At 66.0% G+C, this 91,089-nt stretch carries 71 protein-coding genes and 2 tRNA genes (1 of these 73 cut by a window edge); 40 read left to right on the forward strand and 33 right to left on the reverse strand.

All coding sequences use genetic code 11. The features are described from left to right. The 3 genes in view from SP6_RS15630 to SP6_RS15640 are tightly spaced (at most 39 nt apart) and all read right to left on the reverse strand, a layout consistent with a single transcriptional unit that may run on beyond the window. Positions 1 to 797 carry the 5' portion of a class I fructose-bisphosphate aldolase gene (locus SP6_RS15630; RefSeq protein ID WP_007404069.1) on the reverse strand. The gene continues 112 nt to the left of window position 1, outside the view, so only the first 797 of its 909 coding nucleotides appear in the window; its start codon is at positions 795 to 797; the stop codon falls past the left edge of the window. Between the two features lie 39 nt (positions 798 to 836). Further along, positions 837 to 1,163, reverse strand: coding sequence for a type II toxin-antitoxin system PemK/MazF family toxin (locus tag SP6_RS15635; protein WP_007404066.1), 327 nt, complete (start codon positions 1,161 to 1,163; stop codon positions 837 to 839). Continuing rightward, positions 1,160 to 1,390: a ribbon-helix-helix protein, CopG family gene (locus SP6_RS15640; RefSeq protein ID WP_037567981.1), complete on the reverse strand. Its 231-nt coding sequence runs from the start codon at positions 1,388 to 1,390 to the stop codon at positions 1,160 to 1,162. Before SP6_RS15640 ends, SP6_RS15635 begins: the two co-directional genes overlap by 4 nt. Before the next feature lie 117 nt (positions 1,391 to 1,507). On the opposite strand from SP6_RS15640, the gene SP6_RS15645 reads away from it, so the two are divergent. After that, a complete protein-coding gene (locus SP6_RS15645) occupies positions 1,508 to 2,026 on the forward strand; it encodes a TlpA family protein disulfide reductase (protein ID WP_007404180.1) in 519 nt (172 codons plus the stop codon). A gap of 108 nt (positions 2,027 to 2,134) precedes the next feature. Here the strand turns inward: SP6_RS15645 and SP6_RS15650 are convergent, their stop codons facing one another. From SP6_RS15650 to gap, 3 genes are read right to left on the reverse strand one after another with little or no spacing between them, the layout of a single operon-like run. Next, positions 2,135 to 3,334 (reverse strand): phosphoglycerate kinase, encoded by a 1,200-nt coding sequence (locus SP6_RS15650; RefSeq protein ID WP_007403981.1) that lies wholly within the window; start codon positions 3,332 to 3,334, stop codon positions 2,135 to 2,137. Next, positions 3,331 to 3,789 carry an MOSC domain-containing protein gene (locus SP6_RS15655; protein WP_037568063.1) on the reverse strand — a complete coding sequence of 153 codons (459 nt, stop codon included), beginning with the start codon at positions 3,787 to 3,789 and terminating at the stop codon, positions 3,331 to 3,333. The genes SP6_RS15650 and SP6_RS15655 overlap by 4 nt, the downstream gene beginning before the upstream one ends. 17 nt (positions 3,790 to 3,806) lie before the next feature. Next, complete coding sequence (gene gap, locus SP6_RS15660) at positions 3,807 to 4,817, reverse strand: type I glyceraldehyde-3-phosphate dehydrogenase (protein WP_007404202.1); 1,011 nt, start codon at positions 4,815 to 4,817, stop codon at positions 3,807 to 3,809. A 192-nt stretch (positions 4,818 to 5,009) separates the two neighbouring features. Here gap and SP6_RS15665 point away from each other — a divergent pair, with 192 nt between their 5' ends. The 4 genes from SP6_RS15665 to SP6_RS15680 all read left to right on the forward strand — a co-directional run bounded on the left by SP6_RS15665 (position 5,010) and on the right by SP6_RS15680 (position 6,474). Next, the gene (locus tag SP6_RS15665; protein WP_007404214.1) at positions 5,010 to 5,207 is read left to right on the forward strand and encodes a hypothetical protein; all 198 of its coding nucleotides are present in this window, start codon (positions 5,010 to 5,012) and stop codon (positions 5,205 to 5,207) included. After that, the gene (locus SP6_RS15670; protein ID WP_007404249.1) at positions 5,207 to 5,521 is read left to right on the forward strand and encodes a cell division protein ZapA; all 315 of its coding nucleotides are present in this window, start codon (positions 5,207 to 5,209) and stop codon (positions 5,519 to 5,521) included. The genes SP6_RS15665 and SP6_RS15670 overlap by 1 nt, the downstream gene beginning before the upstream one ends. 219 nt (positions 5,522 to 5,740) lie before the next feature. Next, entirely contained in the window at positions 5,741 to 6,274 is a 534-nt protein-coding gene (locus SP6_RS15675) for a 5-formyltetrahydrofolate cyclo-ligase (protein WP_007404068.1), read from the forward strand. After that, entirely contained in the window at positions 6,271 to 6,474 is a 204-nt protein-coding gene (locus SP6_RS15680) for a DUF2842 domain-containing protein (RefSeq protein ID WP_007404001.1), read from the forward strand. Before SP6_RS15675 ends, SP6_RS15680 begins: the two co-directional genes overlap by 4 nt. 172 nt (positions 6,475 to 6,646) lie before the next feature. On the opposite strand, the gene SP6_RS15685 is transcribed toward SP6_RS15680, so the two are convergent. From SP6_RS15685 to SP6_RS21275, 4 genes are all read right to left on the reverse strand, one after another. Then, a tRNA-Asp gene (locus tag SP6_RS15685) sits at positions 6,647 to 6,723 on the reverse strand. An 81-nt stretch (positions 6,724 to 6,804) separates the two neighbouring features. Then, positions 6,805 to 6,881, reverse strand: a tRNA-Asp gene (locus SP6_RS15690). A gap of 57 nt (positions 6,882 to 6,938) precedes the next feature. Further along, on the reverse strand, positions 6,939 to 8,120 hold the full coding sequence (locus SP6_RS15695; protein WP_042469355.1) for an AI-2E family transporter: 1,182 nt from the start codon (positions 8,118 to 8,120) through the stop codon (positions 6,939 to 6,941). A gap of 179 nt (positions 8,121 to 8,299) precedes the next feature. Then, positions 8,300 to 8,476 carry a hypothetical protein gene (locus SP6_RS21275; protein WP_164541242.1) on the reverse strand — a complete coding sequence of 59 codons (177 nt, stop codon included), beginning with the start codon at positions 8,474 to 8,476 and terminating at the stop codon, positions 8,300 to 8,302. A gap of 118 nt (positions 8,477 to 8,594) precedes the next feature. Here SP6_RS21275 and SP6_RS15700 point away from each other — a divergent pair, with 118 nt between their 5' ends. After that, positions 8,595 to 9,506, forward strand: coding sequence for an acyl-CoA thioesterase (locus tag SP6_RS15700; RefSeq protein ID WP_007404226.1), 912 nt, complete (start codon positions 8,595 to 8,597; stop codon positions 9,504 to 9,506). On the opposite strand, the gene SP6_RS21550 is transcribed toward SP6_RS15700, so the two are convergent. Further along, a complete protein-coding gene (locus tag SP6_RS21550) occupies positions 9,507 to 10,562 on the reverse strand; it encodes a methyl-accepting chemotaxis protein (RefSeq protein WP_007404133.1) in 1,056 nt (351 codons plus the stop codon). 216 nt (positions 10,563 to 10,778) lie between these two features. On the opposite strand from SP6_RS21550, the gene SP6_RS15710 reads away from it, so the two are divergent. The 4 genes from SP6_RS15710 (at position 10,779) to SP6_RS15725 (ending at position 14,791) form a co-directional block, all read left to right on the forward strand. After that, positions 10,779 to 12,029 carry a TetR/AcrR family transcriptional regulator gene (locus SP6_RS15710; protein WP_007404089.1) on the forward strand — a complete coding sequence of 417 codons (1,251 nt, stop codon included), beginning with the start codon at positions 10,779 to 10,781 and terminating at the stop codon, positions 12,027 to 12,029. Between the two features lie 126 nt (positions 12,030 to 12,155). Next, positions 12,156 to 12,647: an EF-hand domain-containing protein gene (locus SP6_RS15715; RefSeq protein ID WP_007404229.1), complete on the forward strand. Its 492-nt coding sequence runs from the start codon at positions 12,156 to 12,158 to the stop codon at positions 12,645 to 12,647. Positions 12,648 to 12,729: 82 nt separating this feature from the next. Next, the gene (locus tag SP6_RS15720) at positions 12,730 to 13,449 is read left to right on the forward strand and encodes a response regulator (RefSeq protein WP_007404208.1); all 720 of its coding nucleotides are present in this window, start codon (positions 12,730 to 12,732) and stop codon (positions 13,447 to 13,449) included. Between the two features lie 10 nt (positions 13,450 to 13,459). Further along, positions 13,460 to 14,791 carry a sensor histidine kinase gene (locus SP6_RS15725; RefSeq protein WP_007404255.1) on the forward strand — a complete coding sequence of 444 codons (1,332 nt, stop codon included), beginning with the start codon at positions 13,460 to 13,462 and terminating at the stop codon, positions 14,789 to 14,791. A 6-nt stretch (positions 14,792 to 14,797) separates the two neighbouring features. Here SP6_RS15725 and SP6_RS15730 read toward each other — a convergent pair whose 3' ends face one another. Both SP6_RS15730 and SP6_RS15735 read right to left on the reverse strand, forming a co-directional pair. Continuing rightward, positions 14,798 to 16,279, reverse strand: coding sequence for an MFS transporter (locus SP6_RS15730; RefSeq protein ID WP_007404119.1), 1,482 nt, complete (start codon positions 16,277 to 16,279; stop codon positions 14,798 to 14,800). A gap of 32 nt (positions 16,280 to 16,311) precedes the next feature. Next, on the reverse strand, positions 16,312 to 17,343 hold the full coding sequence (locus SP6_RS15735; protein ID WP_007404194.1) for a LacI family DNA-binding transcriptional regulator: 1,032 nt from the start codon (positions 17,341 to 17,343) through the stop codon (positions 16,312 to 16,314). 205 nt (positions 17,344 to 17,548) lie between these two features. Between SP6_RS15735 and SP6_RS15740 the strand changes: the two genes are divergently transcribed. From SP6_RS15740 to SP6_RS15760, 5 genes are all read left to right on the forward strand, one after another. Continuing rightward, on the forward strand, positions 17,549 to 20,326 hold the full coding sequence (locus tag SP6_RS15740) for a TonB-dependent receptor (RefSeq protein ID WP_007404025.1): 2,778 nt from the start codon (positions 17,549 to 17,551) through the stop codon (positions 20,324 to 20,326). Positions 20,327 to 20,389: 63 nt separating this feature from the next. Then, positions 20,390 to 21,931 carry a tryptophan halogenase family protein gene (locus tag SP6_RS15745; RefSeq protein ID WP_007404256.1) on the forward strand — a complete coding sequence of 514 codons (1,542 nt, stop codon included), beginning with the start codon at positions 20,390 to 20,392 and terminating at the stop codon, positions 21,929 to 21,931. Next, entirely contained in the window at positions 21,928 to 23,721 is a 1,794-nt protein-coding gene (locus tag SP6_RS15750) for an alpha-amylase family glycosyl hydrolase (RefSeq protein ID WP_007404149.1), read from the forward strand. The genes SP6_RS15745 and SP6_RS15750 overlap by 4 nt, the downstream gene beginning before the upstream one ends. Then, positions 23,721 to 25,334: an alpha-glucosidase gene (locus tag SP6_RS15755; protein WP_007403982.1), complete on the forward strand. Its 1,614-nt coding sequence runs from the start codon at positions 23,721 to 23,723 to the stop codon at positions 25,332 to 25,334. Before SP6_RS15750 ends, SP6_RS15755 begins: the two co-directional genes overlap by 1 nt. Further along, on the forward strand, positions 25,331 to 27,409 hold the full coding sequence (locus SP6_RS15760) for a glycoside hydrolase family 97 protein (protein WP_007404137.1): 2,079 nt from the start codon (positions 25,331 to 25,333) through the stop codon (positions 27,407 to 27,409). Before SP6_RS15755 ends, SP6_RS15760 begins: the two co-directional genes overlap by 4 nt. 150 nt (positions 27,410 to 27,559) lie before the next feature. Here the strand turns inward: SP6_RS15760 and SP6_RS15765 are convergent, their stop codons facing one another. The 12 genes from SP6_RS15765 to SP6_RS15820 all read right to left on the reverse strand — a co-directional run bounded on the left by SP6_RS15765 (position 27,560) and on the right by SP6_RS15820 (position 43,851). Beyond that, positions 27,560 to 29,677, reverse strand: a complete 2,118-nt coding sequence (locus SP6_RS15765) for a M3 family metallopeptidase (RefSeq protein WP_007404092.1) — start codon at positions 29,675 to 29,677, stop codon at positions 27,560 to 27,562. 81 nt (positions 29,678 to 29,758) lie between these two features. Next, positions 29,759 to 29,950 (reverse strand): hypothetical protein, encoded by a 192-nt coding sequence (locus SP6_RS15770; RefSeq protein ID WP_007404143.1) that lies wholly within the window; start codon positions 29,948 to 29,950, stop codon positions 29,759 to 29,761. Then, on the reverse strand, positions 29,947 to 30,738 hold the full coding sequence (locus tag SP6_RS15775) for a Crp/Fnr family transcriptional regulator (protein WP_007404168.1): 792 nt from the start codon (positions 30,736 to 30,738) through the stop codon (positions 29,947 to 29,949). Before SP6_RS15775 ends, SP6_RS15770 begins: the two co-directional genes overlap by 4 nt. A 62-nt stretch (positions 30,739 to 30,800) precedes the next feature. After that, positions 30,801 to 31,886 (reverse strand): DUF475 domain-containing protein, encoded by a 1,086-nt coding sequence (locus SP6_RS15780; protein ID WP_037568071.1) that lies wholly within the window; start codon positions 31,884 to 31,886, stop codon positions 30,801 to 30,803. 168 nt (positions 31,887 to 32,054) lie between these two features. After that, positions 32,055 to 32,843 (reverse strand): IclR family transcriptional regulator, encoded by a 789-nt coding sequence (locus SP6_RS15785; RefSeq protein ID WP_007403985.1) that lies wholly within the window; start codon positions 32,841 to 32,843, stop codon positions 32,055 to 32,057. A 105-nt stretch (positions 32,844 to 32,948) separates the two neighbouring features. Continuing rightward, positions 32,949 to 34,688, reverse strand: a complete 1,740-nt coding sequence (nagE, locus tag SP6_RS15790) for an N-acetylglucosamine-specific PTS transporter subunit IIBC (RefSeq protein ID WP_007403948.1) — start codon at positions 34,686 to 34,688, stop codon at positions 32,949 to 32,951. After that, the gene (gene ptsP / locus SP6_RS15795; protein ID WP_007404023.1) at positions 34,685 to 37,147 is read right to left on the reverse strand and encodes a phosphoenolpyruvate--protein phosphotransferase; all 2,463 of its coding nucleotides are present in this window, start codon (positions 37,145 to 37,147) and stop codon (positions 34,685 to 34,687) included. Before ptsP ends, nagE begins: the two co-directional genes overlap by 4 nt. A gap of 52 nt (positions 37,148 to 37,199) precedes the next feature. Next, a complete protein-coding gene (gene galA, locus SP6_RS15800) occupies positions 37,200 to 40,103 on the reverse strand; it encodes a beta-galactosidase GalA (protein ID WP_007403950.1) in 2,904 nt (967 codons plus the stop codon). Continuing rightward, positions 40,100 to 41,221 (reverse strand): N-acetylglucosamine-6-phosphate deacetylase, encoded by a 1,122-nt coding sequence (nagA, locus tag SP6_RS15805; RefSeq protein WP_007404177.1) that lies wholly within the window; start codon positions 41,219 to 41,221, stop codon positions 40,100 to 40,102. Before nagA ends, galA begins: the two co-directional genes overlap by 4 nt. Then, a complete protein-coding gene (locus SP6_RS15810; RefSeq protein WP_037567983.1) occupies positions 41,218 to 42,258 on the reverse strand; it encodes an SIS domain-containing protein in 1,041 nt (346 codons plus the stop codon). Before SP6_RS15810 ends, nagA begins: the two co-directional genes overlap by 4 nt. After that, the gene (locus SP6_RS15815; RefSeq protein WP_007404101.1) at positions 42,251 to 42,988 is read right to left on the reverse strand and encodes a GntR family transcriptional regulator; all 738 of its coding nucleotides are present in this window, start codon (positions 42,986 to 42,988) and stop codon (positions 42,251 to 42,253) included. The genes SP6_RS15810 and SP6_RS15815 overlap by 8 nt, the downstream gene beginning before the upstream one ends. 116 nt (positions 42,989 to 43,104) lie before the next feature. Continuing rightward, on the reverse strand, positions 43,105 to 43,851 hold the full coding sequence (locus SP6_RS15820) for a copper homeostasis protein CutC (RefSeq protein ID WP_113667687.1): 747 nt from the start codon (positions 43,849 to 43,851) through the stop codon (positions 43,105 to 43,107). 282 nt (positions 43,852 to 44,133) lie between these two features. Between SP6_RS15820 and SP6_RS15825 the strand changes: the two genes are divergently transcribed. The 20 genes from SP6_RS15825 (at position 44,134) to SP6_RS15915 (ending at position 74,972) form a co-directional block, all read left to right on the forward strand. Continuing rightward, positions 44,134 to 46,905 (forward strand): TonB-dependent receptor, encoded by a 2,772-nt coding sequence (locus tag SP6_RS15825; RefSeq protein WP_037567988.1) that lies wholly within the window; start codon positions 44,134 to 44,136, stop codon positions 46,903 to 46,905. A 176-nt stretch (positions 46,906 to 47,081) separates the two neighbouring features. Next, entirely contained in the window at positions 47,082 to 47,972 is an 891-nt protein-coding gene (locus SP6_RS15830; RefSeq protein WP_007404221.1) for a UDP-2,3-diacylglucosamine diphosphatase, read from the forward strand. 17 nt (positions 47,973 to 47,989) lie between these two features. Next, entirely contained in the window at positions 47,990 to 49,018 is a 1,029-nt protein-coding gene (locus SP6_RS15835) for a glycosyltransferase family 4 protein (RefSeq protein ID WP_007404169.1), read from the forward strand. Positions 49,019 to 49,359: 341 nt separating this feature from the next. Next, positions 49,360 to 50,994, forward strand: coding sequence for a Na+/H+ antiporter (locus SP6_RS15840; protein WP_007404095.1), 1,635 nt, complete (start codon positions 49,360 to 49,362; stop codon positions 50,992 to 50,994). Between the two features lie 182 nt (positions 50,995 to 51,176). Further along, the gene (locus SP6_RS21055) at positions 51,177 to 51,335 is read left to right on the forward strand and encodes a hypothetical protein (RefSeq protein WP_156146125.1); all 159 of its coding nucleotides are present in this window, start codon (positions 51,177 to 51,179) and stop codon (positions 51,333 to 51,335) included. A 286-nt stretch (positions 51,336 to 51,621) separates the two neighbouring features. Then, complete coding sequence (locus SP6_RS15845; protein ID WP_037568076.1) at positions 51,622 to 54,207, forward strand: beta-mannosidase; 2,586 nt, start codon at positions 51,622 to 51,624, stop codon at positions 54,205 to 54,207. Beyond that, positions 54,204 to 56,720: a glycoside hydrolase family 3 N-terminal domain-containing protein gene (locus tag SP6_RS15850; protein WP_007404145.1), complete on the forward strand. Its 2,517-nt coding sequence runs from the start codon at positions 54,204 to 54,206 to the stop codon at positions 56,718 to 56,720. The genes SP6_RS15845 and SP6_RS15850 overlap by 4 nt, the downstream gene beginning before the upstream one ends. A gap of 20 nt (positions 56,721 to 56,740) precedes the next feature. Continuing rightward, a complete protein-coding gene (locus tag SP6_RS15855) occupies positions 56,741 to 58,141 on the forward strand; it encodes a glycoside hydrolase family 125 protein (protein WP_007403967.1) in 1,401 nt (466 codons plus the stop codon). Beyond that, entirely contained in the window at positions 58,138 to 60,450 is a 2,313-nt protein-coding gene (locus SP6_RS15860) for a GH92 family glycosyl hydrolase (protein ID WP_007404050.1), read from the forward strand. The genes SP6_RS15855 and SP6_RS15860 overlap by 4 nt, the downstream gene beginning before the upstream one ends. Positions 60,451 to 60,473: 23 nt before the next feature. Further along, positions 60,474 to 62,384, forward strand: a complete 1,911-nt coding sequence (locus SP6_RS15865; RefSeq protein ID WP_007404242.1) for an alpha-L-fucosidase — start codon at positions 60,474 to 60,476, stop codon at positions 62,382 to 62,384. A gap of 103 nt (positions 62,385 to 62,487) precedes the next feature. Continuing rightward, positions 62,488 to 63,552 carry a patatin-like phospholipase family protein gene (locus tag SP6_RS15870; protein WP_007403965.1) on the forward strand — a complete coding sequence of 355 codons (1,065 nt, stop codon included), beginning with the start codon at positions 62,488 to 62,490 and terminating at the stop codon, positions 63,550 to 63,552. Between the two features lie 105 nt (positions 63,553 to 63,657). Then, the gene (gene budC, locus SP6_RS15875; RefSeq protein WP_007404043.1) at positions 63,658 to 64,422 is read left to right on the forward strand and encodes a meso-2,3-butanediol dehydrogenase; all 765 of its coding nucleotides are present in this window, start codon (positions 63,658 to 63,660) and stop codon (positions 64,420 to 64,422) included. A gap of 130 nt (positions 64,423 to 64,552) precedes the next feature. Next, positions 64,553 to 66,568, forward strand: coding sequence for an HAD-IIB family hydrolase (locus SP6_RS15880; RefSeq protein WP_007404045.1), 2,016 nt, complete (start codon positions 64,553 to 64,555; stop codon positions 66,566 to 66,568). Further along, positions 66,565 to 67,719, forward strand: coding sequence for a hypothetical protein (locus SP6_RS15885; protein WP_007404013.1), 1,155 nt, complete (start codon positions 66,565 to 66,567; stop codon positions 67,717 to 67,719). Before SP6_RS15880 ends, SP6_RS15885 begins: the two co-directional genes overlap by 4 nt. Beyond that, positions 67,716 to 68,630 carry a galactosyltransferase-related protein gene (locus tag SP6_RS15890; protein ID WP_037567990.1) on the forward strand — a complete coding sequence of 305 codons (915 nt, stop codon included), beginning with the start codon at positions 67,716 to 67,718 and terminating at the stop codon, positions 68,628 to 68,630. Before SP6_RS15885 ends, SP6_RS15890 begins: the two co-directional genes overlap by 4 nt. Beyond that, positions 68,627 to 69,703, forward strand: a complete 1,077-nt coding sequence (locus SP6_RS15895; protein ID WP_007404151.1) for a glycosyltransferase — start codon at positions 68,627 to 68,629, stop codon at positions 69,701 to 69,703. The genes SP6_RS15890 and SP6_RS15895 overlap by 4 nt, the downstream gene beginning before the upstream one ends. Next, positions 69,700 to 70,614 (forward strand): polysaccharide pyruvyl transferase family protein, encoded by a 915-nt coding sequence (locus tag SP6_RS15900; RefSeq protein WP_007404105.1) that lies wholly within the window; start codon positions 69,700 to 69,702, stop codon positions 70,612 to 70,614. The genes SP6_RS15895 and SP6_RS15900 overlap by 4 nt, the downstream gene beginning before the upstream one ends. Continuing rightward, positions 70,611 to 71,531: a glycosyltransferase family 2 protein gene (locus SP6_RS15905; protein ID WP_007404036.1), complete on the forward strand. Its 921-nt coding sequence runs from the start codon at positions 70,611 to 70,613 to the stop codon at positions 71,529 to 71,531. Before SP6_RS15900 ends, SP6_RS15905 begins: the two co-directional genes overlap by 4 nt. Positions 71,532 to 71,604: 73 nt before the next feature. Further along, entirely contained in the window at positions 71,605 to 72,483 is an 879-nt protein-coding gene (yghU, locus tag SP6_RS15910; protein WP_007404058.1) for a glutathione-dependent disulfide-bond oxidoreductase, read from the forward strand. Positions 72,484 to 72,578: 95 nt separating this feature from the next. Next, a complete protein-coding gene (locus SP6_RS15915; RefSeq protein WP_037568081.1) occupies positions 72,579 to 74,972 on the forward strand; it encodes a hypothetical protein in 2,394 nt (797 codons plus the stop codon). A gap of 30 nt (positions 74,973 to 75,002) precedes the next feature. On the opposite strand, the gene SP6_RS15920 is transcribed toward SP6_RS15915, so the two are convergent. Beyond that, positions 75,003 to 75,449, reverse strand: a complete 447-nt coding sequence (locus tag SP6_RS15920; RefSeq protein WP_007403994.1) for a MarR family winged helix-turn-helix transcriptional regulator — start codon at positions 75,447 to 75,449, stop codon at positions 75,003 to 75,005. Positions 75,450 to 75,562: 113 nt separating this feature from the next. On the opposite strand from SP6_RS15920, the gene SP6_RS15925 reads away from it, so the two are divergent. Continuing rightward, complete coding sequence (locus tag SP6_RS15925) at positions 75,563 to 75,988, forward strand: organic hydroperoxide resistance protein (RefSeq protein ID WP_042469349.1); 426 nt, start codon at positions 75,563 to 75,565, stop codon at positions 75,986 to 75,988. A 69-nt stretch (positions 75,989 to 76,057) separates the two neighbouring features. Here the strand turns inward: SP6_RS15925 and SP6_RS15930 are convergent, their stop codons facing one another. Further along, positions 76,058 to 77,071, reverse strand: coding sequence for a LacI family DNA-binding transcriptional regulator (locus tag SP6_RS15930; RefSeq protein ID WP_007404107.1), 1,014 nt, complete (start codon positions 77,069 to 77,071; stop codon positions 76,058 to 76,060). Positions 77,072 to 77,138: 67 nt separating this feature from the next. Then, positions 77,139 to 79,667: a TonB-dependent receptor domain-containing protein gene (locus SP6_RS15935; RefSeq protein WP_007404165.1), complete on the reverse strand. Its 2,529-nt coding sequence runs from the start codon at positions 79,665 to 79,667 to the stop codon at positions 77,139 to 77,141. Between the two features lie 254 nt (positions 79,668 to 79,921). On the opposite strand from SP6_RS15935, the gene SP6_RS15940 reads away from it, so the two are divergent. Next, a complete protein-coding gene (locus tag SP6_RS15940; protein ID WP_007404042.1) occupies positions 79,922 to 81,427 on the forward strand; it encodes a tryptophan halogenase family protein in 1,506 nt (501 codons plus the stop codon). 10 nt (positions 81,428 to 81,437) lie between these two features. Here SP6_RS15940 and SP6_RS15945 read toward each other — a convergent pair whose 3' ends face one another. Next, positions 81,438 to 82,799 carry an FAD/NAD(P)-binding protein gene (locus tag SP6_RS15945; protein ID WP_007404223.1) on the reverse strand — a complete coding sequence of 454 codons (1,362 nt, stop codon included), beginning with the start codon at positions 82,797 to 82,799 and terminating at the stop codon, positions 81,438 to 81,440. A gap of 134 nt (positions 82,800 to 82,933) precedes the next feature. Here SP6_RS15945 and SP6_RS15950 point away from each other — a divergent pair, with 134 nt between their 5' ends. Next, entirely contained in the window at positions 82,934 to 85,192 is a 2,259-nt protein-coding gene (locus tag SP6_RS15950; protein ID WP_007404247.1) for a S9 family peptidase, read from the forward strand. Between the two features lie 7 nt (positions 85,193 to 85,199). Here the strand turns inward: SP6_RS15950 and SP6_RS15955 are convergent, their stop codons facing one another. After that, a complete protein-coding gene (locus SP6_RS15955; RefSeq protein WP_037567992.1) occupies positions 85,200 to 85,652 on the reverse strand; it encodes a hypothetical protein in 453 nt (150 codons plus the stop codon). A gap of 176 nt (positions 85,653 to 85,828) precedes the next feature. On the opposite strand from SP6_RS15955, the gene SP6_RS15960 reads away from it, so the two are divergent. Together SP6_RS15960 and SP6_RS15965 are read left to right on the forward strand one after the other, a co-directional pair. Further along, positions 85,829 to 87,184: an MFS transporter gene (locus SP6_RS15960; protein WP_007404006.1), complete on the forward strand. Its 1,356-nt coding sequence runs from the start codon at positions 85,829 to 85,831 to the stop codon at positions 87,182 to 87,184. A 29-nt stretch (positions 87,185 to 87,213) separates the two neighbouring features. After that, positions 87,214 to 88,347, forward strand: a complete 1,134-nt coding sequence (locus SP6_RS15965) for a glycoside hydrolase family 68 protein (protein ID WP_037567995.1) — start codon at positions 87,214 to 87,216, stop codon at positions 88,345 to 88,347. Positions 88,348 to 88,350: 3 nt separating this feature from the next. Here SP6_RS15965 and SP6_RS15970 read toward each other — a convergent pair whose 3' ends face one another. The 3 genes from SP6_RS15970 to SP6_RS15980 form a co-directional block, all read right to left on the reverse strand. Next, a complete protein-coding gene (locus SP6_RS15970) occupies positions 88,351 to 89,400 on the reverse strand; it encodes a LacI family DNA-binding transcriptional regulator (RefSeq protein WP_037567997.1) in 1,050 nt (349 codons plus the stop codon). Between the two features lie 73 nt (positions 89,401 to 89,473). Continuing rightward, on the reverse strand, positions 89,474 to 89,935 hold the full coding sequence (locus SP6_RS15975) for a hypothetical protein (protein WP_007403992.1): 462 nt from the start codon (positions 89,933 to 89,935) through the stop codon (positions 89,474 to 89,476). Positions 89,936 to 90,140: 205 nt separating this feature from the next. Then, positions 90,141 to 91,070 carry an electron transfer flavoprotein subunit alpha/FixB family protein gene (locus SP6_RS15980; RefSeq protein WP_007404161.1) on the reverse strand — a complete coding sequence of 310 codons (930 nt, stop codon included), beginning with the start codon at positions 91,068 to 91,070 and terminating at the stop codon, positions 90,141 to 90,143. Positions 91,071 to 91,089: the final 19 nt, after the last annotated feature.

Genomic DNA, 91,089 nt, shown 5'->3' on the forward strand with positions numbered 1-91,089 from the left:
CGAATGTCGCGCGCATCCTGATAGACGGCGTCCGCCCCCTTGGCCGCGCCGCCCGAGAAGACGACGATGCGACGGCCCGCGAAGCTCGACTGGACGACATGGCGCACCCGGTCGGCCTGGTTGGACCAGTCGGTGCCCTCATAGGCCTTCTTGGCCTCGGCCTGTTCGATATGGTCGGTCGGCAGCTTCACCTTGATGATGTGGGCGCCGAGCAGCGCCGCCATGTGCGCGGCATAGGCGCCGACGTCGAGCGCCAGTTCGCCGTCCTTGGTCAGCTTGCCGCCGCGCGGATAGCTCCAGATGACGGTGGCGAGCCCCGCCTCGCGCGCTTCGGCCGACAGGATCGCGATCTGGTCCATCGCGTCGAAAATGCCGTCCGAGCCCGGATAGATGGTGAAGCCGATCGCCGCGCAGCCCAGCCGCACTGCGTCCTGCACGCTGCCGGTCACCGCCTGGGTGATCGAGGTGCCCCAGCTGTTCGAGCTGTTGATCTTCAAAATGGTCGGGATCTGGCCCGCGAAGGTGTCCGCGCCCGCCTCCAGCATGCCCAGCGGCGCGGCATAGGCCGAGAGCCCGGCATCAATGGCGAGCTGGAAATGGTAATGCGGGTCATAGGCCGGCGGGTTGACCGCGAAGCTGCGCGCCGGGCCGTGCTCGAACCCCTGATCGACCGGCAGGATGATCAGCTTGCCGGTGCCGCCCAGCCGCCCCTGCATCAGGATGCGCGCCAGATTGGCCTTCACGGCCGCCGGCGTTCCTTCATATTTGTCGAGAATGGCTTTCACGGTCGGGGTCATGAATTCTCTCCGGATTGGATATGGGGTTCGAAACGGCGGTCAGAGCATCAGCCAGCGGCGAAGCGCCTGATCGACCTGCTCCATGCGGGTGGGGGAAGCATGGCCCAGGATCTTGACGATGCTGTTGCGGGGAATGGACAGAATCTTGTCGACCTGCACCTCGCACTCGACGGTCAGGCCGGTATGCTCGCGCGGGGAAAAGGCGACGCGGAACAACGCCTCGCCGCCCACGACCGAGGTCATCGGGCAGACGGTGATGGTGTTGTGCGTCTCGTTGTAGAGGTCCGACTGAACAACCAGGAAGGGACGGTGATCGTTCCCCTCGCCGGTCGTCGCCAGGACGATGGCGGCGTGCGAAATCTTCACGCTTCCGCCTCCTTGGCCAGCCTGTTCCAGAACGCGAAATCCTCGGGCGTGTCGCGCTTCGACGCGCGGGTCGACTGGCGGCGGGCTTCGCGGCGATAGGCCTCGTCGTGCAGATCGACATAGCGGCGCACGGCCTCGCGGGCGATATCACTCTTGCTGCGCCCTTGTGTGCGCGCGACGGCCGCCAGTCGCTCTTCCAATTCGGTATCGAGGCGGACGCCGAGCATTGCCACTTCCTTCGTTTAACGCGTTTAACCTAGCAAGTCGTACCATTGGGATCAAGCGCTCTTGACCCGCCGATGGGCCGGGGATCATCCTGCATTGGGGCAGATGGGGTTATAGGGATGACGTGGTTTCGTTGGGCGCTGGCCGCCGCGCTGGCATTGTCGCCTGTCGCATCATCCGTAGCGGCCAAATCCGGGCCGAAGGTCGGTGAGACGGCGCCCGATTTCGATCTGACGCTGATCGACGGCACGCATGTTCGGCTGGCCGATCTGCGGGGTCAGGTCGTCGTGCTCAATTTCTGGGCTACGTGGTGCGGGCCGTGTAGGGCCGAGCTGCCGCTGCTCGACCAATATTACCGCATTCAGGGCAAGCACGGCCTGAAGGTGTTCGCGGTGGTGACGGAGGATTCCCTGCCTCTGTACCAGCTGAAACCGCTGTTCGCCGCGATGGCCATTCCCTCGGCGCGGAGGATCAAGGGCCCCTATGCAACGCTGGGCGCGGTGCCGACCAACTATATCATCGATCGGGCGGGCCGCGTTCGCTACGCCCAGGCGGCGGCATTCGATATCGACGATCTCAACCGGCTGCTGGTGCCACTGTTGAAGGAAACCCCGCCGCCAGCGGCGACGGGGTCCTGACCTTCTTTTCCCCCCTGTAAGGAGAGGTGGCAGGCCATAGGCCTGACGGAGGGGTGTCACGGCTTGTGGCCTCGCCCCTCCACCATCTAGAATGGGGAGGATTGAAGGTTACGCCATCAGCGCGGCGACCCCGGGGAGGTCCTGGCCTTCCATCCATTCCAGGAATGCGCCGCCTGCCGTCGAGACGAAGGTGAACTGCGTCCCCACGCCCGCCTGATTGAGCGCGGCGACGGTATCGCCGCCCCCTGCGACCGAGACGAGGCTGCCATCTTGGGTCAGCGCGGCGGCCGTCTTGGCGAGTGCAACGGTCGCCATGTCGAAGGGCGGCGTCTCGAACGCGCCGAGCGGGCCGTTCCAAACCAGCGTCCGGCAGTTCTTGAGCACATCGCCCAGCGCCTCGACGGCGTTGGGGCCGAGGTCGAGGATCATTTCGTCGGCGGCGACTTCGTGGACATTGACGGTGCGGGTGTCGGGGTTCGGCTTGAACTCCTTGGCGACCACGACGTCGTACGGCAGGTGGACGGTGCAGCCCGCCTTGTCGGCGGCGTCTAGAATGTCCTCGGCGGTGCCGGTCAGGTCATGCTCGCACAGCGACTTGCCCACATCGACCCCGCGCGCGGCGAGAAAGGTGTTGGCCATGCCGCCGCCGATGATGAGGTGATCGACCTTGCCGACCAGATGCTTGAGCACCGCGAGCTTGGTCGAGACCTTGGCCCCGCCGACCACGGCTGCGACCGGGTGCTCGGGGTTGCCCAGCGCCTTTTCCAGCGCGTCGAGTTCGGCCTCCATCGCGCGCCCAGCGAACGCCGGAAGCTGGCGCGCCAGCCCCTCGGTCGAGACGTGCGCGCGGTGCGCGGCCGAGAAGGCGTCGTTGACGTAGAAATCACCTAGCTTGGCGATCGCTACCGCCAGTTCGGGATCGTTCTTTTCCTCACCGGCATGGAAGCGGGTGTTTTCGAGGATCGCGATATCGCCGGGGTTCAGCGTCGCGACCGCCGCTTCCGCCGCCTCGCCCGCGACATCGTCGATAAAGCGCACCCGACGGCCCAGCACATCGCTATAGGGCTGAGTCAGCATCGCCAGCGAGAATTCCGGGTTACGCTGCCCCTTGGGGCGGCCGAAATGGGCGAGGATCAGGACGATCGCGCCCTTGTCGGCCAGTTCGGTCACGGTCGCGATCGTCGCGCGCAGGCGGGTGTCGTCGGTGACGCGGCCATCGGCCATCGGCACGTTCAGATCCTCGCGGACCAGCACGCGCTTGCCGGACACGTCACCCATATCGTCGAGCGTCTTGAAGGGCTTGGTCATGATTCCTCGATCCTGATTGTATCGCCGATGCGGATCGTGCCGCCCTCGATCACCCTGCTGCACGCGCCGCCGCGCCAATCGGGTTTCAAGGCTACCTGCAATCCGTCGGCGATCGCGTCCATGCGGTGGCACGGATCGCATTCGATGGTGATTTCCAGAAGCACGGGCCCGATCCGCAGCCGAGTGCCCGGAATTTGGGGAAGGTCGAAATCCTCGACCAGCAGGTTCGCGCGGCGCTCCTGCCAGGGGATGGCGCGGTCGATCTCGGCCAAGGCGGCATCCCAGTCGGCGCGCTCGATCAGCGTCACCTGACGCCGTCCGCGACCGCCGGGCTTGATCCGCCCGCGCACATCGCCTTCGACGCCGCCCTCCAGGGTGACGATGGCGGTGTCGATTACCTCCATCGGCCCCTTGGGCACGGCATGGCGGGCGATGCCGGCCAGACGCCCGGTCATCGCCCGCTCGTCCGTCATTAGAGGAACTTCGCCATCGCGGTCGCGGTGTCGACCATGCGGTTCGAGAAGCCCCATTCATTGTCGTACCAAGATACGACACGCACCAGCTTGCCGTCGATCACCGCCGTCTCCAGGCTGTCGACGGTCGAGGACTGCGGCGAGTGCATCAGGTCGATCGAGACCAGCGGCTCGTCGGTATAGACCAGCACGCCCTTCAGCGCCTCGCTCTCCGACGCTGCCTTCAGGATCGCGTTGACCTCTTCCTTGGTCGTGTCACGCGCAGGCGTGAAGGTCAGGTCGACCAGGCTGACGTCCGGGGTGGGCACGCGGATGGCCGAGCCGTCCAGCTTGCCCTTCAGCTCGGGGAGAACCTCGCCCACCGCGCGGGCAGCGCCCGTGGTGGTCGGGATCATCGACATGGCGGCGGCGCGGGCGCGGCGCAGGTCGGGGTGGATCTGGTCGAGGATCTTCTGGTCGTTGGTATAGGCGTGGACCGTGGTCATCAGACCGCGCTCGATGCCGATCGCATCGTTCAGCACCTTGGCGACCGGCGCCAGGCAGTTGGTGGTGCACGAGGCGTTCGAGACGATGGTGTGGTCGGCGGTCAGCTTGTCATGGTTGACGCCATAGACGACGGTCAGGTCGACATTCTTGCCCGGCGCCGAGATCAGCACCTTCTTCGCACCGGCGGCGAGATGCTTTTCGCACGACGCCTTGTCGGTGAAGAAGCCGGTGCACTCCAGGACCAAGTCGACGCCCAGTTCCTTGTGCGGCAGGTTCGCCGGATCGCGCTCAGCGGTGACGCGGATACGCTTGCCGTCGATGACGATGTCGTTGCCGTCGGCGGTCACTTCGCCCGGATAACGGCCATGGACGCTGTCGCGGCTGAACAGCCAGGCGTTGGACTTGGCATCGGCCAGGTCGTTGATCGCGACCAACTCCAGCGCATCGCCGCCCCGCTCGAGAATCGCGCGAGCGACCAGTCGACCGATACGGCCGAAGCCATTGATTGCAACCTTGACCGTCATGCCAGCAAGCTCCTGTGTATCTCTGTCGCGATGCCTGAACGGCACCGCCCCGATAGGATGAAATTCACCTTTATAGTGATTCCTTGTCGCGCCACGCCTTTCGGAGCCGACGGGTTCGCTGTCAACCGCCAGCCGACCCCGCATCGTCCAATTGCGGGTTGCCGCGTGAAGCCATCCTGCTAAGCCCGTCCCATGTCCGAACCCATTGCCGACGATGTCCTTTCCTCCGTCGAGCGTATCGACCGAGCGATCGCCCGTATCGAACAGACGATCCGGAGCCGTGCCGCCAAGGAGGACGCCCTCGCGCGCCGCCATGCCGCGCTGAAAGCCCGGATGGCCGAGGCGGTCAGCGCGTTGGACGACGTGATCAGCCGGGGGAGCGCCGCCTGATGGCCGAAGTCACGATCATGATCGGCGATCGCCCCCATACCGTCTATTGCCAGGACGGCGGCGAAGCGCGCGTGCGGATGCTGGGCCAGATGCTTGACCAGCGCTGGCCCGCTGCGCTGCGCGCCTCGGGCGGGCATAACGGCGAGCGGGCGCTGCTGTTCGTCGCGCTGATGCTCGCCGATGCGCTGGAAGAGGCCGAGCGTCGCCCCCCCGCCGGTGCCGCCGTCAGCGAGGCCGCACTGGCCCGCATCGCCGAGCGGCTGGAGGCGCTGGCCGACGCGCTGGAGCCCGAAGGTAGCGGCCCCATTGGGTAGCATCCGGCCCTTGAGTAAGGCGACGCCCTCGCCTACATTGATCGGTGGCGGGTTCTGCCCGGTACGAGCCACGATAATCCCTGAGGCTATTCTTCATCCAAGGGGGCTGTCCCTGCCCGGACCCTGGTCCGACGCACATGGTCCCCACCTGACGTATTGGGCGTCAGTGGATATTACGGCACACGGCCACGGCGGTCCCGCCACCCGCCCTTTCCTGACATGACCGACAAGCGTGCCCTCCGCGCCCGGATGCGGGCGGTGCGCGATGCGCATGGCCCCGGCCTGCTGCCGGTGGCGCGACCTTTCCTCGACCGCCTGCTCCCCCATCAGATCGTCGCCGCCTATCACCCGCTGGGCGCCGAGGCCGATCCAGCCTTATGGGTCGAAGCAGCGCTCCATGCGGGCGCGACCATCGCCTTGCCCCATGTCACCGACCGAGCGAGCCCGATCCGCTTCCTGCAATGGTCCCACGGGCAGGATTTGAGCATTGGTGCCTTCGGGCTGCATCAACCCTCCCCCGATGCGCCCGAATGCGCGCCCGACATCATCCTGACGCCGCTCGTAGGGTTCGACCGGCGGGGCAACCGGCTGGGCCAAGGTGCCGGCCATTATGACCGCGCATTCGCCGCCCATCCCGATGCCTGGCGCGTGGGGATCGCCTGGAGCGTGCAAGAGATCGACGCGCTCGTACCCGATAGCTGGGACATACCGCTCCACGCCATCGCCACCGAATCGGAATGGATCATCCCATGACCCCCAGTTGGCGCAAACCGGCCGGCATGTTGCTGATCGTCGGGATCATCATCGCCTGGGCGGCGCTCGTCGCCAGCCTGTCGAGCGTGGTGGGCCAATGGCATTGGGTGTTGCAACTGGCCTTCTATATCGTCGCGGGGATCGTCTGGATCACGCCGATGAAGCCGTTGCTGCGCTGGATGGAGGGGGGCCGGGGTTAGGGCTTCCCGTGGCCTTCGACTTCGCTCAGACTGAACGGCTGTTTTGGCGTGGCTTGTCGTCATACTCCGCTCAGCCTGAGCGAAGTCGAAGGCCATGCCCATCGCTGGCCCAGCAGAGCGACGAACCATCGCCGAATATCCGGTCTGAAGACAAAAACGCCATCCCGAAGGATGGCGCGAGTGACGGGGCTCGAACCCGCGACCTCCGGCGTGACAGGCCGGCGCTCTAACCAACTGAGCTACACCCGCTTGGAAGCCATATGATACCGACCTATATCGGCATCGGCCCTTTCGGGGATTTCGAAATTTTCAGCCATTCCGGCAAGGGAATGGCGCGAGTGACGGGGCTCGAACCCGCGACCTCCGGCGTGACAGGCCGGCGCTCTAACCAACTGAGCTACACCCGCTGAAAGCGTCGAGGCGCGCCAACTAGGCGAGCCTCCCGACCCTGTCAACGCTTCATTTCAACTTTCTTGCGGAACGTCCTCCGGGTCGCTGTCGCGGTCGAGATGGGTGAGCGTTCCATGCTCGAACAGGAAGCCCGCAATGTCGGGTTTTCCGGCGGCCTTGAGGACAGTCTGAAGGATGATGAGCAGCGGCACGGCGAGCAGCGCGCCCACCGTTCCCCACACCCATCCCCAGAAGCTCAGCGAGACCAGGATCAGCACCGGACTGATGGTCAGGCGGTGCCCGACGATCAGCGGGGTGATCAGGTTCGCCTCGACCAGATGCATGCCGTACATGATCGCGGGCGGTGCCAGGGCGACCCAGATGTCGTTGAAGGTCATGAGCCCGCCCACCGCGAGCAGCAGCGCGCCGATCACCGGCCCGAAATAGGGGATGTAGTTGAGGAGCGCGACGATACCGCCCCACATCAACGGATAGGGCATGCCGAACAGTGACAGGGCCCCCGCCACCGCGCCGCCCAGCGCCAGGTTGATGATGGTGATGGTACCCAGATAGGCAGAGACATCGTCCACCACCTCCTGGATGACCCGCGCGGTCGCCATCGCACCGTCGAAGCTGGTCCGCCCACGAATGGTCTCACGCCGCATCCGCGTCCAGCCGGACAGGACGAAGAACACGACGAGGACGCCGAACAGGAACTGCACGATAAGCCCGGGCGCCGAGGTCGCAGCCAGTTCCAGGATCGAGCTGGGCGGGGAGACCGCCGCCGTTTGGGGCTGGCGAATGGGCGTCGAGGCGACCTGGCGCAGCGCCTTGTTCACATAGCGTTCGAGGTTCGAATAGAGGTCGAGCAGCGGCGCCAGATTGTCCTGGATGCGCCCGATCCGGCTGGGCAGCAGCCGGAAGAAGTCGGTCGCCGGCACGATGATCGCGGCCAGCGCGATATTGGCGACGATCAGGAACAGCAGCACGCACATCAGCGCCGCCAGGGCCGAGGGCACCCGCCGCCGCTCCAGCCATTCCAGGATCGGCACCAGCGCGATGGCGATGACCAGCGCGGTGGTCAGCGGCAGGAAGAATTCCGCCCCCTCGCGAAGCGCGAAGGGCAAGGCCAGGATGAAGCCCGCCCCCGCCGTCAGGGTCAGCCCGGCGAGCAACCGGTCCCGGCGCATCGCGATCCGTACGGCATCGCGTTGCCCCATGCCGACCGGCATCCCCAATATCGAATCGCCGGCCATGCTGCTCTTGCCGGCGATTTCATCCTGCGCGTTACTCATGACGGTCACGTTAGCGGCTTTCCCCCAACTGAGAAGCCGCTAACGCGCGCAGATGGCAACGATTTTCATGACGAATACGTCATATTGCGCAATCGGCCCCTGCCCCCTGCGCCAAGGGGCGGTCCAAACCCGCTCCAATGCTACCAGGCGCGAGGAATCCCGCCGGTCCGTTCGGCCACCGCATTTTCGATCGACTGGAGCTGGCCCCGGGTCAGAACGCCCGCATCCATCAGGTGACGCATCAATTCATCCGTCAGCGCCGCCAGGAAATGCAACTCTGCACGCTCCGATGCGCCATCTTCGTTCAAAACTTCCATCGCAAACTCCCGGTTTGAGCGATCCTGCCTGTGTAGCCGTCTGACAAATGGCGCGATAGTCGTTTCCGATCATGCTCCAAGGCTTGACGTTGACGTAAACTGCAACCATCAAAATGGCATGAACGATGCCGCTCGCCCTGCCCCCTCCCCCGATCGCCTTGTCCAGGGTCTGGTCGATCTGCTCGATGTCGAGGAGATCGACACCGATCTGTATCGCGGGGCACGGCGCCCCGGTGGCCAGGGGCGGGTCTTTGGCGGGCAGGTGATCGCGCAGGCGCTGCAGGCCGCGCAACGCTCGACCGAGGCGCCGCGCATGGCCCATTCGCTCCACGCCTATTTCATGCGGCCCGGCGACGAGCGTTTCCCGATCATCTACCGTGTCGAGCGGGATTTCGAGGGGCGCAGCTTCGCGACGCGGCGGGTGATCGCCATGCAGAAGGGCAAGCCGATCCTCAACATGGCCTGCTCGTTCCAGATGCCCGACGAGGGGATGCATCATCAGGATGCGATGCCCGAGGTGCCGGGGCCGGACGCACTGCCGTCCGAACGCGAGTTGCTCGCCACGCTGGGCGACCAGATTCCGCCCCCGATCCGCGCCTTTCTGAGCAGCGTGCGCCCGATTGAGATGCGGCCGACCGATCCTCGACAGGTCACGACGCCCGCGCCGCGCGAGCCGGGCCAGTCGATCTGGTTCCGCCTCGTCGCGCCGATCGCGGACGATCCCACGCTGCACCGGGCGATCCTGGCCTATGCCAGCGACTTCGTGCTGCTGGGCACCTCCACCCTGCCACACGGCGTCAGTTGGCTGACCCATGACATGCAGACGGCCAGCCTGGACCATGCGCTGTGGCTGCACGAACCGTTCCGGGTCGATGAGTGGCTGCTCTACACCACCGACAGCCCCTGGGCGGGCCATGCGCGCGGCTTCAACCGGGGGCGGATCTTCACTGCCGACGGGCGGCTGGTGGCCAGCGTCGCGCAGGAAGGATTGATCCGCCTGCGCCAGCCGCGCGACGACACGGGCGCCTGATCAGCGGCGCAGCATCCGCCGCGCCGATTGGGTGGCGCTGCGCGTGTCCTCGGCCAATTTCTTGACCTCGGCGGCGACGATGCCGAAGCCGCGACCGGCAGGACCGGCGCGCGCCGCCTCGATACCGGCATTCAGCGCCAGCATGTTGGTCTGTTCGGCGATGGTGGTGATGCTGTCGACGATCCCCTCCATGTCGCGCAGCATGACCTCCAAATTGGTCTGGCGCTCCTCGGCCATGCGGCGGAACTGCTCCGCCTGCCCCAATTGCTCGGTCGCCTGCGCCTCCAGCAATACCCGGTCGGTCATGTCGCTGGCGAACTTCACGACCTTGTAGGGTACGCCATCGGAATTGAGGATCGGCGTGTAGGTGGCCTGCAACCACACCGGACTGCCATCGGAGCGACGACGCTCGAAACGGCCCGAGATGAATTTCCCCGCCGCAAGATCGGTCCAGAGCTTGGCATAATCGGCGGTCCGCACATATTCGGGATCGCAGAAGCGGCGGTGATGGCCGCCGACCGCCTCGCTCCGGCTATAGCCCATGACCGACAGGAACAGGTCGTTGGCGGCCAGGACATGGCCCTTAAGGTCGAATTCGATCACCGCCTGCGACTTGTCGATCGCGTCCAGCTTGCTGTGCGCCTCGCCATCGGCCCGGCGACGCTCGGTCACGTCGCTGCCGACCTTCAGGATCATCTCGACATTGCCCTGCGCGTCGAAGATCGGCGTGTAGCTGGCCTCCAGCCATACCGAACGGCCGTTGCGGCCCACCCGGCGATAGGTGCCGCTGTGGAACTGGCCCTGCCAGAGCGACCGCCAGAAGCGCTCATAATCCTGTGCCGACATGATATTGGATGGGCAGAGCAGACGGTGCTGCTGACCGATCACCTGTTCGGCACGATAGCCAAATGCGCGCGAGAAATTCTCGTTCGCCCACAGCACCCGCTTCTCCAGGTCGAACACCGCGACGAGATGTGCCTGATCGATCGACTGGAAGAGCGGATCGGCCCTCTGCCAGATACGGTCAGTTGCGGTGGCGTAAGCGGTGGATAACATGAGGCATATCTGCCCATAATGGGCTAAACAAAGATTAATCGGCTCGTATTTCCATGCTTTAATTGACGAGGCAGGCGAGCCGGTCGGCCATACCGAACTGGCGGTTACCCTCTCCGCCCGGCATCGCAATGTCGCTCCGTCAGCGCTGAAAATCCCGGTGACCGGCCATACTTTTTCTTCTAACCTCATCGACTTGACCACAAGGGAATAGCGAACATGGCGGCGACGTCCGTCGCAGAGGGGCAGAATACCGAGCGCTACCGCCAGAAACGCGACGCGATCCTCGCGGCCGCGGCGGCGGCGATCAACGAGCAATCGGCCAAGGGGATGACCTTTGCCGATGTCGCGCGGCGCGTCGGGCTGAACACCACCAGCGTCACCTATTATTTCAAGCGCAAGGAGGATCTGGCCGCCGCCGCGTTCGAGAACACGCTCGAGCGGCTGCTAGACATGCTGGCGATCGCGGGACAGGAAGCCACGCCGCAAGCTCGGATCGCACGCTATATCGCGCTCAACATGGACCGGCTGGCCCGGATCGAACGCGGCGAGGAAACCGCCTTTGCCGTACTGTCCGACCTGCGCGCCACCGAAGAGCCGATCCGTGGGCGGCTGATGGCCGGCTGGCAGAAGGTGTTCCGCACCACGCGCAGCCTGTGGGGGCCGCCGGCCAGCCGCGCGCATCAGGACCTGTACGGCGCCCGCGCGCATGTCCTGCTGGAAAATACCTTTTGGCTGCCGATCTGGCTGACCCGTTACGAACCAGATCAATATAATCGGGTCGAGGAGCGGCTGCTCGATGTGCTGACCCATGGCGTCGCCGCACCGGGTTCGGGCTGGTCTCCTTCGCTTCTGCCGCTGGGTGTCCAATCGACACCGGGGCGGGAGGCGGAGCCGGGGCGCGAGGCGTTCCTGCTGGCGGCGACGCGGCTGATCAACCAGCTCGGCTATCGCGGCGCGAGCGTGCAGCGGATCGCCTCCGAGCTGAACGTCACCAAGGGCAGCTTCTACCATCATCTCGATGCCAAGGACGATCTGGTCGTCACCTGCTATCGCCGCAGTTTCGACACGATCACCGCCGCGCAGCAACTGGCCGATGCCGCCGGGGGCAGCCACTGGCACCGCCTGTCGAGCGCGGTCGCGACGCTGCTCGATATCCAGTTCGCCGAGCGGGGGCCGCTGCTGCGGACCACTGCGCTGTCCAGCCTGCCCGCCGATGTCCGCCGCGCGATGGTGGACCGGTCGGACCGGATCGCGCGGCGCTATGCCGGGACGATCATGGACGGCGTGGCAGAGGGGTCGATGCGCCCCGTCGACGCGCTGATCGCCGCGCAGACGCTGATGGCGCTGCAGAACGCCGCGTTCGACATGCGCAAATGGGCCGCGACGATGGAGCGGCCGCATGCGATCGCGCTCTATGCCTCGACCATCCTCTACGGCCTGTTCGACGACCGATTGCTGGCGATCTGAGGTAAGCGCCTCTACAATTTGCGACAATTGACCGGGCACGGCGACATTATCGGGGGACAGGGGCGCGACATAAGGGCGATGATCGGAAGGGATCGGCCCTTCCCTCCACCCAAGGACGCCCCCGCCATGCGAAAGACCCTGATCGGCCTTTCCCTCGCCACCATGATTGCCGCCACCGCTGCCCAGGCCCAGAGCGACACCCCCGCGCCCCCGCCCATGCGCCACGGTCTGATGGGCGTGCAAGCCGACGCGCAGGGCAACATCACCCGCACCGCCGTAATGGCCGCTGCCGATAGCCGCTTTGCCGCGATGGACGCCAATCACGACGGCACCGTCACGCCCGAAGAGATGCGCGCCTATCGCGACCAGAAGCGGGCGGAGCGCGGCATGGGCCAGCCGCAGGGCGACCGCCCCGGCCGCCGTGTGCCGCAGCCGATCACCGCCGACGCCTTCCGTGCGCGGGCCGCCGCCATGTTCGACCGGCTCGACACCAATCACGATGGCAAGATCGATGCGCAGGAACGCGCCGCCGCCCCGCGCCAGCGTGGCCATTGGGGCCGGCACGGTGGCCCGGGCGAGGCAGCCCCGACCGCTCAGCCCATGACCGACGGCAACTGATCATCATCGCAAGCGGGGCGGCGCCACGCCCATTGGCCCGGCCCGCTTGCGAGGATCTGCCGCCATGCTAGACCCCAGCCCCATGTCCGACACGCCGCACCTGCTGCTCGTCGATGACGAGCGTTCGATCCGTGAGCCGCTCGCCGTCTATCTGACCAAACAGGGGTTTCGCGTGACCCAGGCGGGCGACGCCGCCTCCGCCCGCACGCGGCTGGCCGCCTATGCCATCGATCTTGTCATCCTCGACATCATGATGCCGGGCGAGGATGGGCTGAGTCTCTGTCGCCATATCGCCGCGACCAGCGAAGTGCCGGTCATCCTGCTGACCGCCCGCGCCGAGGAAACCGACCGGATCGTCGGACTGGAAATGGGTGCGGACGATTATGTCGTGAAGCCCTTTTCCCCGCGCGAGCTGGCGACCCGTGCCAAGGTCGTGCTGCGCCGGACCCAGGCGGGCGGCGCGCGTGTTCATGCGCCCGACAGCGGATCCTATGCTTTTGCCGGCTGGGTTCTCAAATCGGGCGAACGCTCGCTGGTCGACCGGGAGGGCGTGTCGGTGATGCTGTCGACGGGCGAGTATAATCTGCTGCTCGCGCTGGTCAGCCGCCCGCGTCAGGTGCTGACCCGCGACCAGTTGCTCGACCTGACGCAAGGGCGTGAGGCCGCCGCTTTTGACCGCGCGATCGACAATCAGGTCAGCCGGTTGCGCCGCAAGATCGAGGCGGACCCCAAATCGCCCGAGATCATCAAGACGGTATGGGGCGGCGGCTATACCCTGGCGGCCGAGGTCACGCGCCTGTGATGACGTGGCTGTGACCCTGCGGCTCTGGCCGCGTCGGCTGGCCGCGCAGCTTGCGCTGCTGCTCGCCGTCGCGCTCTTCGTGGCGCAGGCGATCAGCTTCACGCTTTTGCTGCGGGAGCGGCGGTCGCTGTTGCTCGAACAGATTTCGGGCCCCGCCATCGCGCGGCTGAACGACGCCATCGAGCGATCGGCCAATGGCCGCATTCCCCCCCATGAACGCGGCCGGGTGCGTCGCATGGCCGTCAACCCGGTCACCCATGGCCTGCCGCGCATCACGGGCGTCGAGACGCTGATCCGCGAGGGGCTGGTGGAGTCCGGACACCCCGTCGGTCGCATCATCACCGGCATCCGCCCGTTCAACCCCGCCGATTTCGACTGGCCCCGCCGCCGTTTCGGGCGGCGCCATCCGGTCGACGAATTGCTGATCGCCGTTGAGCAGCCGGGGCGCGGCTGGCTGGTCACCCGCTCGATCTGGCCGCGCGACGGCATGTTCCTGGTGTGGCGGCTCATCACCCAGACGCTGATCCTCTATGGCATCATCCTGTTGCCGGTGTTGTGGATCGGCCGGCGCATTTCGCGTCCTTTGCGCGACCTGACCCGAGCGGCCGAGCATTTCGATCCGCGCGAGCCGGGCGCTCCGATCCCCGAACAGGGGCCGCTCGATGTTTCCGCACTGATCGCCGCGTTCAATGCGCTGCGCCTGCGGATCGGTGCGATGCTGGAGGAAAAGGATCGGATGCTCGGCGCGATCGGTCACGATCTGCGCACCCCGCTCGCCGCATTGCGGGTGCGGATCGAGTCGGTCGAGGATGAACAGGATCGGCTGCGCATGGCCGATACCATCGCCGAGATGAACAAGACGCTGGAGGACATCCTTTCGCTCGCGCGGGTCGGCCGGCCCAGTGAGGCGGAGACCGATGTCGACCTCAACGCGCTGGTCGATGCCGTCGTCGCCGACTTCCACGATCTGGGGCAGGACGTGACGTTCGAGGAGAGCGGTCGGCTGCGGCTGAAGCTCCGCCCCTCGCTGATGCGCCGCGCGGTGCGCAACCTCATCGAGAATGCCGTCAAATACGGCCATGCCGCCGATGTGCGGATCGATGCCCGAGCGAACGACGTGGCGATCATCGTCGCCGACCAGGGCCCCGGCATCGCCCCCGATCAACTGGAGACGGTGTTCGATCCCTTCATCCGCCTGGAAAGCTCGCGCAACCGCGACACCGGCGGGATCGGGCTGGGGCTGGCACTGGCCCGCTCGATCGTGCGCGAAGCGGGCGGCGATATCCGCCTCGCCAACCGGCCCGAGGGCGGGTTGGCCGCGACCATCACCCTGCCCCGCTGAACCGCCTCACGCGTCGCGCGGCACCCGCACCATGGCGAATGCGGCCAGCGCCATCACCCCGGCGGCGATGGCCATCGCCCAGACTAGATCATGCGGGAAGAAGCGGCCCACGACCGCGCCCATCACCGACGACACGATCAGTTGCGGCAACACGATAAAGATGTTGAACAACCCCATGTAAATACCAAGCTTTTCGGCCGGTAGCGCCGCCGACAGGATGGCATAGGGCATGGTCAGGATCGAGGCCCAGGCGATGCCGACCAGCACCATCGCGCCCAGCAACACCCACGCATCGGTGATGACCAGGAAGGAGGCGAACCCCGCCGCCCCGCAGAGCAGGCCCAGGATATGCGTGTTGCGCCGCCCGATCGCCCGCGCCAACGGAGGCAGCGCGAAGGCCCAGAGCGTAGCCACCCCGCTATAGACCGCGAACAGCACGCCGACCCAGTTCGCCCCCTCGTTGAATGCCGCGCTCGACGCATCGCTGGTATGGAACACCCGCGCGGCGACGATCGGCGTGGTGTAAATCCACATGATGAACAGCGCCGACCAGGTGAAGAACTGGACCAGCGCCAGCCGCCGCATGGTCGCCGGCATTGCTGACAGGTCGGCCAAGATCTGGCTCAGCGCATTCTGCCCTCGCCCGCCACGCACCAGAAAGGCGCTGACGATCTGCGCAAGGCCGAAGGCGATGAGGCCACCGCCCAACAGATAGACCGGCTTGTCGAGCCCCAGCCACCCCACGGCCGCGACGATCACCGCGCCGGCGGCGATCCACAGCGGCGCAGAGCCGATCCGCGTCGACGGAGTGGCATCGCTACGCCCCGCCTGGCCCTCATCCTGCTCGGCAAAGGCGGCGATCTGCGCGGGCGAATATTCGCGAGTGGTCAGCACCGTCCACAGGACCGCGACGAACAGGGCCGCCGCGCCGATATAAAAGCCATAGCGGACCGAGGGCGGAACCTCGCCCGCCGGCGCCACATTGGCGACGTGGAAGACATCGGTCAGCACCTGCGGTGCCAGCGACCCCAGCACCGCGCCCGCGCCGATAAAGGCCGTCTGGAAGGCATAGCCGGCCGTGCGCTGGCGGCTGGGCAGCATGTCGCCGACAAAGGCGCGGAACGGCTCCATCGAGACGTTGAGCGAGGCATCGAGCAACCAGAGCAGCATCGCCGCCACCATCAGCCCCCCGGCATTGGGCATCCCCACCAGCGCCAGTGTCGCCAACAACGCGCCGGCGAGGAAATAGGGGCGCCGCCGCCCGAAACGGCTCCAGGTCCGGTCGCTATAATGGCCGATCACCGGCTGGACGAGCAGCCCGGTCAGCGGCGCGGCGATCCAGAGAAAGGCGAGATCCTTTTCGGCCGTGCCCATCGACTGGAAGATCCGGCTGACATTGGCATTCTGCAACGCAAAGCCGATCTGAATGCCGAAAAAGCCGAAAGAGGTATTCCATAACCCCCAAAAGCGCTGACGCGGCTTCTCCATAACCTCTCCCAATAGTCTGTTTTCTTTATTGATTATGGTCGAACGCTCGATCCACGCACGACCAGTGTCGCCGGCAGCAGATTGGCGGTTCGCGGCTTGCCGGCAATCTCCGCCAGCAGCGCGCGGACCAGCAAACGCCCCGCCGCCGCTGCATCCTGCACTACCGTGCTGAGCGGCGGGTGGGCGAAGCTGGCGGCCGGAATATCGTCGAACCCGACGACCGAGACATCGGTCGGCACGCGCCGCCCCGCTTCGGCCAGTACGCGCATCGCGGCCAGCGCGATCAGGTCGCTCGCCGCCATGATGCCGTCGAAGGGCAGCTCCCGCGCCAGCAATGCCCGCGCCGCCCGCTCGCCTTCTTCCTCGCTGGAAATGGCGCCGACCTGCAGCGCCGGATCACAGGCCAGCCCCGCCTCGGCCAAGGCGTCGCAATAGCCGCGATAGCGATCATGGAATTCGGGATAATGATCGGTCGCGTCGCCCAGAAAGGCGATGCGCGTCCTTCCTTGTGCGATCAGGTGCCGGGTCGCCGCCAGCGCACCGGCATGATTGTCGCAACCAATCGTCAGCCCCGGCTGGCCCGGCGCCACCGATCCCCAGCGTACGAAATGCGTGCCGCGCGCGACCAGTTGGTCGAGCTGCTCGCGATAATCGGCATAATCGCCATAGCCGAGCAGGATCAAACCGTCGGCGCGGTGGCTGTCCTCATAATCGGCCTGCCAGTCGTTCTCGACATTCTGGAAGGAGACGAGCAGATCATATCCGACCTCCGCGCAGCTCTCCATGATCGAGCCCAACATGCCGAGAAAAAAGGGATTGATCAGCGTCCGCCCGGGCGAAGGATCGCGAAACAGCAGTAGCGCCAACGTCCGCGTCTGGCCGCTGCGCAAATTGGAGGCGGCGCGGTCGACCGTGTAGTTCAGCGTCTTGGCGATTGCCTGTATCCGCGCGCGGGTCGCGGCGCTGACAGAGGGGCTCCCCCGAAGCGCACGGCTAACCGTGGGCTGCGACACGCCCGCCAATTGCGCGATATCGAATGATGTGGGCTTTCTCTGGCCGACCACGCTGCGGGCATCCTCCTGTGCGTACGCCCGATCCTATGACGGATCCGGGTCAGCCGCGCACCCTGTCGTAATAATGCAACAGACCGAAACGGCCGCATTGAATACGTATGCGGGCTTGTTGGCTTTCGTCGCCATCGATTTCACAGGAGGGGCAACAACCATACCCGTCCCTTGAAAGAAGACGGGGTTTCCTGGAGGGGATTTCATGACGGTTCGCCCTGTGGCGCCGGCCGATGCCGCGCGCTCGTTCCTGAAGCTCGGCGTCAGCACGCTCGCCATGGTCATCGCCGCGCCGGTGTTCGCGCAGGCCTCGACCACCCTGCCCGACCCCGCCGCCAGCACCACCGCCGCCAACCCCAATGACGGGGCCGCCGCCGGCACGCAGGCCCAGACGTCGGCGGAAGGTGATACGAGTTCCAGCGATATCGTCGTCACCGGTTTCCGCGCCGCGCTCGAAAATGCCGTCGCCGAGAAGAAGAACCGCGATCTCGTCGTGGAATCAGTGTCGGCCGAGGATATCGGCAAGCTGCCTGACGCCTCAATCGCCGAGTCGATCGCCCGCCTGCCCGGCGTGACGTCGCAGCGGGTGAACGGCCGCTCCAACGCCATCTCGATCCGCGGTTTCGCCCCCGACTTCTCGACGACGCTGCTCAACGGCCGCGAACAGACCTCGACCGGCGATAACCGCGCCGTCGAATATGACCAGTATCCCGCCGAAGTCGTCAATCAGGTCCTGATCTACAAGACCGCCAATGCCGCGCTGATCGGCCAGGGCTTGTCGGGCACGGTCGACCTGCGCACCATCCGTCCGCTGGACTATGGCAAGCGCGTCTTCTCGGTCGGTGCGCGCGGCACCTATGCCGATATCGGCAAGCTGAACGCCGGGTCGAAGGACTTCGGCTATCGCGCGACGGCGACTTATGTCGACCAGTTTGCCGACGACACGATCGGCGTCGCGCTGTCGGCCAGCTACCTCAACGAACCATACCAGATTCAGGAAGGCAATGCCTGGGGCTATGCGCCGGTCACGGTCGGCGGCCAGACGGTCAACGTCATCGGCGGCTCCAAATCCTATGTCACCTCTACCACGCTGAAGCGGCTGGGCCTTTCGGGCACGTTGCAGTGGAAAATGAGCGACACCTTCACCAGCACGCTTGACGGCTTTTATTCGGACTTCAACGACGACCAGATCAAGCGCGGTATCGAGCTGCCGCTGGCCTGGGGCAGCGGCACGACGCTGACCAATCCGACCGTCAGCAACGGCCTCGTCACCTCGGGCACGTTCAACAATGTCGAGGGCGTGATCCGCAACGACTCGTTCCAGCGCAAGGCCAAGCTCTATTCGTTCGGCTATAACGGCAAATATGACGGCGGCGACGGCTGGAGCGCGATGCTGGACGTCAGCTATTCGCGCACAGATCGCGACGAGGTCACCTTGGAGACCTATAGCGGCACCGGCTATGGCCAAGGCAATGGCGCGACCGACACGATCGGGTTCACCACGGGGCGGAACGGTACCGTATTCAAGCCGACGCTCAACTATTCCGATCCCAACCTGATCCAGTTGACCGATCCGCTGGGCTGGGGCGGCTCGACTCGCCAGGCGGGCTATTTCAACGATCGCACCGTCACCGACGAGATCAAACAGTACCGGGTCGAGATCGACCGTGAGGTCGAAACCCCGATCGTCCATGCGATCCGCGTCGGCCTGAACTATACCGATCATGCCAAGTCGCTGGCGCCGAACGAGTCCTTCGTCACCCTGCCGGGCAGCGCCACGATCGCGCCGTTGCCGCAGCAATATCGCCAAACGCCGACCGACCTGACCTATCTCGGCCTGGGTCCGATGCTCAGCTATGATCCGCGCGCCCTGCTGGCGGGCGGGGTCTATGTGCTGACGCCCAACACCAGCGCGGACGTGCCCGCCAAGGCCTATACCACCACCGAGCGGCTCATGACGGCCTATGTCCAGGCCGATCTGAACGCCCAACTGGGCACCGCCGAACTGACCGGCAATATCGGCGTCCAGGCGGTCGCGACCGAGCAGAAGTCGCGCGGCCTGATCTACAACGGCACCGGCTATGCCAACATCGTCCAAGGCGATGATTATTGGGATATCTTGCCCAGCGCCAACCTGTCGCTACGGCTGCCCAGCGACTGGGTGTTCCGTGTCGCGGCGGCGCGCCAGATGATGCGCCCGCGCTTCGACGACATGCGCGTCGCGCTGTCCTATGGCTTCGATGCCGCGCAGGGGATCATCTCGGGCAGCGGTGGCAATCCGTTCCTCCGCCCGATCCGCTCCAACTCGTTCGACGTGACGGCGGAGAAATATTTCGGCACGCGCGGCTATCTGGCGGCGCAGGGCTTCTACAAGGATCTCAAGAGCTTCGTTTACAATCTTGAGCAGCCTTATGACTATGCCGGCCTGCCCCTGCCCGCCGCGGTTCCGATCGGCACGCCGACGCAGGGACGGATCAACCGACCGATCAACGGTTCGGGCGGCAAGATCTATGGCGTCGAGCTGGCGGGCACGTTGCCGCTGGGCCAGTTGGTCGGCTTCCTCGACGGCTTCGGCCTGACGGGCGGCGGGTCCTACACCAAGACCGAGATCACGCCCGTCCCCGGCGGCGACCCGGAGGACATTCCCGGCTATTCGCGCTGGGTGGCGAACGGCACCGCCTATTTCGAGAAGTGGGGCCTGAACATCCGGGGATCGGTGCGGTATCGCTCGACCTTCGTGGGTGAGTTGTCGGGTTTCGGCGCCAACCGCGTCCGTCGCCGCGCGATCGACGAAACTATCGTCGATGGCCAGATCGGCTATGACTTCCAGCAGGGCACGTTCAAGGGCCTGTCGCTCTTCCTGCAAGGCCAGAACCTGACCGATACGCCGTTCGTCACCACCAATGGCGGGCAGCGCGATCAGGTGATCGATTATCAGAGCTATGGCCGCCGCTTCCTGGCCGGATTTACCTATCGCTTCTGATACCCCTTCCCGCGCCGGTTTCCCCAACCCTCCGGCGTGGGAATCCCGAATGTGAGACGCCGCATGGACGCCCACCCCACCGCAGACCGTATCGCCCGCCGGCCTGCCCAGCAGCGTGTGGTGATCGTCGGGGGCGGCACCGCCGGGTGGATGACGGCGGCGGCATTGGCGCGGTTCGTGCCCGTCGGCACCCGCATCACCCTGATCGAGTCCGACGCGATCGGCACGGTCGGGGTGGGCGAGGCGACGATCCCCGGCATCCGCCTGTTCAACCAGATGCTGGGCCTGGATGAAGCCGCGTTCTTGCGCGAGACGAACGGCAGCTTCAAGCTGGGCATCCGCTTCGAGGGCTGGTTGGGCGAGGGCAGCGGCTATCTCCACGCGTTCGGCAGTATCGGCCGGGCGCTGGGGCTGGTGCCCTTCCATCATTATTGGTTGCGCGGTGGCGGCGCGGCCAATCCCGCCTCGCTCTGGACCCACATGGCGAGCGCGCAGGCCGCAATGGCGGGCCGCTTCGCCCCCGATCCCGGCCGCCCCGACCTGCCCAGCGGGCTCGCCTGGGCCTATCATTTCGATGCCAGCCTGTACGCCGCACTGCTCCGCCGCCATGCCGAGGCGGCGGGGGTGGTGCGGATCGAGGGAAGGATCGCCTCTGTCACGCGAGACGCGAGCGGGCGGATCGACCATGTCGTGCTGGAAGGCGGCGAAGCCCATTCGGGCGACCTGTTCATCGACTGCACCGGCTTCCGCGCGCTGCTGATCGGTGAGACGCTAGCCGAGCCGTTCGACGATTGGTCCGAACTCCTCCCCTGCGACCGCGCGCTGGCGGTGGCGGGCGAGCGCGCCGCTCCCCTGCCCCCTTATACCCGCGCCATCGCGCATGGCGCGGGTTGGCGCTGGCGCATCCCGCTTCAGCATCGCACCGGCAACGGGCTGGTCTATGACAGCCGCCATCTGTCGGACGATGAGGCCGCCGCCCGGCTACTGTCCGCGCTCGGGAATGAGGCCATGGGCGAGCCGCGCCTCCTGCGCTTCACCACCGGGCGACGGCGGCGAGCCTGGGTCGGCAATTGCGTCGCACTGGGGCTGGCCGCCGGGTTCCTGGAGCCACTCGAGTCGACCAGCATCCACCTGATCCAGTCGGGCATCGCGCGACTGCTGGACTATTGGCCCGGCACGACGCTTCAGTCGGTCGAGGTCGATGCCTATAACCGCGAGGCCGAAGCGGAGTGGCTAGCCATCCGCGACTTCCTGATCCTTCACTATCACGCCAATGCGCGACCTGAGCCCTTCTGGGCCGAGCGACGCGCGGTGCCTTTGCCCGCTAGCCTCGCCGCACGGATCGCGCTGTTTCGAGCCAATAGCCGTTTCCGCCGCGAGGGCGACGAATTGTTCGCCGAACCCGCCTGGGTGCAGGTGATGGTCGGACAGGGCATCCTGCCCGCCGGCCATCACGCCCTCGCCGACGCGCTGTCAGCGGACGAGCTGGACGATTTCCTCAGCCTCACCCGGCGTCACGCCGCACAGGTGGCCAGCCGGCTGCCGACGCACGACGCCTTCCTCGCCGCGCATTGCGCCGCGCCTGCCCAAAGGGTTACCCCATGAAGAAGCTGCTGCTCGCCCTCCTCGCGACCGCCGCCCCGCTCGCCGCACAGGATTATCGCCAGCGCCTGCCGCAGGACGAGGTGATCTATTTCGTCCTGCCCGACCGGTTCGAGAATGGCGACACCGCCAATGATCGCGGCGGCCTGAAGGGCGGCCCGCTGATCACCGGCTTCGATCCGACGCACAAGGGCTTCTACCATGGCGGCGACCTGAAGGGGCTGACCAAGCGGCTCGACTATATCCAGGGGCTGGGCGCGACGGCGATCTGGTTGGGGCCAATCTTCAAAAACAAGCCCGTCCAGGGTGCCAAGGGCCATGAGAGCGCCGGCTATCACGGCTATTGGATCACCGACTTCACCACGGTCGACCCGCATCTCGGCAGCGAGGCCGATCTGCATGCCTTCATCGACGCTGCGCATCGACGGGGGATGAAGGTCTATATGGACATCATCGTCAACCATACGGCGGACGTGATCCAGTATCGCGAATGCGCCGAGGGATCGCCCTGCCCCTATCGTGACCGCGCGAGCTATCCCTATCAGCGGCGCGGCGGGGTGACTGGTCAGGCGATCAATCCGGGCTTTGCAGGCGACGATGTTCAGACGGCCGCGAACTTCGCCAAGCTGGCCGACCCGAATTATGCCTACACACCTTATGTCCCGGCGGCCGAGGAGAACGCCAAGACCCCGGCCTGGCTCAACGACCCGATCTACTACCACAATCGCGGCAACACGACCTTCGAGGATGAAAGCTCGACCACCGGCGATTTCTCGGGGTTGGACGATCTCTACACCGAAAACCCGCGCGTAATCGCGGGGATGATCGATATCTATGGCAGCTGGATCGACCGGTTCGGCATCGACGGCTTCCGCATCGACACCGCCAAGCATGTGAACCCGGAATTCTGGCGCAGCTTTGTCCCCGCCATGCTGGAACGCGCCAAGGCCAAGGGCATTCCGAACTTCCATATCTTTGGCGAAGTGACGGCGGGGATGGACCCCGGCTATCTCGCCCGCTGGACCAAGGTCGCGGACTATCCGGCCGTCCTCGACTTCGCCTTCATGAACGCGGTGATCCAGACGGTCGCGGAGAACAAGCCGACCCGCACGCTGGCCAGCCTGTTCGAGGGCGATGTCCTTTACGCCAAGGGCGAGGCGACCGCGGACATCCTGCCGACCTTCCTCGGCAATCACGACCATGGCCGCTTCGCGCGTGACGTGCGGGCCGCGAATCCGAACGCATCGGACGAGGAAATCCTGAAGCGCGTCGAACTGGGTCACGCCATGCTGCTGACCCTGCGCGGCGTGCCGACCATCTATTCGGGTGACGAGCAAGGTTTCGCAGGCGACGGCAATGATCAGGATGCGCGCGAAGACATGTTCGCCAGCAAGGTCGCCAGCTATAACGACAACACGCTCGTCGGCACGAGGAAGACGACTGCGACCGACAGCTTCGTGACCAGCCACCCGCTCTACCGCGAGATCGCCAGCCTCGCCCGCCTGCGTGTCGCCAATCCGGCGCTGACCCGAGGGCGACAGATAATCCGCGCACGCGGCGATGCGCCGGGCCTGTTCGCCGTCTCGCGTTTCGACCCCGCCACGGGGCGCGAATATCTGATCGCCTTCAACACCTCGGCCAAGCCAATCACGCAGGCGGTGCAGGTTGAAACGGCATCGCAACGTTTCACGACCATGGCCGGACGCTGTGCCCCGAGCGCCGCCGCGCCGGGCAGCCTGATGTTGGAATTGCCCGCCTTCGGCTATGCCGTCTGCGCGGCGGAGAGCCGTTGATGACCGATACTGCCCGCATGCCCCCACGTCCTTGGTGGAAGGGGGCGGTGATCTATCAGATCTACCCGCGCAGCTTTGCCGACAGCAATGGCGACGGCATCGGCGACCTGCCCGGCATCACCGCGCGGCTGGATCATGTCGCCAGCCTGGGCGTGGATGCGATCTGGCTGTCGCCCTTCTTCACCTCGCCGATGAAGGATTTCGGCTATGACGTGGCGGATTACCGTGATGTCGATCCGATCTTCGGCACGCTTCACGATTTCGACGCGCTGGTCGCGCGCGCGCACGAATTGGGGCTGAAGGTCGTCATCGACCAGGTGTACAGCCACACCTCCGACGAGCATCCCTGGTTCACCGAAAGCCGCTCCAGCCGCACCAATGCCCACGCCGACTGGTATGTCTGGGCCAATGCCAAGCCCGATGGCTCGCCACCGTCCAACTGGCAGTCGGTGTTCGGCGGCCCCGCCTGGACCTGGGACGCGCGGCGCGGGCAATATTACCTGCACAATTTCCTGAAGGAGCAGCCGCAGCTGCACGTCCACCACCCGGACGTGCAGGCCGAATTGCTGGCGACGGCGCGCTTCTGGCTCGACCGGGGCGTGGACGGTTTCCGGCTCGATGCGATCAACTTCATGATGCACGAGCCGACGATGCGCGATAACCCGCCTGCCCCCGATACGGGCAAGACGCGCACTCGGCCGTTCGATTTCCAACTGAAGCTCTACAATCAGAGCCATGCCGACATCGTGCCCTTCCTAGAGCGGATCCGCGCGACGCTGGACGAGTATGGCGACCGCTTCACCGTGGCCGAGGTCGGCGGCGACGAGGCGGATCGCGAGATGAAGCTGTTCACCGCCAGCGACCACCGGCTGAACACCGCTTACGGCTTCGATTTCCTATACGCCGACCGGCTGACCCCGCGCATTGTCGCCGAGGCGGTGGCGAAATGGCCCGCCGAGCCGGGTGTCGGCTGGCCGAGTTGGGCCTTCGAGAACCATGACGCGCCGCGCGCCGTATCGCGCTGGACCACGCCAGAGCATCGCGACGCGTTCGCGCGGATGAAGATGCTGCTGCTGCTATCCCTTCGCGGCAATGCCTTCCTCTACCAAGGCGAGGAACTGGGGCTGACCCAGGTCGATGTCCCGTTCGACCGGCTGGTCGATCCTGAAGCCATCGCCAACTGGCCGCTGACCTTGTCGCGCGACGGGGTGCGCACACCGATGCCGTGGAGCAGCAATGCCATCAACGGCGGCTTCTCGGATGCCGAACCCTGGCTTCCGGTCGGTCCGGACCATGCCGCGCTGGCGGTCAATCGGCAGGATGGCGATCCGGACTCGCTTCTCAACCTGACGCGCCGTCTGGTGCGCCTGAGGGCCGAGACGCCCGCGCTGGCGGTCGGCGATCTGACGCTGCTCCATGCCGACGACCAGCTACTTGCCTTCGAACGGCGCGAGGGGGCGCAACGCCTGCTCTGCCTGTTCAATCTGGGCGACATGCCCGTCCAGCTTCCCCCCGCCGTGCCACGCGGCGGCCGAACGCTGGTCCAAATCAATAGCGCCACCGACGAACGCCTGGACGCGTTCGGGGCGGCGATCCGGGAGATGACTGCATGAAGACGACGATTGCCTTGGGGCTCGGCCTGATCGCCGGAGCGGCGCAGGCCCAGAATGGCCCCGCCGATCCGGCGGTCAACGAGACGTTCAAATTCGCCAAGCCCGCCGGACAGCCCGACGCCATTGAAACCTCGCCCGACGGCACGATTACGGTGCAGGTGTCGACCGACAATGACGGCCGCGCGGTCTATATGATCGCCCGCAACGGCAAGGCGATCGTCGCGCCCTCGCGACTGGGCATGATGTTCACCGACGCGCCCAAGATCGAGCGGGGGCTGAAGATCGAGTCCGTGTCTCATGCCAAGTCGGACACGAGCTGGACCCAGCCCTGGGGCGAGTGGCGCACCATCCGCGACAATCACCGCGAGATGCGCGTCCGCCTGATGGAGTCGAGCGCGCTCCATCGCCGCTATGACGTGGTGTTCCGGGTGCAGGATGACGGCGTCGGCTTCCGCTACGAATTTCCCGAGCAGCAGGCTTTGCCCAAGGCGAACATCGCCGAGGAGCTGACCGAGTTCAACATCGCTCAGAACGGCACCGCATGGTGGAAGCCCGCCTTCCTGTGGAATCGCGAGGAATATCTTTACAACCGCACGCCGATCACCGCGGTCGGCACGGCGGCGACGCCGATCACCATGAAGCTGGACGACGGCACCCATATCGCCATCCATGAGGCGGCCTTGGTCGACTATGCCAGCATGGCGCTGATGAAGACCGAAGGGAACAACTTCAAGGCGGTCCTGACCCCCGGCTCGGGCGCGCCAAAGGTGGTGAAGACGGGGGCGTGGACGACGCCGTGGCGGACCTTCCTGATCGCACCCGATGCGGGCGGGCTCTATATGAGCCATCTGATGCTCAACCTGAACGAGCCCAACAAGCTGGGCGACGTATCCTGGGTAAAGCCCGGCAAGTTCGTCGGCGTTTGGTGGAAGATGATCAAGGGCGAATGGAGCTGGGCGCGCGGGCCCCGGCACGGCGCGACGACGGCGAATGTGAAGACCTATATCGACTTCGCGTCCAAATACGGCATCCCCGGCGTGCTGGTCGAAGGATGGAATATCGGCTGGGACGGCGACTGGGCGGGCAACGGTTCGGCGATGCAGTTCGCGACCCCGACCGAGGATTTCGATGCGGATTATCTGGCGAAATATGCCAAGTCCAAGGGCGTCTCGCTGATCGGCCATCACGAGACCGGCGGCGCGGTCAGCCATTATGAGAGCCAGTTCGACCCCGCCTTCAAATTCGCCGCCGATCATGGCGAGCATGTCGTCAAGACCGGCTATGTCGCCGATGCCGGGCAGATCGAGCGGGCGAACGCGGACGGCACGGTGTCGCGCGAGTGGCATGAGGGCCAGTGGATGGTGAACCACCATCTGCGCGTGCTGGAGGCCGCCGCGAAGTACAAGGTGTCGATCGACAGCCATGAGCCGGTCAAGGACACCGGCCTGCGCCGCACCTATCCCAACTGGCTGGCGCGTGAGGGCTCGCGGGGCATGGAATATAACGCCTGGCCCGGCAAGAACCCGCCCGAGCATGAGGTCAACCTGGCCTTCACCCGAATGCTCGAAGGGCCGATGGACTTCACGCCAGGCGTGCTGAGCCTGACGGGGAGCGACAACAGCCCGATCCAGTCGACCATCGCCAAACAGCTGGCGCTGTACGTGGTGCTCTATTCCCCGGTGCAGATGGCGGCCGATACGCCGGAGAATTACGCCAAATACCCGCAGGCGTTCCGCTTCATCGCGGACGTGCCGGTCGATTGGGAAGATAGCCGCGTCCTGAACGGCGAGGTTGGGGATTACGTCACCTTCGCACGGCGGGATCGGAAAAGCCGCGACTGGTATATCGGCTCGATCACCGACGAGAATCCGCGCGACCTGACGGTGACGCTCGACTTCCTCGATCCGGGCAAGACGTACGAGGCGCAGGTCTACAAGGACGGCCCCGGCGCGACCTATGCGACCGAAGCGCGGCACTCGATCGCGTTCGAGACCAAGCGAGTGAAGAAGGGCGACACGCTGACCCTGTCGCTCGCCCCCGGCGGCGGCCAGGCGATCCGGTTGAAGGCGCTGTAAAACCTGTTCCTCCCCCATAGGGGGAGGGGACCATGCGTAGCATGGTGGAGGGGTATCGCCGGTGGCGAGGTTGGTTTCACCTCGCCGACCGGGACACCCCTCCGTCAGGGCTTCGCCCTGCCACCTCCCCTTACAAGGGAGGACTTTGAATTACTTCGTCGGGAAGCCCCGCTGCTTGAGCAGCGCGTTCACGTCCGGATCGCGCCCCCGGAAAGCGCGATACGCTTCCGCGCGGTCCGTTTCATTCCCCGTCGACAGCAGGATACGCGCGAAGCGGTCCGCCGTCGCCTTGTCCCACGGGCTCCCCGCTTCCTCGAACGCGGCGAAGGTATCGGCGTCCATCGTCTCCGACCAGAGATAGCTGTAATAGCCCGCCGAATAGCTGTCCGACGAGAAGAGGTGATTGAACTGCGGCAGGCGGTGCCGCATCACCAATTCCTTCGGCATCCCGATCTCGCGCAGGGTCGTCGCCTCGAACGCCGCCGGGTCGACGATCCCGTCCGGGATGGTGTGCAGCTTCATGTCGACGATCGCCGAGGACAGATATTCGGTCGTCGCGAAGCCCTGGTTGAAGGTCTCCGACGCCTTGATCTTATCGAGCAGCGCCTGCGGCATGGGCTGGCCGGTCTTGTAGTGGCGCGCGTACTTGTCGAGCACGTCGCGGGTCAGCAGCCAATGCTCGTTCACCTGGCTGGGATATTCCACAAAGTCGCGCGGCGTGCCCGCCAGCCCCGGATAGGTGACGTTCTGGAGCATCGCGTGGATGGCGTGGCCAAATTCGTGGAACAGCGTCTCGGCATCGTCCAGGCTGATCAGCACCGGCTCGCCCTTCGCGCCCTTGGCGAAGTTGTTGTTGTTCGACGACAGGACATTCTGCACCGGCGGCAGGTTGCGCTGGCCGCGATAGGTGTTGGCCCATGCGCCCGAACGCTTGCCCGTCCGCGCGAAATCGTCGCGGTAGAACAGGCCGACTTCCTTGCCGTTCCGGGTGACGTGCCAGACGCGCATGTTCGGCTCGAACACCGGGACCGTGCCGGTGATTTCCTTGAACTCGAGCCCATAGAGCCGGTTCGCGGCATAGAGCGAACCCTGGATGATGTTATTCAGTTCGAAATAGGGCTTCAACTCGGCCTGATCGAGGTCGTAGCGGCTCTTGCGGACCTTCTCCTGATAGAAGCGATAGTCCCAGGGCTCGATCGTGATCTTCGCTCCTTCCTTATCCGCAATGGCCTGCATGTCGCGGACCTCCTCGGCGACGCGCGCCTTGGCGGCCGGCCAAACGCGCATCATCAGGTCCATGGCGGCGGCCGGGGTCTTGGCCATCGTGTCCTGCATCCGCCAGTCGGCATGGGTCTTGAAGCCCAGCAGATGCGCGCGGTTGGCGCGCAGGCGGACGATACGAGCGATCGTCGCCTTGGTGTCATTCACATCGCCATTGTCGCCGCGCTTGGTGAAGGCGCGCCACACCTGCTCGCGCAGTGCCCGGTCGGTGGCAAAGGTCAACACCGGATCGACCGCAGACCGCGTGTTGACGATCGCCCAGCCCTGCTGCCCACGCTCCGCGGCGGCCGCCTTGGCCACCGCCTTCACGCTGTCGGGCAGACCCGCAAGGCGCGCCTCGTCGGTAACGATGATCGCGGTGCCTTCGTCCGCCAGCAGCCGCTGCGAAAACCCGCTGAAGTTGATGGCGAGATTCTGGTTGAAGGCGGACAGCTCCTCCTTCTGCGCGGGCGTCAGCTTGGCACCCTGCCGCACGAAGCTGTCATAGGTGCGCGTGACCAGCCGCTTCTGCTGCGCATCCAGCCCGCTCGTGTCGCGTGCCTTGTAGATCGCCTCGATCCGAGCGAACAGCTTGGGGTTGAAGGTGATCTCGTCCGACGCCTTGGAAAGCTTGGGCGACCATTCACGGTCCAGCGCCTGATAGGCGGGCGTATTCATATTGCCCGTCATCACCCCGAACAGCGTCATCACGCGGTTCAGCGTCTGCCCGGCATTCTGCATCGGCACGAAGGTATTGGCGAAGGTCGGCTTGGCCGGATTATTGGCGATCCGGTCATAGTCCTGCTTGCGCTCGGCCAGCGCCGCTTCGAAGGCCGCCGGGAAGAGTTCCGGCTTCACCTTGTCCCAAGGGGGCACCCCGCCATAGGGGCCAGTCCAGGGCGCGAGCAGCGGGTTGGTGGCGGGCGCCTGGGCAGCTTGGGGCGGACCGGCCAGCACGGAACTGCTCAGAAGCGCCGCAAGGCCAGCGGCAAGGTAGAGATGACGCAAGAGTAACTCCCGTTCATGAAACAGGCGTCATCATAAGCCACGGGACAAACGGGTAAAGTCTCCTGTCTTACCAAGCGCTCATCAGGACCCATCGCGCAACTGCGCCTCGGCCATCCGCGCCGCCGCGATCAAGGACTCGCCGGTTGCCTGCGCGGCATATGGCGTCATCGCCACCGCCACGCCATTGGGGCCGTCGAGCATGACGATCCCCTGCTCGGCCGTCGCGACCCCCGCATCACCATGGACGGGCCACGGGTTGAAGGCGGTGCTCATGCAATCTTCTCGTTCATGGTCGGACCACCACCGAACAAATAGCCCGGATCGAAATCGGCCAGTGTCCGAAGCGCATCGGAATCGAGGATGTGCACATCCCCGCTGCGAAAGGTCATCAAGCCCCGTTCGCGCAACGAGCGCAGTACGCGATTGAGATGAACGGGCGTGATCCCCGCTGCCTCCGCGAGATCGATCTGGGTGACGGGAAAGCGAAAGGCGCCATCGCGGACCATATCCACCATGGCGAGCCGCTCATGCAGTTCGCAGAACAGATGCGCGACACGGCCATCGGCCTCCAGCCGCCCCAGCCGGAACACCCATTCGCGGTGCATCGCCGCGTCGAGTAGGGTCGAAAACCACAACAACCGGGTCAGGCGCGGGCGATGCTGGACGATCGCCTCCAGCCGGTCATGCCCCACCGTCGCGACGCGCACCGGCGTCAGCGTGGCGACATCATGGTCCAGATAGCGCATGGCAAAGCCGTGCAGGTCGACGAAATCACCGGGGACATGGAAGGCCACGATCTGCCGATTGCCATGGCGATCGTCCATGTACCGACACATCACGCCTTCCAGCAGTAGGCTGCTATACCGCACCCGTTCCTCGCGCCGGATCACGATCTTGCGGGCGGGCAAGGCGATGACATCGGCGACGCTGTCCTCCAGCACCGCCATGTCGTCGGGCGTCATCGCGTCACGTCCACGCCCCTTGAGGAACAGATGCGTGTGCCTGAGCGGATTGGAAACGAACCCTTTACCCTCCAGGGTATCGATCGCCGATATCGGCATGGGTATTCCTTTTCGCCAGCGTTACGACATGGGTAATCGTTTCTGGCGGCAAGGGTTCCGGATCAGGAGTTAACCGACTTGCCCGTCGCGCGAACGGGGTCGGCGCTCGCCAGCGACTCTTCGGGATGTTTGCGATTGCTGCGCACCGATGCCCAGAAGGACAGGCCGATCAGCGTGGCACCGATCAGCCCGGTGACGGTCTCCGGAATCTCGAACCGCACCGACAGCAGCATGATCGCAGCCAACGCCAATATGGCATAGAAGGCGCCATGCTCGAGGTAGCGATATTGGGTCAGCGTGCCCTTATCGACCAGCATGATCGTCATCGAACGGACGAACATCGCGCCAATGCCCAGGCCCAGCGCGATGATGAAGAGATTGTTCGACAGCGCAAAGGCGCCAATCACCCCGTCGAACGAGAAGCTGGCATCGAGCACTTCGAGATACAGGAAGGCCGCGAAACCCGACCGGGCCGCCGCACCCGTCGCCGCGTCGCCATCCCCCTCGAGCAGGACGCCGACCGCATGGACCGCGATATAGGTCAGCAGCCCGAAAATGCCGGCGGTCAGGAAGGTCATCGCCTCCTCGACCGGAATGAACTGAGAAATGGTGTAAAGGGCGAGCAGGACGATGCCGGTCGCCAGACCCGAAATCTCACGCAGCGCCGCCAGCGGACGCTCGATCACCCCCAGCCAATGCTCGTCCTTCTCATCGCCGAGGAAGAAGTTGAGGCCGACCATCGCCAGGAAACTGCCACCAAAGCCCGAAATGCCGACATGGGCGGAGGTGATGATCTGTTCATAGCGGACAGGGTCACCGGCGGCGAGCTTGATCGCCTCGATCGGGCCCATATGCGCGGCGATCGCGACGATCGCGAGCGGAAAGACGATCCGCATCCCGAACACCGCGATCAGGATGCCCCAGGTCAGAAAGCGACGACGCCATTTGTCGTCCATGTCCCGCAGCACGGTGGCGTTGACCACCGCATTGTCGAAGGACAGCGACACTTCCAGAACGCCCAGCACCGCAACGATCCACAGCACGCTCAGCGTGCCGGGCAAGGTACCCGTGCTCTGGAAACCCAACCACGCCGCGATCGCCAGGCAGATGCCGGTAAAAAGGAACGATCCCTTATAATATTTCAGCAGCACCCGATTCCCCTGTACGCATCCGGCCCCCAAGGCCGGCACTCCGGTATGTGGGCGATAAAGCCCGCACCGATCCGATTTGTTCAATCGGCCGGGGCTGTATCGTCAGGGCCGTCAATCAGGCAAGCGAGCCAGGAAGGGCTTCCGGTCATCGGGTGCGGCGGCATCTCAGATGCCGACGTCGTTCCCGGATAGCTGATTGCCGATCCGCTCGGCCGCGGCGCGGAGCTGGTTCAGCGCCTCCTGCTCGTCCACCACCGCATGGGTCAGGCGGATGAACGGAACGGTCAGCACGGCGCATGCCCGCTCACCCCGCAAGATCGGGGCCGCCAGTTCGACCAGGCCCGTCATCTCGCGGCTGTCCGTGCGCGCATAGCCCTGCGCCCGGATCACATCCGCCTGGGCCACCAAGGCGGCCTGGGCGTCATCGGTCAACGGCGGATCGAACATCGCCTCCCATTCCCGCCGGACATCGTCCGTCTGGAAGGCATAGAGGACCTGCCCCGAGGGCGCCTCGTTGAGCGGCTGCCGGTAGCCGACCCGAACGGAAAAACCGATCGTCGTGCTGGCCTCCATCCGCGCGACGACCGACGACGACGCGCCCGATGGGATTGCCGCATAACAGGACTGGCCAATCCGATCGGCCAGGCTGCGCATCTCCGGCAAGGCCAGTTCCATCAGGCTGCGCACCGGCGGCCGCTTCAGTCCCAGATGGAACAGCCGTTCGGTGATCACATAGCCATCAGAGCCCTGGCGCACATAGCCGCGATGCTCCAGGACCTGGATCATCCGGAACAGCTCACCGGTCGAACGGCCCAGGCCAGTGACGATGGCACTCATCGTCAGGGGCCTTTCCTGCGCGGACAGGAGTTCTAGGATGTCCAGCCCCTTCTCCAGCGCAGGTGCGCGGTAGAGCCTTTTGTCTTCCGAGACATCATCCGTCGATCCAGTGATCAAGCAAACCCTCCGTCCTAGCGCAGGCCAATACCCACACTGAATCGCTCGGGCGCGATTCTTGATCCGACTACATCTACTAGCCAAACATCATCAAGTTGATTTATATTAATAAATTGACCCCGATTCGGTCAGAATGTGAACAATGTCACCCCCGGTCGCCGCAACAATCCGAACGCCCGGTGCCGTAGCGTCCGTTGCGACCCGGCCGGTATCGCGCAGTTCCACGCGCCAGCGCCCGGCATAGGGCTGTGCCGATCGGACATTGTCGGCCCCGCCCAGCATGGCCAGCATGCTGTCCGGCAGGGTGGCGGGAGGCTGCACCGCGGCTTCTGCGCCCGACAGTGACGCAGGTGCAGTCGGCACCGCTTTGGATGCGATACGCTGACCGAGACCTGCCTCGATCGCGGCGCGCATTTCCATCGCCACGGTATCGGCCACGGGGCCCAGCACCACCTGCACGCCCGTCGGCGACGGCCGCAGGATGCCGCGAGCGCCCAGCCGCTTGAGCGCGGGCTCGTCGACAATGGCGGGGTTCTTGACGATCAGGCGCAGACGCGTGGTGCACGCCGCCACCTCGGCCAGATTGGCGCCACCGCCCATCGCCACGACGAAGGAGGCACCGCGCCCACCCTCGATCGCCGACTGCTCGCCTTCGGCGACGCTCTCGCCCGCAGGCTCGGCCTCGCGGCCCGGCGTCTGGAGATTCCAACGGCGGATCGCGAAACGGAAGACCGCGTAATAGAGCAGCGCATAGAGTGCGCCGATCGGAATCAGCAGCAGCGGCTTGGTCGCCTTGCCGAAATTGATGACATAGTCGAACAGACCTGCCGAGAAGGTATAGCCCAGCCGGATGCCGAGCGCGTTCATCAGCGCTTCCGACAGGCCCGTCAGGATCGCGTGGAAGGCGTAGAGGACCGGCGCCAGGAACATGAAGCTGAACTCGATCGGCTCGGTCACGCCGGTCAGGAACGACATCAGCGCCAGACTGAACAGCATGCCCCCGACGGCTTTCTTCCGCTCGGGCAGCGCCTCATGATACATGGCCAGACACGCGGCGGGCAGGCCGAACATCATGACCGGGAAGAAGCCGCTCATGAACGCGCCCGCCGTCGGGTCGCCGGCGAAGAACCGGGTCAGGTCGCCGGTCTTGCCGTGATAATCGCCGACCACGAAATAGGCGACGGTGTTCAGGATGTGATGCAGGCCGGTGACGATCAGCAGCCGGTTCAGCACGCCAAAGGCGAACAGCCCCAGGCCGCCCGCCTGGACGATGCCTTGGCTCAAGCCATCGATCCCCGCATTGACCGGCCCGAACGCCGCGCCCAGCAGCGCCGCCAGCCCCAACCCGGCGATGCCCGAGATGATCGGCACGAACCGGCGACCACCGAAAAAGGCCAGATATTCCGGCATCTTGATCGTGGCGAAGCGGTTGTAGAAGCTGCCGCCGATCAAACCGGCGACGATGCCGACCGGCACGTCGAAACGGTGCACCGCCTTGGTCCGCCAGGCGGCATCCAAGGTCGCGGCGACGTCCTTGGCCAGCCCTGCCCCGATACCGGCCGGCGGCACGGCCAATGTCTCCGCCCCCTTGATGGTGACGAGATAGCAGGCGATCCCTGCCAATGCCGCCGCACCATTGCCGTCGCGGGCGAAGGCGGTGGCGACGCCGACCGCGAACAAGAGGCCCAGATTGTCGAAGATCGCATTGCCCGCATTCGCCATGAAGGCGATGTTCAGCATGTCCGGCTGGCCGAGGCGCAGCAGCAGACCCGCCACCGGCAGGACCGCGATGGGCAGCATCAGCGCCCGCCCGAGCGATTGTAGCGAGGCCATGGGCGAGCTCATGCGCCGATCTCCTGAAGCATCTGGGTAATATGCGCGCGCACCGCCGCCGCCGAGGGAAGCTCCATCGCCTCGCCCGCCACCGTCCGGCAGCGTGCGAGGTCGAGCTTGCCGACCAGCGCCTTGATCGCCGCAACCCGCGCCGGGGGCACCGACAATTCGGTGACGCCCAGGCCGAGCAGGATCGGCACCGCCAGCCGATCCGCCGCGAGCGATCCGCACACGCCGACCGGCGTATCATGCTTGGCCGCGCCGTCGCAGGTCGTCCCGATCAGGCGCAGCACCGCCGGATGCAGCCCGTCGACCCCCGCCGCCACCGCCGCATTGCCGCGATCCATGGCGAGGGTATACTGGGTCAGGTCGTTGGTCCCGATCGAGAAGAAATCCGCCTTCCGTGCAAGGATATCGGCGGAAATCGCGGCCGCCGGGGTCTCGATCATCACGCCGACTTCTGCCCGATGACCAAGGTGGCCGCCCTGGCGTTCGACGACGGCACGCACCGCCTCGAGTTCGGACAGGCTGGCGACCATGGGCGCCATGATCCGGCAGGGCTGACGCACCGCCAGGATCGCACCGATCTGATCCTCCAGCAATTGCGGATCGGCGAGCGATACGCGGATGCCACGCAGACCCAGCGCCGGATTCTCCTCGACGGGCAGGTCCATATAGGGCGCGGGCTTGTCGCCGCCGACATCGAGCAGGCGGATGATCATCGGCCGATCGCCCAGCGCATCCGCAATCGCCTGATAGTCGCGCGCCTGTTCGTCACGGGTCGGCGCGGTCGCGCGTTCCAGGAACAGGAATTCGGTGCGCAGCAGGCCACAGCCTTCCGCGCCTTCGGCCACCGCCGCTTCGGCATCGGCGACCGAGCCGAGATTGGCGAACATTTCGATCCGGGTGCCATCCGCCGTGCGACAGGGCCCCTGTGCCGCGCGCGCGGCCTCCATCTCGGCCTTGCGGCGGGCGATGGTCTCACGCGCCTGGACTTGCGCAGCGGCATCGGGTTCGGGATCGATCAGCCCGCGATCGGCATCGAGAATGATGGTGCGCCCGTCTTCCAGCGCCGCCAGCGAATCGCCGAACGCCACCGCCATGGGCAGACCCATGCCGGCCGCCAGGATCGCGGCATGCGAAGTCGGCCCGCCCTTGACCAGCGCGATGCCCGCCACGACGCCGGCATCGAGCGCGGCGACCTGGCTGGGCAGCAGGTCCTCGGCGACCAGGACCGCCCCGGCCGGAACGCTCGGCCCCTCGATCGGCAGACCAGCGAGCGCGGCGAGGACATGGCGTTCCAGGTCGCGAAGATCATCGGCCCGCTCGGCGATACGACGGTCGCCGCTCGACATCAGCACCGCGACCTGCTCGGCAATGGCTTCCTGCCACGCCACACCCGCGCTCAGCCCCCGGCCGACGCCCGCTATGGCGGCCTCGGACAGGGTGGGGTCGGCCAGCATCGCGCCATGCGCGGCCATTACGCCGCCCCGCGCACCACCGGCGGCGGCGGCCAGGACCAACGCCTCGCGGACATGAGTCAGGGCATCGGTCAGCTTCTGCCGCTCCGTCTCGGGGCTGCCGGCGACCGTCTCGACGGGGATGGCCGCACGGGTCAGCCGGTGGATTGGCCCCACCGCCAGACCGGGGGCAGCAGGCACGCCGCCCAGGCCCGGCCCTTCGCCGCGCGTCGGCTCGGGCGCTTCGCGCGGGCCTTCCTCGACGGTCGCATCATTCAGAAAGGCGATGACCTCGGCCAGTGCGGCGGCGGCCTGAGGCCCGTTCGCCTCGATCCGCACAGTGGCGCCGTGGCCCAGCCCCAGCCCCAGCAGACCGACCGCGCTGAGCGCCGACGCATGGCGATCGCCATGGTACAGCGTGACCTGCGCCTCATGCCGCCGCACCGCCTCGACCAGTCGGGCGGCAGGACGGGCATGGAGACCGTGCGACAGCGCGACGACCGTCTCTTCGACCAACGTCTCGCCCGATGCCTGCGCCTCGCCTGCCTCCGCCGCCAGCGGCACGACGCGCAACAGCGGATCGCCGATGGCGACCACACCCGATGCGATCGGTTCGACACCATAAAGGGTGGCGTCGGCGACGATGATCGGCGTGACCACGGCGGGCGCGTTCTGGACCAGATAATCGAGGTCGAAGCGGATCAGCGGCTGGCCGGCCAGCACCTTGGCGCCGGCCTCGACCTGCGGCGTCAGCCCCCTGCCGCCCAGCGACACGGTGTCGATGCCGATATGGCAGATGAGTTCGAAGCCAGCGGTGCTGCGCAGCGTCACCGCATGCCCTGCTTCATGCACGGTCAGCACGGTCGCGTCGCAGGGCGCGCACAGGGCGTCGTTGACGGGGTCGATGGCAATTCCGTCACCCAGCATCTTTTCGGCAAAGACCGCGTCGGGCACCTGCGCCAGGGGCGTCACCCAACCGGCCAGCGGGGCAAAAATGGTCAGGTCACTCATCGCACGTCACTTTCGCCAAATCGCCCATCCTTCTCGCAAATTCCCCGCGGTCTCAGCGCGGACGGACCGTCACACGGCCGATCAGGCCACTCTCGATATTGCCGAGCCCCGCGACGACCAGCGCGATCGCCCGCTTGCCCTCGCCCGCCGGTAGCGTCGCGGTCAGCGGGCCCGGCTTGGGATCACGCTTTTCCGCGACCAGCTTGCCGTCGACCCACAGGCTGGCCATGCCGCCAATGGACGCAAAGCTCAGCTCGCCACCACGCGCCGCCACCGCCCGACGTGGGGTCAGGACGGTGCGATAGACGCGCCAACCGGCCGCTTCCGGCGGGGTCGGCGTGCCCGCATGGACAAAGGCCCAGCCATTATTGTCGCTGGCCGCCGGGGCCAGATCGGCCGATGGCTTGGTGTCGAACCGGGGCGAGCGCCGCCAGTCGCGCAGATCGGCCTCGGCGGGCATCAACGCGACTTGCGCGCGCGGCGCCACGCCCAGCCGGTCGAGCCGAAGCGTCGCAGGCTTCAGTCCGTCCGCCGTCGCGCGGATCGTGATCCGCCCGCGCCCGGTATCGGGTCGGACGATCATCTGGGCCAGCCCGTTGAACAGCGAGCGCTGGTTGCCCTTTTCCGACTCATGGCTGTTGGGATCGCCATTGCCGACGCCGATGATCGCCCCGCCCTCGATGGTGAAGCGGGTCATCAGATTGGCGGTGGGCACATGCCGGCCCTTGGCGTCTACCGCATCGATGGTGATCGCCTGCGCGTCCTCGGTATCGCCCGCCATCACGGTACGCGCCGGCGTCAGCCGCAGCGCGACCGGCGCGCCGACCGTCTCATGCGCGGCGCGGCCGACCTCGCGGCCGCCGCGATAGGCGATCGCCTCGATCCGGCCGGGCGCGTAGGGGATAGTCCATTCATTGCCCATCAGCCGGTCGACCATGGCCTCGCCCACCGTCTTGCCGTTCAGGCGAAGCACGACGCGCTCGGCGTTGGACAGGACCATGACCTTGGTCGGCTTGCCCTCGCGCCCCGGCCAGCTCCAGTGTGGCGCGATCGCGACGACCGGCTGATCATCGACCCAAGCGGCACGGTGGATGTCGAAGGCGACCTTCGGGAAACCGCACAGATCCATGATGCCGAAGAAGCTGGCGATGGTCGGCCATTCATAGGGCGTCGGCTCGCCATGATAGTCGAAGCCGGTCCACACGAACCCGCCCGCTACATAGGCGCGCTCGGCAATCTTCTTCCACGCGCCGCGATGCGTGTCGCCCCAGCTCGCCGCCTCGATATCATAGCTCGACGCGATGTGCCGCGCCGGATCGCTCTCGAACGCGCCGCGCGTCATGAAGGCGCTGGTGTCCTCGGAGCTGGTCATCGGCTTGGCCGGATTCAGTTGGTGATAGCGGTCGTAATCACCCTGATAATAGTTGAACCCGGTGACATCGACGACCTGCGCGACGTTGACGGGATCGAAGAAGGCCCCGTTCATTGCGGCGGTCACCGGGCGGCTATCGTCCAGCGCGCGCACCCAATGCGCCATGCGCTGCACCATCGCGACGCCGGCGGGCGTACCTTGCATCGGCTCTTCGTTGAACACCGACCACAGGATGACGGAGGGATGATTGCGATCGCGCCGGACCAGCCATTCCAGCTGCGCGCGATATTCAGGCGCCGGATTGAACTGCCGGTTCTCGTTCATGACCAGCAGGCCCAGCCGGTCGCACCAGTCGAGCAATTCCGGCGTCGGCGCATTGTGGCTCGACCGCACCGCGTTGCAGCCCATCGCCTTCAGCCGCTCCAGCCGCCAGCCGATCAGCGCGTCGGGGATCGCGGTGCCGACGCCGGCATGATCCTGATGCAGGCAGACGCCCTTCAGCTTCACAGGGCGGTCGTTGAGGAAAAAGCCCTGCGCGGCGTCGAAACGGAGCGTGCGGAAACCGATCGGCACATGGCGTTCGTCCGCCACCTGCCCGTCGCGTAGCAGGCGTACGTCGAGCGTGTAGAGCGTAGGTCGTTCGACCGACCAGAGCACCGGATCGGGGACGGGCAGGTCGAGGGTCGCCGTGCCTTCATCCAGCGCGGGCACCGTCGCCTGTGCCTGGCCCTGCGCCACCACCCGGCCTTGCGGATCGAGCAATCGGGCCTCGACCGTCACCGCGCTATCGGTCTCAATGATGCTGGTCAGTGTCGCGGTGACGGGGACATGCCAGCCTTTGTCCGTCTTGCGCGGATCACAATGCACGCCGTCGGTCGCGATCGACACCGGCGCGTAATCGCCCAGCCAGACATGGCGGTAGAGGCCGGCGCCCTCATACCACCAGCCCTCCATCGCATTCGCATCGACGCGGACGGCGATGACATTCGCCTCGTCCCCGAAGCGCGCAAATGGCGTCAGGTCGATGCGCACGGCGTTATAGCCGGAGAAATTGTGCGAAACGACGCTGCCATTGACCCAGATGGTCGCGAAGGTTGCGATGCCACCGAATTCCAGCTCGATCCGCCGGCCACGAAGCGCGGGGTCCAGCCGGAAGCTGCGCCGGTACCAGCCGATCCCGCGCGGGCGATAGCCTTGCGCGACATTGGCGGTCTTCACGAAGGGCTGGAAAGAGGCCCAGTCATGCGGCAGGTCGACGGCCTGCCAGTCGCTATCGTCGAAATCGACCGCCGCCGCACCACGGGCGTTGCCGGCCTTGACCGACAGATAGGTCGCATTGTGCGTGTCAAGCGGGGTGGGCTCGACATCGCCCTCATGGAACAGCCAGCCGCGATCCATCAGGACGCGTGCGGCGTCCTGCACCGGCAGAGCGGCGGGAAGCCGATCGGTCGGGGCCGGCATGGGAAGCGCGCCGGCACCATCCGCCGGGCGGCGATCGGCGGCGAAGAGCGGGACGGACGGAATCCCGCCCACCAGCCCCACCACCGCGCTGCCCAGCAACAGGTCCCGACGCGCAACCGTCATGCCGCGATCCGCGTGTCGACGGGCTTGAGGCGTGCGTCGAGCACCACCCAGTCGGCGCGCAGGCCGGCAACCAGCGCGCCGCGCTCATGGGCGAGGCCCAGAAACGCCGCCGGATGGGTCGCCGCCATCGCCGCCGCCTGATCGACGGTGATACGCAACTGCTCGACCGCATTGGCGACCGCCGACCCCATATCGAGGTCGGAGCCCGCCAGCGTGCCATCGGCATAGGTGCACTTGCCGCCCGACACGTCGATATGGCGGCCGTGCAGGACAAAGTCTTTCTCCACCGCGCCGACCGACGACATGGCATCGGTGACCAGCATCAGCTTGTCGAACGGCCGCGCCTTCAGCGCCAGGCGCAGCATCGGCGCGGAGACGTGGAAGCCGTCGATGATGAGCCCGCTATAGGGACGTGGATCGTCGAGCGTCGCGCCCGCCAGCCCCGGCACGCGCTGCTGCATCGCCGGCATGGCGTTGTAGAGGTGCGTGATGCCGATCAGCCCGACATCGAACGCCGCCATCGCCTGTTCGTAGCTGGCCTCGCTATGCCCCGCGCTGACCAACACGCCCGCATCGACAAGGCGCTTGATCGTCGCGACCGGCACGCGCTCGGGCGCGACGGTCAGCATGACCTTGCCCTTGCGCGGGCGGGTCAGGACGGCGATCATCTCCTCGTCCAGATCGCGGAAGCGCGTCGGGTCGTGGATGCCTTTGCGCGCCGGATTGAGGACGGGCCCTTCGACATGGATGCCGACGATGCCGGGCACCTTCGCCTCGATCGCCTCGTCGATCGCGTCGAGCGCGCGGGCGATCTTGTCGGGGGTCTCGCTGACCAAAGTCGGCAGCATCGCGGTGGTGCCATAGGCGGCATGCGCCGCCGCCATGGTCGCAATGCCCTCCACGTCGAGCCGATCGTTGAACAGCACGCCGCCGCCGCCATTGACCTGCGTATCGATATAGCCGGGGACGACCCAGCCGCCGTTCAGATCGATCGTGTCAGCCGAACCCTCGACCGCGCCGATCGACGCGATACGGTCGCCGTCGACGACGATCTCCGCACCGGGCAGGACGCCGCCCGAGGTCGCGACATGGCCGTTGACGAAGCGGAAACGGGTCATAGCGTGCGGGTCACTTTCTGAAGATGCGGCGGCGAGTCAGGGTCCATGCCACGGGCGAGTGCCAGCGCCTCGACCATGCGGTAGAAGCTGGCGAGCATCGAAATCGGCTCCAGCGCGGGGTGGCCGGCGACCATGGGCAGCACACCACCCTGCCCCGCGACGAACGGCTTGGCCCCGCGCGCCGCGAACTGATCGGCGACGGCCTTCACATCCTCGCCCGCCACGTCGGAGGTGGCGAAACCCAGCACCGAATAGCCGGGCTCGACGATGCGCATCGGGCCGTGGCGCACTTCGGCGGCGCTGAACGGCTCGGCCTGGATCGAGCAGGTTTCCTTCAGCTTCAGCGCGGCTTCCTGCGCCACGCCATAGCCGTAACCGCGACCCAGCACGAACATCTGGCTGACGTCCCGGAACGCTTCGACCGCAGGCGACCAGTCGAGGCCCAACGCCTGTTCCACCTGAGCGGGCAGATCGGCCAGCGCGGCTTCCAGCGTTTCGTCACCGGCCCAGGCGGCGGCAAGTTGCGCCAAGCCCGCCAGCGCAGTCAGGCAGGACTTGGTGGCGGCGACGGCGCGCTCTGGGCCCGCCGACAGCGGCAGGAAGGTGTCGGCACCGGTCGCCAGCGGAGACTCCTCGTCATTGACGAGCGCGACGATATGCGCGCCGCCCGCGCGGTACGCCTCGACCGTCGCCAGCAGGTCCGGGCTGCGGCCCGATTGCGAGATGGCGATGACCAGCGCCCCCTGCACCTTCATCGGCGTCTCGAAGATCGACGCGACCGAGGGAGCGGCCGACGAGACCGGCACGCCGGTCTTGGTCTCCAGGATATATTTGCCATAGGTCGCGGCGTGATCCGACGACCCACGGGCGATGGTGATGATCACCGGCGGCGGGGACGCGCGCAGCCGCTCGGCCAGCGCCTTGACGGTCGGCGCATTGCGAGCCAGCAACCGGGCGATCGCCGCTGGCGCCTCCCCGGCTTCCGCACCCATCAGGGTGCCGGTCCCCGCCTGGCCGGCGGTCATCACATCAGACATCGGTTAACTCCGCGACGAAATCATAGGCATCGCCGCGATAGAAGGACTGGGTATATTCCACCGCCCGTCCATCGCGTAGAAATCCGCGCCGCTCGATCAACAGGCCGGCATGGCCCGGATCGACGTCCAGCATCTTGGCATGATCCGCCCCGAACGGCACCGCGCGCAGCCGCTGGAGCGCGCGCACCGGGCGATTGCCGGTGCGCTCCAGCGCGGCATAGAGCGAGCGATCCACCGCCTCGACCGAGGGGAGCGCGAAGCCGGCGATGGTCGAAATCTCGATCGCCATCGGCACGTCATCGGCATAGCGAACGCGCTGGAAGCGATAGACGGCCGCGCCCGGCGACAGGCCCAGCGACAGCGCCTCCTCGGGCGTGACCATGCCCGGCGCGCGGCTGACCCATTCGCTGCTGGGCGTCCGACCGCGCGCGATCATGTCTTCGGAGAAGGAGGACAGCTTGGAGAAGCTCTTCTCGACGCGTCCCGCGACGAAGGTGCCCGCCCCGCGCCGGCGGGTCAGCAGACCTTCTTCGACCAGGCCGCCAATCGCCTTGCGCACGGTGATCCGCGACACGTCATATTCGATCGCCAGATCGCGCTCGGCGGGGATCGCATCATCCTCGGCCAGCACATTGTTGGTGATGGCGTCGCGCAACAATTGCTGCAGCTGCAGGTACAGCGGCGCCGGATTACCCTTCCGGAAAGAACCGACCTGCGCCGAGAATGTCATGGCCGCGCCATCCCCCTTTGCCCGGACCTCGTTCATGCCGCGCCCCGCTTCGCATCAAGGCTTATCGCAGCCCAACCACGGGAGCAATAGGTATTATATTTGGCATACATTGGGATTTATTTCCTCTCTATGGCCTGACGCAAGCCCGCCACTCTCTCCACACTGGTCCTCCGCCTTGGGCCGCTGGCAAAGCCCATCGCGGTGATCCGCTCATCGCCCCAATCTTCGCGAATGCTCGCCGAGGCATGGACCGCATCCACCCCGGTCCGAGCGATCAGGGCGGCGGCATTGTCCGCCGAGACGCCCGATCCGGCAATGATCGCAATCCGCCCTTTCGCCGCCGCGACCATCGCTGCGATGACATCGGCACCAGCCTCGGCCGTCGCCGCACCGCCCGAGGTCAGGATGTGATCATAGCCCAGCCGCACCGCCTGCTCGACCGCCGCGACTGGATCGGCGACCAGGTCGATGGCGCGGTGAAGAACGATCGCGACATCGCGCGCCGCGTCCCGCCACCGTGCCAGGGTATCGAGGTCCAAGGTCCGATCATCGGCCATCGCACCGACCACCACACCGGCCGCGCCCCATTCCACCATGCGACCAATTTCCTCGGTCGCCAGTGATATATCCTGCACATCATATCGAAAGTCGCCGTCGCGCGGCCGGACCATGGCATGCACCGGAACGCCCGATGCCACCGCCTTCGCCACCAGCGCCGCCGATGGCGTCAGCCCGCCCAGTGCCAGCGCGCCGCACAGCTCGATTCGGTCGGCGCCCCCCGCAACCACCGCTGCCACGCCTTCGGCATCGTCGATGCATATTTCGAGCAATGGCCGAACTGTGGGCTTCGACGATATTGTCATGTCCATCCCCCGCATTTCGTCCCAATTTGATCCAGCATCCGGCCCCGGACCCATCAGGAAGTCCGCTATTTAAGCAGCAACCAAGGCCGGGGGCCAGCCTAATGGTCTCATGACAGCATGATGACGTTTTTCCCGTTTGCAGACCAATGTCAGTTTGGTTACAAGTTGGTAGTCCGGGCATATGATATAAAAAGCTCGTCCGGGGAGGATCCACCGAACTCCCCGCCGTGGAACACGACCATCTCGCGTGGTGGCGCGATCGGATTTGGGGGGATTTTCGACATGTTGAGCTTTCGCAGCATGATCCTGACGGCGACCGCGCTCGCCGGACTTCAAGGCACCGCCTTCGCACAGACCAGCAACCAGCAGGCGCCGACGCAGACCGCCGCCGGCAGCGACAGTGCCGATGACAATGGCGACATCGTCGTCACCGGCTTTCGCCAGAGCCTTCGCAACGCCATCAACGTCAAGCGCGAGGCCAATGCCGTCGTCGACGTGATCACCGCCGAGGACGTGGGCAAGTTCCCCGACCGCAACGTTGCGGAATCGCTGTCGCACATCCCGGGCGTCAGCATCGACCGCCGTTTCGGCGAAGGCGAAAAGGTCGCCATCCTGGGTACCGACCCCGCGCTGAACCGCATGCTGCTCGACGGCCATGCGCTCGCCTCGGCCGATTGGGGCGGCAACGACAACGACCCGTCGAGCCGTACCTTCAACTATTCGCTGCTGGCCCCCGAACTGGTCGACCGCCTCGAGGTCTACAAGTCGCCGGAACCGCGCATCGAGGAAGGCAGCCTGGGCGGCACGGTCATCGTGCGCACCCGTCGTCCGCTCGACCTCGACCCCAATTCGGTCTTCGCCTCGGGCGGCTACACGTACAATGACCGCTCCGAGAAGGGGAATATCCGCGGATCGGGCCTGTATAGCTGGCACAACGAAGCCGACAATTTCGGTTTCCTGGTCGCCGCCACCTATGACAAGCAGAACCTGACCCGCGCCGGCGTCGAGTTCTTCGGCTATCAGAGCGGTGCTGACTTCTTCCAGAAGGACGCCAATGGCAATGTCGTGCGCGATGCCTCGGGCCAGGGCGTGCTGCGCAACCCGAACGCCACCGTCACCGGCGGTACCAAGAACGACCTGATCAACGCGGTCGCGCCGTTCGGCATCAACTATGCCTATTTCCAGCAGACCCGCGAGCGCGCCAGCGTGTCGGGCACCGTGCAGTATCGCCCGGCCCCGAACCTGACGCTGACCCTGAACGGGCTGCACATCGACGGCAACTACAACAATTACAGCCAGTCGATGTATACCATCCCGGTCGCCTGGACCGGCAGCGTGCTGCAGACCGCCAATGTCGCCAATGGCGTCGTCAACTCGGCCAGCTTCGCCGCCGCACCGAACCAGTCGGCGCAGCTCGACACGCTGGTCCGCCGCACCAAGCTGAAGACCGACAATCTGAACTTCTTCGCCGATTGGGAAGGCGATGACGGCGCGAAGATCAGCTTCGCGGGCGGCTGGTCGAAGGCGACCGGCGGGCGCAATCCCGAATATCTGTTCAACGTGCAGACCAAGCTGCCGTTCAACTATGCCTTCACCCCGACCTCGGCGACGGTGAACTTCACGGGCGACCTGACCAACCCGGCGAATTACTTCACCAACCCGAACAACAACCCCGCCCAGATCGAAGGCCGTCCGGTCATCATCAACGGCCAGCGGTTGAACGGCGCGCAGATCGGTGGCCTGGATTACAGTGTCACCACCGACCGCGATATCTATGGCGGCTATGATGCGACGATCCCGGTCGAATTCGGTCCGTTCAAGCAGATCCTGCTGGGCAGCCGCGTGACCGACCACGTCAACCGCGTCGATGCGCGTGGCATCAACACCTACAAGACCAGCTCGCAGACCGCGAACCAGCTCGGCGTTCCCACGCTCGTCACGCCCGGCGGCGTGTTCGACGGCAGCGGCGGCATGGGCAATGCGACCCAGTATCTGAACCTGCCCGAGCAGTCGGTGATCGACATCCTGGCGAATTCGATCAACAGCCCGCTGGTCAACAAGGTCGGTGCCTCGACCAAGGTGCGCGAGACGGTCATCGCGTCCTATGTCCAGGCCAATTTCGACGAAGGCGGCCTGCGCGGCAATATTGGCGGTCGTCTGGTCTATACCCGCGACAAGTCGAACTATGCGCTGACGCTGTCCAACACGGTCAACCCGGTGCCGGTGCCCACCACCACCTCGACCGACTATCTGAAGTTCCTGCCCAGCGTGAACATCGCCTATTCGATCACGCCCGAGGTCCTGGTGCGTGGCTCGGTAGCGCGCGTGATCTCGCGTCCGCGCTATCAGGATCTGGCGGCCGCGACCTCGCTCAACGACGTCACGCTCGATGGCGGCGGCGGCAACCCGAACCTGAAGCCCTATGAGTCGACCAACTACGAACTGACGGCGGAATGGTATCCGCGCGCCGGCTCGCTGATCGCGGTCGAACTCTTCCGTCGTGACATCTCGAACTACATCATCAACACCCGCACCGATGCGGTGTTTTTCAACGCACTGCAGAACCGCCTGACGACCTACAACGTCAATCAGCCGATCAATGGCGGCAAGGCGAAGGTCAACGGCGCACTGGTGTCGGGCCAGACCGAAATCTGGGGCGGCTTCGGCATCCAGGCCAACTATTCGTACCAGGACAGCTCGACCTCGTCGGTCGACTCGAGCGGTGCGGAACTGAACCTGCCCTATCTGTCGAAGCACACCGTCAACGTGATCCCCTATTTCGAAAGCGGGATCTTCCAGGCGCGCTTGAGCTACAATTACCGCTCGAGCTATTTCCGCACGATCGGTCGCCTGAATTCGCGCGAAATGGTGGCGCCGTACAGCCAGCTCGACTTCTCGGCGGGTGTGAACCTGACCAAGGAGATCACGCTGACCGTCAATGCGCAGAACCTGCTCGACGAGACCTATTACCAGTATAACGCGACCCGCGACCGTCCGACCGCCTTCTACAAGAATGGCCGGACCTATGCGGCGTCGGTGGCGGTGCGCTTCTAAGAAAAGCGCTGTTCCACAATTGCTTGAAGAAGCCCGTCGGTCACCGGACCGGCGGGCTTTTTCATGGGCGTGACTTGAAGGAGTCATCGAAATGCTGCGCGTCTGTCACCGATCTGCGACGTGGACGTAACAGATGACAGGCATGACAGGCACAACGCCAAGCGTGGGGAACGCCGATGCCGATGACCAGCATTCCGATGGATGGTTCGCTGCACGAAGACGCCGCCATCCTGGATTTCGTGCCGCGCGCACCCACGACCCCGGAGCCCGAGGGTCATGAGCGGCGTCGGTATCGCACCATCTGGATTTCCGACGTCCATCTCGGCACGCGCGGCTGCAACGCCGAGATGCTGATCGACTTTCTCGACCATGTCGACAGCGAGACCATGTATCTGGTCGGCGACATGATCGATGGCTGGCGGCTGAAGAAGAAATTCTACTGGCCCGCTGCGCATAACGACGTGGTCTGGCGGCTGCTGAAGCGCGCCAAGCGGGGTACCCGCGTCGTTTACATCCCCGGCAATCACGACGAGATCTTCCGCCAGTTCACCGGCATGGATTTCGGCGGCATTGCCATCTGCCGCAAGGCGATCCACGAGACCGCCGATGGCCGCCGCCTGCTGATCCTGCACGGTGACGAGTTCGACGCGATTACGCTGGCGCATCGCTGGCTCGCCCATGTCGGCGACTTCGCCTATACCGCGCTGATGGAAGTGAACCGCTGGGTGAACATCGTCCGGCGGTGGATGAAGCGCCCCTATTGGTCGCTGTCCAAGCATGCCAAGGCCAAGGTGAAGAACGCCGTCGCCTTCATCTCGCATTTCGAGGAAGTTGTAGCCCATGCGGCGGGCGCGCGCGGCGTGGACGGCGTGGTGTGCGGCCATATCCACACCGCCGAAATCCGTGAGATCGGCGGCGTCACCTATTATAATGACGGCGATTGGGTGGAGGGCTGCACCGCGCTGGTCGAGCATTTCGACGGGACGATGGAGATCCTGCACTGGGCCGATGAGATGGAGGCGCGCCGCCGCCGTCCCGTCGACACGGCAGCGGCCATCGCCGCCTGACGAACGGAGTTTAGCGGATGCGGATCGCGATCGTCACCGATGCCTGGACGCCGCAGGTCAATGGCGTCGTCCGTACGCTACAATCGGTGACGGCCGAGTTGCGCGCGATGGGGCATGAGCTGTGCGTCATCGCGCCCGATCTCTATGCCTCGGTCCCCTGCCCCACTTATCCGGAAATCCGCCTGGCGCTGCCGGCACCGGGCAAGGTCGGGCGGACGCTGGGGGCGTTCCTGCCCGATGCCGTCCATATCGCCACGGAAGGGCCGCTGGGCCTGCTCGCAAGGCGCTGGTGCCTGGCGCAGGGCCTGCCCTTCACCACCGCCTATCACACCCAGTTTCCCGAATATGTCGCGGCGCGGGTGCGGGCGATCAGCCCCGAATTCGTGTGGCGCTATGTCCGCTGGTTCCACGCGCCCTCGGCCGCGATCCTGGCCTCCACCCCTAGCGTCGCGGCGACGCTCGCCGCACATGACCTGCCGCAAAGCCGGCATTGGGGGCGCGGCGTCGATACCGCGCTGTTCCGTGCCGAGGGACCGCGCGACGCGTTCGTCTCGGCGCTGCCGGGCCCGGTCCAGCTCTATGCCGGACGGGTCGCGGTCGAAAAGAACATCGCCACCTTCCTTGCCACCGAGACGCCGGGCAGCAAGGTCGTCGTCGGAGATGGTCCCGCCCGTGCCAGCCTGGCGGCGCAATATCCCGATGTGCATTTCCTGGGCGCCAAGTTCGGCGAGGATCTGGCGGCGATCTACCGCGCGGCCGATGTCTTCGTCTTCCCCAGCCGTACCGACACCTTCGGCCTGGTGATGATCGAGGCGCTGGCCTGCGGCACGCCGGTCGCCGCCCTGCCGGTCCAGGGGCCGCTCGACGTCCTCGCGCCCGAAGTCGGGGTGATGGACGAGGCGCTGGATCGCGCGATCAAGGGTGCGCTGACACTCGATCGGCAGACTTGCGCGGATTACGGTCAGGGCTTTTCCTGGCGCGCGAGTGCGGAACAGTTCCTGTCGGCGCTCGCCCCCATCGAGCGGAACCTGCGCGTAGCGGCTTGATCCCCATTCCTCCCCGCAAGGGGTGGGGACCATGCGAAGCATAATAGAGGGGTGTCACCGGTCGTGAGGACAGGAAGCGCTCGCCTATGATGCCCCCCATGTCGGGCCTGCGGCCTGCCACCTCCCTTTTTTGGGGAGGATGAGGATGGCACCTGCCCCCCGCCCCAGGAAACCGTAAAATCACCTGTAAAACCCGTTTAACGGGTTGAACCGCCCTTACCCCCCATGTCATGCTGCGGCTCGCGCGATTCGTGGTGGCCTGGCCTCACCGGTCGCTGATCTGCCGGCCGTGCCGCCCGTCGCCATGGCCACTCCAACCGCTGCACCCGAAAGGTCCCCGATTGGACATCGTCACGCTCAGCCTGTTTCTCCTGCTCGCCGTGGTATTGAGCGGCATCGTCTCTCGCATGCTGCCCGCCGCCCTGCCCCGCCCGCTCGTGCAGATCGCGCTGGGTGCGGTGATCGGCGGGATCGCCCAGATCCGCGTCGAACTGGATCCGGAAATCTTCTTCCTGCTGTTCGTCCCGCCGCTCCTGTTCTTGGACGGCTGGCGTATTCCCAAGGACGAACTGTTTCGCGACGCGGGCGCAGTGCTGGGACTGGCGCTGGGGCTGGTGTTCCTGACGGTGCTGGGCATGGGGCTGTTCATCCATTGGATGATTCCGGCCGTCCCCTATGCGGTGGCCTTTGCCCTCGCTGCCGTGGTGTCGCCCACCGATCCGATCGCGGTGTCCGCCATTGCGCAAAAGGCCCCGATCCCCAAGCGCATGATGCATATATTGGAGGGGGAGTCGCTGCTCAACGACGCCTCGGGCCTGGTCTGCCTGCGCTTCGCGGTGGCGGCGGCGCTGACGGGCGCGTTTTCGCTGACCTCGGCCTCGCTGACGTTCCTCTGGATGGCTGTGTCGGGCGTGGGTCTGGGCGTCGCCATCGCCTGGGGCACGATCAACGCCAAGAACATCTTCGCGCGCCGCTTCGGCGATGACAGCGGGTCGAACATCCTCGTCAGCCTGCTGATCCCCTTTGCCGCCTATATGGTCGCCGAGCATGTCGAAAGCTCGGGCGTGCTGGCGGCGGCGGCGGCGGGCATCGCCATGTCCTTCACCAACGTCTCGTCCGGCGCCAAGGCGGCCACCCGCATCCGTCGCCAGGCGGTGTGGGACATGCTGCAATTCACGCTGAACGGCATCATCTTCGTGCTGCTGGGCGAGCAGTTGCCGCAGGTGTTCGCCGGCGCGCGCGATACGGTGATGCTGACCGGGCATGCCAGCGTCTGGTGGCTGGGCCTGTATGTCGCCGCGATCATCGTCGGGCTGGCGGTGCTGCGCTTCGTCTGGACCTGGGTGGCGCTGCGCCTGACCCTGTTCCGTCAGCGCAACGATCCCAAGCGGACCAGCCCGCCCCGCCGGGTCATCACCGCCATGTCGGTCGCGGGCGCGCGGGGTGCGATCACGCTGGCCGGTGCGCTTACCCTGCCGCTGACGCTGAATGACGGCTCGCCTTTTCCCGCGCGCGATCTCGTCATCTTCCTGGCCTGCGGTGTCATCCTGTTCTCGCTGGTGATCGCCAGCCTGACGCTGCCGCTGCTGCTGCGCGGTCTGGAATTGCCGCTTGAGGATGCGAACAACGAACTGGACCGCACGCGCGTCGCCGCCGCCAAGGCCGCCATCGCCGAACTGGAACGGCTCCAGCACGAAATGGCCGAGGGACGCGACGATGCCGACCAATATGTCGAGATCGCGTCGCGCCTGATGGATGGCTATCGCAGCCGCATCGACACGCTGGAGGGGGATTCCGACCCTGACGAGGCGCGGCGGATGGAGGCGCTGGAGCGCAAGATGCGGCTGGCCGCGATCCGTGCCGAGCGGCGTGTGGTGTTCGACCTGCTCAACGCGCGCGTCATCGGCTCCGAAACCGCCAGCAAGCTGGGTCGCGAACTCGATCTGCTCGACACCCGCCTGTCCGCCCAGACCTAATCGGCCGATAATTCCGTATCTTACCCGTTGCGCGGGTCGTGAAATTATCGTGCCTCGTGCGCGGGGCGGCACACTGCCTGAATTGCGGCGCCGAACTGCTGGGCCATTATTGCCATGCCTGCTGACGGTCGCCATGGTTTTGTGGAAGCGGGCGGCGCATCTGCCGGGGGGTTGCGCTCCTGATGCTCGTCTTCCCCGTGCATCTGTTCCAGCAGGTGCGCGGCGCCTATGTGCTGGGTCCGGCGGTGGCGCTGGTCATGACGCTGGCGATTCTGGTCATGGCGACGGTGGCGCTGATGCTCTGGATCGTCGCGCTGCTGGCCCTGGGCATGGCGCATTGAGGCGCCAATCCATTGCAATGACGCAACCCTGAAGCCGACGCGCAAAAAGGGTGGACGCCCCCGATCCACCTCGCCATGATACCAAAACATATCATGAGAATACCGGCGAACGATAAGCCGGTGGATTTGGGGGTATAGGGTGGCGAGGAAGAGCCTGACACGACGGGGGATTTGTCCTTCTGGCGTCGTTCGCCCCATTCCCGGCGCTATGCATCCGCTTCTGTCCATGGCCTTGGCCGCGCGTCGCTCGGCGACCGCCAAGGCGCCGTCTTCGGGGAAAATCGTCTTGAAACATCGTCTCGGCCTGATCCTGGCCGCGCTCGCCCTGCCCTTCCCCGCGCTGGCCGCCCCCAAGACGGTGGCGACGCTTGATCGCTGGCAGGTGCGGATCGATCCCAAGGATGCCGAGGCCATGCGCGCCCATCCGCAAGCCGCGAACTGGTTGTCCGCGACCGTGCCAGGCAGCGTGCAGCAGGATTTGATCGCCGCCAACATCGTCCCCGATCCCTATAAGGGCGCGAACGAAGCTGCGATCCAATGGGCGGGCCTGACCGGCTGGCAATATCGCACCAATCTCGACGTGACGCCCGCGATGCTGCGTCGCGATCATCTCGACCTGGTGTTCGACGGGCTCGACACCTTCGCGACCGTCACGGTGAACGGCCAGCCCCTGCTCTCCGCGGACAACGCCCATCGCCGCTGGCGCGCCGATGCCAAGCCGCTGCTCAAGGCGGGCGCGAACGAGGTGCTCGTCACCTTCGCCTCACCAATCAAGACGCTCCAGCCGATGGTGCTGGCCGAGAAGAATCCGCTGCCCGGCGAATATGACTCGCCCTATGGCGACGAGCCCAAGGGCAAGCAGACCTCGCCCTATATCCGCAAGCCCAAATACCAATATGGCTGGGACTGGGCGCCGCGCATCGTCGATATCGGCATCTGGCGCCCCGCCCGGCTGGAGGCGTGGGATGCCGCGCGGATCGACAATCTCCGCATCGAACAGGAAGCGCTGACCGACGCCGAGGCGCGCATCCTCGCCCGCGCCTCGGTGGTCGCCGACCGTGCGCAGACCGGCCGCATGGACGTGACCGTCACCGGCCCTGACGGCCGCCGTATCCGGGTAAAGCGCGACGTCGCCTTGCAGCCTGGCGAGAATGACGTGGTCGTCCCCGTCTCGATCACCCGCCCACAGCGCTGGCAACCGATCGGCTATGGCGCGCACCCGCTCTACACGGTCAACGCCGTGCTGGCAGGCGCGGACGCAACCGAAAAGCGCACCGGCCTGCGCACCGTCGAACTGGTCCGCAAGGACGGCAGCTTCGGGCTGAAGATCAACGGCAACGTCATCTTCGCCAAGGGCACCAACGTCATCCCCTTCGACGCCTTCCCCGCGCGCGTCACCGCCGCGACCGAGCGCCAGTTGCTCGAAAAGGCGGCCAAGGCGAACATGAACATGGTCCGCATCTGGGGCGGCGGCTATTATCCCGAGGATAGTTTCTACAACGCCGCCGACGAACTCGGCCTGATGGTTTGGCAGGACTTCATGTTCGGGGGCGCCGTCACGCCCCCCGACGCCCAGTTCCGTGAGAATGTCCGGATCGAGGCGGAGGAACAGGTCGCACGCCTGCAATCGCATCCCTCGCTCGTCATCTGGGCGGGCAATAACGAGGTGCTGTCGGGCTGGGAAAACTGGTCGGATCGCAAGGCGTTTAAAAAGGCGGTCGGCCCCGACGAGCAGGAGCGGATCGGCACCGGCATGGCGGTGCTGTTCGACCGGGTGCTGCGCGAGGCGGTGACCAAGAATTCGCCGGGCATTCCCTATTGGCCGGGCTCCCCCTCGACAGATTATGAAGCGCCCACGGATACCGACAAGAATGGCGACCGCCATTTCTGGGACGTCTGGTCGGGCTCCAAACCGATCGAGCGCTATACCGACAGTTGCCCGCGCTTCATGTCGGAGTACGGCTTCCAGGCTTTCCCCGACCTGTCGACCATCGCGACCTTCGCCGATCCGGCGGATTTCCGCATCGACAGCCCGGTGATGAAGGCGCACCAGAAGTTCCTGGCGGGTGAAGGCAATGACCGCATCACCTTCTACCTGAAGCAATATTACCGGACCCCGCGCGATTTCGCCGATCTCGTCTATCTGTCCCAGGCGATGCAGGCCCGCGCCATCGGCCTGGCCGCACGTCACCACCGCGCCTGTCGGCCGGTGACGCTGGGTTCGCTCTATTGGCAGCTCAACGATAGCTGGCCCGCGATCAGTTGGTCGAGCATCGACTGGACCGGGCATGACAAGATGCTCCAGCACGAGGTCCGCCGCTTCTTCGCGCCCCAGACCATCGTGGCGGAAACCAAGCCCGACGCGACCCGCATCGCGCTGGTCTCCGACGCCACCACGCCGAAGCCGCTCGGCTGGCGCGTCACCGGATATGGCATGGACGGCCGCAAGCTGGGCTCGCAATCGGGCAGCGTGACCATGGCCGCCGCCTCGGCCAGCGATGTCGCGATGATCCCCGACGCGACGCTCTTCACCGGTGCCGCGCCGGAGAGCAGCTATGCCGTTGCCGAGCTGTTCGATGGCGACAAGGTGATCGCCCGCCAGATCATCGAGCGGAAGATGCCGCGCGACATGGCCTATCCTGCCCCCGGCATCACCGCCCGCTGGGCGGGCAAATCGCTCACGCTCACCGCCCGCAACCTGGCGCGACAGGTACAGGTCAGCTTCGGGACCATCGCCGCCGAACCGTCCGACGATGGCTTCGACCTGTTGCCCGGCGAGAGCATCACGCTCACGATCGACAGCGACGCGGACGCCGCCACCCTGGCACAGACGCTCGCCATTCACACCCTCGGTCCGAAGGACGCCCAGTGATCCCCTTCCTCCTCCTCGCCGCCGCCGGTCAGGCCGCCGCCCCCGCCCTTCCCGCCGCCGCGCAGAAGCTGACCGTCGAACAGAAGGCGGCGCAACTGGTCAACGAGGCGCCGGCCGAACCCGCGCTCGACCTGCCGGCTTATGACTGGTGGAGCGAAGGGCTGCACGGCATCGCGCGCAACGGTCCCGCGACCGTCTTCCCGCAGGCGATGGGCATGGCCGCGACCTGGGATCCGGCGCTGATCGAAAAGGTCGGCGATGTCGTCGCGGTCGAGGCGCGCGCCAAATTCAACACCAAGCCGATCAATGCCGATCGCGGTCTGTTCGAGGGGCTGACCATCTGGTCGCCCAACATCAATATCTTCCGCGATCCGCGTTGGGGCCGGGGCCAGGAGACCTATGGCGAGGATCCGTTCCTCACCAGCCGGATCGGCATTGCCTTCGTACGGGGCCTTCAGGGCCCGGACCTGAAGCATCCCAAGGTCATCGCGACCGTCAAGCATCTCGCCGTCCATTCGGGCCCCGAGGGCGGGCGTGACAGCTTCGACGTGATGGTTTCCCCGCGCGACCTGGAGGCGACCTACCTCCCCGCCTTCCGCGCGACGGTGACCGAGGGCAAGGCGCTGTCGCTGATGTGCGCCTATAATGCGATCCACGGTACGCCGGTCTGCGCCAACCCGATGCTGATGACGGAGCGGCTGCGCACCGATTGGGGCTTCAAGGGCCTGACGGTGTCCGACTGCGACGCGGTCGGCAATATCTGGATGTTCCACCATGCCCAGCCTGACGCACCGGCGGCGGCAGCGGCGGCGTTGCGCGCGGGCACCGACCTCAACTGCGGTAACACCTATCGCGCGCTGCCCGAGGCGTTGAAGCGCGGCCTGATCACCGAAGGCGAGATCGACACCGCGCTTGCCCGCGCGCTGGCGGTGCGACGGATGCTGACGGTCGATTCCCCATGGAACCGGATCAAGCCCAGCCAGCTCGGCACGCCGGCCAACCGTGCACTGGCGCTGGAGACGGCGCGCAAGGGCATCATCCTGCTCGACAATCCGAACGACCTGCTGCCGCTCAAGGGCAAGAAGCTGGCGGTGTTCGGCGCCGATGCCGATGACCTGGGCGTGCTGGAGGGCAATTATCACGGCTCGGCGATCGATCCGGTCACCCCGCTCGACGGCATCCGCGCCAAGTTCGGCCGCGATGTCCGCTATGCGCAAGGATCGGTGCTGGCCGAGGGTGCCTTCATCAACGTTCCTGAAACCGCACTGTCGGCCAACGGCAAGCCCGGCTTGGCGGTGGAGACGATGGGGGCGAATGGCCAGTGGATCGCCGCTGGACAGGATCGCCGCATCGATTTCAACTATACCAAGATCGCCCCGTTCCGCCGTCGCTGGACCGGCACGCTGACCCCGCCGGGGCCGGGCCAGTACAAGCTGCAACTCAACGGCCCCGCCTGCTGGCACGCCTGCCCGCCACATGATCCGGTCAAGCTGTGGATCGACGATCAACTGGTCATCGACGGCGTGATCGGGGCCAAGAACCTCGAAACCACGATCGACGGCACCGCGCCGCGCCGTATCGGGGTCGAGATCGATCACAAGGGCGGCGACGAAGGCTTCCGCCTGCAATGGCTGCCCCCCGCCGAAGCGCTTCAGGCCGAGGCGCTGAAGGTCGCCGGGACCGCCGATGTGCTGGTCGCGATCGTCGGCCTGTCGCCCGATCTGGAGGGCGAAGCGCTGGGCGTCTCGGTCCCCGGCTTTGCGGGCGGCGACCGGACAGAGGTTGTTCTTCCCGAGCCGCAGCGCAACCTGCTCGCCGCGCTTCAGGCGACCGGCAAGCCGGTGGTCGCGGTAATCGTTTCGGGTTCGGCCGTATCGCTCGGTGATATCAAGCCCGCCGCGACGCTGGCGGCCTTCTATCCGGGCGCCGAAGGCGGCACCGCGCTGGCCGAAATCCTCAGTGGCGACGTGAATCCGTCGGGCCGCCTGCCCGTCACCATCTATCACTCCGCCGCCGACCTGCCCGCCTTCGCCGATTACGGGATGAAGGAGCGGACCTATCGTTACTTCACCGGCAAGCCCGCCTGGGGCTTCGGTCATGGCCTGAGCTACACGAAATTCGACTATGGCCAGCCGAGCGTGACCGCCAGCGTCGCGGTCGGGCAGCCCGTCGATGTCGCGGTGCAACTCCGCAATATCGGCCAGCGCGGTGGCGAGGAAGTGGCGCAAGCCTATCTGGTTCCCCCAGCGACCGACGAAAAGCCGGTACTGACCGATCCGATCCTGCAACGCCAGTTGGTCGGCTTCACCCGTGTCGCACTCAAGCCCGGTCAGACGGGCACGACACGCTTCACCATCGATCCGCGCATGATGAGCCAGGTCTGGCGCGACGGCACCCGCCGCATCCTGCCGGGCACCTACAAGCTCTATATCGGTGGTGGCCAGCCGGGCGATGGTGCGGGTCAATGGACCCAGTTCACCGTGACCGGTGACGCGCAGGAGTTGCCCAAGTGACGCCGAACCGTCGTGAGCTGATGGCGGGGGCTGCCGCGCTCGCCGCCACGCCAGCCTTTGCCGCTGCGCCCGCGCTCGTCAGCAAGCGCCCGCCGGTTGCCGAACGCCGCTTCGTATCGAAGGCGGTCGAGGCGGAGATCACGCGTATCTCCAAGTTGATCGCCGATCCGACGCTGCGCTGGATGTTCGGGAATTGCTATCCCAACACGCTCGACACCACCGTGTTGTCGCTGGGCGAGGTGAACGGCAAGCCGGATGCCTTCGTCATCACCGGCGACATTCCGTGCCTGTGGCTACGGGATTCGGCGGCGCAGTTGCGGCCCTATCTCCATCTGGTGAAGCGCGATCCGGCGCTGGGGCGGCTGTTCCGTGGGTTGATCGGGCGACAGGCGCGCTCGATCCTGATCGATCCTTACGCCAATGCCTTCATGCAGGACCCGAGCGCCAAGACCAATCTGAGCTGGGCGCTGAAGGACGATACCGAGATGAAGCCCGGCGTCGCCGAGCGAAAATGGGAAATCGATTCCCTCTGCTACGCGATCCGGCTGGCCTATGGCTATTGGCGCGAGACGGGCGATGTGACGCCGTTCGATGCGGAATGGAAAGCCTCGGCCCGTCTGATCGTGAAGACCTTTCGCGAGCAGCAGCGCAAGGACGGCCTCGGCCCTTATGGCTTCCGCCGCTCCGCGCCCGAGCCGACCGAGACGCTCTATCGCGGCTATGGCCTGCCGACGCGCCCCAACGGCATGATCCATTCGGGCTTCCGCCCCTCGGACGATGCGTGCCTGTACGAACAATTCGTACCCGCCAACCTGTTCGCCATGACGACGCTGCGCGAGTTGGCGACCCTGTCCAACGCGGTCGGTGAGCCTGCTCTGGCACAGGACGCGACCGCACTCGCCGCCGAGGTCGAGGGTGCGCTGAAACAGCATGGCACCATGACGCTGCCGAGCGGCGAGCACGTCTGGGCGTTCGAGGTCGATGGTTACGGCAATGCCGTCTTCATGGACGACGCCAATGTGCCGTCGCTGTCGGGCATGGCCTATCTGGGCTGCGTCGATCCGACCGATCCGCTGTGGCAGCGCACCGTCGCGGCATGCTGGAGCACGAACAATCCCTGGTATTTCGAGGGCAAGGCCCTGACCGGCATCGGCGGCCCGCATACCGGCCCCGGCCAGGTCTGGCCGATGTCGGTCATCGTCCGCGCGCTCACCTCGACCGATCCAGCGCTGCTGCGATCTAGCCTAGCGATGTTGCGCGGCTCGCAGGGTGGTACCGGCTTCATTCACGAAGGGGTCGATATCGACGATCCCACCAAGTTCACGCGCGACTGGTTCGCCTGGGCCAATGGCCTGTTCGGCGAATTGATCGTCCATGTCGCGGCCACCCGGCCGCAGGTTTTGCGGGAGACGTTCGCATGATTTTGACCCGCCGCTCGCTTCTCGCCGGGACCGCGCTCGCCAGTCTCCCGATCCGGGGCGTCACGGCCGCCGTGCCGATGACGGTCGCGCGTCCCAATCTGTTCGTCGGCACCGGCGGCGATGGTCATACCTATCCGGGCGCGGTCCTGCCCTTCGGCATGGTTCAGCTCAGCCCCGATACCGATGTCGAGCGCTGGGATACCTGCTCGGGCTATCATCATGGCGACGGCTCGATCATGGGGTTCAGCCACACCCATTTGTCGGGCACCGGCATCGGCGACATGCTCGACGTGCTGGTCGTGCCGACGCGGGGCGAGTTGAAGCTGGTACCGGGGCCGCTCTCCAACCCCGATGAAGGCTATCGCCAGCGTTATTCGGACGAACGAGCCGAGCCTGGCTATTACCGGGTCAAGCTGGAGTCCGGCGTCTTGGCCGAACTCACCGTGACCGAGCGGACCGGCTGGCACCGCTACACCTATCCGAAGGGGCCGGGCCATGTCCTGATCGACCTGTCACACCTCGTCCTCGACAAGAGCGATGCCAAGCCCCTGATCACCGATGCGGAACTGACCATCGAGCCCGATGGCACGATCACCGGCACCCGCCGTGTGTTCCGCTGGGCCAAGGGACGGCGCATCTTCTTCGCGCTGCAGATGTCGAAGAAGCCGACACGCATCCAGCTTTATGGCGACAATGATGCCCCCGCGAACGGCAAGGCCGTCAAGGGCAACCGCCTGAAGGCTGCGCTGCATTTCGACGAGCTGGGCGATGCGCCATTGCTGATCCGTTGCGGCATCTCGGCGGTCGATGTCGCGGGCGCCAAGGCGAACTTGGCCGCTGAGGCCCAGCATTGGGACTTCGACCGCACCCGCCGCGCCGCCATGGCGCGCTGGGCCGAGACACTGGGCGGCGTCCGCGTCGAGGGCGGGACCGAGGATCAGCGGACGATCCTGGCCTCCGCCAACTATCACACGCTGATTGCGCCCACGCTCTTTTCGGACGTGGACGGGCGCTATGTCGGGCTCGATCAGAAGGTCCACACCCTGCCTGCCGGACAGTTCGCCTACAGCACCTTCTCCACCTGGGACACGTACCGCGCGCTCCACCCCTGGCTGATCCTGACCCAGCCGGCGCAGGCCAAGAAGCTGATCGACGACGTGATCCGCCAGACCCAGCAGAGCCTGTATGGTCCGCCGGTCTGGACGCTTCAGGGCAAGGAAACCGGCGTCATGATCGGCTGGCACGGCACGCCGATCATGGCCGAGGCGATGGTCAAGGGCATTCCCGCCGATTACGCCGCCGCCTGGCCCGGTATCGCCAAGCGCAGCTTCGACTTCTCCGCGCCCGATCTGGACAATAGCAAGGGCCGCGACCTGTATGACGCCAAGGGCTATGTCCCCGCCGATATCTGGTTCGAAAGCGTCAGCCGGACGCAGGAATACGCCTATGACGACTGGGCGGCGTCCCACATCGCCCGAAAGGCCGGCAAGACGGCCGAGGCCGACCGGCTGCTCAAGCGATCGGGCAATTGGCGCAACGTCATCGATCCGACGATCGGCTTTGCCCGCCCGCGCTTCAACGATGGCAGTTGGTGGAAGGATTACGACCCCATCCAGCTCGGCCACATGCCCAAGCCCTGGTGGCGCGACTATACCGAGGCCAATGGCTGGCAGGCGACCTTCCTCAACCAGCATGACGTCTATGGCCTGATCCGCCACATGGGCGGCGACGCCAAGTTCGAGGCCAAGCTGGACGAACTGTTCTCGGCGCCCTCGACGCTGCCCAAGAATGCGCCGCCCGACATTTCGGGCCTCGTCGGCCAGTACGCCCATGGCAATGAGCCGGACCAGCATGTCGCCTATCTCTACGCCTATGTCGGTGCGCCGTGGAAAACCCAGCGCATGGTTCGCCGCCTGCTGACCGAGATGTACAAGAACGCGCCCGACGGCATCATCGGCAACGATGACTGCGGCCAGATGAGCGCGTGGTTCCTCTTCTCGGCGCTCGGTTTCTATCCGGTCGATCCGGTCAGCGGCGCGTACGTCTTCGGCGGTCCGCTGTTCGACCGCGCGCAGGTCGCGATGGGTGGTGGCAGGACGCTGACCGTCGAGGCCAAGGGCAATGGCCCGGACGCACCTTACATCCAGTCGGTGACGTGGAACGGTCGTCCCTGGACCAAGAGCTGGATCGACCATGCCACGCTGGCCAAGGGCGGCACCCTGTCCTTCACCATGGGGGCAAAGCCCAATCCCGCCTTCGGTCGCGATCCGAAGGACCGGCCGCCCTCCTTCGACCATATGCCCGCCTGATCCCTCCCGGAGCCGACCCGACAATGACCGATTTCTCCCGCCGCGCCGTCCTCGCCTCCGGGCTCGTCGCATCCGCCACGCCGGCCTTCGCCAAGGTGAAGGCCGGCGCGCCCGCCCCTTATGGCGCGGTCCCCTCGGCGCGGCAGTGGCGCTGGCATCAGCGCGAGCAGTACGCGTTCGTCCACTTCGCCATGAACACCTTCACCGACAAGGAATGGGGTTATGGCGACGAAGACCCCAAGATGTTCAACCCGTCCGATTTCAGCGCCGATCAGATCGTCGCGGCGGCCAAGGCGGGGAATCTGAAGGGCATCATCCTGACGGCAAAGCATCATGACGGCTTCTGCCTGTGGCCAACCAAGCTGACCGAACATTGCATCCGCAACTCGCCATACAAGGACGGCAAGGGCGATATCGTCCGCGAGATGTCGGACGCCTGCAAGCGCGGCGGCATCGCCTTCGGCATCTACCTTTCGCCCTGGGATCGCAACCATCCGCAATATGGGCGGCCCGCCTATGTGGAATATTTCCGCAAGCAGGTGGTCGAGCTTTGCACCGGTTACGGCGAACTGTTCGAATTCTGGTTCGACGGGGCGAATGGCGGCGACGGCTATTATGGCGGCGCGCGCGAGACGCGGCAGATCGATGCGCCTAAATATTATAACTGGCCCTCGATCATCGCCCTGGTCCATCAATATCAGCCCATGGCCTGCACCTTCGATCCGCTGGGCGCGGATATTCGCTGGGTGGGCAATGAGGACGGCGTAGCGGGCGATCCCTGCTGGCCGACCATGCCGAACCATCCGTACGTCCAGTCGGAGGGCAATTCGGGCGTACGCGGCGGCGCGCTGTGGTGGCCGGCCGAGACCAACACCTCGATCCGGCCCGGCTGGTTCTATCATGCCGACGAGGACTCGAAGGTCCGATCGCCGGAGAACCTCGTCGGCTATTTCGACACCTCGGTCGCGCGGGGCACCAACATGAACCTGAACCTGCCGCCCGACCGGCGCGGCCGCATCCCCGATCAGGATGTGAAGATCCTGAAGAGCTTCGGCGACGCGATCCGTGCCAGCTTCGCGACCGACCTCGCGCAAGGCGCGGTGGCCAGCGCCAGCCATGTGCGCGGCAAGGGTTTCGAGGCGGCGAAGGTGCTGGACGGGAACCGCGACACCTATTGGTCCGCGCCGGACGGCGTGACGACACCCAGCCTGACGCTCGACCTGCCGCCGAACCGCAGTTTCGACCTGATCCGTATCCGCGAATATCTGCCGCTGGGCGTGCGCGTCACCCGCTTCGCGGTCGACGCCGAGGTGAACGGCCGGTGGCAGCAACTTGCCGAGCATGAGTGCATCAGCGCACAGCGGATCATCCGGCTGCCCGCCCCCATCACCGCGAAGCGAGTCCGCCTGCGGATCGTCGAGGCGCCCGTCGCCTGCGCGATCAGCGAGGTTTCGCTGTTCAAGAGCGTCGCACCGGTCCCCGTCCCCGCGATCGTGTCGAGCGATCCCACGGTGCTGGCCACGACCGATTGGAAGATCGTCTCGGCCACCGCGCCCGGCGCCGAGAAGCTGCTCGACAATGACGCCAAGACCATCTGGGTCCAGCCGGCGCCGACACCGGGCAAGCCAGCCAGCGTCACCGTCGATATGGGCCAGGTCCGCAACGTCGCGGGCTTCAGCCTGACGCCCTCGCGCCAGGTGATGATCGATGCCGCCCCGCCGCGCGGCTATGTCGCGGAGACGAGCGTCGACGGCAAGAGCTGGACCCCGGCGGGCTCGGGCGAATTCTCCAACATCGCCTATGCGCTCTCCACCCAGCGCCTGCCTTTCACCAGCGTCCGGCCGGTCCGCTATCTGCGCCTGACCTTCGCGGAAATGTCCAAGCCTGCGGAAAAGCTGGCGATTGCCGGAATCGGCGGCTTCACCAAGCGCTGATCCCGCCGCTCTCCCCACCCCATCGCGGCAGTAAATACGCCGCGATGGGGTGGTATTTCCCTTTTGTGCGTTGCAGCATGGATCAACACACAGGAGGGATGGTATGACCGACCGTCACGATCCGACGTCAACACGAAGCCTATCGGCGCGGCGCCCGCGTGTCGCGCTGGCCTTGCAGGGCGGGGGTGCGCACGGCGCCTATGGTTGGGGTGTCGTCGAACGCCTGCTCGAAGAAGACATCGATCTGGTCGGCGTCAGCGGCGCCAGCGCCGGCGCGATCAACGGTGCCGCCGTGGTATCGGGCTATGCCTCCCAGGGCAGCGAGGGCGCGCGGGCGGCGCTAGAAAAGGTCTGGCGCAATGTCGCCGATGCCTCGCCGCTCGCCCCGCTCGATGTCGGCGCGATGGGCGGCCCCTTTTTCGAACCCCTGCTGCGGCGGTCGCTCGACATTGCCAAGCTTTCCAGCCGCTATGTCGCGCCCTTCCTGCCCGGCGTGCGCGACATGAGCGGTTTGCGCCGCGCGGTGGAGACCAGCATCGACCTGGATCTGCTCGCCCGCCAGACCATATTGCCCTTCTACGTCGCGGCGACGCATATCGCCTCCGGCTCGGCGCGACTGTTCACTGGCGAGGCAGTGACGCTCGATGCGCTGATGGCCTCGGCCTGTCTACCCGAGCTGTTCGCTGCGGTGGAGATCGATGGCGAGCAGTTCTGGGATGGCGGCTTCACCGCCAATCCCGCGCTGGAGCCACTCTTGTCCAACGCGATCGGCGCGACCGACATGATCATCGTCCAGATCACGCCCTTTACCGTCGAGGATGTCGGCGATTCGGTGGGCGAGGTGATGCGCCGGGTCAGCGATATCAGCTTCAACGCCTGTCTGCGGCGCGACCTGCGCGCCTTGTCCGAGATTCAGGATATCGCCCGTGCCGCCCCCTCGCGCGACCCGCGCATGCAGGCGATCGCGCGGGTCAATCTGCACCTGCTGTCGCCACCCGATGAACTGGCCGGTCCCTCGGGCACGAGCAAGGTCGATACGCGCTGGTCGGTGCTTCAGGATCTGCGCACCATGGGCCGGGCACAGGCCGAACAATGGCTGGCCGCCCATCGCGACTTTCTGGGCCGCGATTCCTCATTCGAGGGGCTGCCGGAGGATATGCGGGGTTGATCCGCCGATAAGGGCTCCGAACGCGATCGATCGGTAGGGCGCATCGGAACGCTACGTGATGGCGACGGTTGTGGCTCACTTGATCGCAAGGCAGGAGCCAAGGACATGGCCAGATTTACCGGCAAGATCATCGTCATCACCGGGGCGGCATCGGGTATCGGCGAAGGCGCTGCACGACGCTTCGCCGAAGAGGGCGCGACGCTCGTCCTGGGCGATATGGATGGCGAAGGGCTGAAGACGCTGGCCGAACAACTTGCCCCCGCCACCGTCGCGACGCGGGAAACCGATGTGTCCGACATGGCGGCGTGCGAAGCGCTGGTCGCGCTGGCCATCGAGCGATTCGGGCGGATCGACGTGCTGGTCAGCAATGCCGGGGTCGATCATCTCGGCAAGCTGGATGAGGGAGATTTCTCAGCCTTTACGAAAGTGATCGAGACCGATCTTTACGGCGTCGTCCAGATGGCCCGCGCAGCCATCACCCATCTGCGCGCCTCCAAGGGGTGCATCATCAATATGTCGTCGGTCTCGGGACTGGGTGGCGATTGGAACCACAGCTTCTATTGTGCGGCCAAGGGGGCGGTGACCAACTTCACCCGCGCGCTGGCGATGGACGAGGCGAGGAACGGCGTGCGTGTCAACGCGGTGAACCCGTCGCTGACCTACACCCCGTTGACGGAGGGCATGAAGGAACAGCCCGAGCTGATCGCCAAATTCGAGGAGCGCATTCCCATGGGGCGCGGCGCGCAGCCGGAGGATATTGCCGGTGCCGTCGCCTTTCTGGCGAGCGAGGACGCGCGCTTCATCACAGGCATCAATCTGCCGGTCGATGGCGGCCTCAGCGCCTCCAACGGACAGCCGCCGCTAAGCTAAATCGGAATAGATGCAGATCAAGATTTGGTGGAGTTATATCATCTGGCACTGCCTGGCTCTCTATTCTCTCAGGGCCTCGGGAGCCAAATAATAAATCCAACGTTGTCGCTCCATAACGAAAGGGGCGAGATTGTTTATCCTGCATCTGGCGCTTGGCGGTTGCCTGAAATCACCACCTGTCCATTATGGCATCACCGCCGACACGGGCGGACATATTGCTTATATTCTTGATGCAGCCGCCGCACAGGCCGATAATATTGATACAGATCAAGTCTCCGTCGTCACTCGGTTGTTCGAAGGTGACGGTTTGGCACCTGAGCATGCCCTGGTTTCCGAACGGCTTCGGCCCGGTCTGACCATCGATCGGATTGCGACCGGCAATCGGCGCTACCTCGAAAAGGATGCACTGGCCGAGGATATGCCGGCCTTTATCGAGGCGTTCTGCGCGCATCTGGCGCGCCTGCCGCGCTTGCCGGATGTGATCCACGCGCATTTCTCGGACGCCGCCGCCGTCGCGGCGGAGGCGCGGCAACGCTTCGCCATTCCCTTCGTCTATACGCCGCACGCGCTCGGCATCGACAAAAGGGCGCATCAGGGCCCCTGCCCTGCGCTCGACGCACGGATCGCCGCCGAGGAACGGGCAATTGCGCAGGCCGATGCAATCATCGTCTCCACCCGTGACGAGGCCGATCGACAGGTCCATGCCTATCGGGCGTCGACCTCCGCGCGCATCCATTGCATCCCGCCGGGCGTGCCGAGCCGTGACGCCGCATCAATGGCGGACGGGTCGCTGGTCGATCGGCTGGACCAGTGGCTCGATGATCCGGCCAAACCCATCGTGCTCGCGATCGCAAGGCCGGTCGCCAAGAAGAACCTGATAGGTTTGGCGCGGGCCTATGCCGGATCGCCCGGGCTACAGACGGCGGCCAATCTCGTCATCCTGGCCGGACAGCATGACGGCCCCGGCTCGGCCGAGGAACGCGGCGTCCTGGCCGAGCTTCAAGCCCTGGCGGCGCAACCCGCCATTCGGGGCCGCATCGCCCTACCGCCCACCCATGACGGGCGCGACGTCGCCGCGCTGTATGATCTTGCCGCGCAAGGCGGCGTGTTCGTCAATCCCGCCTTCCACGAACCGTTCGGCCTGACCCTGATCGAGGCGGCGGCGGCGGGCGTGCCAGTGGTCGCCACGCAAGCCGGCGGCCCCAGCGAGATCGTCGCGGCGCTGTGCCATGGCCTGCTCATCGATCCCCGCGATGACGAGTCCATCGCCGATGCCTGCCTTGCCATCCTGAACGACCCCGAACGCCATGCCCGGATGAGCGCATCGGGCCGACGCGGCGTCGCGCGCTATGACTGGCAACGCTATGCGGCGGAGTCGATCGCCCTTTACGCCCGACTGCCGCGCGCACCCTCGCTGCTCGCCAGCGATATCGACCATACGCTGACCGGCTGTCCGGTCGGAGCCCATGGCTTTGCCCAGTGGCGGCGGAGCAGCAGCCTGCCCTTCGTGGTCGCGACCGGCCGCTCCTTTGCGATGGCACGGATGATCCTGTCGCAATGGGGCCTGCCCGAGCCCGACGCCTTCATCACCGATGTCGGCACGCGCATCATGCTGAAGGGGCAACGCGGCTGGTACGAATGCCCGGTCTATGCCACCCGGCTGGACGAAGGCTGGGACCGCAAGGCGGTGGCCGCGGCGCTCAAGCCCTTGCGACTGCGTCCCCAGCCGCGCGACACCGCTGGTCCGCACAAGCTGAGCTTCTTCGGCACCGCCGCTGATGCCGAGCAGGTCCGCACCGTCCTTGCCGAGCAAAAGCTGGCGGCGAAGGTCGTCTTCTCGCACGGCCGATTGATCGACGTGCTCGCGCCCTTGGGCGGCAAGGCGGCGGCGATCGCGGCCTATGCCCGGCGGCTGGATCTGTCGCTGGGCGCCTGCATCGCGGCAGGGGACAGCGGCAACGACGTCGACATGCTGGAGGCCTGTGGCCACGCCATCGTCGTCGGCAACGCCAGTGACGAGTTGAACGACCTGACGGTGCGCGAAGGGTTGATGCGCGTGACCGGTCATCATGCGCATGGCGTGCTGGAAGGGCTGGAGCGGCTGGGCCTGACCGAACCGGTGCTGGCCCAGGCCAGCGCGGCATGACCCGTCCCTTCGGCTATTTCGTCCATCACCAAGGGCGTGGCCATGCCGAACGCTGCGCCGCCATTCTGAACGCGCTGCCGCCAGAGCGGCCGGTGACGATCTTCTGCGCGCGCGATGACATCTTCCCGTCCCTGCCGCCCCGTGCGACGATCGTGACCATCCCGTCGCTGTTCGAGCCGACCGGGGCCGAGGCGGGCTCGATGGACGCGATCCCCACCCCCGACACGCTGCACTGCGCGCCGCTCGGTTGGCCGGGTATTCGCCACGCCATGGCGGTGATCGCGCAGTGGTTCGACGCCGCTGACCCCGCGCTGATGATCTGCGACGTGTCGGCCGAGATCGCGCAACTGTCCCGCATCTGCTCGGTCCCGCACGTCAAGGTGCTGCAACATGGCGACCGCCACGATGCCGGCCACCGGGCGGCCTATGACGGCGCGGCCGGCTTGCTGGCGGCGTTCGACGAGAAACTGGCCCAGCCCGAATGGGATGCGGCGATGCGCGCCAAGACCTGCTTTGCCGGGGGCCTGGGCGTCGACACTCGCGTGCCCGAGCGGGAGCTGGCGCGGCAACGGATCGGTGTTGGGCCGGACGAGGAGATGATCCTGGTCATGGCCGGCGGTGGTGGCGGCGGCTTTGCCCAGGCGCCGCTCGGCGTCGGCGCCCGCAGTCGGCCGGACGCGCGCTGGATCACGATCGGCCCAGTGCTGCGCGACTGGCACGCGACCGAGCCCGCCAATATCGAACATCGCGGCTGGGTCGACAATCCGGCCGACCATGTCGCCGCCGCCGACCTGGTCATCGCCTCGACTGGCAACACCACCTGCCAGCAAATCCTGGCCGCCGCCCGGCCCTGGCTCGCTATCCCTGAGTGGCGTTATTTCGATGAACAGCATCGCAAGGCCGACGCGCTGGCGGCGGCGGGGGTGGCGTGCGTCCGTCCCCACCTCCCCTCCTCGGCCCAGGCCTGGACCGCTGCTTTGGCCGAAACCCGCAGCAATCATCGCCCGGCCGCGCAGCGCACCATGATCGCCGACGCGCCGGCACAACTCGCCGCCGACTGGCTGGAGGAGCTCGCCGCCCGGCTCTGGCCGATCACGATCGATACGCCTGCCGCCACCCCCTCCCCCGATCCTACCGGAGCCCATTCATGATTTCGGTCGTCACGCTTGCCGGGGGCCGCCCCGAACACCTCCGCAACGTCGTTCTCGGTCTGACCCGCCAAAGCCTCATGCCCGCCGAACTGATCGTCGCGGTGATCCAGGATCAGCCCTATGATCTGCCCGACGCCCCCTTCCCCATCCGGCAGATGATGATCGAGGGCCCCCGCCTGCCGCTGGCCGCCGCGCGCAATGCGGCGGCACGCGCGGCGATCGGCGACAAGCTCGTCTTTCTCGACATGGACTGTATCCCGACGCCCGAGCTGCTCGCCGATTACGACCGCTATCTGGATGAGATGGACGCGCTGCTGATGGGGGAGGTCATGTACCTGCCCGGCGGCGCGACGCAGGGCGATTGGTCGACCGACGCATTCGCCGCCATCGCCGTGCGCCATTCGGACCGGCGCGGACCGCCGCCGCAGGGGATAGAGGTGTGCGAGGATTATCGCTGCTTCTGGTCGCTCAACTTCGCCATGCGTCGCGCGACCTTCCTTGCGACCGGCGGCTTTGATGAACGCTATGCCGGTTATGGCGGCGAAGACACCGATTTCGGCAAGGTCGTCGACAAGGCCGGCGTCCCGATCGCCTGGATCAAGGGCGGTCTCGCCTATCATCAATATCATCCCCATCACATGCCGCCGGTCCATCATCTGGAAAGCGTGGTCCGCAATGCGGAAGCGTTCGAGGCCAAATGGGGCTATCGTACCATGGGCCATTGGCTGCACGCCTTCCGCCTGATGGGCCTGATCGACGACACACCCGGCCTGCCCATCCGCATCCTGCGCGCGCCCGATGCGGATGACCTGACCCTTACCGGCCAGCAGAGCCATCAGCCCTATGCGAATACCGCCAGCGTCATCCGCCTGCTTGAGGAGCGGGCCGCGTCCGGCCGGGCGGCGGCATGAGGATCGCGCTGCTCGCCCACGTCCGCCAGCCGATCCGGCAACCCTTTCTGGGCGGGATGGAGGCGCATGGCTGGTATCTGGCCGAGGGGCTGATGGCGCGCGGTCATGAGGTGGTGCTGTTCGCCGCCGGTGACAGCGACCCGCACTTCACGATCGATCCGGTCCTGCCCGTCCATTATGAAGCGGTGTTTCCCTGGGCCGAGCATCGCGGCAAGCCCGAACTGATCGCGCATGTCGATCGCGGTTATGCCGAGGCCTGCGAGCGGATCGCGCGCGGCGGGTTCGATGTGGTCCACAACAACAGCCTCCACCGCTTTCCGCTGGAACAGCGTCGCACGGCGGTGACGCCGACCGTCACCTCGCTGCACGTGCCGCCCTATGACGCGCTCCATCATTTCGTCCGGGTCAGCCCCTCCCCCAGCCACCGCCTGACCGTCACCTCGCAGAGCCAGCTCAAGGCCTGGTGGCCCGAAGGCGCACCTGTGGAGGCGTCGGTACTGCACAACGCCATCGACCCGGCCGCTTGGCCCTTTGTCGAACAGGGCAACGGCGAGGGCGTATGGTGCGGGCGGATCACCCCGAATAAGGGCCCACACTGGGCGATCCTGGCAGCGCGGGAGGCGGGCATTGCCCTCACCCTTTTCGGCGCGATCGAGGATCGCGACTATTGGGCGGCCGAGGTCGAGCCGCTGCTGGATAGCGACATCCGCTATGGCGGGCATCTGGATGGTGCAGCGCTAGCCGCCGAACTGGGTCGCGCCTCCGTATTCCTGTTCACGCCCTGCTGGGACGAGCCGTTCGGACTGGTGGCGATCGAGGCTATGGCCTGTGGCCTGCCCGTCGCCGCCTTCGATCAAGGGGCCGCGCGCGAAGTCGTGGGCGAAGCCGGTGCCGTCGCGCCCGCCGGAGACGTCATGGGTCTGGCCGCCGCCATTCGTGACAGCCTGACCATCGACCGTGCCATCCCGCGCCGCCGGGTCGAAACCCATTTCGCCCGCGACCTGTGGCTCGACCGCTGCGAGACGCTCTACGCCGCCGTCACCACCGCGCCGCACAGCGCCATCGCGGCGTGAGCGATCCGGTCATCGCCGCGCAGCACGCGGCTCTGCTAGACCTGTACCGGCGCCATGCCCCGCCGCCGGGAGCACCCTATGCGCTGGTCGACTTCCCCGACCATCCCAATGTCGGCGACAGCGCGATCTGGCTCGGCGAGATCGCGTTGCTGCGCGCGGTCGGCGCGGGCGATCCGGCCTATGTCTGCCGCTGGGACGATTTCGACGAAGCGACGTTTCGCGATGCTTGCCCGACGGGACCGATCTTCATCCATGGCGGCGGCAATCTAGGGGATATCTGGCCGCATCATCAGCATTTTCGCGAAGCGCTGCTGACCGATTTTGTCGACCGGCGGATCGTGCAACTGCCCCAGTCGATCCACTTCCGCGATGCCGCCCATCGCGATCGCTTCGCGGCGGCCGTCGCGAGGCATCCCGACTTTCACCTTTTCGTTCGCGATGCGGCCAGTCTGGCATTGGCCAAGGCGTATTTCGACTGCCCCAGCGACCTCGCACCCGACTCCGCTTTCGGAATCGGCGCCTTGCCCCGGCCGGTCGAAGCCGATTGCCGCATCCTGATGCTGCTCCGCTCCGATGCCGAGCGGGCGGCGCGCGATGATGAAGCCTTGCGCGATCTGCCCAATGCGGTCGCGCTCGATTGGCTTGAGGAGGACGCGGTCATCGCCACCGATCCGACCGAGCGCGCCCGGCTCCGCGTGGAACGAGGCTTGCGCCTGCTGTCGCGCGGCGAACGGATCGTGACCGATCGGTTGCACGGCCATATCCTCGCGCTGCTGCTCGGCATCCCCCATGTCATCCTCGACAATGACTATGGCAAGGTCGCGGCCTATCACGCCGCCTGGACCGCCGCCTCGCCGCTGGTCCATCAGGCCGCCACGGCGGAGGACGCCATGGCCGGGCTGATGGCATGATCGACATCAGCCTGATGATCTGCACGCGCAACCGCCGTGACAGCCTGTCCGCCACGCTGGACTCGGTCGCAGCGGCGGCAGGCGGCCAGCGGCTGGAGTTGATCATCGTCGACAATGGCTCGACCGACGACAGCGCGGCGACGATCCGGCACTGGGCGGCCGATCGTCCCTTTACCGTGCGACTGCTGTCCGAGCCACGTCCCGGCCTTGCCCGTGCGCGCAACGTCGCATTGGCAGCGGCGCGGGGGCGCATCATCGCGATGACCGATGACGACTGCATCCTTCACCCCGATTATTTCGAACAACTGATCCGCGCCTTCGCGGCCCAGCCCGCCCCGGTCGTCATCGGCGGGCGTATCTTGCTGGGCGATCCAGCCGATCTGCCGGTGACCGTCAAGCTGGAGGATCATCCGATGATCGCGCCCTCCGACGGCTTTCCCGGCGGTTTCGTAATGGGCGCCAATCTGGCCTTCACCGCCGATGTCCGGGACAAGGTCGGCCTGTTCGACGAACGCTTCGGGGCTGGCGCGCCTTTCCGCGCGGCCGAGGATACCGATTATCTGTTCCGGGCGTTGGGGCATGGCATTCCCGTCCGATACGATCCGAACTTCGTCGTCGACCATCATCATGGCCGAAGGCGCCCCCAAGAGATCGTCACGCTACTCGCCGGCTATGGCTATGGCGACGGCGCGGTCTACGCCAAACATCTGCTGAGCGACCGGCGGATCGGGCGGGCGATGGCGCAGGACCTGGCCAATCTTCGCGACCGGTTCGCGGGGCCCGTGCCGGCCATCCGACATTTCCACGCCTTTCGCCTGCGCCACATCCTGGCGGGCCTGGCCGGCTATGGTCGTCAGGCGATCCGCTGGCGGCGACACCCCGCCACGGAGGCCCATTCGTTTCGGCCGCAGAATTAAAAGCACGCCCGCGGTTGTTTTAGGCTGATCCCCGTCCCATTTGCCGCGACGAACCCCGATGGAGCTTCCGCCCATGAGTGACGACGCCTACACCCCGCCCGCCATCTGGACCTGGGACAAGGAGAGCGGCGGCCGCTTCGCCGCGATCAATCGTCCGATCGCCGGCCCGACGCATGACAAGGATCTGCCAGTCGGCCAGCATCCCTTCCAGCTTTATTCGATGGGCACGCCCAATGGCGTGAAGGTCACCATCTTGCTCGAGGAATTGCTGGCGGCCGGCCATAAGGATGCCGAGTATGACGCCTGGCTGATCCGCATCAGCGAAGGCGACCAGTTTGGCAGCGGCTTCGTCGCGATCAATCCCAATTCCAAGATCCCCGCGCTCGTCGACCGGCGTGGCGCCGCGCCGCTTGCCATCTTCGAATCTGGCGCGATCCTGATGCATCTGGCCGAGAGCTTCGGCGCCTTCCTGCCGACCGAGCCGGCCGCTCGCGCGCATGTCCTGTCCTGGCTGTTCTGGCAAATGGGCAGCGCGCCCTTCCTGGGCGGCGGCTTCGGCCATTTCTATGCCTATGCGCCGATGAAGATCGAATATGCCATCAACCGCTATGCGATGGAGGCCAAGCGCCAGCTCGACGTGCTCGACCGTCAGCTCGCGCAGAACCGCTATGTCGCGGGTGAGGACTATAGCATCGCCGACATGGCGATCTGGCCCTGGTACGGGCAGTTGGTGCTCGGCCAGCTTTATGGGGCGGCCGAGTTCCTGCAGGTGAACGACTATGCCCATGTCCGCCGCTGGGCCGAGGAACTGGCCGCGCGGTCAGCGGTCCAGCGCGGGCGGATGGTCAATCGCACCGTCGGCGATCCCTCCGAGCAATTGCTCGAACGCCATGACGCCAGCGATTTCGAGCAGCGGACGCAGGACAAGATCGCGCCGGCGACGCAGGCCTGATGATGCGCGCTTCGCGGTCGATGCGGCGGGATCGCCCGCCATCCGCCGCGAAGCGCTTGATCACCGGCCCGGATCGCGCTTTTACACTCGGCCCCATGTCGCGCGTCCTTTCCCGCTTGTCCCTCCCTCTCCTCGCGCTCGGGCTGACCGGCATGGGGTTGGGCATTGCCGTGCCGCTATCGGCCGACCCTGCGCCGTTCGACTTGCCGGGGCCGAGCCTGCGCATCGCGGTGACGCGCGGCGACAAGACGCTGCCCATTAGCGAGGTCCCCAATCTGGCGGTCGGCGACAGGCTGACCATCGATGCCGATCTGCCCAAGGACCAGCGGGCCCATTATCTGCTCTTCTCCGCCTTTCTGAGCGGCGCGACCAATCCGCCGCCCAAGAACTGGGTTCAATCGGCCGAGACGTGGAAGGACAAGGACAAGGATCGCCGCCTGACCCTGACCGTGCCCAAGGGCGCGCGGCAGATGGCGCTGTTCCTGGTGCCGGAAACCGGTGGCGCGTCGGGCACCATCGTCGATGCCGTGCGCGACCGGCCGGGCGAGTTCGTCCGCGCAGTGCAGGATCTGAACCAGGCCTCGCTCGATCGGTCACGGCTCAACGCCTTCGTCGCGGCGATCCGCGCGCAGGAGAACAGCCATCCCGAATTCCTTCGCACCATCGCCCCCGCTTTGGCCGGCAGCCTGGCGATCAAGATGAACCCCGATTGCCTCGCGCGGGTGATCGAGTTGCAGGCGGCGTGCCTGCTCGAAAACCGCGACGCGCTGGTGCTCGCCGATATTCACAGTAGTTCGATGACCGACACGCTGATCGGCGCGCCCACCGATCTGGCGTTGCAGCTCAGCTACACGCGCGAGGCGGGGCTGGGCTATTACAGCCCCTATATCGGGGTCATCCGCGATATCGCCCGCGTCTTCGGCGCGTTCGGCAATCCGCAATTCGGCTATCTGCCGACGCTCGCCACGCGCGACGGGGATCGGCTGTCGTTGCTGCTCAACGCCGCGCCGTCCTTCGCCAAGCCCAAATCGGTGCTGGTCGCCGCCATGCCCGCGATCGATGCGGGCAGCCCGCCCAGGCTGCGCGCCGGCACCGACCAGCCGCTCTGCGGCGCGAAACCGGGGCTGGTCTTGCCGGTCGAGGGCGCGCCGCTGATCTATTCGACCGCCTTTGCGCGCAACATGGCGGTGACGCTGACCCCGGCCAATGGCCAGCCGATCGAGGTGCCGGTCCGCGCCCGCGCCGATCGCGGCGGCTATATGCTCGCCGAGCCGCTGCCCGCCGGCCTGTCGGGCAAGGCCAGTGCACGGCTGCATGGCCAATGGGGCTTCGAGTCCTTCGAAGGGCCCAGCTTTACCTTCCAATTCCCGGCGGGCGGCGACTGGCACCCGAGTGATGCGGACCAGAGCCTGGTGGTCGGCCGCGACAATGCCGTCGAACTGACCGGCCCCGCCGCCGCCTGCGTCACCGGGGTGACGATGCGGATGGGCAGTGGCGCGGCGCAGAGTGTCGCCTTCACGCCGCGCGGTACCGATGCGATCGCCGTCACCCTACCGATGAAAGGCAGCCGCGCCGGCCCGGTGACGCTGGAGGTGCAGCAGATGGGCAGCGATACGCCGCGCACCCTGACCCTGCGCGCCTATTCGCCGGCCAGCCGGGTCGACACGGTGACGCTGGCGACAGGTGATCGGTTCGTGACGTTGACCGGACAAAGGCTGGACGAGATTGCGGGCATCGACATCGGGGAGTTCCACCTGTCCCCCGGCCAGGTGACCCGCGACGGCGACACCGACCGGCTGGTCGCCACCACGACTGGCGACCGCGCGCCCGAAGGCGCGACCGCACGCATCAAGCTGAATGACGGGCGTACGCTGTCCGTCCCGGTCACGAGCGCTCCACCCCGCCCCGCCGCGACACTCGTCAGCCGTACCCTGACCATGCCCACCACGCCCGAAGGCTTGGCGCTGGCGACACGGGACGAGAGCATTTTGCCGGACAAGGCCAAGCTGACCTTCGCCATCCGCGCCGTCGACGGCCAGCGGCTGACGCCAGGCGACGCGGTCGAGGTGACGACAGCGGACGGCAGCGCCTCGGTCACGCTGGAGGGCGGGCGCGACGTACGGCTGTCTTCGCCCGAAATCGCGGTGGCGACGCTCGATCCGGCGCGCCTGGGGCCAGCGGCGGCGGGACCACTTCGCTATCGCTTGGTTCGTGGGACGATCAAGGGCGACTGGGTACCGCTCGCCACGCTGGTCCGCCTGCCCCGGATCGAGGCGGTGCGCTGCGACGCCGGCAATTGTCAGATGGAGGGACGCGACCTGTTCCTGATCGATCGGGTCGCCGCCACGGCCGATATGGCGGGCGCGATGACGGTGCCGGCCGGCTATACCGCGTCGCGACTGGCGGTGCCGGCTCCTACAAGCGGCTCCTTCTCCCTCACGCTCCGCGATGCGCCGACGATGCCCTTCACCCTCGCCATCGGCCAGTAAGGACAACAGTCTCGCCCCTTCAGGAGGGGATCACGCCGGCGCGCCCTCGCGCTGCTCCAGCGCCTGACGCAGCGCGCGCACCTCCACTTGCAGGGCGCGGAGATCGTCGACCGCCATGCCGGAGCGCGCGATGATCTCCTCGCCCAGGCACCCGCATTGCTCGCGCAGATCGCGCCCCGTCACGGTCAGCGTCACGCGCACCTGCCGCTCGTCATGCGGATCGCGCTCGCGGGTGACCAGCCCCCCCGCCTCCAGCCGCTTGACCAACGGAGTCACGGTGCTCGATTCCAAGGCCAGACGCTGCGCGATCGCGCCGATCGTCCGGCCATCCTCTTCCCACAACACATGAAGCGCCAGATATTGTGGATAGGTTAGGCCAAGCTGGTCGAGCATGGGCTTATAGGTCCGTTGAACCGCCATATTGGCCGCGTACAGCGCAAAACAAAGCTGATCGTCGAGCGGCCATGGTGCCGACATGCGCTATCTCCCGGGAAAAGGTCGAAAAAGCATATCGCGATAAAAGAAGGACTGGACAAGGCCCTGCAAACTATCTATATATGTATCGCGATAAACATTATCGGAGAATATACGTGGCGATCGACGTGAAATATCAGACCCAGGCCCGCGCGACGGGTGGCCGTGACGGTCATGCCCGGAGCCAGGACGGCACGCTCGATCTAGCGCTCTCCACCCCCAAGGAGTTGGGCGGCGCGGGCGGCGACGGCACGAACCCCGAGCAACTGTTCGCCGCCGGCTATTCGGCCTGCTTCATCGGCGCGCTGAAGGTCGCCGGCCAGCAGTTGAAGCTGAAGGTTCCGGCCGATCTCGCGGTGTCGGCGAAGGTCGGTATCGGTCCGCGCGCGGCGGGCGGCTTCGGCATCACCACCGACCTGACGGTCGAGCTGCCGGGTCTCGACCGTGCGGACGCGGAAAAGCTGGTCGAGGCGGCGCATCAGATCTGCCCCTATTCCAACGCCACGCGCGGCAATGTCGATGTCGGTTTGACGATCGCCTGACCTTTTCACGAGCTCCCGTCCCTGCCGGCGCGGTCGATTCTTCCCTAAGACCGCGCCGGTCTTTTTGTATCAGGCGGAGTCGCGTCCGATCAGTTGCGGCGGCATTTCATAGCCTGGAACCTCCTCCCCCGCGATCCGCGCGAACAGCGCCATGACCATAGCCCGGGCGCCTTCGCGCAAATCCTGTCGGATCGTCGTCAGGCGCGGGATCGCCCGCTCGGCCAGGGGAAGATCGTCAAACCCCGTCACCGCGACATCGCCCGGCACCGATAGCCCCCGGACCGCCAACTCCGCCATCGTCGCCAGCGCGATCATGTCGGAGGCGGCAACGATCCCATCGATCCCCTGCCCGCCCGCGTCGAGACTGGCCGCAATCTGATCGGACATCAGGTCGGGCGCCAGCGCGGTGTCGAACTGGACCGGCGGCGGCAAGCCCGCCTCGGCCAGCGCATCGCACAGCCCGGAATGACGCTGCGCCAGTTCCAGCGTCCGTATCTCCCCCATGAAAGCGATGCGCCGTCGCCCACCGGCGATCAGCCGCTCGCCCGCCATCCGCCCGCCCAGCCGGTTGTCCACGCCCACCGCACAGTGGCGCTGTCCGGGCAGGCTGCTGCCCCAGACGACGAGCGGGCGATAGATTTCGGCCATGGCCTCGATCACCGCCAACTGGTCCGACTGGCCGATCAACAGGACGCCGTCGACCATCCCCGAGCGGGTAATGCGCGACAGCCATTCATCGTCATCGGGGATGATCCGCGACAGCATCACGTCGTGATCGCGCGCCGCCAGTTCGTCGGCGAGATGGCCGAGCAAGGTCATGAAGAAGGGATCGGAGACGCGCTGCCGTCGCTCATGTCCCAGCGGAATGGCGATGCCGATCACCCCGGTCCGCTGCGCCCGCAAGCGGCGGGCCATCTGGTTGGGCTGGAAATTATGCTCCGTCGCCAGTGCCGCGATCCGCTGGCGGGTTTCGGCATTGACCATCGTCTTGCCCGCGAGCGCGCGCGAGACGGTGCCGGGCGATACGCCGGCCAGTCGGGCGATATCCTTTAGGGTACGGGCGGGCGGCGGCGAATGGCTCATGCTCCGGTCCCCTGAACCAAAAGTGGGACGGATGCCACGGGGCACCCGTCCCAGTCGGGAGAAAGGATCAGAAACGGTAGCGGATAGAGGCCGACACCGTGCGCCCGTAAAGCGCCGTGTTGTTGAACACGGCCTGGGTGGAGGACAGGACCGGGAACAGCCCGCCGCCGCCACGGAAACCCAGCTTGTCGAACAGGTTGTTGACGTTCAGGCCCAGCTCCAGATTTTCCATCGGCCGCACCGTCACGAAACCGTTGACGAAGGTCGAACCCTTGATCGTGTAGAGGTTGAAATCGTCCGACTTGGTGCTGGTCTGGCCGTTCACGCTGACACCGATCGCGAAGGGCCCCGCATCATAGGAGGGCGACACCACGAACAGGAAGTCGGGCAGCCCGCCGGGCTTGTTGCCGACCAGGGCGGGTGTCGCGCTGCTGGTGATCTTCGAATTGGCATAGGTCGCATCGACCGCCAGATGGAAGTCGCCATAGGTCACGCGGCTGGTGAACTCGACACCCCAAGAGCGATAGCCGTTGGAGATGTTCGGATTGTTGTTCGGTGCCGGCTGGTTGATGCGGGTGAAGTCGTAATTATTCTCGGTCAGCGTCGAGTGGAAGCCGGTGACCTCGACCGAATAGGACCCGCCGAACACCCCGCCACGCTGCTTCAGGCCGATTTCCTGCTGGTTGAGATAGTTGACCGAGGTCGCCTGGCCCTGCGCATTCAGCGAGCCGTCCGCGTTGAAATTCCCCGACAGAACACGACGGTCCGCGTTGAAGCGACCGCCCCGGCTGGCCCGGGCAAAGACGCTGGTGCTGTTGTCGAAGGCGTAGAGCGCACCCACCGACCAACTGATATAGCCATCGGTATAATTGATCTTCTCCGCCGTCGGGCTGAGCACCAGCGAGGGGATCAGCGCCGAGCCCAACGCGTCCGAGACGCGGGTCGTCGGCCCCGCGATGCCGCCCTGCGCGGTGCCCTCGCCATGCACGCTGTCATAGCGCACCGAGGCGTCGAGGTTCAGGCCGCCGACCTCGTAACCCGCCTGCAGGAAGGGGGCGACATCGGTATAGGTCAGGTCGACACGGCGCGCGCAGCAGCTACCCCAATTGTCGTTGAACCCGGCCTGGCCCGCGGCGGTCAACTGTGTGCCCGTGGTGGAAAACAGGTCGAGCGGCGCGGCATTCTCACCGTTCAGCTCGCTATACTGGCGGTTGACGTGCCAGTCCTGGACGATGTTCTGCCGCATCACGAACAGGCCGGCGGTCAGCCGCGCCTTGCCCGACCCGACGTCGAACTTGCCGTTCACCGTCAGGTTGTTGGCGAAATTGTCCATGTTCTTCATCAACGTGTTGATGTTCGGATTATTGTTGACGTAGGCGCCCGTATAAAGCTGCCCCAGGTTCGGCCCTGCGGCATAGCGCACCGACCCTACCGTCTGGCCGTTCACCGTCGACCCGATCAGGCCACCCGCGCCGGTGCGGGTCTGGACATTGATGAACTGGGTGGTGAAATTCCCGCTGATCCACTGATAGCGCATCGTGTCGTCGAGCGAGATGTTATCGGTGAAGTCGTAATGGAACTGCCCGCTGATGCCGGTGACGCGCGGGTGGATGCCTTGCATCTCGGCCGACTTCAGCCCACCACCGTCATAGTCCAGATACTGGAAGGCGCGGTTGTAGATCGTGTAAGCCGAGCCCGAACGCCCGTCGAAATTGGGCAACGGCGCGAAACCCGTCACCTTGTTGCCCTCCAGCGTGGCGAGCGTGGGCGTGATGGTGTTGGTCGGTGCCTGCTCGTCCAGCCGCTTGAAATACAGGCGGATGAAACCGCGATTGTCGGGCAGATCCTTGGTGATGTTCGCCTTGATCTGATAGCCGCGCAGGATGTTGAAATTCTCGTTGGTGTAGCCGCCGCCATTGCGCGCATAGCCGCCGATATGGAAGCGCGTCGTCTCGTCGATCGGGCCCCCATAGTCGAAATCGATGCGATGCTCACGGAAGCCGACGCCGTTGGAATAGGCGATCTGGCCGCCCTTGGTCTCACCGGTCTTGCTGATGAAGTTGATGACCGCACCGGGCGCCTGGCTGGCGAAGGTCGAGGCCGAACCGCCGCGCACCGCCTCGACCGTCTTGATATTCTGGTCGAAGCGCAGCCAATAGTCGTTGTTGCCGAAGTTGATGTCGCCGAACAGCACGTCGGGCAGGCCGTCTTCCTGCAACGAGACATATTCGGAGCCGCCGGTCGACACCGGAATGCCGCGCACGCCGATATTGGCATTGCCGCCCGGGCCCGCCGTATCGCTGGGCTGAAGACCGGGGATGTTGCGCAGGATCTCGGCGGTCGAGCGCGGGGTGAAATTCTGGATCGCTTCCTGGCTGACCTGCGAGACCGAGATCGAGCTGCGGAAACGCGAACGCTCGCCGCTGGTCGCGGTGACGACGATGTCGTCGCTCTGCGCACCCGCATCGGGGATGGCCCCGGGTTGCGCCGTGGTCGCGGCCTGGGGATCATCGATCTGCGCCAGCACCGGCGTCGCCGCCATTGCCATCGCCAGTGCCGCCATCGATCCGCACGACCGCAGAACGCCCGTCTTCATACACCCTCTCCTGTCTGGCCCCCGCTGTGTCGGGTTGCTTGAGTCCGTGCTATCACCAAAGCAATCGTTTGCAACACCCCTTTTTGCAAACCATTGCATAGATTTTCCGGCGAGTGTGATCGAGAAAACACGGCGCGCCCGGATCAATCCGGCCATGGGAACGCAAACCTTTGCATGGTACGAGGGACGCAAAGTATCCGGCAGCGGTGCGGATTGGCCCAAGCGCCACGGAGAGGATGAGGACGATGCCTGATATGCCCGACGCGATTCGATCCGTTCTGATCGTTGGGGGTGGCACGGCCGGGTGGATGACGGCGGCGGCGCTGGCCCATGCCTGCCCCCGCGGCCTGACCATCACGCTGGTCGAGTCGGACGAGATCGGCACCGTCGGAGTCGGCGAAGCGACCATTCCCCCGATCCGCCTGTTCAACCAGACGCTCGGCATCGACGAGGCCGAATTCCTGCGCGAGACCAAGGGCAGCTTCAAGCTGGGGATCGAGTTCGTCGGCTGGGGTCGCGAAGGGCATCGCTATTTCCACCCCTTCGGCACGCACGGCAAATCCTTCGATCTGGTGGCGGTGCATCAGCATTGGCTGGCCGCCGGGGGCGCCGAGGGTGTGGTGCCGCCACTCGACGACCTCTCCATGGCCTGGGGTGCCGCCAAGCGCGGGCGGTTCGCCGCGCCGATGGCGGACCCGCACAGCGTCGCCTCTACCTTCGACTATGCCTATCATTTCGACGCGGGCCTCTATGCGCGCTTCCTGCGCCGCTATGCCGAAGCGCGCGGGGTCGTTCGGGTCGAGGGTCGCATCGCCGGCCATGCGCTGGAGGGCGAGCGCGGTCATGTCGCCTCGGTCATGCTCGACGATGGACGAACGCTCGCCGCCGATCTCTTCGTGGACTGTTCGGGCTTTCGCGGTCTGCTGATCGAAGGTGCGTTACATACGGGCTATGAGGATTGGACGCATTGGTTGCCCTGCGACCGCGCGGTGGCGGTGCCCTGTGCCACCGGGGGTGACGGCCTGACGCCCTATACCCGTTCGAGCGCGCGGGCCGCCGGGTGGCAATGGCGCATTCCGCTCCAGCACCGCACGGGCAATGGCTATGTCTATTGCAGCCGCCATATCTCGGACGACGAAGCGGCAGCCACGCTGCTGGCCCATCTCGACGGCCCCGCGCTGGGCGATCCACGTTTCCTGCGCTTCACCACCGGGCGGCGGCGGTTGTTCTGGAACCGCAATGTCGTCGCCATCGGCCTGTCGAGCGGCTTCATGGAACCACTGGAATCGACCAGCATCCATCTGATCCAGGCCGGCGTCGCCAAGCTGCTCGCCTATTTCCCGACCAAAGCCTTCGAACCGCCGGCGATCGAGGAATATAACCGTGTCGCGATCACCGAATATGAGCGCATCCGCGACTTCCTGATCCTGCACTATAAACTGACCGAGCGGACCGACGCGCCGCTATGGCGGGAATGCGCGGCCATGCCGATCCCCGACACGCTGGCGATGAAGATCGCGCATTTCCGCGATCATGGCCGCCTGATCGCACGCGACATGGACCTGTTCGGCCCGGCCAGCTGGGCGGCGGTGCATGTCGGGCAGTTCAACCTGCCCCGCGCCACCGACCCGCTGCTCGCCTATGCCGATCCAGCGCAGAGCCGCGCCTTTGTCGGCAAACTCGCCGGCGCGATCGGCCAGATGGCGGAGTCGATGCCGACCCATGCCGATTGGCTCCGGCGGATCGGGGCGATGGCCTAGCGCCCCGCTTTTAAAGCCCCTCGCCCCCCACCCATTGGGCATGGGCCAATCGTCGGGCCAGTTCCCAATTCTGCTGGCGCAGATCGGGCACCGCGACGACCTCCCACAGGCCGCCGCGCGTCATCGGACCGATGCAATAGAGGCGATCGTCCACGCCGCCATCCGCCGCGACGACATGGCTCTGCGCATCGACCTCCAGCCCGATACGCAGTGCGTCGGGACGGATCATGCCCGCCGCCAGCAATTGCCGGATCAGCGGCTCGCGCGACCGGAGCAGATCACCCTGCGGCCCGGTGCAGTTGACGATGCGCGCCACCCGCATGGTCTTCACCCCATCCTCGCCGCGCGGACGCCAATGGACGACCGCGCCGTCGCCATCCGGTTCGACACGAACCAGCTTGCCGCCCTCGATCGCCAATTGCCCCCGCGCCAGCAGGGCATCGACCGCCTCCGCGATGGACGGGGCCAACCGGTGCCGGTGGACATCCCAATAGGGGCGCAGGTGGCGCAGGAACCGGGCACGGGTGACGGGATCGGCCGCGCCCCACATCATCTGGGTCACCGGGCGCAGGCTGTCGACCGCCCCGCGCCAACCTTGTTCCTGCGCGACGCAGCGGACATGCCGGACCAGCGCCGACAAGGTTGCCGCCGGCCGCTCGCGCAGCGGCGTGACGGGCGGCGTATCAGCATGCCGCCGAGGCGCCAGTCCCCGCCGCGATAGCGCGAGGATCCGTCCGCCAAATCCATTGGCGTCGAGCAGCAAGGCGGCGTCGATCGCGGTGAGCCCGCTACCGACCAGCAACACCTGGTCATCATCGGTCAGCCCGGCGGCGATGTCGCCCGCCCAGGGGTCTTCACGATAGCATCCCTCGGCCAGCGCCGAAGGATCGATCCCGGGCGGCGTATGCGGCGGCAGATTGCCCAGCGCGAGCACCGCCGCATCGGCCGCAAGTTCCCGCCCCTCGGCCAGATTCAGCCGATAGCCCGCACCGTCAGGGGCCAGCGCCACCACCTCGCCCTGCGCCAGCGTTAACCGTGTCGGATCGGCGGCGATCGTCTCCATCAGCAGATCGCGCAGATAATCGCCATAAACCCGGCGCGGGACGAAGGTCTTGGCGCCCCCCGCCCCGCGCGCCTGCAGCCAGCGGACGAAATGATCGGGATCGTCGCGCAGCGCGCTCATATTGCCGGCGCGGACGTTCAGCAGATGGTCGGCATGCGCCGCGCTATAGGCTACACCCCGTGCCAACTGGCCCGCATGCCGCTCGATCAGGGTGGCGCGCGGACCACCATGGCGGACCAGATTGATCGCGAGCAGCGTGCCGGCAAAGCCGCCTCCGATGATCGCCACATGGTCGATCCCCGATGTCATGATCTCGCCATTTCCCTTACGCCGCCGATCCGCCTTCCTCTACCGGCCCCGCTCCCATTCGCCACCCGAGAAATCGGTATACGATCCAGACAGCCTGCATTAGGCTATGCTTTTCGCGAGGGGTTTGGACGAATATGCGGTCATATTGGCGGGTTTCCGGTTTGGTCTTGTCGCTGGCTTGCCTTACCCCGACCATCCCCGCCGCAGCCCGGACTCAGGCGCCGGCTCCGCTGTCCGTCGAAGGTATTTTCGGACCCCAGGCGGTACGCACCGAATCCGTTCGCGCCAGTCGCTGGAGCCCCGATGGCGAAAGCTATCTGGCGATCGAGGACAATGCCAAGGGCGGCCAGGATATCGTCCGCTATCGCATTGCCGATGGCCGACGCGAAGTGGTGGTCGCGGCCAGCGATCTGGTGCCCAAGGGCGCGAAGACGCCATTGGGAATCGACGGCTATGAATGGTCGCCCGACCATCGCTGGCTGCTGATCCGCACCAATGGCCAACGCTTCCGGCGGACCAATGCACTCGCCGATTACTGGCTCTTCGACGGCACGGCCAAGGCGCTGCGCCAGATCGGCGGCGGCGCTGCACCCTCCGCGCTGCTCTATGCCAGCTTCTCGCCCGATAGCAGCCGGGTCGCCTATGTCCGCGCCAATAACCTCTATGTCGAACCCGTCGCCGGCGGTGCGCCGATCGCATTGACACGCGACGGGGACGATTATGTCGTCAACGGACTGGCCGACTGGGTCTATGAGGAGGAATTCTCGCTCCACCGCGCCTTCGAATGGAGCCCGGATTCGAAGCGGATCGCCTTTTTCCGGTTCGACACGCGCGGCGTCGGCACCTTCGACATGATCAAGAACACCGGTGGCCAATATTCGCAGGTCATCCCGCTGCAATATCCCAAGGCCGGCACGACCAATTCGGCCGTCACGGTCGGAACCGTCGATGTCGTGGACAGCCGGACGCGCTGGTTCAAGCTGACGGGCGATCCGCGCCAGAATTACGTGCCGCAGATGAGCTGGGCCGGCGGATCGGACGCGGTGTTCATCCAACAGTCCAACCGCTTGCAGAATACGTACAACGTCCTGCTTGGCGATCCGGCGACCGGTGCGGTGCGTCCGGTGATGGTCGAGAAGGACGCCGCCTGGGTCGAGGCCAATGACGCCCCCCAATGGTTGGACGGCGGGCGACGCTTCACCTGGCTGTCGGAGCGGGACGGCTGGCGGCATCTCTATACCATCGATCGGGCGAGCGGCCGCGCCACGCTGCGCACGCCGGGCAAGTTCGACGTGGTCGAACTGCTCAATGTCGATGAGAAAGCCGGCTATGCCTGGTTCATCGCCTCGCCGGATAATCCGACCCAGCGCTATCTCTATCGCACCACCCTGTCGGGCCGGCCTCAGGTAGAGCGGCTGACCCCGGCCGGTCAGCCGGGCACGCACAGCTATGACATCGCGCCGGGCGAGCATTGGGCGCTGCATACCGTCTCGCGCTTCGATGCGCCGCCGGTCACCGACATGCTCGACATGACGCGCCAGCAGCCACTGCGCACGCTGGCGGCCAATGCGCCGCTCGCGCAGGTCGTCAAGGATAGCGGCCTTGCCCCCACCGAGTTCTTCCGCGTCGATATCGGCGGCGGCACGCAGCTCGACGGCTGGCTGATCAAGCCGCCGGGCTTCGATCCGGCCAAGCGCTATCCCATCCTCTATTTCGTCTACGGCGAACCCTGGGGCCAGACGGTCGCCGATCGCTGGGCGGGGTCGCAGGGGCTGTGGCACCGGATGCTGGCGCAAAAAGGCTATCTGGTCGCCAGCATCGACCCGCACGGCACCGCCACCCCGCGCGGGCGAGACTGGCGCAAGAGCATCTATCGCCAGGTCGGCATCCTCGCCTCCGCCGATTATGCCGCGGCGGTCCGCAAGATGCTGGCGACGCGGCCCTATATCGATCCCGACCGTATCGGCATCTGGGGCTGGAGCGGCGGCGGCGCGATGACCCAGAACGCGCTGTTCCGCTATCCCGACCTCTACAAGACCGGCATTGCGGTGGCGGGGCCGACCGACATGAAGCTCTACGACACCGTCTATCAGGAACGCTATATGGGCCTGCCGCAGGACAATGCGGAGGGGTATAAGAACGGCTCGCCCATCACCTTCGCCGACCGGCTGAAGGGCAATCTGCTGCTGATCCACGGCACGCTGGACGACAATGTCCATTATCAGAACCAGGATCAGCTGGTGGACCGCCTGATCCACTTCAACAAGCCGTTCACGATGATGGCCTATCCCGATCGCAGCCACGGCATCTACGAAGGTGAGAATACGAGCATCCACCTCTATTCGCTGATGACGCGCTATTTGGAGACGAACCTGCCGCCGGGCGGGCGGTGATCGGGCGTCAGGAGACCCAACGTATCCGGGACTTACCCTCGCGCCGCCAACCCTTGTGCGTCCGGGTGTAGCGGTATTCGGCTCCGCTGCCGCAAAGGCCGCTGCATTCCGTCGTGACCAGCACCGTTGCGGAGCGACCATCCAACGCGATGTTTGGCACGGCGATCGTGATGATCAAGGCTGGCGGACGCTGCACGCCCTCCGTCGGAACATGCTCGGCCGCCCGCGATCGGGCGTCGCCATCGGCCGCCAAATAGCCGGCCGGCAACTTGTGCGCCAATGCGGGACATAGCTTCATCAGGTCATCGCGGGCCGGATCGGTCTCTATGAAGGAGCCACCGGCTATCCCAGGCGAAGGAAGGTCGACCATGACAGTTTGGCCCAGCGCACAAATGTCCCGCCGCGACACGTCGCTTTGCTCAGCCCCAACACTTAACAGCGACAAGAGTACAAAGAGCATCGACCTCCCCTCCCCCAGCTGGCCCCATAGTCACGCACGGCGCGGCATCTGACAACCCTTTCAGATGTCTCTTTGCAATCGTTTGTTGCAATGCATCCCGGATCACGTCATGATGCTCCTCGACGCGGAAAACCGGCGCTAGATACGGTCTACACCCCGCGTGCGAGAGGACCCTGATGACCCCGTCCACCCCCGCCGCCGGAACCATGGCCCCGATCAAGCCGCGCCTGTCCCTCGTCCGCATCCTCGAGATGAACCTGGGCTTTCTGGGCCTGCAATTCAGCTTCGGGTTGCAGCAGGGCAATATGGCGCCGATCTACAGTTATCTCGGTGCATCGGAAGCGCAGATTCCGCTGCTCCAGCTGGCCGGGCCGATGACGGGGCTGCTCATCCAGCCGCTGATCGGCGCCATGAGCGATCGGACCGACAGCCGCTGGGGCCGGCGCACGCCCTATTTCCTGATCGGCGCGGTGTTGTGCGCGCTGGGCCTGTTCTTCATGCCGCTCAGTTCGTCGATCCTGATGGCGGTGTCGCTGCTCTGGATCCTGGACGCGGGCAACAACATCACCATGGAGCCGTACCGCGCCTATGTCTCCGACCGGTTGGACAAGAGCCAGCATAATGTCGGCTTCCTGACCCAAAGCGCCTTTACCGGGCTGGCGCAGATGCTCGCCTTCCTCACGCCGTCGCTGCTGGTCTGGGCGGGCATGAACCCGGATTGGGTCGACAGCCACCATATCCCCTATACCGCGCGCGTCGTGTTCATGATCGGCGCGGTCCTGTCCTTCGGGACGATCATCTGGTCGATCCGGCGCGTGCCCGAACTGCCGCTGACCCCGGAGGAGCGCGCGCGGATCGCGGCGAGCCCCAAGGGGCTGGGCGCGACGCTGATCGAGATCGGCGACGCGATCCGCACCATGCCAGTGGCGATGCGCAAGCTGGCACTGATGAGCCTGTTCCAATGGTATGCGATGATGGCCTATTGGAATTACGTCATCTACGCGATCGGCCGTTCGGTCTATGGCACCGCCGACGCCACCTCGTCGGGCTTCCACGCCGCCGTGCTGACCAATGGCGAGGTCGCCGCCTTTTATAACGGTGTGGCGTTCCTGGCGGCCTTTGCGATGGTGCCGCTGGCCAAGCGCTGGGGCGCGGCGCCGCTGCACGCGCTGTGCCTGGTCATCACCGGTCTGGGCATGATCGCGATGCCGCATATGACCAGCAAGGCGATGCTGTTCCTGCCCGCCATCGGCATCGGCCTGGGCTGGGCGAGCATGATGGGCAATCCTTACGTCATCCTGGCCGGGTCGATCCCGCCGGAGCGGACCGGCGTCTATATGGGCATCTTCAACATGATGATCGTCATCCCGATGCTGATCTTCGGCGTGACGCTGCCGCTTTTCTATCAATCCTGGTTGGGCGGCGATCCGCGCAATGTGCTGATCCTGTGCGGCGTGCTGATGCTGCTCGCCGCTGTCTCCGTCTTCTCCGTTCGGTCGAAGCAACCGCGCGAGCGGCTCCAACACGCCTGACCAGCTCTCCTTCTCCATACCGAGGTATCATGACCACAGCCCCCGCCCCTGCCCATTGGTCGGCCGATGCGCTTGCCGGCATCGCCGCCCAGGCCGATGCCCGACTGCCGGTCTTTACCGCGCAGGACGTCGTACCGATCCTGCCCGACCATGACCTGTGGGATATGTGGCAGATCGCCTATGCCGATGGCCGTACAGCATTGTTCGGTGGCCGCAGCTGGTGGTTCTTCCTGGCCACGCCGCGTTTCGACGATCCCGATCTCCGCCATGACGAGGCGCGCATCCGCCTGACCAGCCACGGCGCGGATGGCTGGCGCGATCATGGCGTGACCTTCGCCGATGGCTTTACGCCGGGCAGCCGCGAATGGTCGGGCTCTGCGGTGCTGGGCGAAGATGACACCACGCTGACCATGTATTTCACCGCCTCGGGCCGGCGGGGGGGGGCGCGCACCTTCGAGCAGCGACTGTTCGAGACGCAAGGGCGCTTCATCCTAGACGGCGACGCGGCGCGCTGCGAAGGCTGGACCACGCCGGTCGAAAGCGTGGCGGCGGACGGGCATCACTATATCGTCGCCAACCAAGCCGAGCCCGAAAATGGCGGCATCAAGGGGTTTCGCGATCCCGGCTATTTCCGCGATCCGGCGGACGGTTCGGAATATCTGCTGTTCGTCGGCTCGGCGGGCTGGGTCGAAGAGGCGTTTGACGGCGTCATCGGCGTGGCCAGGCGGGTGGACGGTCAATGGGTCCTGCAACCGCCGCTGATCGAGGCGCTGGACGTCAATAGCGAGTTGGAGCGGCCGCACATCATCCTGCGTAATGGCCTCTATTATTGCTTCTGGTCGACCCAAGCCAAGCGCTTCGCCCCCGGCCTGAGCGCGCCGACCGGGCTTTATGCCATGGTCGCGGATCGTCTGTCGGGCCCGTGGCGGCTGGTCAACGGCACCGGACTGGTCGCGGGCAATCCGGACGAAGAGCCGATGCAGGCCTATTGCTGGTGGGTCACCGGCGAAGGCGATGTAATCAGCTTCGTCGACTTTTGGGACCTGAAGGGCGCGGATGTCAGCAACGACCCGGCCCTGCGGCGGCGGCATTTCGGCGGCACCGCCGCACCCTGGTTCCGGCTGGCAATGGCGGGCGACCGGGTGACGATCGCCCAGGGCTGACGATCAGGCCGAGTCGCGCGTGATCAGTTCGGGGGCGAGCACCACGGAGCCCGCCTCTTCGCCGCCGAGGCGGGCGAACAGCGCATCGACCATCGCCTTGGCCCCGGCCGCGATATCCTGACGAATGGTGGTCAGGCGCGGCACGGCCTGGGCGGCGAGTGGCAGATCGTCATAGCCGACAACCGCCAGCGCGTCGGGCACCGCGATCGACCGGTCGGCCAGCACACGCACCGCCGTCATCGCGATCATGTCCGATGCCGCCGCGATGCCGCAGATCGGCATCTGCCCCCCGCCCTGGTGCAGCAAGGCGTCGATATGCGCGGCGATCTCCTGCTCCATCACGTCGGAGGCGAGATGGGCCGAGAGCTGGATGGGCGCATCGGGCAATCCCGCCTCGGCCATCGCCGCCACGACGCCGTCATAGCGCGCGCGGATTTCCGGGGCACTGATATCGCCCAGAAAGGCGATGCGCTGGCATCCCCGCGCCACCAGTCGCTCGCCGACCAGCCGACCGCCAGCCAGATTGTCGGTGCCGACCGCGGCATGGACCTGCCCAGGCAAGGTCACGCCCCAGGCGACCAGCGGACGATAGCGGCGCGCGACGCGTTCGATCGCATCATATTGGTTGGATTGGCCGATCAACAGGACGCCATCGACCATGCCGGAATCGACCACCCGGTCGAGCCAGTCCTCGGCATCCGGGATGACGCGCGACAGCATCACGTCATAGCCATTTTCGGTCAGCGCATCGACCAGATGGCCGAGCATCGTCATGAAGAAGGGGTCGGACAGATGCTGGCGCCGCTCATGGCCCAGCGGAACGACGACGCCGATCACCCCGGTGCGGCGCGTGCGCAGGCGGCTGGCCATCTGGTTGGGGCGAAAACCATGTTCGTCGGCCAGTGCCTTGATCCGCTGCCGCGTCTGTTCGTTGACCAGGGACTTTCCAGCCAAGGCGCGCGACACGGTGCCCGGCGACACGCCGGCCAACTGCGCCAGATCGGCAATGGTGCGCACCCGGCGCGCATCCTGCTCCATGAAATTCTCGTTCATTTAAGAACGCTAACCGCAGCGGCCCCTGACGAACAAGCAGGCAACGGAATTTGTCCGACACTTTTTACATGGGTTAGCGATATTCGTTCGTCACGTCCTTTTTCCATCCGTGCAGGGCGACCACTCGCGCGCCCCGGCATTGGGGTGCCCCGATCACGCGGACCCAGCGGTTCCCCGCTGAACCGCGCAAGGCGATGTCGATGGTGAAACCCCTCCGATGGCGTATCGCATGGCTACGCAACCGCTCCAGCGCAACGCGCGATTCCTCTCGGTACAGCCGGAGCACGCCCTCGCGTTCGAGCGGCCAGTTCCGCCGCCAGTCGAAAAGGTCGTAAACGCCGGTCGACCATGTCAGGCTCTGACCGGATAAGTTGCAGGACCAACGGCCGATCCCATGGAGGCGGAGCCATTCGTCGGCGCCGTCCAGTGGCGCGCCCGGCATTTGGCCTTCGATCAACCGGCCCAGGTCGAGCCGAAGACCATGCTCATAAAGCGGCCAGCTATGGTTCAGGGCGAGCGGTTCGACCGGCTTCATGCGCACTCCTTTCGAAGTTGCGATACGCCAGCAAGCTTAAAATTGGCTCAAAACCGTCCGACATCTGCGGGGTCGGTTATCGATAGGATCTAAAGCGCGCTCGCTTGGCTCGCCTTACATCCCAAACACAGCAGAGCGTGGAATCGCGGCTTCGCGCGACCGAAAAAGCCCCCATCCCAGCGTACGGCAGGATGGGGGACTATTTTCAAACTTTCTCGGTCAGCTCCGGCACGACGGTGAAGAGGTCGCCGACCAGGCCGATGTCCGCAACCTGGAAGATGGGGGCGTCCTCATCCTTGTTGATCGCGACGATGACCTTGGAATCCTTCATCCCCGCCAGATGCTGAATCGCGCCCGAGATGCCAACCGCGACATAGACTTCCGGAGCGACGATCTTGCCGGTCTGGCCGACCTGATAGTCGTTGGGGGCATAGCCCGCATCAACCGCCGCGCGGGAGGCGCCGACGGCGGCGCCCAGCTTGTCGGCGAGCGGATCGATCAGCGCATGGAACTGCTCCTCCGAGCCCAGCGCGCGACCGCCCGAGACGATGATCTTGGCGCTGGTCAGCTCGGGGCGGGCATTCTCGGCCTTTTCGGCGCCGACGAAGCGGGACTTGGCGGCGTCGCCCGTCGAGGCGACCGCCTCGATCACGCCCGAGCCGCCCTCGGCCGCCGCCTTTTCAAAGGCGGTGGTGCGCACGGTCAGGACCAGCTTGGTGTCGCTGGTCTTCACGGTGGCGATCGCGTTGCCCGCATAGATCGGCCGGGTGAAGCTGTCCGGTCCCTCGACCGACAATATGTCGCTGATCTGCATCACGTCGATGAGGGCCGCGACACGCGGGGCGATGTTCTTGCCGGTGGTGGTCGACGGCGCCAGGAACGCGTCGTGATGGCCCATCAGCTCGGCGATCAGCGGCGCGACGTTTTCCGCCAGCGCATTGGCATAGGCCGCATCGTCGGCGACATGGACCTTGCCGACGCCCGCTATCTTGGCGGCGGCCTGCGCCACGTCGCCCACGCCCTGCCCCGCGACGATCAGGTGCACCTCGCCCAGCTTGGCCGCCGCCGTGACGGTCGCCAGCGTGGCATCCTTGACGGACCCACCGTCATGCTCGACCCATACCAGCGTCTTCACTTGGCCACTCCCAGTGCTT

The organism is Sphingomonas paucimobilis NBRC 13935, assembly GCF_000739895.2.
GTDB lineage: Bacteria > Pseudomonadota > Alphaproteobacteria > Sphingomonadales > Sphingomonadaceae > Sphingomonas > Sphingomonas paucimobilis.

Excerpts from the sequence above, each read along its gene's own strand:
- SP6_RS15720 (WP_007404208.1), top strand. The coding sequence starts at position 12,730 with ATGTCCGACACGCCGCACCTGCTGCTCGTCGATGACGAGCGTTCGATC.
- yghU (WP_007404058.1), top strand. The coding sequence starts at position 71,605 with ATGAGTGACGACGCCTACACCCCGCCCGCCATCTGGACCTGGGACAAG.
- SP6_RS15815 (WP_007404101.1), bottom strand. The coding sequence starts at position 42,988 with ATGACATTCTCGGCGCAGGTCGGTTCTTTCCGGAAGGGTAATCCGGCG.
- SP6_RS21550 (WP_007404133.1), bottom strand. The coding sequence starts at position 10,562 with ATGTTATCCACCGCTTACGCCACCGCAACTGACCGTATCTGGCAGAGG.
- SP6_RS15645 (WP_007404180.1), top strand. The coding sequence starts at position 1,508 with ATGACGTGGTTTCGTTGGGCGCTGGCCGCCGCGCTGGCATTGTCGCCT.
- SP6_RS15830 (WP_007404221.1), top strand. The coding sequence starts at position 47,082 with ATGCCGATGACCAGCATTCCGATGGATGGTTCGCTGCACGAAGACGCC.
- SP6_RS15860 (WP_007404050.1), top strand. The coding sequence starts at position 58,138 with ATGATTTTGACCCGCCGCTCGCTTCTCGCCGGGACCGCGCTCGCCAGT.
- ptsP (WP_007404023.1), bottom strand. The coding sequence starts at position 37,147 with ATGAGTGACCTGACCATTTTTGCCCCGCTGGCCGGTTGGGTGACGCCC.
- SP6_RS15650 (WP_007403981.1), bottom strand. The coding sequence starts at position 3,334 with ATGACCAAGCCCTTCAAGACGCTCGACGATATGGGTGACGTGTCCGGC.
- SP6_RS15835 (WP_007404169.1), top strand. The coding sequence starts at position 47,990 with ATGCGGATCGCGATCGTCACCGATGCCTGGACGCCGCAGGTCAATGGC.
- SP6_RS15970 (WP_037567997.1), bottom strand. The coding sequence starts at position 89,400 with ATGAACGAGAATTTCATGGAGCAGGATGCGCGCCGGGTGCGCACCATT.
- SP6_RS15730 (WP_007404119.1), bottom strand. The coding sequence starts at position 16,279 with ATGGAGAAGCCGCGTCAGCGCTTTTGGGGGTTATGGAATACCTCTTTC.
- SP6_RS15740 (WP_007404025.1), top strand. The coding sequence starts at position 17,549 with ATGACGGTTCGCCCTGTGGCGCCGGCCGATGCCGCGCGCTCGTTCCTG.
- SP6_RS15930 (WP_007404107.1), bottom strand. The coding sequence starts at position 77,071 with ATGAGCCATTCGCCGCCGCCCGCCCGTACCCTAAAGGATATCGCCCGA.
- SP6_RS15920 (WP_007403994.1), bottom strand. The coding sequence starts at position 75,449 with ATGTCGGCACCATGGCCGCTCGACGATCAGCTTTGTTTTGCGCTGTAC.
- SP6_RS15745 (WP_007404256.1), top strand. The coding sequence starts at position 20,390 with ATGGACGCCCACCCCACCGCAGACCGTATCGCCCGCCGGCCTGCCCAG.
- SP6_RS15675 (WP_007404068.1), top strand. The coding sequence starts at position 5,741 with ATGACCGACAAGCGTGCCCTCCGCGCCCGGATGCGGGCGGTGCGCGAT.
- SP6_RS15935 (WP_007404165.1), bottom strand. The coding sequence starts at position 79,667 with ATGAAGACGGGCGTTCTGCGGTCGTGCGGATCGATGGCGGCACTGGCG.
- SP6_RS21275 (WP_164541242.1), bottom strand. The coding sequence starts at position 8,476 with ATGGAAGTTTTGAACGAAGATGGCGCATCGGAGCGTGCAGAGTTGCAT.
- galA (WP_007403950.1), bottom strand. The coding sequence starts at position 40,103 with ATGACGGTTGCGCGTCGGGACCTGTTGCTGGGCAGCGCGGTGGTGGGG.
- SP6_RS15640 (WP_037567981.1), bottom strand. The coding sequence starts at position 1,390 with ATGCTCGGCGTCCGCCTCGATACCGAATTGGAAGAGCGACTGGCGGCC.
- SP6_RS15750 (WP_007404149.1), top strand. The coding sequence starts at position 21,928 with ATGAAGAAGCTGCTGCTCGCCCTCCTCGCGACCGCCGCCCCGCTCGCC.
- SP6_RS15895 (WP_007404151.1), top strand. The coding sequence starts at position 68,627 with ATGAGGATCGCGCTGCTCGCCCACGTCCGCCAGCCGATCCGGCAACCC.
- SP6_RS15975 (WP_007403992.1), bottom strand. The coding sequence starts at position 89,935 with ATGAAGCCGGTCGAACCGCTCGCCCTGAACCATAGCTGGCCGCTTTAT.
- budC (WP_007404043.1), top strand. The coding sequence starts at position 63,658 with ATGGCCAGATTTACCGGCAAGATCATCGTCATCACCGGGGCGGCATCG.
- SP6_RS15775 (WP_007404168.1), bottom strand. The coding sequence starts at position 30,738 with ATGCCGATATCGGCGATCGATACCCTGGAGGGTAAAGGGTTCGTTTCC.
- SP6_RS15870 (WP_007403965.1), top strand. The coding sequence starts at position 62,488 with ATGACCGACCGTCACGATCCGACGTCAACACGAAGCCTATCGGCGCGG.
- SP6_RS15960 (WP_007404006.1), top strand. The coding sequence starts at position 85,829 with ATGACCCCGTCCACCCCCGCCGCCGGAACCATGGCCCCGATCAAGCCG.
- SP6_RS15700 (WP_007404226.1), top strand. The coding sequence starts at position 8,595 with ATGAACGATGCCGCTCGCCCTGCCCCCTCCCCCGATCGCCTTGTCCAG.
- SP6_RS15820 (WP_113667687.1), bottom strand. The coding sequence starts at position 43,851 with ATGACAATATCGTCGAAGCCCACAGTTCGGCCATTGCTCGAAATATGC.
- gap (WP_007404202.1), bottom strand. The coding sequence starts at position 4,817 with ATGACGGTCAAGGTTGCAATCAATGGCTTCGGCCGTATCGGTCGACTG.
- SP6_RS15940 (WP_007404042.1), top strand. The coding sequence starts at position 79,922 with ATGCCCGACGCGATTCGATCCGTTCTGATCGTTGGGGGTGGCACGGCC.
- SP6_RS15715 (WP_007404229.1), top strand. The coding sequence starts at position 12,156 with ATGCGAAAGACCCTGATCGGCCTTTCCCTCGCCACCATGATTGCCGCC.
- SP6_RS15945 (WP_007404223.1), bottom strand. The coding sequence starts at position 82,799 with ATGACATCGGGGATCGACCATGTGGCGATCATCGGAGGCGGCTTTGCC.
- nagA (WP_007404177.1), bottom strand. The coding sequence starts at position 41,221 with ATGACCCGTTTCCGCTTCGTCAACGGCCATGTCGCGACCTCGGGCGGC.
- SP6_RS15825 (WP_037567988.1), top strand. The coding sequence starts at position 44,134 with ATGTTGAGCTTTCGCAGCATGATCCTGACGGCGACCGCGCTCGCCGGA.
- SP6_RS15865 (WP_007404242.1), top strand. The coding sequence starts at position 60,474 with ATGACCGATTTCTCCCGCCGCGCCGTCCTCGCCTCCGGGCTCGTCGCA.
- SP6_RS15915 (WP_037568081.1), top strand. The coding sequence starts at position 72,579 with ATGTCGCGCGTCCTTTCCCGCTTGTCCCTCCCTCTCCTCGCGCTCGGG.
- SP6_RS15670 (WP_007404249.1), top strand. The coding sequence starts at position 5,207 with ATGGCCGAAGTCACGATCATGATCGGCGATCGCCCCCATACCGTCTAT.
- SP6_RS15695 (WP_042469355.1), bottom strand. The coding sequence starts at position 8,120 with ATGGCCGGCGATTCGATATTGGGGATGCCGGTCGGCATGGGGCAACGC.
- SP6_RS15760 (WP_007404137.1), top strand. The coding sequence starts at position 25,331 with ATGAAGACGACGATTGCCTTGGGGCTCGGCCTGATCGCCGGAGCGGCG.
- SP6_RS15665 (WP_007404214.1), top strand. The coding sequence starts at position 5,010 with ATGTCCGAACCCATTGCCGACGATGTCCTTTCCTCCGTCGAGCGTATC.
- SP6_RS15655 (WP_037568063.1), bottom strand. The coding sequence starts at position 3,789 with ATGACCGGGCGTCTGGCCGGCATCGCCCGCCATGCCGTGCCCAAGGGG.
- SP6_RS15710 (WP_007404089.1), top strand. The coding sequence starts at position 10,779 with ATGGCGGCGACGTCCGTCGCAGAGGGGCAGAATACCGAGCGCTACCGC.
- SP6_RS15950 (WP_007404247.1), top strand. The coding sequence starts at position 82,934 with ATGCGGTCATATTGGCGGGTTTCCGGTTTGGTCTTGTCGCTGGCTTGC.
- nagE (WP_007403948.1), bottom strand. The coding sequence starts at position 34,688 with ATGAGCTCGCCCATGGCCTCGCTACAATCGCTCGGGCGGGCGCTGATG.
- SP6_RS15890 (WP_037567990.1), top strand. The coding sequence starts at position 67,716 with ATGATTTCGGTCGTCACGCTTGCCGGGGGCCGCCCCGAACACCTCCGC.
- SP6_RS15855 (WP_007403967.1), top strand. The coding sequence starts at position 56,741 with ATGGCGGGGGCTGCCGCGCTCGCCGCCACGCCAGCCTTTGCCGCTGCG.
- SP6_RS15680 (WP_007404001.1), top strand. The coding sequence starts at position 6,271 with ATGACCCCCAGTTGGCGCAAACCGGCCGGCATGTTGCTGATCGTCGGG.
- SP6_RS15955 (WP_037567992.1), bottom strand. The coding sequence starts at position 85,652 with ATGCTCTTTGTACTCTTGTCGCTGTTAAGTGTTGGGGCTGAGCAAAGC.
- SP6_RS15810 (WP_037567983.1), bottom strand. The coding sequence starts at position 42,258 with ATGTCTGATGTGATGACCGCCGGCCAGGCGGGGACCGGCACCCTGATG.
- SP6_RS21055 (WP_156146125.1), top strand. The coding sequence starts at position 51,177 with ATGCTCGTCTTCCCCGTGCATCTGTTCCAGCAGGTGCGCGGCGCCTAT.
- SP6_RS15965 (WP_037567995.1), top strand. The coding sequence starts at position 87,214 with ATGACCACAGCCCCCGCCCCTGCCCATTGGTCGGCCGATGCGCTTGCC.
- SP6_RS15755 (WP_007403982.1), top strand. The coding sequence starts at position 23,721 with ATGACCGATACTGCCCGCATGCCCCCACGTCCTTGGTGGAAGGGGGCG.
- SP6_RS15905 (WP_007404036.1), top strand. The coding sequence starts at position 70,611 with ATGATCGACATCAGCCTGATGATCTGCACGCGCAACCGCCGTGACAGC.
- SP6_RS15770 (WP_007404143.1), bottom strand. The coding sequence starts at position 29,950 with ATGAGCACCGCCTTCAACCCGTGGCCCGTCCATGGTGATGCGGGGGTC.
- SP6_RS15885 (WP_007404013.1), top strand. The coding sequence starts at position 66,565 with ATGACCCGTCCCTTCGGCTATTTCGTCCATCACCAAGGGCGTGGCCAT.